107 protein-coding genes (2 of these 107 only partly in view) are annotated in these 113,761 nt (G+C 71.7%); 41 read left to right on the forward strand and 66 right to left on the reverse strand.

What is annotated here, in order from left to right; all coding sequences use genetic code 11:
- Positions 1-378, reverse strand: partial view of a protoporphyrinogen oxidase gene (gene hemG, locus IW245_RS20540; RefSeq protein ID WP_197004797.1) — the 5' end (the start) only. 1,008 nt of this gene lie to the left of the window's left edge; the window shows 378 of its 1,386 coding nt (coding positions 1-378); it begins with the start codon at positions 376-378; its stop codon lies beyond the left edge, outside the window.
- A gap of 64 nt (positions 379-442) precedes the next feature.
- Here hemG and IW245_RS20545 point away from each other — a divergent pair, with 64 nt between their 5' ends.
- Positions 443-1,243: a HEAT repeat domain-containing protein gene (locus tag IW245_RS20545; protein ID WP_197004798.1), complete on the forward strand. Its 801-nt coding sequence runs from the start codon at positions 443-445 to the stop codon at positions 1,241-1,243.
- A 293-nt stretch (positions 1,244-1,536) separates the two neighbouring features.
- Here IW245_RS20545 and hemE read toward each other — a convergent pair whose 3' ends face one another.
- The gene (hemE, locus tag IW245_RS20550; RefSeq protein WP_197004799.1) at positions 1,537-2,547 is read right to left on the reverse strand and encodes a uroporphyrinogen decarboxylase; all 1,011 of its coding nucleotides are present in this window, start codon (positions 2,545-2,547) and stop codon (positions 1,537-1,539) included.
- Positions 2,548-2,642: 95 nt separating this feature from the next.
- On the opposite strand from hemE, the gene IW245_RS20555 reads away from it, so the two are divergent.
- Positions 2,643-3,203 carry a DUF3000 domain-containing protein gene (locus IW245_RS20555; protein ID WP_197004800.1) on the forward strand — a complete coding sequence of 187 codons (561 nt, stop codon included), beginning with the start codon at positions 2,643-2,645 and terminating at the stop codon, positions 3,201-3,203.
- Positions 3,204-3,306: 103 nt separating this feature from the next.
- Here IW245_RS20555 and IW245_RS20560 read toward each other — a convergent pair whose 3' ends face one another.
- The 3 genes from IW245_RS20560 to IW245_RS20570 form a co-directional block, all read right to left on the reverse strand.
- Positions 3,307-4,071 (reverse strand): hypothetical protein, encoded by a 765-nt coding sequence (locus IW245_RS20560; protein ID WP_197004801.1) that lies wholly within the window; start codon positions 4,069-4,071, stop codon positions 3,307-3,309.
- A 28-nt stretch (positions 4,072-4,099) separates the two neighbouring features.
- On the reverse strand, positions 4,100-4,882 hold the full coding sequence (locus tag IW245_RS20565) for a S1C family serine protease (RefSeq protein WP_233473034.1): 783 nt from the start codon (positions 4,880-4,882) through the stop codon (positions 4,100-4,102).
- Between the two features lie 86 nt (positions 4,883-4,968).
- A complete protein-coding gene (locus IW245_RS20570; protein ID WP_197004802.1) occupies positions 4,969-5,709 on the reverse strand; it encodes a hypothetical protein in 741 nt (246 codons plus the stop codon).
- Between the two features lie 119 nt (positions 5,710-5,828).
- Between IW245_RS20570 and IW245_RS20575 the strand changes: the two genes are divergently transcribed.
- From IW245_RS20575 to IW245_RS20585, 3 genes are all read left to right on the forward strand, one after another.
- A complete protein-coding gene (locus IW245_RS20575; RefSeq protein ID WP_197004803.1) occupies positions 5,829-7,115 on the forward strand; it encodes an HRDC domain-containing protein in 1,287 nt (428 codons plus the stop codon).
- 100 nt (positions 7,116-7,215) lie between these two features.
- On the forward strand, positions 7,216-8,409 hold the full coding sequence (locus IW245_RS20580) for a thiolase family protein (RefSeq protein ID WP_197004804.1): 1,194 nt from the start codon (positions 7,216-7,218) through the stop codon (positions 8,407-8,409).
- Positions 8,406-10,412, forward strand: coding sequence for a 3-hydroxyacyl-CoA dehydrogenase NAD-binding domain-containing protein (locus IW245_RS20585; protein WP_197004805.1), 2,007 nt, complete (start codon positions 8,406-8,408; stop codon positions 10,410-10,412). The genes IW245_RS20580 and IW245_RS20585 overlap by 4 nt, the downstream gene beginning before the upstream one ends.
- A 93-nt stretch (positions 10,413-10,505) precedes the next feature.
- Here the strand turns inward: IW245_RS20585 and IW245_RS20590 are convergent, their stop codons facing one another.
- From IW245_RS20590 to dxs, 10 genes are all read right to left on the reverse strand, one after another.
- The gene (locus IW245_RS20590; protein WP_197004806.1) at positions 10,506-10,814 is read right to left on the reverse strand and encodes a hypothetical protein; all 309 of its coding nucleotides are present in this window, start codon (positions 10,812-10,814) and stop codon (positions 10,506-10,508) included.
- Between the two features lie 65 nt (positions 10,815-10,879).
- The gene (locus IW245_RS20595) at positions 10,880-11,254 is read right to left on the reverse strand and encodes a VOC family protein (protein ID WP_197004807.1); all 375 of its coding nucleotides are present in this window, start codon (positions 11,252-11,254) and stop codon (positions 10,880-10,882) included.
- 123 nt (positions 11,255-11,377) lie between these two features.
- Entirely contained in the window at positions 11,378-12,463 is a 1,086-nt protein-coding gene (locus tag IW245_RS20600; protein ID WP_197004808.1) for a sensor histidine kinase, read from the reverse strand.
- A complete protein-coding gene (locus IW245_RS20605) occupies positions 12,460-13,122 on the reverse strand; it encodes a response regulator transcription factor (RefSeq protein WP_197004809.1) in 663 nt (220 codons plus the stop codon). The genes IW245_RS20600 and IW245_RS20605 overlap by 4 nt, the downstream gene beginning before the upstream one ends.
- A gap of 34 nt (positions 13,123-13,156) precedes the next feature.
- The gene (locus tag IW245_RS20610) at positions 13,157-14,956 is read right to left on the reverse strand and encodes a DUF6311 domain-containing protein (protein WP_197004810.1); all 1,800 of its coding nucleotides are present in this window, start codon (positions 14,954-14,956) and stop codon (positions 13,157-13,159) included.
- Positions 14,929-16,713, reverse strand: a complete 1,785-nt coding sequence (locus IW245_RS20615; protein WP_197004811.1) for a hypothetical protein — start codon at positions 16,711-16,713, stop codon at positions 14,929-14,931. Before IW245_RS20615 ends, IW245_RS20610 begins: the two co-directional genes overlap by 28 nt.
- Before the next feature lies 1 nt (position 16,714).
- On the reverse strand, positions 16,715-18,487 hold the full coding sequence (locus tag IW245_RS20620; RefSeq protein ID WP_197004812.1) for a hypothetical protein: 1,773 nt from the start codon (positions 18,485-18,487) through the stop codon (positions 16,715-16,717).
- 4 nt (positions 18,488-18,491) lie between these two features.
- The gene (locus IW245_RS20625; protein WP_197004813.1) at positions 18,492-20,297 is read right to left on the reverse strand and encodes a putative glycosyltransferase family protein; all 1,806 of its coding nucleotides are present in this window, start codon (positions 20,295-20,297) and stop codon (positions 18,492-18,494) included.
- 8 nt (positions 20,298-20,305) lie between these two features.
- Positions 20,306-22,105 (reverse strand): DUF6311 domain-containing protein, encoded by a 1,800-nt coding sequence (locus IW245_RS20630; protein WP_197004814.1) that lies wholly within the window; start codon positions 22,103-22,105, stop codon positions 20,306-20,308.
- Positions 22,106-22,340: 235 nt separating this feature from the next.
- Positions 22,341-24,272 (reverse strand): 1-deoxy-D-xylulose-5-phosphate synthase, encoded by a 1,932-nt coding sequence (gene dxs, locus IW245_RS20635; protein WP_197004815.1) that lies wholly within the window; start codon positions 24,270-24,272, stop codon positions 22,341-22,343.
- 80 nt (positions 24,273-24,352) lie between these two features.
- Between dxs and IW245_RS20640 the strand changes: the two genes are divergently transcribed.
- Positions 24,353-25,009 (forward strand): class I SAM-dependent methyltransferase, encoded by a 657-nt coding sequence (locus IW245_RS20640; RefSeq protein WP_197004816.1) that lies wholly within the window; start codon positions 24,353-24,355, stop codon positions 25,007-25,009.
- 174 nt (positions 25,010-25,183) lie between these two features.
- On the opposite strand, the gene IW245_RS20645 is transcribed toward IW245_RS20640, so the two are convergent.
- Positions 25,184-26,359 (reverse strand): class I SAM-dependent RNA methyltransferase, encoded by a 1,176-nt coding sequence (locus IW245_RS20645; protein WP_197004817.1) that lies wholly within the window; start codon positions 26,357-26,359, stop codon positions 25,184-25,186.
- Complete coding sequence (locus tag IW245_RS20650) at positions 26,356-28,362, reverse strand: APC family permease (RefSeq protein WP_197004818.1); 2,007 nt, start codon at positions 28,360-28,362, stop codon at positions 26,356-26,358. Before IW245_RS20650 ends, IW245_RS20645 begins: the two co-directional genes overlap by 4 nt.
- Before the next feature lie 109 nt (positions 28,363-28,471).
- On the opposite strand from IW245_RS20650, the gene IW245_RS20655 reads away from it, so the two are divergent.
- Together IW245_RS20655 and IW245_RS20660 are read left to right on the forward strand one after the other, a co-directional pair.
- The gene (locus IW245_RS20655; protein ID WP_197004819.1) at positions 28,472-29,137 is read left to right on the forward strand and encodes a potassium channel family protein; all 666 of its coding nucleotides are present in this window, start codon (positions 28,472-28,474) and stop codon (positions 29,135-29,137) included.
- Entirely contained in the window at positions 29,137-29,799 is a 663-nt protein-coding gene (locus IW245_RS20660) for a potassium channel family protein (protein ID WP_197004820.1), read from the forward strand. The genes IW245_RS20655 and IW245_RS20660 overlap by 1 nt, the downstream gene beginning before the upstream one ends.
- A gap of 257 nt (positions 29,800-30,056) precedes the next feature.
- Here the strand turns inward: IW245_RS20660 and IW245_RS20665 are convergent, their stop codons facing one another.
- From IW245_RS20665 to dut, 4 genes are read right to left on the reverse strand one after another with little or no spacing between them, the layout of a single operon-like run.
- Positions 30,057-30,749 (reverse strand): DUF3159 domain-containing protein, encoded by a 693-nt coding sequence (locus IW245_RS20665; protein ID WP_197004821.1) that lies wholly within the window; start codon positions 30,747-30,749, stop codon positions 30,057-30,059.
- A complete protein-coding gene (locus IW245_RS20670) occupies positions 30,749-31,123 on the reverse strand; it encodes an OB-fold nucleic acid binding domain-containing protein (RefSeq protein WP_197004822.1) in 375 nt (124 codons plus the stop codon). The genes IW245_RS20665 and IW245_RS20670 overlap by 1 nt, the downstream gene beginning before the upstream one ends.
- 41 nt (positions 31,124-31,164) lie before the next feature.
- Positions 31,165-31,839, reverse strand: coding sequence for a DUF3710 domain-containing protein (locus tag IW245_RS20675; RefSeq protein ID WP_197004823.1), 675 nt, complete (start codon positions 31,837-31,839; stop codon positions 31,165-31,167).
- A 35-nt stretch (positions 31,840-31,874) separates the two neighbouring features.
- Positions 31,875-32,321, reverse strand: a complete 447-nt coding sequence (gene dut, locus IW245_RS20680) for a dUTP diphosphatase (protein WP_197008607.1) — start codon at positions 32,319-32,321, stop codon at positions 31,875-31,877.
- Positions 32,322-32,364: 43 nt separating this feature from the next.
- On the opposite strand from dut, the gene IW245_RS20685 reads away from it, so the two are divergent.
- Complete coding sequence (locus tag IW245_RS20685; RefSeq protein WP_372445201.1) at positions 32,365-32,811, forward strand: DUF3093 domain-containing protein; 447 nt, start codon at positions 32,365-32,367, stop codon at positions 32,809-32,811.
- A 56-nt stretch (positions 32,812-32,867) separates the two neighbouring features.
- Here IW245_RS20685 and IW245_RS20690 read toward each other — a convergent pair whose 3' ends face one another.
- A complete protein-coding gene (locus IW245_RS20690; RefSeq protein ID WP_197004825.1) occupies positions 32,868-33,656 on the reverse strand; it encodes a hypothetical protein in 789 nt (262 codons plus the stop codon).
- Between the two features lies 1 nt (position 33,657).
- Complete coding sequence (locus IW245_RS20695) at positions 33,658-33,960, reverse strand: DUF4193 domain-containing protein (protein WP_197004826.1); 303 nt, start codon at positions 33,958-33,960, stop codon at positions 33,658-33,660.
- Between the two features lie 291 nt (positions 33,961-34,251).
- On the opposite strand from IW245_RS20695, the gene IW245_RS20700 reads away from it, so the two are divergent.
- On the forward strand, positions 34,252-34,788 hold the full coding sequence (locus IW245_RS20700; protein ID WP_197004827.1) for a LytR C-terminal domain-containing protein: 537 nt from the start codon (positions 34,252-34,254) through the stop codon (positions 34,786-34,788).
- A 124-nt stretch (positions 34,789-34,912) separates the two neighbouring features.
- On the opposite strand, the gene IW245_RS20705 is transcribed toward IW245_RS20700, so the two are convergent.
- Positions 34,913-35,716 carry an inositol monophosphatase family protein gene (locus tag IW245_RS20705; protein WP_197008608.1) on the reverse strand — a complete coding sequence of 268 codons (804 nt, stop codon included), beginning with the start codon at positions 35,714-35,716 and terminating at the stop codon, positions 34,913-34,915.
- A gap of 196 nt (positions 35,717-35,912) precedes the next feature.
- On the opposite strand from IW245_RS20705, the gene IW245_RS20710 reads away from it, so the two are divergent.
- Positions 35,913-37,445 (forward strand): RNA polymerase sigma factor, encoded by a 1,533-nt coding sequence (locus IW245_RS20710; protein ID WP_233473035.1) that lies wholly within the window; start codon positions 35,913-35,915, stop codon positions 37,443-37,445.
- Positions 37,446-37,639: 194 nt separating this feature from the next.
- Entirely contained in the window at positions 37,640-37,870 is a 231-nt protein-coding gene (locus IW245_RS20715) for a DUF7455 domain-containing protein (protein WP_197004828.1), read from the forward strand.
- Between the two features lie 217 nt (positions 37,871-38,087).
- Here IW245_RS20715 and IW245_RS20720 read toward each other — a convergent pair whose 3' ends face one another.
- The 9 genes from IW245_RS20720 to IW245_RS20760 form a co-directional block, all read right to left on the reverse strand.
- Complete coding sequence (locus IW245_RS20720; RefSeq protein ID WP_197004829.1) at positions 38,088-39,806, reverse strand: DEAD/DEAH box helicase; 1,719 nt, start codon at positions 39,804-39,806, stop codon at positions 38,088-38,090.
- 60 nt (positions 39,807-39,866) lie between these two features.
- Positions 39,867-40,538, reverse strand: a complete 672-nt coding sequence (locus IW245_RS20725; protein WP_197004830.1) for a trimeric intracellular cation channel family protein — start codon at positions 40,536-40,538, stop codon at positions 39,867-39,869.
- Between the two features lie 168 nt (positions 40,539-40,706).
- Positions 40,707-40,925, reverse strand: a complete 219-nt coding sequence (locus IW245_RS20730) for a DUF3039 domain-containing protein (protein WP_233473036.1) — start codon at positions 40,923-40,925, stop codon at positions 40,707-40,709.
- Complete coding sequence (locus IW245_RS20735; RefSeq protein ID WP_197004831.1) at positions 40,922-41,386, reverse strand: hypothetical protein; 465 nt, start codon at positions 41,384-41,386, stop codon at positions 40,922-40,924. The genes IW245_RS20730 and IW245_RS20735 overlap by 4 nt, the downstream gene beginning before the upstream one ends.
- Before the next feature lie 87 nt (positions 41,387-41,473).
- Positions 41,474-41,899, reverse strand: coding sequence for a hypothetical protein (locus IW245_RS20740; protein ID WP_197004832.1), 426 nt, complete (start codon positions 41,897-41,899; stop codon positions 41,474-41,476).
- On the reverse strand, positions 41,887-42,495 hold the full coding sequence (locus tag IW245_RS20745) for a hypothetical protein (RefSeq protein ID WP_197004833.1): 609 nt from the start codon (positions 42,493-42,495) through the stop codon (positions 41,887-41,889). The genes IW245_RS20740 and IW245_RS20745 overlap by 13 nt, the downstream gene beginning before the upstream one ends.
- A gap of 139 nt (positions 42,496-42,634) precedes the next feature.
- Positions 42,635-43,087, reverse strand: a complete 453-nt coding sequence (locus IW245_RS20750) for an SRPBCC family protein (protein ID WP_197004834.1) — start codon at positions 43,085-43,087, stop codon at positions 42,635-42,637.
- Positions 43,084-43,431 carry an ArsR/SmtB family transcription factor gene (locus IW245_RS20755; protein ID WP_197004835.1) on the reverse strand — a complete coding sequence of 116 codons (348 nt, stop codon included), beginning with the start codon at positions 43,429-43,431 and terminating at the stop codon, positions 43,084-43,086. The genes IW245_RS20750 and IW245_RS20755 overlap by 4 nt, the downstream gene beginning before the upstream one ends.
- Before the next feature lie 78 nt (positions 43,432-43,509).
- The gene (locus tag IW245_RS20760; RefSeq protein ID WP_197004836.1) at positions 43,510-43,809 is read right to left on the reverse strand and encodes a hypothetical protein; all 300 of its coding nucleotides are present in this window, start codon (positions 43,807-43,809) and stop codon (positions 43,510-43,512) included.
- A gap of 149 nt (positions 43,810-43,958) precedes the next feature.
- Between IW245_RS20760 and IW245_RS20765 the strand changes: the two genes are divergently transcribed.
- Together IW245_RS20765 and IW245_RS20770 are read left to right on the forward strand one after the other, a co-directional pair.
- The gene (locus tag IW245_RS20765) at positions 43,959-44,873 is read left to right on the forward strand and encodes a pseudouridine-5'-phosphate glycosidase (protein ID WP_197004837.1); all 915 of its coding nucleotides are present in this window, start codon (positions 43,959-43,961) and stop codon (positions 44,871-44,873) included.
- Positions 44,870-45,784, forward strand: a complete 915-nt coding sequence (locus IW245_RS20770; protein WP_197004838.1) for a carbohydrate kinase family protein — start codon at positions 44,870-44,872, stop codon at positions 45,782-45,784. The genes IW245_RS20765 and IW245_RS20770 overlap by 4 nt, the downstream gene beginning before the upstream one ends.
- A 44-nt stretch (positions 45,785-45,828) precedes the next feature.
- On the opposite strand, the gene IW245_RS20775 is transcribed toward IW245_RS20770, so the two are convergent.
- The 3 genes from IW245_RS20775 to IW245_RS40855 form a co-directional block, all read right to left on the reverse strand.
- Positions 45,829-46,158 (reverse strand): hypothetical protein, encoded by a 330-nt coding sequence (locus IW245_RS20775; protein WP_197004839.1) that lies wholly within the window; start codon positions 46,156-46,158, stop codon positions 45,829-45,831.
- Positions 46,159-46,301: 143 nt separating this feature from the next.
- Positions 46,302-46,697, reverse strand: coding sequence for a RidA family protein (locus IW245_RS20780; protein ID WP_197004840.1), 396 nt, complete (start codon positions 46,695-46,697; stop codon positions 46,302-46,304).
- 39 nt (positions 46,698-46,736) lie between these two features.
- Positions 46,737-47,099: a DUF3099 domain-containing protein gene (locus tag IW245_RS40855; RefSeq protein WP_233473037.1), complete on the reverse strand. Its 363-nt coding sequence runs from the start codon at positions 47,097-47,099 to the stop codon at positions 46,737-46,739.
- A 112-nt stretch (positions 47,100-47,211) separates the two neighbouring features.
- Between IW245_RS40855 and IW245_RS20790 the strand changes: the two genes are divergently transcribed.
- Complete coding sequence (locus tag IW245_RS20790; protein ID WP_233473038.1) at positions 47,212-48,681, forward strand: DUF7782 domain-containing protein; 1,470 nt, start codon at positions 47,212-47,214, stop codon at positions 48,679-48,681.
- A gap of 9 nt (positions 48,682-48,690) precedes the next feature.
- On the opposite strand, the gene IW245_RS20795 is transcribed toward IW245_RS20790, so the two are convergent.
- From IW245_RS20795 to IW245_RS20805, 3 genes are all read right to left on the reverse strand, one after another.
- Positions 48,691-49,572 carry a GNAT family N-acetyltransferase gene (locus IW245_RS20795; RefSeq protein WP_197004843.1) on the reverse strand — a complete coding sequence of 294 codons (882 nt, stop codon included), beginning with the start codon at positions 49,570-49,572 and terminating at the stop codon, positions 48,691-48,693.
- A gap of 129 nt (positions 49,573-49,701) precedes the next feature.
- Positions 49,702-50,592: a M56 family metallopeptidase gene (locus tag IW245_RS20800; protein WP_197004844.1), complete on the reverse strand. Its 891-nt coding sequence runs from the start codon at positions 50,590-50,592 to the stop codon at positions 49,702-49,704.
- A gap of 175 nt (positions 50,593-50,767) precedes the next feature.
- Complete coding sequence (locus IW245_RS20805; RefSeq protein WP_197004845.1) at positions 50,768-51,139, reverse strand: BlaI/MecI/CopY family transcriptional regulator; 372 nt, start codon at positions 51,137-51,139, stop codon at positions 50,768-50,770.
- A 155-nt stretch (positions 51,140-51,294) separates the two neighbouring features.
- Between IW245_RS20805 and IW245_RS20810 the strand changes: the two genes are divergently transcribed.
- Entirely contained in the window at positions 51,295-52,212 is a 918-nt protein-coding gene (locus IW245_RS20810; protein ID WP_372445202.1) for a sigma-70 family RNA polymerase sigma factor, read from the forward strand.
- 128 nt (positions 52,213-52,340) lie between these two features.
- Here the strand turns inward: IW245_RS20810 and IW245_RS20815 are convergent, their stop codons facing one another.
- From IW245_RS20815 to IW245_RS20825, 3 genes are read right to left on the reverse strand one after another with little or no spacing between them, the layout of a single operon-like run.
- On the reverse strand, positions 52,341-55,049 hold the full coding sequence (locus IW245_RS20815) for a bifunctional acetate--CoA ligase family protein/GNAT family N-acetyltransferase (protein ID WP_197004846.1): 2,709 nt from the start codon (positions 55,047-55,049) through the stop codon (positions 52,341-52,343).
- A complete protein-coding gene (locus IW245_RS20820; RefSeq protein WP_233473039.1) occupies positions 55,036-56,202 on the reverse strand; it encodes an acetoin utilization protein AcuC in 1,167 nt (388 codons plus the stop codon). The genes IW245_RS20815 and IW245_RS20820 overlap by 14 nt, the downstream gene beginning before the upstream one ends.
- Before the next feature lie 4 nt (positions 56,203-56,206).
- The gene (locus IW245_RS20825) at positions 56,207-56,914 is read right to left on the reverse strand and encodes a sulfurtransferase (RefSeq protein WP_197008612.1); all 708 of its coding nucleotides are present in this window, start codon (positions 56,912-56,914) and stop codon (positions 56,207-56,209) included.
- A gap of 100 nt (positions 56,915-57,014) precedes the next feature.
- Between IW245_RS20825 and IW245_RS20830 the strand changes: the two genes are divergently transcribed.
- Positions 57,015-57,680, forward strand: a complete 666-nt coding sequence (locus tag IW245_RS20830) for an iron-dependent transcriptional repressor DtxR (RefSeq protein WP_197004848.1) — start codon at positions 57,015-57,017, stop codon at positions 57,678-57,680.
- A gap of 81 nt (positions 57,681-57,761) precedes the next feature.
- On the opposite strand, the gene IW245_RS20835 is transcribed toward IW245_RS20830, so the two are convergent.
- Together IW245_RS20835 and lhgD are read right to left on the reverse strand one after the other, a co-directional pair.
- Positions 57,762-58,361, reverse strand: coding sequence for a hypothetical protein (locus tag IW245_RS20835; protein WP_197004849.1), 600 nt, complete (start codon positions 58,359-58,361; stop codon positions 57,762-57,764).
- A 201-nt stretch (positions 58,362-58,562) separates the two neighbouring features.
- Complete coding sequence (gene lhgD / locus IW245_RS20840) at positions 58,563-59,753, reverse strand: L-2-hydroxyglutarate dehydrogenase (protein ID WP_197004850.1); 1,191 nt, start codon at positions 59,751-59,753, stop codon at positions 58,563-58,565.
- Between the two features lie 257 nt (positions 59,754-60,010).
- On the opposite strand from lhgD, the gene IW245_RS20845 reads away from it, so the two are divergent.
- From IW245_RS20845 to IW245_RS42285, 4 genes are read left to right on the forward strand one after another with little or no spacing between them, the layout of a single operon-like run.
- Positions 60,011-61,153, forward strand: a complete 1,143-nt coding sequence (locus IW245_RS20845; protein WP_197004851.1) for a DegT/DnrJ/EryC1/StrS family aminotransferase — start codon at positions 60,011-60,013, stop codon at positions 61,151-61,153.
- 1 nt (position 61,154) lies between these two features.
- The gene (locus tag IW245_RS20850; RefSeq protein ID WP_197004852.1) at positions 61,155-62,090 is read left to right on the forward strand and encodes an NAD-dependent epimerase/dehydratase family protein; all 936 of its coding nucleotides are present in this window, start codon (positions 61,155-61,157) and stop codon (positions 62,088-62,090) included.
- The gene (locus IW245_RS42700) at positions 62,087-62,512 is read left to right on the forward strand and encodes an acyltransferase (protein WP_197004853.1); all 426 of its coding nucleotides are present in this window, start codon (positions 62,087-62,089) and stop codon (positions 62,510-62,512) included. The genes IW245_RS20850 and IW245_RS42700 overlap by 4 nt, the downstream gene beginning before the upstream one ends.
- Positions 62,512-63,684 (forward strand): glycosyltransferase family 4 protein, encoded by a 1,173-nt coding sequence (locus tag IW245_RS42285; RefSeq protein WP_197004854.1) that lies wholly within the window; start codon positions 62,512-62,514, stop codon positions 63,682-63,684. The genes IW245_RS42700 and IW245_RS42285 overlap by 1 nt, the downstream gene beginning before the upstream one ends.
- Positions 63,685-63,750: 66 nt before the next feature.
- Here the strand turns inward: IW245_RS42285 and IW245_RS20865 are convergent, their stop codons facing one another.
- Together IW245_RS20865 and IW245_RS20870 are read right to left on the reverse strand one after the other, a co-directional pair.
- On the reverse strand, positions 63,751-64,695 hold the full coding sequence (locus IW245_RS20865) for a Gfo/Idh/MocA family protein (protein ID WP_197004855.1): 945 nt from the start codon (positions 64,693-64,695) through the stop codon (positions 63,751-63,753).
- Positions 64,692-65,786, reverse strand: coding sequence for a DegT/DnrJ/EryC1/StrS family aminotransferase (locus tag IW245_RS20870; protein ID WP_197004856.1), 1,095 nt, complete (start codon positions 65,784-65,786; stop codon positions 64,692-64,694). Before IW245_RS20870 ends, IW245_RS20865 begins: the two co-directional genes overlap by 4 nt.
- A gap of 69 nt (positions 65,787-65,855) precedes the next feature.
- On the opposite strand from IW245_RS20870, the gene IW245_RS20875 reads away from it, so the two are divergent.
- Positions 65,856-66,857, forward strand: a complete 1,002-nt coding sequence (locus IW245_RS20875; protein ID WP_233473040.1) for a lysylphosphatidylglycerol synthase domain-containing protein — start codon at positions 65,856-65,858, stop codon at positions 66,855-66,857.
- A 110-nt stretch (positions 66,858-66,967) separates the two neighbouring features.
- On the opposite strand, the gene IW245_RS20880 is transcribed toward IW245_RS20875, so the two are convergent.
- The 4 genes from IW245_RS20880 to IW245_RS20895 all read right to left on the reverse strand — a co-directional run bounded on the left by IW245_RS20880 (position 66,968) and on the right by IW245_RS20895 (position 70,114).
- Positions 66,968-67,708, reverse strand: a complete 741-nt coding sequence (locus IW245_RS20880; RefSeq protein ID WP_197004857.1) for an SDR family NAD(P)-dependent oxidoreductase — start codon at positions 67,706-67,708, stop codon at positions 66,968-66,970.
- On the reverse strand, positions 67,701-68,390 hold the full coding sequence (locus tag IW245_RS20885) for an acyl-ACP--UDP-N-acetylglucosamine O-acyltransferase family protein (RefSeq protein WP_197004858.1): 690 nt from the start codon (positions 68,388-68,390) through the stop codon (positions 67,701-67,703). The genes IW245_RS20880 and IW245_RS20885 overlap by 8 nt, the downstream gene beginning before the upstream one ends.
- 251 nt (positions 68,391-68,641) lie before the next feature.
- Positions 68,642-68,842, reverse strand: a complete 201-nt coding sequence (locus IW245_RS20890) for a hypothetical protein (protein ID WP_197004859.1) — start codon at positions 68,840-68,842, stop codon at positions 68,642-68,644.
- Between the two features lie 249 nt (positions 68,843-69,091).
- Positions 69,092-70,114, reverse strand: a complete 1,023-nt coding sequence (locus tag IW245_RS20895; RefSeq protein ID WP_197004860.1) for an aspartate-semialdehyde dehydrogenase — start codon at positions 70,112-70,114, stop codon at positions 69,092-69,094.
- A gap of 253 nt (positions 70,115-70,367) precedes the next feature.
- Here IW245_RS20895 and IW245_RS20900 point away from each other — a divergent pair, with 253 nt between their 5' ends.
- Complete coding sequence (locus IW245_RS20900) at positions 70,368-70,946, forward strand: pyridoxamine 5'-phosphate oxidase family protein (protein ID WP_197004861.1); 579 nt, start codon at positions 70,368-70,370, stop codon at positions 70,944-70,946.
- Positions 70,947-71,035: 89 nt separating this feature from the next.
- Here the strand turns inward: IW245_RS20900 and IW245_RS20905 are convergent, their stop codons facing one another.
- From IW245_RS20905 to IW245_RS20915, 3 genes are all read right to left on the reverse strand, one after another.
- The gene (locus IW245_RS20905; RefSeq protein ID WP_197004862.1) at positions 71,036-73,879 is read right to left on the reverse strand and encodes a vitamin B12-dependent ribonucleotide reductase; all 2,844 of its coding nucleotides are present in this window, start codon (positions 73,877-73,879) and stop codon (positions 71,036-71,038) included.
- A complete protein-coding gene (gene nrdR, locus IW245_RS20910) occupies positions 73,876-74,433 on the reverse strand; it encodes a transcriptional regulator NrdR (protein ID WP_233473041.1) in 558 nt (185 codons plus the stop codon). The genes IW245_RS20905 and nrdR overlap by 4 nt, the downstream gene beginning before the upstream one ends.
- A gap of 294 nt (positions 74,434-74,727) precedes the next feature.
- Positions 74,728-74,982: a LysM peptidoglycan-binding domain-containing protein gene (locus tag IW245_RS20915; RefSeq protein WP_197004863.1), complete on the reverse strand. Its 255-nt coding sequence runs from the start codon at positions 74,980-74,982 to the stop codon at positions 74,728-74,730.
- Positions 74,983-75,165: 183 nt separating this feature from the next.
- Between IW245_RS20915 and lexA the strand changes: the two genes are divergently transcribed.
- Positions 75,166-75,909, forward strand: coding sequence for a transcriptional repressor LexA (gene lexA / locus IW245_RS20920; protein ID WP_197004864.1), 744 nt, complete (start codon positions 75,166-75,168; stop codon positions 75,907-75,909).
- Between the two features lie 221 nt (positions 75,910-76,130).
- Here lexA and IW245_RS20925 read toward each other — a convergent pair whose 3' ends face one another.
- The gene (locus IW245_RS20925; RefSeq protein ID WP_197004865.1) at positions 76,131-78,698 is read right to left on the reverse strand and encodes a nucleoporin; all 2,568 of its coding nucleotides are present in this window, start codon (positions 78,696-78,698) and stop codon (positions 76,131-76,133) included.
- A 69-nt stretch (positions 78,699-78,767) separates the two neighbouring features.
- A complete protein-coding gene (hflX, locus tag IW245_RS20930; RefSeq protein WP_231399973.1) occupies positions 78,768-80,138 on the reverse strand; it encodes a GTPase HflX in 1,371 nt (456 codons plus the stop codon).
- A gap of 192 nt (positions 80,139-80,330) precedes the next feature.
- Between hflX and IW245_RS20935 the strand changes: the two genes are divergently transcribed.
- Together IW245_RS20935 and dapF are read left to right on the forward strand one after the other, a co-directional pair.
- On the forward strand, positions 80,331-81,758 hold the full coding sequence (locus tag IW245_RS20935) for an NAD-dependent malic enzyme (protein WP_233473042.1): 1,428 nt from the start codon (positions 80,331-80,333) through the stop codon (positions 81,756-81,758).
- A gap of 232 nt (positions 81,759-81,990) precedes the next feature.
- Entirely contained in the window at positions 81,991-82,773 is a 783-nt protein-coding gene (dapF, locus tag IW245_RS20940; RefSeq protein WP_197004867.1) for a diaminopimelate epimerase, read from the forward strand.
- A gap of 192 nt (positions 82,774-82,965) precedes the next feature.
- Here the strand turns inward: dapF and miaA are convergent, their stop codons facing one another.
- Positions 82,966-83,877, reverse strand: a complete 912-nt coding sequence (miaA, locus tag IW245_RS20945; protein ID WP_372445203.1) for a tRNA (adenosine(37)-N6)-dimethylallyltransferase MiaA — start codon at positions 83,875-83,877, stop codon at positions 82,966-82,968.
- A gap of 156 nt (positions 83,878-84,033) precedes the next feature.
- Here miaA and IW245_RS20950 point away from each other — a divergent pair, with 156 nt between their 5' ends.
- Positions 84,034-85,245 carry a DUF349 domain-containing protein gene (locus IW245_RS20950; protein ID WP_197004868.1) on the forward strand — a complete coding sequence of 404 codons (1,212 nt, stop codon included), beginning with the start codon at positions 84,034-84,036 and terminating at the stop codon, positions 85,243-85,245.
- Positions 85,246-85,293: 48 nt separating this feature from the next.
- Here the strand turns inward: IW245_RS20950 and miaB are convergent, their stop codons facing one another.
- Complete coding sequence (gene miaB / locus IW245_RS20955; RefSeq protein ID WP_197004869.1) at positions 85,294-86,760, reverse strand: tRNA (N6-isopentenyl adenosine(37)-C2)-methylthiotransferase MiaB; 1,467 nt, start codon at positions 86,758-86,760, stop codon at positions 85,294-85,296.
- Positions 86,761-86,842: 82 nt separating this feature from the next.
- Here miaB and IW245_RS20960 point away from each other — a divergent pair, with 82 nt between their 5' ends.
- Genes IW245_RS20960 through IW245_RS20975 form a run of 4 tightly spaced genes read left to right on the forward strand, consistent with a single transcriptional unit; the run spans position 86,843 to position 90,071 of the window.
- Complete coding sequence (locus tag IW245_RS20960; protein ID WP_197004870.1) at positions 86,843-87,583, forward strand: amino acid ABC transporter ATP-binding protein; 741 nt, start codon at positions 86,843-86,845, stop codon at positions 87,581-87,583.
- Between the two features lie 34 nt (positions 87,584-87,617).
- The gene (locus IW245_RS20965) at positions 87,618-88,544 is read left to right on the forward strand and encodes a glutamate ABC transporter substrate-binding protein (RefSeq protein WP_197004871.1); all 927 of its coding nucleotides are present in this window, start codon (positions 87,618-87,620) and stop codon (positions 88,542-88,544) included.
- Positions 88,545-88,599: 55 nt separating this feature from the next.
- On the forward strand, positions 88,600-89,256 hold the full coding sequence (locus IW245_RS20970) for an amino acid ABC transporter permease (protein WP_197004872.1): 657 nt from the start codon (positions 88,600-88,602) through the stop codon (positions 89,254-89,256).
- Positions 89,253-90,071 (forward strand): amino acid ABC transporter permease, encoded by an 819-nt coding sequence (locus IW245_RS20975; protein WP_233473044.1) that lies wholly within the window; start codon positions 89,253-89,255, stop codon positions 90,069-90,071. The genes IW245_RS20970 and IW245_RS20975 overlap by 4 nt, the downstream gene beginning before the upstream one ends.
- 49 nt (positions 90,072-90,120) lie before the next feature.
- On the opposite strand, the gene IW245_RS20980 is transcribed toward IW245_RS20975, so the two are convergent.
- On the reverse strand, positions 90,121-91,116 hold the full coding sequence (locus IW245_RS20980; protein ID WP_197004874.1) for a TAXI family TRAP transporter solute-binding subunit: 996 nt from the start codon (positions 91,114-91,116) through the stop codon (positions 90,121-90,123).
- Entirely contained in the window at positions 91,113-93,125 is a 2,013-nt protein-coding gene (locus IW245_RS20985) for a TRAP transporter permease (RefSeq protein WP_231398880.1), read from the reverse strand. The genes IW245_RS20980 and IW245_RS20985 overlap by 4 nt, the downstream gene beginning before the upstream one ends.
- A gap of 85 nt (positions 93,126-93,210) precedes the next feature.
- Here IW245_RS20985 and IW245_RS20990 point away from each other — a divergent pair, with 85 nt between their 5' ends.
- From IW245_RS20990 to IW245_RS21000, 3 genes are read left to right on the forward strand one after another with little or no spacing between them, the layout of a single operon-like run.
- Complete coding sequence (locus IW245_RS20990; protein WP_197004876.1) at positions 93,211-95,313, forward strand: sensor histidine kinase; 2,103 nt, start codon at positions 93,211-93,213, stop codon at positions 95,311-95,313.
- The gene (locus IW245_RS20995) at positions 95,306-95,692 is read left to right on the forward strand and encodes a roadblock/LC7 domain-containing protein (protein ID WP_197004877.1); all 387 of its coding nucleotides are present in this window, start codon (positions 95,306-95,308) and stop codon (positions 95,690-95,692) included. Before IW245_RS20990 ends, IW245_RS20995 begins: the two co-directional genes overlap by 8 nt.
- Before the next feature lie 51 nt (positions 95,693-95,743).
- On the forward strand, positions 95,744-96,694 hold the full coding sequence (locus IW245_RS21000) for a TAXI family TRAP transporter solute-binding subunit (protein WP_197004878.1): 951 nt from the start codon (positions 95,744-95,746) through the stop codon (positions 96,692-96,694).
- A 90-nt stretch (positions 96,695-96,784) separates the two neighbouring features.
- Here the strand turns inward: IW245_RS21000 and rny are convergent, their stop codons facing one another.
- The 6 genes from rny to IW245_RS21030 all read right to left on the reverse strand — a co-directional run bounded on the left by rny (position 96,785) and on the right by IW245_RS21030 (position 105,114).
- The gene (gene rny, locus IW245_RS21005) at positions 96,785-98,656 is read right to left on the reverse strand and encodes a ribonuclease Y (RefSeq protein WP_197004879.1); all 1,872 of its coding nucleotides are present in this window, start codon (positions 98,654-98,656) and stop codon (positions 96,785-96,787) included.
- A 344-nt stretch (positions 98,657-99,000) separates the two neighbouring features.
- Positions 99,001-99,684 (reverse strand): regulatory protein RecX, encoded by a 684-nt coding sequence (locus tag IW245_RS42290; RefSeq protein ID WP_372445309.1) that lies wholly within the window; start codon positions 99,682-99,684, stop codon positions 99,001-99,003.
- A gap of 1,178 nt (positions 99,685-100,862) precedes the next feature.
- Complete coding sequence (recA, locus tag IW245_RS21015) at positions 100,863-101,903, reverse strand: recombinase RecA (protein WP_197008616.1); 1,041 nt, start codon at positions 101,901-101,903, stop codon at positions 100,863-100,865.
- A gap of 208 nt (positions 101,904-102,111) precedes the next feature.
- Positions 102,112-102,312, reverse strand: a complete 201-nt coding sequence (locus IW245_RS21020) for a DUF3046 domain-containing protein (protein ID WP_197004881.1) — start codon at positions 102,310-102,312, stop codon at positions 102,112-102,114.
- Positions 102,309-103,721, reverse strand: a complete 1,413-nt coding sequence (locus IW245_RS21025) for an MFS transporter (protein ID WP_197008617.1) — start codon at positions 103,719-103,721, stop codon at positions 102,309-102,311. Before IW245_RS21025 ends, IW245_RS21020 begins: the two co-directional genes overlap by 4 nt.
- 67 nt (positions 103,722-103,788) lie before the next feature.
- Positions 103,789-105,114 carry an aminotransferase class I/II-fold pyridoxal phosphate-dependent enzyme gene (locus tag IW245_RS21030; RefSeq protein ID WP_197004882.1) on the reverse strand — a complete coding sequence of 442 codons (1,326 nt, stop codon included), beginning with the start codon at positions 105,112-105,114 and terminating at the stop codon, positions 103,789-103,791.
- A 34-nt stretch (positions 105,115-105,148) separates the two neighbouring features.
- Between IW245_RS21030 and IW245_RS21035 the strand changes: the two genes are divergently transcribed.
- The 4 genes from IW245_RS21035 (at position 105,149) to IW245_RS21050 (ending at position 110,840) form a co-directional block, all read left to right on the forward strand.
- Entirely contained in the window at positions 105,149-106,330 is a 1,182-nt protein-coding gene (locus IW245_RS21035) for a bifunctional pyridoxamine 5'-phosphate oxidase family protein/GNAT family N-acetyltransferase (RefSeq protein ID WP_197004883.1), read from the forward strand.
- A 1-nt stretch (position 106,331) separates the two neighbouring features.
- Positions 106,332-106,973, forward strand: coding sequence for a leucine efflux protein LeuE (leuE, locus tag IW245_RS21040; RefSeq protein WP_197004884.1), 642 nt, complete (start codon positions 106,332-106,334; stop codon positions 106,971-106,973).
- 40 nt (positions 106,974-107,013) lie between these two features.
- A complete protein-coding gene (locus IW245_RS42295; protein WP_197004885.1) occupies positions 107,014-110,340 on the forward strand; it encodes an Lhr family ATP-dependent helicase in 3,327 nt (1,108 codons plus the stop codon).
- Positions 110,341-110,489: 149 nt separating this feature from the next.
- The gene (locus tag IW245_RS21050) at positions 110,490-110,840 is read left to right on the forward strand and encodes a VOC family protein (protein ID WP_197004886.1); all 351 of its coding nucleotides are present in this window, start codon (positions 110,490-110,492) and stop codon (positions 110,838-110,840) included.
- A 3-nt stretch (positions 110,841-110,843) separates the two neighbouring features.
- Here the strand turns inward: IW245_RS21050 and IW245_RS21055 are convergent, their stop codons facing one another.
- The gene (locus IW245_RS21055) at positions 110,844-111,968 is read right to left on the reverse strand and encodes an acyltransferase family protein (RefSeq protein WP_197004887.1); all 1,125 of its coding nucleotides are present in this window, start codon (positions 111,966-111,968) and stop codon (positions 110,844-110,846) included.
- A 46-nt stretch (positions 111,969-112,014) separates the two neighbouring features.
- Between IW245_RS21055 and IW245_RS21060 the strand changes: the two genes are divergently transcribed.
- From IW245_RS21060 to IW245_RS21070, 3 genes are all read left to right on the forward strand, one after another.
- On the forward strand, positions 112,015-112,755 hold the full coding sequence (locus IW245_RS21060) for a CPBP family intramembrane glutamic endopeptidase (RefSeq protein WP_197004888.1): 741 nt from the start codon (positions 112,015-112,017) through the stop codon (positions 112,753-112,755).
- A 61-nt stretch (positions 112,756-112,816) separates the two neighbouring features.
- Positions 112,817-113,449, forward strand: coding sequence for a DUF4178 domain-containing protein (locus IW245_RS21065; protein ID WP_233473045.1), 633 nt, complete (start codon positions 112,817-112,819; stop codon positions 113,447-113,449).
- On the forward strand, positions 113,446-113,761 hold the 5' portion of the coding sequence (locus IW245_RS21070) for a DUF2617 family protein (RefSeq protein WP_197004890.1). The gene runs 167 nt beyond the window's last position; the window shows 316 of its 483 coding nt (coding positions 1-316); the start codon lies at positions 113,446-113,448; the stop codon falls past the right edge of the window. Before IW245_RS21065 ends, IW245_RS21070 begins: the two co-directional genes overlap by 4 nt.

Raw genomic sequence — 113,761 nt, forward strand, 5'->3', positions numbered from 1 at the left:
CGGGCCATGGGTGACCGGTTCCGGGGTGGCCTTCGCGAGCCCGGCGAGCGCCGCCAGGTCCCCCGGCACGCCGACCAGGGTGCCCGCCGGGATCGGATGCAGCCGCCCCTTCAGCGCGATCGCCGCCGGGGCCCCGGACGGGTGCACGACCTGAAGTCCCAGGTCAGCGGCCAGCTGGGGCACCGCAGGGTCCCGGGACAGGAACGCCTCGGCCCCGGCCTCCACCGGCAGGTCCGCGAGCGTCGCCGACCGCAGTTTGCCGCCGAGCTCCGGCGCCTGGTCCACGACAGTGAGCCGGATCTCCGGCTGGCGCTGCCGGAGCCGGTACGCCGCGGTCAACCCGGCCACGCCTCCGCCGACGATCACGATATGTGCCACGCCCACATCCTCTCGTAACGAAAAGCCACTAGCAGAGTGCGCCCCGACAAGTCAGACTCGAAACGTGAACATCGCAGCTCTTGCCCATGATCCATTGACGCCGGCCGCAGAACTGGCCGCCGCCGTCTACTCGTGCGAGGACCCACTCGAGCTGCCCGTGATCCTCGCACTCGCCGACCACGACGACCCTCAGGTCCGCCAGGCGGTGGCCGCACAACTGCCACTGCTGGCCGACCCGAAACCGGAGGCGGTGATCGCCGCGCTGCTGCGCCTCACCTGCGACCCGTTCCCGGACGTGCGCGACTGGGCGTGTTTCGCCCTCGGCACCCAGTGCCCCGACATCGACACCCCGGAGCTGCGGGACGCCCTCGCCGCCCGGCTCGCCGACCCGGACAACGAGACCCGGTGCGAGGCCCTGTTCGGCCTGGCCCAACGGCGCGACCCCCGGGCCCTGCCCGCCGTCGCCCGCGCCCTGGCCCACGAGAACGTCTGGCTGATGGAGATCGAGGCCGCCGGAGCGCTCGGCGACCCCAGTCTGCACACCCTGGTCAGGGGCCACCTCGACGGCTGGCAGGCCGCCGACGTGCCCCGGGTGTGCGCCGCGCTGCGGCTCACGGATCCCGACGGGGTCGGCGAGGACCTGGTGGACGGCCTGGCCGACTGGTTCCGGCACGGCGGCCCGAGCGCCAAGGACCCGAAGCCCTACTGGTGGGGCGTCGCCCTCACGATGCTCAACCTGGCGGCGCACAGATCCGTCGACCTGGCCTCAGCGGTCCGCGACCGGCTGATCGGCGACGAGTCGGCCCTGGCGGCGCTGTACGGCTCGGGCCTCGCCCAGGACGCCAAGGAACACGGCTGGACCTGAGCACCACCCCCGCGCGGAGCGTTCCGTGCCGGGACAGGGAGGGACGTGCCCCACGCTCGTGGGCCGATCCCGATGACGTACTGCCCGTGGACGGTGTGGTCCACGGAAGACCTCCCGGCCGTGGACGACCTCCACGCGGCACAGACCATGCCGGGACAGCGGACCCGACGCCGTGACGACAACCGGCGCCGACGCCCCGCACAACCAACAGCCTTGACGGGTACGCCGACGCCCACGCGCCCGGCGACGCCTGACCCCACGTGTCCGGGCCGGGCGGCGGAGCCTCCGCAGGCCTAGTTCTCGTGGACCAGGTCGACGATGCGCTTGAGGGCGTCCGGGTCGGTGTCCGGCATCACGCCGTGCCCCAGGTTGAACACGTGCCCCGGGGCCTTCGCGCCCTCCGCGAGCACCCGGCGGACCTCCCGCTCGATCACCTCGACCGGGGCGAACGGCACGATCGAGTCCAGGTTGCCCTGCACCGCGTAGCCTGCGCCCAGCCGGGCCGAGGCCACGTCCAGCGGGGTGCGCCAGTCGACGCCCACCACGTCGGCGCCCGCCTCGGCGATGGCCTCCAGCATGTGGCCGGTGCCGACCCCGAAGTGGATCCGGGGCACGGTCAGGCCGTCGAGCACCGCCGCGGAGTGCGGCATCGCGTACCGGCGGTAGTCGGCCTCCGACAGCGCGCCCGCCCAGGAGTCGAACAGCTGCACGGTGCGCGCGCCCGCCGCGATCTGCACCTCGAGGAACACCCGGGCGATGCCGGCCAGCTTCGCGCACAGGGCGTGCCAGATGTCCGGCGCGCCGTACATCAGAGCCTTGGTGTTGGTGTAGCTGCGCGACGGGCCGCCCTCGACCAGATAGCTGGCCAGGGTGAACGGCGCGCCGGCGAAACCGATCAGCGGGGTGTCGCCAAGCTCCCCGACGAGCTGGCGGACGGCCTCCGTGATGTACGGGACGTCCTCGGGGGTCAGATCGCGGATCGCGGCCACGTCGGCTGCCGTGCGGACCGGCTCGTCGAGCACCGGGCCGACGCCGGCCTTGATGTCGATCGGCACCCCGACGGCGGCCACCGGCACCACGATGTCGCTGAAGAAGATGGCGGCGTCCACCCCGTACCGCCGGACCGGCTGGAGAGTGATCTCTGTCACCAGATCGGGCGTCCGGCACGATTCCAGCATGCCGGTCCCGGCGCGGATCTTCCGGTACTCCGGGAGCGAACGCCCAGCCTGGCGCATGAACCAGACCGGAGTGTGGGGGACGGGTTCACGGCGCACGGCGGCGAGGAAAGCACTCATCCCGACCATCGTCGCACGCGCCGCCGGGCGGAGGCCGAGGGCACCGGGTTCCGCACGGCGCGGCGCGGCCACCCGCGGCCACGCCCGGTCCTATGCTGCGACTCATGGGGCCAACGAGTGTGCCCCCCGATCCGTTCCGCAGAGCGGTCGAGGGGCTGAGATCGGTCCACCCTCGTGCCGAGATCCTGCTCGAGGAGATCACGGCGCCCAAGCGCCTCGCGCCGTACGCGTTCGCGCTCGGGGCGACCGTGCTGCGCCACGACGACGAGGTGGCCACGGGGCGGCTGGTGCTGCTGCACGACCCGGCCGGGCACGAGGCCTGGGAGGGCACCCTGCGCCTCGTGACGTACGTGACGGCCGACGTGGAGCCGGAGATCGCCGCCGACCAGATGCTGCCCGAGGTGAGCTGGAGCTGGCTGATCGACGCGCTCAGCGCCGCCGGGGCCGGGCACCGCGCCGCCGGGGGCACCGTCACCCAGACCCTGTCCACCCGGTTCGGCGGGCTGGCCGGCGAGCCGGCGGCCGCCGACGTGGAACTGCGGGCCTCGTGGACCCCGCTGGATCCGGACGAGCTGGGCGCGCACCTGGAGGCGTGGTGCGTGCTGCTGGCCTCCACCGCCGGCCTGCCCCCGCCCGGAGTGGCGTTGCTGCCGACCTCCGCCTGAGTCGCGCCGTCGCGCGCCGGGGGAGAAACGCGGCGTACCCGAACAATGGTTTTCGACAAGAGATGAGGCCCGGCGGTCGGCCGGGCCTTTCCTCGTGCGGGGCCTAGTAGTAGTTGTCGGCCTCCTTGCACGGCTCCTTCATGTCCTTGATGATCTGCTTGGCCTCATCGGTTTTGTTGTTGGCGAGGGCCGCGATGAAGTCGTCCATGAACTTCAGGCACGTCGCGAGGGCCGTCTTGGCCTTCTCGCTTTCCTTCGTCTTGTTCTGCGATCCGGTGAGCTGCTGCTTCAGGCTCTCCACCTCGGCCTTGGCCTTGGTCAGGTCCGCGTTGGTGTCGGTGATCGTCTTGGACTTGGTCGCGACCTCAGCCTGGGACTTGGTGTAGTCGCCGCTCTTGGAGACGAACAGCACCGCGAGCACGGCCGAGACGATGACGAACATCGCGAGCAGGCCGGCGAGCACGGGCACGGCCTTGCTCTTCTTCGGCCCGGACAGCAGCACGTCCGGGGCACCGTAGGCGCCGGGGGTCGGATAGCCGGCGGGCGCGCCCGTCGTCGGGTACGCGGCCGGGGCGCCCGTGGTCGGGTACGCGGCGGTGGCCGGATAGGGCCCGCCGGTGACCGGGACGCCCGAGGTGGGCGCGGCGTACTGCTCCGGGGCCTGGTAGACCGGCGTGGCCGGCTGCTGCTGGTAGCCGGGCTGGGGCTGCGGGGCGACGTAGCCGGGCTGCGGCTGCTGCTGCTGGGCGTAGTCGGGCTGCGCCGGCTGGGAGTAGCCGGGTTGGACCTCGTAGTTGTACGGCCCCTCCGCGGCCCCGTCGGCCGGGCGCTGGGCGTCGTAAGGGTGCGGGCTATCGGGGTGGGACATGGTGTGTCGCTCCAACCTGTCAGGGGTTCTAGCAGAGGGAGAAGGCCGCGCAGGCCTCCGCGATCGCGATGGCGAACCCGATGCCCTCGGCGTTGGTCACCTTGGCCGTGGCGACCCCGATCACCCGCGCGTCCTTGTCGAGCACCGGGCCGCCGGAGTTGCCCGGGTTGATCGGCGCGTCGAACTGGATGCTCTTGCGGGACTCCCCGGGGAACTCCCGGATCGCGCTGATCACGCCGGAGGTGACGCTGTCCGTCAGGCCCTTGGGCGCGCCGACCACCACCACCGGGGACCCCGGGGTGACGTCCACGCCGAGGATCTCCAGTTTCGGGAAGACCTCCGTGGTGAGGAGGACCACGAGGTCGCGGTCCTTGTCCTTCTCGACGATCTTCGCCGGGTAGAGCTCGTTCTCCCGCTCGAGGTTGACGTCGGAGACTCCCTTGTCGACGACGTCGGCCACCACGTGGTAGTTCGTCAGCAGATAGGTGCCGCCGGAGGGCGCGGGTTTGCCGAACGCGAAGGCCGTGCCCTGCGAGCGGCCGGCGACGACGGTGAACACGCTGGGGCGGGCCTTCTTGGCGACCGCCGCTGTGTCGATGGCGTTGCCGGCCCGCCGCTCCAGGTCCTTGACGCGCTGCTCCAGCGCGGATTCCCGGTCGGCGGCGCGCCGGGACAGCGTGGCGATCTGGAAGGCCTGGAAACCCACCGCGGCGGTGAGTGCCACGACGAGGACGAGGGCCAGGATCCCGGGCCAGCTACGTCGGGGCCTGGATTGTGGAGCGTGGAGGCGCACGGAGTCGTGGTGCGTCACCGACATATTTTTTTCTCCCCCGGAATGCAACTGCGAGTGCTCACCATACAGATCCGCACGGGTGTCGCCCTAGCTGTTATCCGTCACTATTTGATATACGGCTCGGCCTGATTGCACGGTGTTCTCATCTGTCCCAGGATTTCCTGGGCCTTCGCCTTACTGGCCTCGTCGCCGGCCGACAAGGTGTTGAGGAAGTCGAAAGTCAGCCGCAGGCAGGTGGCGACCACCTTCTTCTGTTCCTCGAGGTCCTTTCCCTCGTTCTGCGAGCCGGCGAGTTGCTGTTTGGTCTTCTCCAACTCGGCGTTCTTCGAGGCGACCGTCGCGGTGAGCTCGGAGATCCGCTGATCCTTGCCGGCGACCGAGTCGGCTTTCTTCCGGACGGCCTCGGATTCCCCGGTGCCGGTGATGTACAGGCCCGTCATCACGGCGGCGGCGAGGAACAGCAGCACCGACAGGGCCGCGAGCATCGGGACGGCCTTCGAGCGGCCGGCCGGCCGGGGCGTCAGGCCGTAGCCGGTGACCGGGGTGCCGGAGATGGGCGGGCCCGAGTAGACCGGGAGCGGCTCGTGCCGGGGCGGCACCGGGAACACGCCCGGAGGGTCCGGCGGGAACAGCACGGGCCTGGCCGCCGGCTGCGCCCCCGGCAGGGTCTGCTGGGTGGCCTGCTCCTGCTGGAGGAACGGCGGCTGGAACAGGGCCGGCTGGACGTTCAGCGTGGCCTGGTCGGAGTCGTCGGGCCGGTAGACCGGCGGCGGCTCCTGGCCGTACTCTCCTGGGCCCTGAGGGTTCGACATCATGCTCTCCAGACACACTGTGCGGACCCTCACCGTAGCGAGGCTCCGCAAGTCGCATAAACCATGAGCAAAGCGTCAGCCGGCGAGGAGGCGGGCAACACGCCCGCCGGGGGGCTCGACGGGCAGTGGGTCGCGCCCCGTACCGTGGTCGGATGGCCGATGATCGCCCGTCCCCCACGTACCCGCACGACGCCGAGCCCCCGCAGCACACCGCCCTGCTCACAGAGCCACGGGACGGCACGCCGGCGCCGATCGTGGACACCGACGGCCTGCGCGAGTATTCCCAGCTCCTGTCCTCGGGCACCGGGCCGATCGCCGTGGACGCCGAGCGCGCGTCGGGGTACCGGTACGGGCAGCGGGCGTACCTGATCCAGCTGCGTCGGGTGGGGGCCGGGACGGCGCTGGTGGATCCGGTACCCGTCGAGGATTTCTCGCCCCTCGCCGAGGCGCTCACGGGCCCCGAATGGGTGCTGCACGCCGCGAGCCAGGACCTGCCCTGCCTGGCGGAGCTGGAGCTGCGGCCGACGAAGCTGTTCGACACCGAGCTCGGCGCGCGGCTCGCCGGCTTCGAGCGGGTGGGGCTGGCGGCGCTGACCGAGAGCCTGCTCGGCTTCACCCTGGAGAAGCACCACTCGGCCGCCGACTGGAGCAGCCGGCCGCTGCCGGAGAACTGGCTGACCTACGCCGCCCTCGACGTCGAGCTGCTGATCGAGCTGCGGTACGCGATCGCCACCGAGCTGGAGCGCCAGGGCAAGCTCGGCTGGGCAGAGGAGGAGTTCGCCGCGCTGGTCAACGCCGCGCCGCCGGCCCCCAGGGTCGACCCGTGGCGGCGCACCTCAGGCATGCACAAGGTGCGCGGCGCGCGGGCCCTGGCCCGGGTGCGCGCACTGTGGAACGTGCGCGACGGGCTGGCCGCGAAGCGCGACACCGCCCCGGGCCGGATCCTGCCGGACACCGCGATCGTCGCGGCGGCCCAGGGCGACCCGAAGGACGAGGCGGAGCTGTTCCTGCTGCCGATGTTCGGCGGCCGGTCCACCCGGCGGCTGTCGAAGCTGTGGCTGGACGCGCTCGCCGAGGTCCGCGAGCTGACGGACAAGGACCTGCCCACGTCCTCCGCGCCGAGCGACGCTCCCCCGCCGCCGCACCGGTGGGCGGAGAAGGAGCCGGAGGCCGCGGGGCGGCTGGCCCGGGCCAGGGAGGCGGTCACGACCCTGGCGGCGGAGTACGGGCTGCCGCAGGAGAACCTGCTGACCCCGGACACCGTGCGCCGGCTGTGCTGGGCTCCGCCGGAGGACGCGGACGTGGCGGGGTTCCTGCGCCGGCACGGGGCGCGCGAGTGGCAGATCTCGATCACGGCCGGGGCGCTGGAGAACGCGCTGTCCGAACCCGCGCCGGCGACCCCGTCGGAGGACGACCCGGCGGCTCCCGCCGGGAGCTGACGTGTGGCGAGCGGCTGCCGGGGAGTGACAAAGACCCCTGCGACAAGTCAGGTTACTGGCGGGTAGCATAGGGCGCGTAGGCCGATCCAAGGAGGCTCGCGTGCCCCGTTCTGTCCGGGATGTCGTCTTCGTCGACGGTGTCCGTACCCCCTTCGGCAAAGCCGGTGGGATGTACGCGGAGACCCGCGCCGATGACCTGGTCATCCGCTGCATCCGCGAACTGTTGCACCGCAATCCCGCCCTGCCCCCGGAGCGGGTCGAGGAGGTCGCCATCGCGGCGACCACCCAGATCGGCGACCAGGGCCTGACCCTCGGCCGGACGGCCGCACTGCTGTCCGGGTTGCCCAAGACCGTGCCCGGTTTCTCGATCGACCGGATGTGCGCCGGCGCGATGACCGCGGTGACCTCGGTCGCCGGTGGCATCGCGATGGGCTCGTACGACATCGCCATCGCCGGCGGCGTCGAGCACATGGGCCGGCACCCCATGGGTGAGGGCGTCGACCCGAACCCGCGGATCCTCGCCGAGAAGCTGGTCGACCCGTCGGCCCTGGTGATGGGCGCGACCGCCGAGAACCTGCACGACCGGGTGCCGAACGTGACCAAGGAGCGCTGCGACGCGTTCGCGCTGGCCAGCCAGGAGAAGGTCGCCAAGGCGTACGCCGACGGCAAGATCCAGCCGGATCTGGTCAGCATGGCCACCCGCGACGACGAGGGCGGCTGGGGCCTGGCGACCGTGGACGAGGCTCCCCGGAGCACCTCCATGGAGAAGCTGGCCACCCTGCGGACCCCGTTCCGGCCGCACGGCAAGGTGTCCGCCGGCAACGCCGCGGGCATCAACGACGGCGCGACGGCCGCGATCCTCGCCGACGCCGACACGGCCCGCGAGCTGGGCCTGCCGGTCGCGATGACGCTGGTCCAGTACGCCTACGTCGGCGTCGAGCCGGAGATCATGGGCTACGGCCCGGTGCCGGCCGCCGAGAAGGCGCTGAAGAAGGCCGGCCTGACGATCGACGACATCGGCCTGTTCGAGCTGAACGAGGCGTTCGCCGTGCAGGTCCTGGCGTTCCTCGACCACTTCGACATCGCCGACGACGACCCCCGGGTCAACCCGTGGGGCGGCGCGATCGCGATCGGCCACCCCCTGGCGAGCTCCGGCATCCGGCTGATGACCCAGCTCGCCCGGCAGTTCGCCGAGCGTCCCGACGTGCGCTACGGCATGAACGCCATGTGCATCGGGATCGGCATGGGCGCGGCTGTGATCTGGGAGAACCCGCACTGGGAGGGTCAGAAGTGACTGAGGTTGTGACCAAGGCGCTGCTGCGCTTCGTCTCCGTTCCGGGCCAGGCCGGCAAGGCCGCCCTGATCACGCTCGACAACGGGCTGGACTACAAGAAGCCGAACACGTTCGGCCCCGAGGGCCTGGCGTCGCTGGACGCCGCGTTCGACGAGGCCATCGCGGCCGGTCCGGCGTTCATCGCCGTCACCGGCAAGCCGTACATCTTCTCCGTCGGCGCGGACATCACCGGCATCCCGCAGGTGACGGACCGCGAGCAGGCGCTGGAGATCGGCCGGCTCGGCCACGCCGTCTTCGCGAAGTTCAAGAATTCCGCGGTACCGACGTTCGCGTTCGTCAACGGCGCGGCGATGGGCGGCGGCCTCGAACTCTCCCTGCACTGCCACTACCGGGCCATCTCGACCGGGGCTGCGGCCCTGGCCCTGCCGGAGTGCTTCCTGGGCCTGGTCCCGGGCTGGGGCGGCACCCAGCTGCTCCCGAACCTGATCGGCCCGGCCAACGCGGCCAAGGTCATCATCGAGAACCCGCTCAGCCAGAACCGGATGCTCAAGCCGGCCGACGCCCTCAAGCTGGGCATCGCCGACACCCTGTTCGAGCCGGCGGACTTCCTGGAGCGCTCGCTGGCGTGGGCGGCGTCCGTCGTCGCCGGCACCGTGACCGTCGAGCGCGCCGAGATCGACCGGGGACCCGCGTGGTCGGCCGTGATCGGGTACGCGAAGAAGCTGCTCGACGAGAAGCTGCACGGCGCGGCTCCGGCCCCGTACCGGGCCCTGGAGCTGATGGAGCTGGCCCGCACGGCCACCTTCGAGGACGGCACGGCGGCCGAGGACGAGGCCCTGGCCGACATGATCTTCTCGCCGGAGCTGCGGGCCGGCCTGTACTCGTTCGACCTGGTCCAGCGCCGGGCCAAGCGCCCGGCCGGCGCGCCCGACCCGGACGACGGCCGCGACGTGAACAAGGTCGGCGTCGTGGGCGCGGGTCTGATGGCCAGCCAGCTCGCGCTGCTGTTCGCCAGCCGCCTCGAGGTGCCGGTCGTGCTGACCGACCTCGACCAGGAGCGGGTCGACAAGGGCGTGGCGTACGTCAACGCCGAGATCGACAAGCTGGTCGCGAAGAACAAGATGATGCCGGGCAAGGCCGCCAAGCTGCGCGGTCTGGTCAGCGGCTCGGTGACCAAGGAGGCGTTCGCGGACGCCGACCTGGTGATCGAGGCCGTCTTCGAGAACCTGGCCGTGAAGAAGCAGGTGTTCGCCGAGGTCGAGGCCGTGGTCAGCGAGTCGTGCGTGCTCGCGACGAACACGTCCTCGCTGTCGATCACCGAGATGGCCGCGGACCTCAAGCACCCGGAGCGGGTCGTCGGCCTGCACTTCTTCAACCCGGTGGCCGCTATGCCGCTGCTGGAGATCGTGCGCGCCGAGAAGACCGACGAGGAAAGCCTGGCCACGGCGTTCGCGGTGGGCAAGGCGCTGCGCAAGTCCAGCGTCCTGGTCGCCGACCGGCCGGCGTTCGTCGTCAACCGGCTGCTGACCCGTTTCCTCGGCGAGATCCTCGGCGCGGTCGAGGAGGGCACCGACTTCACGGTCGCCGACCAGGCGGTGGACTCGCTCGGCATGCCGATGCGCCCGCTGACCCTGGTGGGGCTCGTCGGCCCGGCCGTGGCGCTACACGTCGCCGAGACGCTGCACGAGGCGTTCCCGGACCGGTTCGCGGTGTCGCAGAAGCTCGGGAAGCTCGTGGAGGCCGGTCTGACCAGCTTCCACACCGCCGACGGGGCGCTGGACCCCCGGGTCGTGGAGATCTACGGCCCCCGCGAGGGCGGCCCGACCGGCGAGGAGCTGAAGGAGCGCGCTCTGACGGCCGTCGCCGAGGAGATCCGGCTGATGCTGGAGGAGGGGGTCGTGGCCGACGCCAAGGACATCGACCTGTGCATGATCCTGGGCGCGGGGTGGCCGTTCCACCTGGGCGGGATCACGCCCTATCTCCGCAAGGTCGGCAAGCTGTAGGGACCGGGAGGTCGCGGCCCCGGCAGGCCGTGGCCTCCTGGCTCGTGCGAAAAGGGGCGGCTCCCGTGGGAGCCGCCCCTTTTCCGTGCCTTCTTACTCGTCGTCCTCGTCGTCGAACGGCTCGTACTCGTCGTCCTCCTCGGCGGACCAGGTCGCCTCGACGATCTCCAGCCCGGAGACGCCCTCGAGCAGGCCCTCCAGGTTGACGACCAGGGCCACCGCGTCGGCGATGTCCTCGTCCTTGATCCGCTCGAGGGCCTCGGCCCGCTCATCGGCCGGCATGTCCTCGGCGGCGTCCACCGCAGCCCGGGCGGCAGCCCGGACGGCGGCCTCGTCGGTTACCTCGACCACGATCTCGGCCGGAATACGGACGTATCGGGTTTGCGTCGTTTCAGCAGTCATGGCGAAAGCCTACCCAGCGTTTCCCGCCCGCGCCCCGGCAGGCCGGCCCAGTGTGAAATACCTGGTCAGGCCTTCTCAGCCTGGCTGCGCTCGACGCAGAACTCGTTGCCCTCCGGGTCGGACATGACCACCCAGCCGGAGCCGTCCGGACGACGACGGTCGTCGATCTGGACCGCCCCGAGGCCCAGCAGCCGGGCGACCTCCTCGTCCCGGGTCCGGTCGGTGGGCTGGACGTCGAAATGGATCCGGTTCCTGGTCGCCTTCGCCTCCGGCACCGTGACGAACAGCAGCACCTGGTGCTCGTCGAGGTGGATCACCGCCTCGGGGTCACCGGGGAAGTCGTCGTCGTTCAGGGGCAGGCCGAGCACCGTGCTCCAGAAGGTGGCCAGTTCAAAGGGGTTGAGGCTGTTGATCGTGATGTTGCGCAACGCCGAAACCACAGGTGGAGCTCCGTTCGGAAGGTGATATGCCGCAGGTCAGTGTGTGCCCGCCACCCCAAGATCGAAACCCATTTTCCGGTTACGGTGGCTCCCGGCCCGCCGCGCGTCGGCCGGAACCCGGGGTCAGTGCCGCTGGGGCACGCTCGCCGCGCCCCGACTGACCGGTGTCGTGGCCGCCGCCGGCAGCAGCACGGTGACCTCCAGCCCCCCACCGGACCGGGCCACCGCCCGGACGCTCCCGCCGTGCGCGTCGCACACCGCGCGCACGATCGACAGCCCCAGCCCGGCCCCCCGCGACCCGGTCCGCTCCAGCCCGCCGCGCCGGAACGGCTCGAACAGGGCCGGCACCTCCGACGGGTCCAGCTCGCCGCCGGTGTTGGCCACCACGAGCCACGCCTGCTCGGCCGTCATGCCGGTGTGCACCCACAGGTGCCCGTTGGCCTCGTTGTACCGGACGGCGTTCTCCACCAGGTTGCCGGCGAGCCGGTCCAGCAGGCTCGGGTCGCCGATCACCGGCGCCGGGCGCAGGTCGGTGTTCACCAGGATGCCCATCCGGGCGATGTCGCGCTGCACGGTCGACAGGGCGGTGGTGCACGCCACGGCCAGGTCGACCGGGGCCTTGCGGGCGAGGCGGCGGCCGGCCTGGGCCTCGGTCCTGGCCAACAGGAGCAGCGCGTCCACGAGGCTGTTGGCCCGTACGGACGCGTCGCGCAGCACCCGCGCCATCCGCCGGTACTCCGCGAGGTCCGCCTCCGGGTCGGTCAACGTCACGTCGACCTCGGTGCGCATCACGGCCAGCGGGGTGCGCAACTCGTGCGACGCGTTGGCCACGAACCGCTTCTGGCTGTCGAACGCTGAGGCCAGCCGGTCGAGCATCGCGTCGAACGTGCCGGCCAGCTCGGCGATCTCGTCGTCGGGGCCGGAGTACCGCAGCCGCTGGTCGAGGGTCTCGGTGGACAGCCGGCGGGCGGTGGTGGTGACCTGTTGGAGCGGCCTGAGGGCGCGGGCGGTGATCCAGTACCCCCCGATCAGGCCGAGGGTGCTCAGCACCGCCAGGGCGGCCAGCCCCGCGAGCAGCACCTGGGCCTGGCCCGCCCCGGCCTCGACCATCAGCCAGGTCGTCACCAGCACCCCGGCGCCGGTGGCGACGAGGAGCAGACCGTTGAGCAGGGTGATCCGGCGGCGCAGGGTGGGGCGGGGCGGGTTCACGGTGCCGAGATCCGGTATCCCGCGCCGACCACCGTCTCGATCAGCACCGGCTCGCCGAGCTTCTTGCGCAGCGTCATCATCGTGACCCGCACGGTCGTGGTGAACGGGTCGGCGTTGGCGTCCCAGACCCGTTCCAGCAGCTCCTCGCTGGACACCACGGCCCCACCGGCCTTGATCAGCACGCTGAGCAGCCCGAACTCCTTGCGGGTCAGCTCCAGTGGCCGGCCGGCCCGGTCGGCGTGCAGCCTGGCGGGGTCGAGCGTCACGTCGCCGGCCCGCAGCACCGGCGGGGCCGCCGGGGTCGCCCGCCGCCCGAGGGCCCGGATCCGGGCGACCAGCTCGTCGAAGTCGAAGGGCTTGCCGAGGTAGTCGTCGGCCCCGAGTTCCAGCCCCTCGATCCGGTCGGCGACGCTGCCGCTGGCGGTGAGCATCAGCACCCGGGTGAGCGCGCCGGAGGCGATCAGGTCGGCGCACAGCGCGTCGCCGGACATGCCGGGCAGGTCCCGGTCCAGGACGCACACGTCGTACCGGGTGGTCATGGCCTGGAAGTGGCCGTCCTTGCCGTCGTAGGCCACGTCGACGGCCATGCCCTGCCGGCGCAGCCCCCGGGCGATGGCGTCGGCGAGGTGCCGCTCGTCCTCGACCACGAGTACCCGCATCGACACGCCCCTTCGCCGCTCCAGCCCACCGAGACTAGTGCAGGCCGCGCACGTCCCACAGCCAGACTCCGCCGGCGGCGTCCCAGGTGGGCGGTCCGAGCAGGTCGGTCACGGTGCGCAGCAGCGGTTGGGCGTTGTACTCGGTCGCGGCGAGCACGACGACGGCGCCCTGCCAGTACCGCAGGTCCGCCACGGCCGCCGCCCGGTCGCCGTCGGTGACGACCGGCACCCGGCCGGAGGCGGCCACCTCGGCGAGCATCGTGGACGTGGGCCGCAGCTCCGGGATCCAGGTGGCCGTCGGGTCGGTCGCGCTGCTGGGGCCGATGAAGTAGCCGCGCGGCACCTTGAAGCCGAGGTTGGTCACCCCGGACCAGCGCATGCCGGTCATCCGGTCCATCCGCGGCACCGGCACGGAGACCAGGGTGTGCTCGTCGTCCACGTAGGCCTTCCAGGCCCCGCTGGTCACGAACGCCGGGATCGGCCGGTCGCGCACCACGAGCGGGGTGGGGGCGATCGGCACCAGGGCCGCGAGGACGGCGAGGGACGCCACCGCCCACTTCCACCGTTCCGCGCCCGCCCACCGGGCCAGCGCGTCCATGCCCAGGGTCAGCAGGATCCCGACGACCGGAACCACCATCAGCGTGTACCGGGTCGCCGTGGCCAGGTCGAACGGCGGCACGTGTTCCAGCAGCCGGATCGGGCCGGGGATGCCGGTGGAGTGGCCGTTGAACACGACCGTCTTGCCGAGCGACAGCCCGGCGAAGAACAGCCCCACCACGAGCAGGGACCGCACCATCGGCCGCCGCCACAGCAGGCCGAGCGCGCAGAGCACGAACAGCACGAGCGGCCAGCCGAAGAACGCGTTCTCCTCGTTGGCGCTCAGGGTCAGCTTGTCCGCGTCGGCGGCGTTGCCGGCGAGCGAGCGGCGGGCGAACCCGGTGAACGAGGCGAGGTCGGTGGTGAACTTGTCCAGACCCTGCGGCAGGCCCCGGTAGTGCGCCGGCCCGAAGAACTGCACCCACAGCGGGTACGCGAGCAGCACCCCGGCCACCCCGGCCGCGACGGCGAGCCCGGCGAGGAACGGCTTGACCTGCGCGCGGACCTCCTGGCGGCGCTGGAGCGCGTAGGCGCCGACGAACAGCGCGCAGCCCATCGCCACCATGAACAGGACCTCCTCGTTGAGGAAGACCTGGTAGGTGATGAGCAGGCCGAGGATCAGCCCGTCGCGCAGGGACCTGCCCTCACGCAGCTTCACGACCCGCCACGCGAGGACCGGCACCAGGAACTGGGCGGTCAGGTTCGGGTGGCCGGCCGCCTGGGCGACCATGCCGGGCGCGAAGCCGAGGAAACCCGCGCCGACGTACGCGGCGAGGCGGGAGGCGACCAGGTGCCGGCTGAACAGCCAGTACCAGGCGGAGGCGGTCAGGGCCAGCGTCAGGGTCAGCGCGACGACGAACGTCGTCTGCACCCCGAAGATCAGGCTGACCGGGGCCAACGGCACGCCCAGGCCGAGCACGCTGGTGTTCGCCATCATGTTGGCGCCGTCGGGCACGTTGAGCCGGTAGGACACGAACGGGTCCTCCAGGTGGCTGACCACCCGGGCCGCGTGCCCGAGGAACCAGAGGAACTGCTCGTGGTCGGTCGGGTTCACCGAGGACAGCCGCACGTCGCGGTGCACCCACAGCCGGGCCGTCACGTAGAGGGCGAGCACGAGGTAGCTCAGGTGCGGCAGCGCGCCCAGCACGAACCGCCGGGTCCGCCCACCGGCGGGGGCGACCGGTGCCTCGACGGGGTCCGCCGGCCGGGTCAACGGGTCAGTTCCCTGACGTCCCACAGCCAGACCCCGCCCTTCATCTGCGGCTCGACCCCCAGCAGGTCCACCATCATCTCCTTGTACTGCGCCGCCCGCTTCTCCTGCGGGCTGAGCACCACGACCGCCGCCCGCCAGTACCGCAGGTCCACCCGGGCGTTGACCCGGTCCTGCTCCGTGATCACCGTGGTCCGCCCGTCGGTGGCCAGCCGGTAGAACATCTTCGAGGTGGGGCGCAACGGCGGGCCGAACATGCCCTGGCCGTCGGGGGTGTCGGGGTTGGGCACCAGGAAGTAGCCGCCCGTGATGGCGAACTCCGCCTTCGCCGCCGCGGCCCACTGCACGGCGGCGATCCCGACCGAGGCGTACGGCACCGGCAGCATGACGAGCGAGTGGTCGGCGTCCACGTAGGACCGCCACTCCCCCGAGCTGACGAACGGCGGCACCGGCGGGCGGACGGTCGCGGCCAGCGGGGTCGGGATCAGCGGGATCAACGCCACGGCCACCCCGGCCAGCCCGAACATCCGCATCCGGGCCCCGGGCTCCTCGCGGAGCAGTCGGGCCAGGACCAGGGCGATCAGCATCCCGAACCACGGGATGATCGCGAGGGTGAGCCGGCTGGCGATCACCGAGTCGAGGAGCGGGAGGTGCGACACCAGGTACCACGGGGCCGGGATCTTGGTCAGCACCCCGCCGATGTGCAGGTGGCTGCCGAGCGAGCCGACCGTGAACACGGCCGCGGTGATCGTGGCGGCCTTCACCTCGGTGCGCCGCCACAACATCGCCGCCCACACCAGGGCCATCACGACCAGCGGCCAGCCGAAGAACGTGGTCTCCTCGACCACGTTGTTGGCCAGCAGCACGCTGTCCGGGCTGCCGCCCAGCGAGTGGGTGGGGAACGCCGTGAACGAGTAGACGTCCGCGCCGAACAGGTGCACGAAGTCGCCGAAGCCGTGGTAGTGCTGCGGCCCGAAGAACTGGAACCACATCGGGTACGCCAGCAGCGCGAACGCGAACACGCCCGCGACCACCAGCCCGCCGACGAAGCGCTTGATCACCCGCTGGGCCTCGGCCCTGTTGTACAGCGCCCAGATCCCGGTGAAGCCCAGGCAGCCCAGGGCCGTGAGCAGCAGGATCTCCTCGTTGATGAAGAACTGGTACACGACGAGCGCGCCGAGGAGCAGGCCGGTCGTCCACACCCGCGCGCCGTCGCGGAGCCGGAGCAGCTGCCACACGATGAACGGCACCACGAAGTGCATGGCGAGGTTCGGGTGCACGTTGTCCTGGGCGACGATGCCCGGGGCGAAGCCGCAGAACGCGCCGCCGACCGCCGCGGCGAACCGCGAGGAAACCAGCTTGCGGGAGAACAGCAGGTACCAGCCGAACGCCGTCAGGAACGGCGCCAGGGTCACCATCGCGGCGAACCCCACGTGCGGCCCGAACGCCAGCGTCACCGGCACCAGCGGCAGCGTGATCGCGAACGTGGCCGTGTTGGCCATGACGTTCACGCCGTCCGGGGCGTTGAGGATGTGCGTGAACAGCGGGTTCTCGAGGTGGGTGAGCACCCGGGCGGAGTGCGACAGGAAGAACTCGAACAGGTACTGGTCCGGCGGGAAGCTGGCCAGCACCCGGTTGTCCAGGTCGGCCCACAGCCGCATGGTCAGCCCGAGCGCGCCGAGCAGGTAGACGGCGAGCACGCCCAGGTCGTACCGGATCCGGCGGGGTTTCGCCGGCGACGGCGCTGGGCTGGTCTCGGCGGTCGGCACGTCCTGAACCCTCACCCTAAGCCACCGTCCGTAGGTCCCACACCCACACACCGCTCACCCAGACGGGTTCGATGCCGACCAGCGCCGTGGTCATCTTCCACAGCGTCTCCTCGTTCTTCCCCGGCTTCATGACCCGGTCGGTGTGCATGACCAGGACCGAGGCCCTGCCGTCGGCGAGGCTCTTGAGGGCCGCGGCCTTGTCGGCGGCGGCGACCGGCAGGCCGCGCAGGGTCGTGGTGCGCGCCCGGTCGATGGTCGGCGCGAGGTGCGCGTCGACGATCCTGAGCTCCAGGTCCGTGCTCATCGCCCAGCGCAGGTCCGTCGGGTCGGACGAGCCGGTGACCGGCACGACGGCCAGCGTCCGGCCGGCCGGCACGTAGGAGCGCCAGACGCCCGCCGAGACGAACGCCGGCACGTGGATGTCGGCCACCATGACCGGGGCGGGCGCGGCCGGCAGCAGCGCCGCGGCGATCAGCCCGTACCAGAGGAAGCCCAGCCGGGTGCCCGGCCGCTCCCGGCGCAGGTCCGCCACCTCCTCGGCGGCCCGCTGGGCGGCGAGCGCGACGAGCAGCACGAACAGCGGGGTGACGGCGAGCGCGATGTGGGTGGGCGCGACCCCGCGCAGCACCGGCAGGTCGGCGAGCAGCCGCCACGGCCCCGGGATCCCGATCGACTCGCCCTTGACCGTCAGCGTCGCGCCGCAGGCCAGCAGACACAGCACTCCGCTGGCCAGGGCGAGCGCCCGCGACAGCGGGGTCCACAGCCACCACGCGGCCACCGCGAGGAACGTCAGCAGCGGCCAGCCCCAGTACGTGTTCTGCTCGGTGCCCAGCTGGGCGTAGTGCACCTGGCCGACCGGGTGGGTGGCCAGCGACGGGGCGGAGAACCGGACGAAGGACACCAGATCGGAGCCGAGGAAGCGCAGCGTGTGCGCCGGGTGGTCCCGGTACGGCCCGAAGTACTGCGTCCACAGCGGGTACGCCAGCAGGGCCAGCGTGACGACGCCGGCGACGGCCAGCCCGCGCAGCACGGCCGGGGCGTGCGCGCGCACCTCGGAGAACCGCTGGGTCGCGTACGCCGCGAAGAAGACCGCGAACCCGATCGCGAGCACGGTCAGCATCTCGGGCGCGATGAGGCCCTGCCAGGCGCACAGCAGCCCGAGCACGACCCCGTTGCGCAGCGCGTGGCCCTCACGGAGAGTGAGCACCCGCCAGACGATGAACGGCACGAGGAACCCGGCCGCGAGCCCCAGGTCGCCCTGGGCGTGCGAGACGACGCCGGGCGCGAACCCGCCCACCGCCCCGCCGAGGACCGCGGCCAGCCGGCTGGTGACGATGTGCCGGGACAGCACCCAGTACCACGCGAACGCGGTGGCGGCGAGGATCAGGGCCGCGCCGACCGCGAACGCCCGGGGCGGCCCCAGCAGCAGGGTCAGCGGCGCCAGCGGGACCGAGAGCCCGAGCATCCCGCCGCCGCCGAACGTGTTGACGCCCGCCGGGAAGTCGAGCTGGGACTCCACCCACGGGGAGGCGCCGTCGGTGAAGATCCGGGCGCCGTGCAGCAGCATCCACTCCGCGCGGGCCTGGACCCGCTGCCCGTTCACCGAGATCCGGTACGAATGGGTCAACAGGTGCGACATCAGCCACCCGGCCCCCAACAGGTACACCGTCGCGGCGACGATCGAGGTGGGCAGGCCGGCGAGCCGGTCCACGAGCCGCTGGGCCGCGCTCTCGCGCACCACGTCGGAGGGCCCCGTCGACGTCCCGGCGTCGACACTGTCCACAGTCATGCCCTCAGCTCACCATGGAACGGACGTCCCAGACCCAGGCTCCGCCGATCAGCTGGCCGGGACCGAGGAGGGCGTCGAGCGTGCCACGCAGTTCCGCCTGGTACCGCTGCTCGCCGAGGACGACCACGGAGGCCTTCCAGTACCGCAGGTCCGCGACGGCCTCGCGCCGGTCGTTGTCGGTCACGACGGCGGCATGGCCGGTGCTGGCGATCCCGCGCAGCAGGTCGGAGGTGTGCCGGGGTGGCGCGTCGAACACGCCGGAGCGCTTGTCGGTGCCGTCCGGGACGATCGAGAAGCCCCGGGGCACGGCGAAGCCGACGTCCGCGGCGGCGGCCCAGCGCATGCCGTCCATCGCGTCGTTGCGCGGCAGCGGCACGGGCACCAGGGTGCGGCCCTCCGGCACGTAGGCCTTCCACTGGCCGGAGGTGATGAACTCCGGGACCGGCCGGGGGTCGAACCCGTGCAGCGGGATGGGCACGATCGGGATCAGCGCCATCGCCATGACCGTGGCGAACAGCCCCTTCACCGGCAGCCCGCCGTCGCTCGCCCGGGAGATCCGGTCGCCGGCCACGGCCAGCAGCGCCGCGATCAGCGGGACGACGATCAGGGAGAACCGGGTCGGCAGGGCCATGTCGAGGACCGGCAGCTTCTCCAGCACCCAGAACGGCAGCGGGATCCGCGTGTTGTGCGAGCCGATGATCATCTGCTTGCCGAGCGAGAGGATCGCGAAGCCGAGCGCGGTGAACGCGATCAACCGGACCATCGGTGTCTTCCACAGCCAGATCACGATCGCGAGGCTGAGCAGCATCAGCGGCCAGCCGAAGAACGCGTTCTCCTCGCCGTAGTTCGACGCGAGGTGCACGGCGTGCAGCTGGTCGCCGGCGATCGACTGGCCCGGGTAGGTGACGTAGGCCAGGGTGTTGGTGATGTAGTTGCCGGCGTGGAAGGGCAGGCCCCGGGAGTACTGCCGGCCGAAGAACTGCAGCCAGATCGGGTACGCCAGCAGCACGCCCGCCACGAGCGCCGCCACCGACAGCCCGCGCAGCAGGGGCAGGAACGCCGCGCGCGCCTCCCGACGTTGCAGGACCGCGTACACCAGGGCGAGCCCGCCGCAGCCGATCGCGGTCAGCAGCAGCATCTCCTCGCTGATGAACGCCTGGTAGGTGATCAGCAGGCCCAGGATCACCCCGTCGCGCACCGTCCGGCCAGGTTTCGCCAGTTTCAGCACGTACAGCACGATGAACGGCAGCACGAACTGGGCGATGATGTGCAGGTGCCCCGGGGAGTGCGAGATCTGGCCGGGCGCGAACCCGCACAGCGCGCCGGCGACGGCCGCGGCCGGCTTGGACGTCACGAGGTGCCGGGAGAACACGTAGTACCAGGCGGCGGCGGTGCCTGCGAGGGACAGCACGCCGAGCACGGCGAAGCTGACCGTCGCCCCGAACAGCACGGTCACCGGGGTCATCGGGATGCCCAGGCCCAGCACGCTCGTGTTCGCCATCATGCTCACCCCGTCGGGGGCGTTGAGCCGGGTGCTGAAGAGCGGGTTCTCCAGGTGGGTGACGGCGCGGGCCGCGTGGCCCAGCATCCAGATGAACAGCTGGTGGTCCTGGCCGTCACCGACGAGCCGGACCTGGGGGTTCACCCAGAGCCGGGCGTAGACCCAGAACCCGCCCAGGGTGTAGACGAGGCCGGCGAACAGCCCGAACCTGTGTCGGGCCGCCCATGGTCGAAGCGCCCGCAGGCCCCGGGGGCGCGCCCCGGGCGCCACGGTGCCGTCCTCCGCCGTGGCGACTGCCTTCACTGCCATGACCGCCCTCAGCCCTTGACCATTGACCGTACGTCCCACATCCACACACCGCCGACGAACTGGGGCGGTCCGAGCAGCTCCCGCATGGTGGGCAGGAGGATGTCCTTGTTCTTCACGTCGCCGAGGATGACGACCCCGGCGTGCCAGTGCTTGAGGTCGGCGACGATGTTGCGCCGGTCCACGTCGGTGATCACCGGGGACTTGCCGGTCCACGCCTCGGTGTTCAGCAGGTCCGACGTCGGCCGGGACGGCTGGCCGTAGAGCGCGCGGGCCCGGGGATCGTCGCTGAGCGCCGGGCCGAGGAAGTAGCCGCCGGCGATCGGCATGTCGAGGTTCACCTGCGCCGACCAGCGCTGGGCCGCCAGGTTGCCGATGTTGGCCAGCGGCACGGTCACCACGCTGTCGCCCGGCCCGACGTACTGCTTCCACATGCCCTCGGTCACGAACGCCGGGGCCGGCGGCACGTCGCGGGCCGGCAGCGGGGTCGGCATGATCGGCAGCAGCGCGGCGGCGAAGCCGGCGTACCAGAGCACGCGCGGCGCGCCGGAGACCGTGGGGGACGTGATCACCTTGTCCAGGGCGATGGCCACGAGCACGGCCAGCGCCGGGATCACCATGATCGCGAGGCGGACCGGCACGATCGACTCGAGGACCGGGATCTCGTTGATCAGGCTGAACGGGCTGTGCAGGCCCGTGTTGTGCCCGTAGATCTTGATCATGGGCCCGAGGGACAGCGATCCGAAGACCAGCGCGACGGCCGCGGCGATCCGGACCAGCACGTTGCGCCAGAGCAGCACCGTCGTGGCCAGGCACAGGATGAGCAGCGGCCAGCCGAAGTAGGCGTTCTCCTCGGCCGGGTGCGCGTGCAGCCCCCGGTCCCGGAACGGCCCGCCGGCGATCGACTCGGACGCGTAGCTGAAGTAGGAACCCAGGTCGCTGTAGTACGTCACGGACAGGGCCGGCACCGCGCCGTAGTGCTGCGGGCCGAAGAACTGGAACCACAGCGGGTACGCGAGCAGCGCGAGCGCCACCCCGGCCGCCACGGCCAGCCCGGTGATCCCCGGCTTGACGATCCTGCGGAACTCCTCGCGCCGGGACACCCAGAACACCAGCACCATGATCAGGCTGGTGATGGCAATGAAGAGGAGCACCTCTTCATTGATGAACGCCTGGTACGTGATGAGCAGCCCCAGCACGATCCCGGTCCGCCACGGCCGCTCGGAGGTCCGCAGCTTCGCCACCCAGTACAGGATGATCGGCACCATGAACTGGCCGGCGACGTTCGGGTGCCCGTTGGCCTGGGACACGAAGCCCGGCGCGAACCCGCAGAACAGGGCCGCGACGAAGGCCGCGGCGCGCGAGGTCACGAGGTGCCGGGAGAACAGCCAGTACCAGGCCGTCGCGGTCGCCGACAGCGCGATCATGACGAGCAGCGCGTAGGAGACGTTCACCCCGAACAGCAACGTCACCGGGGCCAACGGGATCGCCAGCCCCAGGATGGACGTGTTCGCCATCATGTTCACGCCGTCGGGCACGTTGATCTGCGAGCTGAACAGCGGGTTGTCCAGGTGCACGAGCGAACGCGCGGCGTTCGTCAGCACGAACTGGAAGAAGCCGTGGTCCTGCTCGTTGCTCGCCTGGATCCGGTGGTGCAGGTCGAACCACAGCCGCGACGTCACGTAGAACGCGCCGAGCACGTAGACCAGGACGGCCCCGACGTCGAACAGGCGCCGGCGTCGCGCGCCGCTGTCGACCTGCCCGTCGGTTGACTCCGCCCGGGTATCAACATTCGACGCAAGCGTCGCCATCTGGCGCTTCCCCTCCCGATCGCTGACCGGCTGTCGCGCGCACATCAGCGCTGCCGCGCCCGTCGCAGAGTCCTGCGGACCCGCAGGGCGTTCCCACCTCGGCGGAAAGCCAGGCGCTGGACGGTCAACATGATACGACACCTCGTGCCACGGCCCCGGAGCCACCCTTTACGCAGCGGACATCCAGCTCTTATATCTATCTATCCGACAGAAGGGGCCGAAGCCCCCACCGTCGTCAGGCCGTGAAGTTGCTCAGCTCCCCGGGGATCGCCCGCTCGTCGAGCTCCGACAGCCAGCCCGTCACGTCCCGGGCGACGTCCTGGGCGGTGAGGCCCAGGTCGGCGAGGATCTCGGCCCGGGTGCCGTGCGGGTGCCAGTCGGCCGGCACGCCCAGCACCCGCACCGGGGTGCTGACGCCGGCGTCGCGCAGGCTCGCGGCGATGGCCTCGCCGACGCCGCCGACCCGGACCCCGTCCTCGACCGTCACGACGAGCCGGTGACCGGCCGCCAGCTCGGCGAGGGCCCCGGGCACCGGGCGCACCCAGCGCGGGTCGACCACGGTCACGCCGTAGCCGTGCTCGCTGATCCGGGCGGCGGCGTCCATGCCCAGGTGGGCGAAGGAACCGACGCCGACCAGCAGGACGTCCTTGCGGGTCGCCTCGGCGAGCACGTCCACGCCGCCGACCGACCGCAGCGCGGGCAGGGCCGGCGGGACGGTGCCGGTCGGGAACCGCACGATCGTCGGGCCGTCGGTGACCGCCACGGCCTCGCGCAGCTCCTCGCGCAGGGTCTGGGCGTCGCGCGGGGCTGCCAGGCGCAGGCCCGGCACCACCCCGAAGACCGACATGTCCCAGATGCCGTAGTGGCTCGGGCCGTCGGGGCCGGTGATGCCCGCCCGGTCCAGGACGAAGGTGACGCCCAGCTTGTGCATCGCCACGTCCAGGAGGACCTGGTCGAAGGCGCGGTTGAGGAACGTGGCGTACACGGCGACGACCGGGTGGGCTCCGCCCATGGCCAGGCCCGCGGCGGAGGTGACGGCGTGCTGCTCGGCGATGCCGACGTCATAGGCCCGATCCGGGTACGCCCGCATCAGCTTCGCGATCCCCGTCGGCTCGGCCATCGCCGCCGTGATGCCCACGATGTCCGGGCGCTCGCCGGCCAGCTCGACCAGCTCGTCGCCGAAGACGGAGGTCCACTTCAGGCTCGGCGCGGCGGTCAGCTTGCCGGTCACCGGGTCGAACGCGCCCGGGCCGTGCATCATGTCGGCCTCGTCGTCCTCGGCCGGCCGGTAGCCGTAGCCCTTGCGGGTGACCGCGTGCACGATGACCGGACCGCCGAACCGCTTGGCCCGCTCCAGCGCCTTCTCCATCGCGGCGAGGTCGTGCCCGTCGACCGGCCCGAAGTACTTGAGCCCGAGGTCCTCGAACATCGCCTGCGGGGCGATCGCGTCCTTCAGCCCGCGCTTGACGGCGTGCAGGGCCTCGAACAGCGGGGCGCCGACCAGCGGCGTGCGGCCGAGGGCGTCCTTGACCAGGTCGAGGACCTTCTCGTAGGACGGGTTGAGCCGCAGCGTGGCCAGGTGGTCGGCGAGCCCGCCGATCGTCGGCGCATAGGACCGGCCGTTGTCGTTGACCACGATCACCACGGACCGGTCCGTACCGGCGGCGATGTTGTTCAGCGCCTCCCAGCACATGCCGCCGGTCAGCGCGCCGTCCCCGACGACGGCCACCACGTGCCGGTCGCCCTCGCCGCGCAGCTGGAAGGCCTTGGCCAGCCCGTCGGCGTAGGACAGCGCCGTGGAGGCGTGCGAGTTCTCGATCAGGTCGTGCTCACTCTCCGCCTGCGACGGGTAGCCGGTGAGGCCGCCGCGCTGGCGGAGCCCGTCGAAGCCGGCCTGCCGCCCGGTGAGGATCTTGTGCACGTACGCCTGGTGCCCGGTGTCGAACAGGATCCGGTCGCGGGGCGAGTCGAAGACCCGGTGCATGGCGATGGTCATCTCGACCACGCCCAGGTTCGGACCGAGGTGGCCACCCGTCTTCGACACCTTGTCGACGAGGAAGTCGCGAATCTCGGTGGCCAGCACGGTCAGCTGCTCCGAGGTCAGGCCGCGCAGATCGTGCGGGCCGGTGACGGACGCGAGAATGCCCGTGCCTTCACTGCTGCTCATAGCGAGCCAGTCTATCGACCGGGCGACCTCCGACTCTGGGGAGCCGCGATCCTTCACAGGATCCGCTACATTCCCGGTGCATGACCGCCATATATGACCCACACGCAGCGTGGTACGACGAGTACGTCACAGACAGCCCGTACATGGCCATGGTCGACGCCGTGCTCGCCGAGCTCCTCGGGCGCGGCCACGGCCCGGTGCTGGAGATCGGCTGCGGCACCGGGGCGCACGCCGCCGCGCTGCGGTCCACCGGCCGCACCCCGGTCGGGGTGGACATCTCCGCAGGTCAGCTCTCCTTCGCCGCCGGGAAGCTCCCGGTGGCCCGCGCTGACGCCGGCCGGCTGCCGGTCGCGTCGGGGTCGCTGGACGCCGTCGCGTCGGTGCTGATCCACACCGACGTGCCCGACTACCGGGCGGTGGTGCGCGAGGCGGCGCGGGTGCTGCGGCCCGGGGGTGTTCTCGCCCACGTCGGCGTGCACCCGTGCTTCACCGGGGCGTTCTCGGACCGGTCCGACCCGGACCGGGTGATCATCACGAGCGAGCTGTACGGGCACACCGGGGTGAGCTTCCACGCCTGGACGTCCGAGGGGGTGCGCGCCCGGGTCGGCGCCCGGCACCTGCCGGTGTCGGACCTGGTCAACGCGTTCCTCGACGCCGGCCTGACCGTGGACCGGCTCACCGAACGCGGCCTGGGGCCCCTCCCGGACGTGCTCGGCATCTCAGCCCGCAAGGCGTGACCGACGCGCGGGGGGGTCGGTGACGCGGCGTAACAAAAAAGGCTCTTGATCCAGATCTTGATCTAACCCTGGTGGCCCGCTGAGGGCGGGGAGGCGAAGGCGGACGGGTTCCGGCATACCGGTGTTGTATGCCGGGTTCCTGACAACGCACGCATCGTCGCCCTCAGCGGGTCCTCACGGTCTAAATAAGGCGACGCATTCGACGTGGTGGGTCATCGGGAACGCGTCGAACGCCCGCAGCCCCGCCAGCTCCCACCGGAAGCTCCGGAACGTCTTCACGTCCCGGGCCAGCGCCGCCGGATCGCACGCGACATAGGCCACCGCCCGCGCCCCGGTCGCCACGATCTCCTCGATCACGGCGGCCCCGGCCCCCGACCGGGGCGGGTCGAGGACCACGATGTCGGCCTCGCCGAGTTCCGTCAGCGCCCGCTCGACCCGGTTCGTCACGACGCTGACCTGCGGCAGGTCCGCCAGGGCCTTCGCGGCGCCAGCCGTACCCGACGGGTCGGCCTCGACCAGGACGACCGAGCCTGTGATGCCGACGGCCTCCGCGAGCGGCGCGGCGAACAGGCCGGCACCGCCGTAGAGGTCGAAGGCCCGCTCGCCGTGCTGCGGTTGGAGCATGTCCAGCACCGCGGCGACCAGGGTGTCGGCCGCGGCCGGGTGCACCTGCCAGAACGCCTCGGCCGGCAGCTTCCAGGTCCGGCCGGCGGCCTGCTCGCGGACCGTGGCGGGACCGGCGACCACCCGGGGACGGCCCCGGCCGCGCCGGGTGAGGATCGACACGTCGCCGATGGAGGGGGCGACGACCTCGACGGCGTCGACGCCGGCCCAACGGCGCTCGGTGACCCCGGACTCCCGGACGCCCGGGGCGGCGATCAGGCACTCGGCGATCGGCAGCACCCTCGAGGACCTCGTCGGGTGGAAGCCGAGCCGGCCGTCGGGGGCCACCGCGTACTGCACCCTGGTCCGCCAGCCCAGCGGCCCGCCCGGCAGCTCCTCGACCTCGACCGGGTAGTCGGGCAGCCCGCCGAGCCGGGCGAGCTGCTCGGTGACCACGTCGGCCTTGAGCAGGCGCTGCGCGGCCGGGGTGGCGTGCTGGAAGTCGCAGCCGCCGCACGCTCCCGGGCCGGCGTAGAAGCAGGGCGGCTCGACCCGGTCGGGCGAGGCCTGGAGGATCTCGACCGCGTCGGCGCGCAGGTAGCCCTTGCGCTCCTCCGTGATCCTGGCCCGGACCCGCTCGCCGGGCAGCGTGTGCCGGACGAACACCACGAGTTCGTCGAGCCGGGCCACGCAGTGCCCGCCGTGCGCGACCGCTCCGACGTCCAGGACTACCAGGTCACCGATCACTCTTCGCCCTCGCCACGCGGCCCGCGGACCACTCCGGCCCCGAGCCGCTGGTCCAGCTTGCTCAGGTCCTTCGTCTCACTCGACGCCAACTGCCACGGCACGCTCGTGACCATCACGCCCGGCTCGAACAACAGCCGGCCCTTGAGCCGCAACGCGCTCTGGTTGTGCAGCAGGTGCTCCCACCAGCGTCCCACCACGTACTCCGGGATGAACACCGTGACGATGTCGCGCGGGGCGTCCTTCCGCAGCGACTTCACGTAGTCGACGATCGGCTTGGTGATCTCCCGGTACGGCGAGTCGACCACGGTCAGCGGCACCGTGATGTTGTGCGCCTCCCAGTCGGCCTGCAACGCCCGGGTATCCTTCTCGTCCACGTTGACCGTGACGGCGGTGATCGAGTCGGGCCGCATCGCCCGCGCGTAGGCGATCGCCCGCAGCGCCGGCAGGTGCACCTTGCTGACCAGGACGACCACGTGGTTGCGGGCCGGCAGGGTGTAGTGCTCCTCGGTCGGGACCAGCTCGGCGGCCACTCGGTCGTAGTGCCGGCGGATGCCCGTCATGATCAGGAACAGGGCGGCCATCGCGGCCAGGGCGATCCACGCTCCAGCCAGGAATTTCGTGATCAGCACGATGACCAGCACCACGCCGGTGAGCACGAGGCCGACCATGTTGATGGTGCGCGACCGGAACATCCGCCGCCGGCCGACCGGGTCGCGCTCGGTGCGCAGCAGGCGGTTCCAGTGCCGGACCATGCCGGTCTGCGACAGGGTGAAGGACACGAACACGCCGACGATGTACAGCTGGATCAGCCGGGTCGGTTCCGCCTCGAACGCCACGATCAGCACGATCGCGAACACCGACAGGAACACGATCCCGTTGGAGAACGCCAGCCGGTCGCCCCGGGTGTGCAGCTGGCGGGGCAGCCAGCGGTCCTGGGCGAGGATCGAGCCGAGCACCGGGAACCCGTTGAACGCCGTGTTGGCGGCGAGGAACAGGATCAGGGCCGTCATGGCCGCCACCACGTACAGCCCGACGGAGTCGGTGCCGAACACCGCGTCGGCGATCTGGGTGGTGACCGTCTTCTGTTCGTAGCCGGCCGGGGTGACCAGCTGGGTGGCCGGGTCCTCCACGTACTGCAGGCCGATCCGGCGGGCCAGCACCACGATGCCCAGCAGCATCGTGATCGAGATCCCGCCGAGCAGCGCCAGGGTGGTGGCGGCGTTGCGGCTCTTCGGCGGCTTGAACGCCGGCACGCCGTTGGAGATGGCCTCGACGCCGGTCAGCGCCGTGCACCCGGAGGAGAAGGTCCGCAGCAGCAGGAACGCGAACGCCGCCTGCGTCATCGTGTCGTGCTCGGCGAGGACCTTGATCCCGTGCACCTCGGCGCTCTCGGCCGTCACGTTCTCGCCCAGCACGAAGATCTTGAAGAAGCCCCAGCCGATCATGCCGATGATCACGATCATGAAGCCGTAGGTCGGGATGGCGAACGCGCTGCCCGACTCGCGGATGCCGCGCAGGTTCATCGCCGTCAGGATGACGACGGCGGCCACGGCGATCAGCACCTTGTGGTCGGCTACCCACGGCACGGCGGAGCCGAAGTTCTTCACCCCGGAGGACACCGACACCGCGACCGTGAGCACGTAGTCCACCAGCAGGGCGCTGGCCACGCCCAGGCCGGCCTTCGGCCCGAGGTTCACCGTGGCGACCTCGTAGTCGCCGCCGCCCGACGGGTATGCGTGCACGTTCTGCCGGTAGCTGGCCACCACCACGACCATCACCAGCGCCACCGCCAGGGCGACCCACGGCGAGTAGACGAACGCCGCGGCCCCCGCGATCGACAGGGTCAGCAGGATCTCGTCGGGGGCGTAGGCGACCGACGACAGCGCGTCCGAGGCGAACACCGGGAGCGCGATCCGCTTCGGCAGCAGACTGTGCGCGAGGTGATCAGACTTGACGGGACGACCGACAAGCAGGCGTTTCAGGAAGGAAGTCGGGCTGGCCACGGGCAACAGCGTACGTGGACACCGCCAACCGTGCGGACCGACCGGCCGATCATCATCGCGACCATCGTGTACCGTCCCGGACAGTAGGCATGTTCGTGGGAGGACCCGAGTGCACATCGTGATCATGGGTTGCGGGCGGGTCGGATCGACTCTCGCGCAGAGCCTGGAGACGCGCGGCCACGAGGTGGCCGTGATCGACCAGAATCCCGAGGCTTTCCGCAGGCTGGGCCCCGAGTTCAGTGGGCTGACCGTCACCGGGGTCGGCTTCGACCAGGAGGTGCTCCGCCAGGCGGGCATCGACCGGGCCGACGCGTTCGCCGCCGTCTCCAGCGGCGACAACTCCAACATCATCTCGGCCAGGGTCGCGCGGGAGACGTTCGGCGTCCAGCGCGTCGTGGCCCGGATCTACGACTCCAAGCGCGCCGAGGTGTACGAGCGGCTGGGCATCCCGACCGTCGCGACCGTCCGGTGGACGGCGGACCGGATGCTGCGGCACCTGGTCCCCGAGTCGAGCCCGGAGCTGTGGCGCGACCCGACGAGCACCCTGGCCATGGTCGAGGTGCCGCTGCACGCCGGCTGGGTCGGCAAGCCGCTGAAGACGCTGGAGGAGGGCACCGGCTCCCGGGTCGCGTACGTGATGCGGTTCGGAATCGGCACCCTGCCGACGGCCTCGATGACCCTGCAGGACGGCGACCAGGTGTTCATGCTGCTCACCGACGCCATGTTCCCGACCGTGTCCCAGATCAGCGGCACCGCACCCGAGGGAGCGCACTGATGCGGATCGCCATCGCCGGCGCGGGCAACGTGGGCCGGTCCATCGCCACGGAGCTGATCGACAACGGGCACCAGGTGCTCCTGATCGACAAGCAGCCCAACATGCTGCGCCCCGAGCGGGTGCCCGACGCCGAGTGGGTGCTGGCCGACGCCTGCGAGCTGTCCAGCCTGCAGAACGCCGAGCTGGCCAGCTGCGACGTCGTGGTCGCCGCCACCGGGGACGACAAGACCAACCTGGTGGTGTCGCTGCTGGCCAAGACCGAGTTCGCGGTGCCGCGGGTGGTCGCCCGGGTCAACCGGGCCGAGAACGAGTGGCTGTTCACGGAGCAGTGGGGCGTCGACGTGTCGGTGTCCAAGCCGCGGATGATGGCGGCCCTCGTCGAGGAGGCGGTCACGGTCGGCGAGCTGGTCCGGCTGATGACGTTCCGGCAGGGCCAGGCCAACCTGGTCGAGATCACCCTGCCACCGGACGCGCCGTACGTCGGCCGGCCGGTCCGGGACGTGCCCCTGCCGCACGACAGCGCCCTGGTGGCGATCGTGCGCGGCAGCCGGGTGATCGCCCCGAGCCCCGACGACCCCCTCGAGGCCGGCGACGAGCTGGTCTTCGTGTGCACCGCCGACGTCGAGGACGCCGTCCGGCACGTGATCCTGGGCCTCGACTAACCAAACCCCTTCAAACCTGTATTTTTACGCCGCGTTCCCGACCCGCCGTCCAGCAGTGACGGCGGGTCTTCCGCGCGCCCTGCACTCTTGTCGGCCTGCCCCGGCCGCACATCCACGACGCGAAGCGCGGACCACCGGTAGGCGGTCCGCGCTTCGTCTCGTCATCCGGCCCGTGCTCCGAGCCGTCCGCCGCGGTCAGGCCCCGACGGGTGGTGGCCACCGATGCCGGGCCGCGTCCGGCACCGGGCCGGGCGGCATCAGGCCGCGTCCGGCACCGGGTCGGGGTCCGGGGTCGTGCGCCGGGTGGTGCGGCGGACCGCCCAGCCGGTGACCGCGAGGCCCAGCAGCCACGGCGGGTACCCCAGCGCGAGCCGGGCCACGCCCAGGAACGTGGCGTTCCCGTCGAGGTAGATGCCGTACTGCACGGCGCCCTTGAACAGGAAGATGCCGGCCCAGAACAGGGTCAGCCAACGGAACGTGCGGGTCAGCTCCGGGCGACCCACCCAGTCCTGCTTGCCGCCGTTGGCGACGATCGACCACAGGTACCCGATGATGGGCTTGTTCACCAGGACCGAGACGACCAGGGCCGCGGCGTAGACCCCGTTGGTGATGATGCCGGGGAGGTAGAAGTTCTTCGCGTCCCCGGTGCGGTAGGCCAGGAACGCGCCGATCCCGATCCCGACGAGGCCGTTGACCGCGTGCCGGACGGTCTCCTTGCGGTACAGCCGGTACCCGGCGATCAGGAGCGCGCTGGCTACCGCCGACCCGATCGCCCAGTTGAGCGCGTGCGGGGTCTTGAAGTAGCCGAACAGCACGTTGCCGAGGACGAACACGACCACGGGCACGCCGGACTCGATCAGGCCCCGGACGCCGCCGAGTTGGCCGGCCAGCTGTTCGGAGAACGGCGGCAGCTCCTTCTCGGACACATCTTGCTCAGACGTATCGGTCATTACATCTCAATCTCATAGAAAGGGTTGTAAATAACTTTACGTCCGTCCCGGACCGCGATCCGCCCCCGGGCCTCCAGCTGCCGGCCCGGCTCGATGCCGACGATGTGCCGGCGGCCGAGCCAGACCAGGGTGACCACGTCGGTGCCGTCGTAGAGGTCGGCCTCCAGCGTCGGCAGGTTCGTCCGCGGGGTGTATACCACGGTCTTGAGCCGGCCGGTGACCGTGACGAGCTGGCCCCGCCGGCAGTCGCCGACGTGGTGCGCGCCCGACTCGACCGACTCGCGCTGCAACTCCTCGGCGTCGAGCTCGGCCTCGCTCGCCGTCAGACGGCGGAGGAAACGCCGGAACCCCGACTCCTGAGATTGGGTCGCCATGACCTTCGTGACACCTCCCGGAGCACCAAGAGTACCCGGAGTCACGTAGTACGCGGGTTCGGTGACGGCCTGCGCTCCGTGCCCCCGGTCTGCTGGGCCTCCTGGGCGGCCTGCTGCTGGGCGGCCTGCTCGGCGAACTCCTTCGGCAGCCGCAGCGGCAGCGGCTCGCGGACCGGCCGGGCCTCGCGGTCGCGGACCACCACCAGGTGCCGCAGCGCCTCGACGAGGGGCTCGGCGGCCGACTCGTCGGTCACAGCCTTGCCCTGGAACAGGCCCCGCAGGAACCACTTGGGCCCGTCCACGCCGATGAACCGCAGCTCCGCCAGCCCCTCGGGGGTGGGGACCCTGGCCAACAGCTCCGTGCCGAACTCGCCCTCGGACTCCTCGGTCTTGCCGCCGTCGCCGACCACCGACTCGGCGATGTCCGCGCGGACCTCGTCCCAGATCGACTCGGTCCTCGGGGCCGCGAACACGCCGAGCTGCAACGCGCTGTCCGGGCTCGCGATGATCACCGCCGCGATGGTGCCGTCATCGTTGGCCTGCATCCGCAGCTCGAGGTCCGGCAGCGCCGGCAACAGGAGACTCCCCAGGTCCAGACGCTGGATGCCGTCCTCGGCCGGGGCGTTCGCCGCGTCGTACGGGCCGGTGCCGGGCGTCACGGCCTCCGCCGCCGCCGTCGACTCCTCCACCGCGTCCTTGTCGCGCCGTCCGAACATGCTCGATGCTCCTGTCCTGTGGTCGTTACCGGCCTCTACTCTGCCAGAGCCGCGTGGCCGCCGGTGGACCCGTGCCCTCCGGCGCCCCGGGCCGTGCCGTCGAGGTCCGCCACGACCACGAAGGTCGCCCGCTCGACCCGCTGGACGAGCAGCTGGGCGATCCGGTCGCCCCGCTCGATCTTCGCCGGCTCCTGGCCGTGGTTGATCAGGCAGACCTTGATCTCGCCCCGGTACCCCGAGTCGACGGTGCCCGGCGCGTTGACCACCGTGACCCCCAGCCGGGCCGCGAGACCCGACCTCGGGTGCACCAGGCCGACGTACCCGTCCGGCAGGGCGATCGCGATCCCGGTGCGGATCAGCGCCCGGCCGCCCGGGAGCAACTCGACGGACTCGGCGGCCAGCAGGTCGGCCCCGGCGTCGCCCGGGTGGGCGTAGCTCGGCACGGGGAGCTCGGGGTCGAGCCGCATCAACCGGACTTCCATGGTCACGAAAAATCCTCATCTCGCTAGGCAGTACTCTCGCGTGGTGGCGCCTCAGTACCAAGAACGACTGTTCCTACCCTGGTGGTTGTGGCTCGCCGCCCTCGGGTTGTCCGGGCTCCTCGCCGGGGAGCTGCACATGGGCGCCCCGGGCCTGCGCGAGTGGCTGCCGTACGCCATCATCTTCCCCCTCACGATCGGGGGCGCGGCCTGGCTGGGTCGGCTGAAGGTCTCCGTCGCCGACGGGGAACTGCGGGTCGACGACGCCCGGCTGCCGGTGAAGTTCATCGGGGACGTCACCCCGCTCGACCCGGCGGCCCGGCGCGACGTCCTCGGCGTGCACGCGCACCCGCTCGCGTTCGTGGTCCAGCGGCCGTGGGTCCCCGGCGCGGTGATGGTGACCCTGACCGACCCGGCCGACCCCACGCCGTACTGGGTGGTGAGCACCCGGCGGCCCGAGGCGCTGGCCGCGGCGATCACAGCGGCCCGCTGACCCCGGCGGAACCGGGCCTCGCGTCTTCGCGGACCCGGCGGCGGCACCGGGCCGGGTCAGCCCTCGATCGCCCGGCGGCCCAGGTCCTTGCGGATCGCGTCGCCCAGCTGGCGGGTCGCGCGGCGGTTGAGGTAGCCGGCGACGGCCGCCCCCGACAGCAGCGGGCCCAGCGTGGTCAGGTTCCGGCCGAACCGCTTGGCGATCCGGTCGCGCAGCTCCTTGCGGGCCGTCGTGCCCAGCACCGCGGCCATCCCCCGGACCCCGGACAGCGGGTTCACCCCGCGCCGGCCGGCCCAGGCGGCGAGCATCGCTGTCGCGCGCTGGGTGCCGGTGCCCGGAATGGGCTGGTTGTAGACCTCGTGCAGCTCGCCGATGAGCTTCAGCTCGACGGCGACCACCGCCAGGGTCTCGGCCGTGAGCAGCACCGGGGCCGTGAGCAGGGTCGGCGGGGCCGCCCACTCGACCGTGGCGATCCCGCCGCCGGCCATGCCGATCCCGGCCGTGGTGCGCGCGGCGTTGCGGATCAACCGCTCGGCCAGCGCGTCCCCGGTCAGGTCGGGGTGGTGGCGGCGCAACGTCGCCAGGTCCCGCACGGTGATGTACGGCGCGATGTCGGTCGCCGTGCTGGTCAGCCAGCTGACGGCTTCCTTGGGTCGCCAGACGGTCTTCCACGTCTTGGCGGTCTGGCCGGCGAGCCGGCGCAGCAGACGGCGGCGCTCCTCAGGGGCGAGATCGTCCCCGGTGAGCTCCGCCACGGTGTCCGCGACCGTCCCGGACCGGTCCAGCTCCTGCTGGACCGGATCTGGGGTGTCGCCCGAGGAAACCCCGGGCTCCTCGGTCGTCATGTCAGGCCGCGCACTCCCGGCAGACGAGCTCGCCGTTCTTCTCGTAGGCCAACTGGCTGCGGTGATGCACCAGGAAGCACTTCGAGCAACGGAACTCGTCGGCCTGCATGGGCAGGACCTTCACCGTGAGCTCCTCGTCGGCGAGGTCTGCCCCCGGCAACTCGAAGCTCTCGGCGACCTCGGCTTCGTCAACATCAACGGCACCCGACTGTGCGTCGGTCCGCCGTGACTTGAGCTCCTCGAGGCTGTCGGCCCCGTCGGCGTCGACCTCGTCCCGACGCGGGGCGTCGTAGTCGGTGGCCATCGGTGTCACACTCCCGTATCTGTTCCGAGCCCGGAGTAGCAACCGGGCGTCGCCGTGTTCAATTCGCGTACTGCCATCCGCGGCAGAAATGTACCCGGACGAGCGCGGTACCTTACCTCTCCTCGCCCGTAGTTGTACGTCCAATACCCGTCAGATGTTCCCGATGTGATCGAGGCGACATCAAAGTAGGGGTCAAGATGGCCGTTACGGTGTCGGCGCGCCGAGGCGGTCACTTCTTTGAAGCGCGGCACGCGCTAACCTACCCGGCATGTCGAGCACGGGGAGCCGAGCATGAGTCTGTCCCGAGTACGCGCACTAGCCGTCCTTGGTGGGCTGCTCTTGGTCGCCGTCATCGTAGTCACCTGGGCCCTGGTCCACGACAGGCAGGCCCGGGGCGGGCTGCACAACACCGCCTGCCCGAAGGGCTACGTCGTCGTGGACACGAGCCTGCCCGCGCCGGCCGACATCAAGATCAACGTCTTCAACGGCACTGACCAGGTCGGCCTGGCCCAGGGCGTCTCCGACAGCCTGAAGCAGGCCAAGTTCCAGGTGCTCAGCCTGAACAACGACCCGAAGCGCAAGACGGTCAAGGGCGTCGTGGAGCTGCGCTACGGCCCCAAGACGGTCGGCGCGGCCCAGGTGCTGCGGGCCCAGTTCCTCATCGACCAGGACGCGCCGGACGAGTTCGACCCGAACCGCACCGACGACGTGGTCGACGTCGTGCTCGGCCAGAGCTACAAGCAGCTGGCGAGCCCCACAGAGTACAAGCAGAAGATCGGGGCGCTCGGCAACCCGAAGCTGCCGGACAACACCTGCGCCGCGAACTAGGGGCGGACGTGGCGGTCCGTTTGGCGTGCGCGCCAGCGTGGCGGTCCCCGTCCCGGGTCGGCCCGGCGTGCGGGCAGGTGGGGCAGTCAGGGGTCCCGGGTCGACCTGGCGCGGCCCGCGGCCGTCAGGGGCCGGCGTCGGCGTCGAGTTCCACGAGCAGCGCGTGCAGGGCGTCGTAGACCCCTCTGGGGGCCGCCAGGACCATCTCCGGGCCGGGGGCGGCACCCCGCAGGCCGGAGACGACCAGGCCGGCCTCAGCGCAGATCAGGCCGCCGGCAGCGTGGTCCCAGAGCGAGAGGCCCTTCTCGTAGTACGCGTCGAGCCGGCCGTCCGCCGCCCAGCACAGGTCGAGCGACGCGGCTCCGTTGCGGCGCAGGTCACGGACCCGGGGCAGGACCTCGGCGAGCACCCGGGCCTGGTGCGCGCGCCGGTCGGCCGCGTACCCGAACCCGGTCGCGATCAGCGTCTGCCCCAGGTCGGTGACCTGCGAGCACCGGATCGGCTCCCAGTTGCGGAACGCGCCGGCGCCCCGCACGGCGGTCCACTCCTCGCCCGTCACCGGGTTGTGCACGACACCGGCGACAACGATGCCGTCGACCTCGACGGCCAGGGAGACGGCGTAGTGGGGCAACCCGTACAAATAATTGACGGTGCCGTCGATCGGGTCGAGGATCCAGCGGACGCCCGACCCGCCGGGGCTCTCGCCGCCCTCCTCGCCCAGGACGGTGTCGGACGGTCGGATGGCGGACAGTGCCTCGACCACCAGCCGCTCGGCGGCCTTGTCCGCGGCGGTGACCACGTCCGTCGCCGTACTCTTGGTCGTCACCCGGCCGATCGCCTCGACGCGAGTGTTCCTCGCGAGTTCACCCGCCTGACGGGCCAGCGTAACGGCGAGTTCCAACAGCTCAGAGGGCTCGGTGGGGGTCATCTTCAGGTTCACGAAATGAACCTATCTTGCGTCATGGGCCGAGGTGACGAGCTGTCCGTTCGATCCGGCGTTACAATTCACGCTGCCCGTGCCGACGTCACCACCGCAGGGGCCGACAAGACAACCGCTCCAACCGCCGCAGTCAGCCGCGAGGCTGTGCCTGCCGTGCCCGATCACCGCCACGGGAAGGTCATTCGTGACAGACGCCCGCCACACCGGCGCCGACGTTCAGACACTCACCGACTCGCTGATCGCCCAGGCCAACAACGCCGGCGGTCAACTGGGTGCCACCGAGCTCGCCCGTGAGGTCGAAGCAGCCGGACTGACGCCGGCCCAGGCCAAGAAGATCCTCCGGACCCTGGCCGAGGCCGGGGTCACGTTCGCCGTCGACGGCTCCGGGTCCACCCGGCGCAAGGTCGCCGCCGCCCGCAGCGGCAGCCCGGCGTCGAAGGCGACCACCGCCAAGGCGCCGGCGGTCAAGAAGGCCGCCCCGGTCAAGAAGGCCACCGAGCCCGTCATCAAGAAGGTGGCCGCCCCCAAGAAGGCCACCGACGACCTCGAGCCAATCGGGGACGAGGCGGCAGCCGTCGTCGCCTCGACCGCCCCCGCCGCCAAGAAGGTCGCCGCGAAGAAGGCCGCCGCGCCGGCCCGCAAGACCGCCGCCACGAAGGCCACCGCCGCCAAGGCCGGCGCCAAGGAGGGCGAGGCCGCCAAGGACGGTGACGAGGCCACGCCCGGCGACGACTTCGAGTGGGACGACGAGGAGTCCGAGGCGCTGAAGCAGGCCCGCAAGGACGCCGAGATGACCGCTTCGGCGGACTCCGTCCGGGCCTACCTGAAGCAGATCGGCAAGGTCCCCCTGCTGAACGCCGAGCAGGAGGTCGAGCTCGCCAAGCGCATCGAGGCCGGGCTGTACGCGGCGGAGCGCCTCCGCGCCGTCGAGGAGGACGGCGAGAAGATGGTGCCGCAGCTCCTGCGCGACCTCAAGTGGGTCAACCGGGACGGCGAGAAGGCCAAGAACCACCTGCTCGAGGCCAACCTGCGGCTCGTGGTGTCGCTCGCCAAGCGGTACACGGGGCGGGGCATGGCGTTCCTGGACCTGATCCAGGAGGGCAACCTCGGTCTGATCCGCGCGGTCGAGAAGTTCGACTACACCAAGGGCTACAAGTTCTCCACGTACGCGACGTGGTGGATCCGGCAGGCGATCACCCGGGCCATGGCCGACCAGGCGCGGACCATCCGCATCCCGGTCCACATGGTCGAGGTGATCAACAAGCTCGGCCGGATCCAGCGCGAGCTGCTCCAGGACCTCGGGCGCGAGCCCACCCCGGAGGAGCTGGCCAAGGAGATGGACATCTCCCCCGAGAAGGTGCTGGAGATCCAGCAGTACGCGCGGGAGCCGATCTCGCTCGACCAGACCATCGGTGACGAGGGCGACAGCCAGCTCGGTGACTTCATCGAGGACTCCGAGGCGGTCGTCGCGGTCGACGCGGTCAGCTTCTCGCTGCTGCAGGACCAGCTCCAGTCGGTGCTGCAGACCCTGTCCGAGCGGGAGGCCGGCGTGGTCCGGCTCCGGTTCGGTCTCACGGACGGCCAGCCGCGCACCCTGGACGAGATCGGCCAGGTGTACGGGGTGACCCGGGAACGTATCCGACAGATCGAGTCCAAGACGATGTCCAAGTTGCGGCATCCATCCCGTTCGCAGGTCCTTCGGGACTATCTCGACTAGGTAACGATCGGCCCCTGCCGCAATCCGGCAGGGGCCGTTGTTTCTAAACGTCTTTGTGACAAAGATCGCCACTGGCCGGCTCGGGAAGGCATTCGGGTAGCCGGGTGTTGGACGATGAGTGCGCAACAAAGACTTGCCTCCGCAGCCGCGGGGGTGTTCCCTGGACGCACCGGTGAAGCAGAGGAGGATGAGGCATGACCCCGACCCTCACGCCGCCAACTGAGTTGGCGACAGAGACCGCCGCCAACGAGCGCTGCGATCGCTGCAGTGCCGCGGCGAAGCTCAAGGTCGTGCTTGCGGGTGGCGGTGACCTGATGTTCTGCGGTCACCACGCCAACAAGTACGCCGAGGATCTGGTGAAGATCGCCGTCGACTTCGCGGCAGAGCCCGACTTCACCTGGCGAGGCAGCGTTCTGATGAAGTAAGGCCGATCGTCCGAGAGGCCCCCGCACACGTGGTGTGCGGGGGCCTCTTCGCGTGTCCGATGTCCGACTCACTGTCAGGGGCCGGTCGCGGGCGGTGAGCCTGGACGACGGGTACTCAAGACCCCCGCGAGCCGGCGCGGCGGAGGGCTCGGGTGTCCGCAGGCCGGCGAGCCGGCGGGCCGGGTCACGCCCCACCCGTCATCGGATGAATGGGGTTTTACCAGGACTGCAGGGTCGCGATGCGCTCCTCGAGCTGCTCGATCGTCGCCTGCGCGCTCGGCGGGCCGCCGCACAGCCGGCGCAACTCCGCGTGGATCTTGCCGTGGGGCTGGTTGGTGCGGTGGTGGTGGGCGCCCACGAGGTCGTTGAGCTGCCGGCGGAGCAGGATGCGCCTCTCTGCCGGGGTACGGGGCGCTGAAGGCCCACGGGGCACCACAGGGGCCTCCACGGGTGCGCTGCGCTTGGCGGCCTTGACCTGGTCGGACTGGCGCTTGGCGAGGAGCAGGGACACCTGGTCGGCGGTGAGCAGGCCCGGCAGGCCCAGGTACTCCTCCTCCTCCTGGGAACCGGACTGGGTCGGGGTCCCCCAGGACGCGCCGTCGAAGATCACCTGGTCGAGCTCAGCGGTGGCCGACAGCGCGGTGAACGTGCTCTCCAGCTCGCCACTGGCCTTGTCGGCGCGCTGGGCGCGTTCGAGCTCGAGGTCCTCCTCCTGCTTCTTCTGCACGTCGCCGAGCACGTGGTCGCGCTGGACCTCCATGTCGCTGGCGAGTTCGAGCAGATTGGGCACGCTGGGCAGGAACACGCTGGCCGTCTCGCCGGGCTTGCGGGCGCGGACGAACCGGCCGATGGCCTGGGCGAAGTACAGCGGGGTGGAGGCGCTCGTGGCGTAGACCCCGACGGCCAGGCGCGGAATGTCCACGCCCTCGGACACCATCCGGACCGCGACCATCCAGCGGGACGTCGACTCGGAGAACTCGCCGATCTTCTTCGACGCGCCGACCTCGTCGGACAGGACGACCGTGGCCTTCTCGCCGGTGATCTGGTGCAGCAGTTTCGCGTACGAGCGGGCGGCGTTCTGGTCACTCGCGATCACCAGGCCGCCCGCGTCCGGCATGCCCCCGCCGCGCACGATCTGCAACCGGGCGTCGGCGGCGCGCAGCACCTGGGGCATCCAGTCGCCCTGCGGGTCCAGCGCCGTACGCCACGCCTGGGCGATCAGGTCCTGGGTGAGGGGCTCGCCGAGGCGGGCCGACAACTCCTCGCCGGCAGAGGTGCGCCAGCGGGTCTCCCCCGAGTACGCCAGGAAGATGACGGGGCGCACGACGTTGTCGGACAGCGCGTCGGCGTACCCGTACGTGGTGTCCGACCGGGACTTGGAGACGCCGCCGCCGAGCTGCTCGTACTGGACGAACGGGATCGGGTTCTCGTCCGAGCGGAACGGCGTGCCCGTGAGCATCAGCCGCCGGGTGGCCGGCTCGAACGCCAGGCGCACCCCGTCGCCCCACGTCCGCGAGTCGCCGGCGTGGTGGATCTCGTCGAGGATGACCAGCGTCGTCTTCGTCATGGTCCGGCGGCGGTGCACGTCGGGGGCCATGCCCACCTGCGCGTACGTCAGCACGACGCCGTGGAAGTCGCTCGTCGAATGGATGTCGGAGTTGCGGAAGCTCGCGTCCAGGGCGATGCCGGCCCGGGCGGCGGCCCGCTCCCACTGCACCTTCAGATGCTCGGTGGGCGTGACGACCGTGACCGCCTGCACCGTGCCGTCGAGGAGCAGCTCCGCGGCGATCCGGAGCGCGAACGTGGTCTTGCCGGCGCCGGGCGTGGCGACCGTGAGGAAGTTCTCGCTGCGCCGCCGCAGGTACGTGACGAGCGCCCGGCGCTGCCAGTCCCGCAGCGGGGACAGCGCTTCGATATCGGGGCGCGGCGCGGCCACGTGGTGCCTCCTCACACGACAAGACCTCCGCGGCAGACCCGCGAAGGCTCGGAGCAGAGTTTAGTCGGTGCGACCCCCGGGGGCCGAATTTCCGCGACGTTTACGCAACGGCCGGTACTCCCGCTCCTGGGCCACCGGCACCTGCCACGAGGACTTCACGAACACCAGCCGCAGGCCGAACACCAGCACCGCGGCCCCGATGGTGATGGCCGGCGAGCCCCACTCCAGCCGGGACGCCACGGTGATGACGATCGCACCGGCGAGGGAGGCCAGCGCGTACACCTCCCTGCGGAGCACGACCGGGATCTCGCCGGTGAACACGTCCCGGAGCATGCCGCCCCCGATCCCGGTGATCATGCCGATCAGGCACGCCCCCGCCGGCGGGACCCCCGCGCTCAACGCCTTGAGCGTGCCGGTCACGGTGAACAGACCCAGACCAGCGGCGTCCAGGACGAGGACCGTGCGGCGCAGCCGGTTGAGCTGCGGGTGCAGCCAGAAGACGGCCACGGAGGCCACGACGGCGACGACCAGGTACCGCCAGTCGGCGAACGCCAACGGGGGTGCCGCGTTGATCACCAGATCGCGGAAGATGCCGCCGCCCAGCGAGGAGACCAGGCCGAGGAAGCCGACCCCGAACAGGTCGAGCCGCTTGGCGACCCCGGCGGAGCCGCCCGAGGCCGCGAAGACGGCGACCCCGACCAGGTCCAGGACGACGAGCAGCAGCGACTCCACCGCCGCAGGATAACGGGACGCGGGGTCCGGAAACCGGTGATCCGCGCCGCAGGGCGGGGCCGGGCACGGCGCGGCTGCTACCGGCCCGGCCGGGCTCGGAGCATCCGGGCTCGGAGCGCACCGGGGGCTGGTGGCCCGGCACGGGCGAACCGGTGGCGGGCGTCGGGGCTACTCGGAGAACGAGTCGTAGATCTCCTTGCAGGCCGGGCACACCGGCGAGCCGGGCTTCGGCACCTTGGTGACGGGGAACACCTCGCCACACAGGGCCTGGACGAGGGTGCCGAGGATGGCGCTCTCGGTCATCTTCGTTTTGTCGACGTAGTGGAACATCTCGGGACCAGTGTCGGCGTCCTTGAGTTCCGGCTTCTCGAGTACTTCGGTGCTCACGGTCCCAGTGTGCCATCCCGGCCGGGGAGCGGCACGGCCCCGTGCGCCGGACCCGACGCCGCGCTGACGGGACCCGCCGGGGCAGCGTCATTCGCAGGGTCGTCATCGGTGGTGCTGATCAGCCGGGTCCCCAACAGGCACAGAAGCACGACCGCCACCAGGGCGCAGTGCCGGATCACGGGAGCCGCCGGATGGTCGGGAATTCCGTAGGGCACTGCGGTGCGGATCAGCAGCGGGCCGGCCGGCAGGGCGAAGGCGACCAGGACCCGGAGACCCGGGTGCTGGTCGACGAAACCGTCGGGCAGCAGTCCGGACGCGCCAGCGAGCAGAGCCGCCACGGAGAGGATCAGCACGAGGACGCCGGCGACGAGCAGGACGACGGCGTACACCTTCCGGCGACGGTCCTCCCGCTCCAGCCGAAGCTCGCCGGGGTGGACGGGGACGGGCTCGGAGAAATCCATGTGGTGATCGGGCACCTTGGGATCATCGGGTGCCGTGACCGGCGACACAAGGCACTTCCGGCAGACGGCGGCATCGGTCGCCGTGGACTACATGTCCAGGTGCAGGAGAGCCGCGACGCTACCGACCCCCGTCACGACCATGGCCAGGAAAGCGGCGCCGATCCAGGCCACGTGCATGAGCACCCGGGCGGCGGCCAGACGCCCGATCCGCAGCCAGGCCGCCGCGCAGAGCAGCAGCGGACTGCCCGGCACCGCGACCGCGACAAAGGTCATCCGCTCCGGGACGTCCCACACGTGCCCCTGGTAGAGCAGCCCGACCGGGTTGACCAGCACGGCCAGGGCCAGGAGGAAGGTGGTGACACCCGCGACGAGCAGGACGACCGCGTACACCCTGCGGCGCGCGTCCGCCCGCTCCGCCGGCTGGTCCGGCGGGGCAGGAACGGGCTCGGTGAAGTCCAGGACCGGATCGGGCGTCCGATGACCAGCGGGGTCGGGGCCCGTCAGCGGGAGCACCAGTCCGCCGGGGCCGTCGGCTCCAGCGTGTCCGGGTCGAAGGTCGCCGGGTGGTCCATGGCGGTACCCGTCACGGTGTGACCGTCGACGAAGTGCACCTCCGAGCCGCGCGGCACACAGCTCAGCGGTGCCGTCGCCTCCCGGCTGAGCAGACCCTCACGGCTGCGGATCACCAGGTCGCCGTTGCGGCCGTCGGAGTCGAGCCAGAGCACGGCCTCGAACCGGCCGTCCGGGGACACGGCCACCGTGGCCGGGCCGGGCGCCCGCAGCAGGCAGACGAGGACCAGCAGCACGCCGCCCGACAGGCCCAGGACCACCCGGAAGGCCGCGATGCCCTCCTGATCGCCGTCGCGGCGGAGGAAGTAGACGAACCCGAGGGCCGGGATCAGGAAGAACACCAGCTCGCATGGGCGGCTGAGGTAGGTGTGCACGGCGACCAGTTGTCCAGGGTTCCATATCCCGAACGCCACCAGCAGGATCGCGAAGCCGCAGACGCCGAGCACGATCCTGGACAGGCGCAGGCGGCGGCCGGCGGTGGGCGACTCGTGCGGGTCCTCCGGGACCGGCTGGCTGAAGTCGAGGGGGCTCTCAGGCATCCGCACAGCATGGGGTCGGCCGACCTCGGCCACAAGGCCCGTGACGCAAAGCCGCCCCCGGCCCGTCGCGACGGTGCGGGGGCGGGGGCGGCGCGGGGCGGGAGGCGGGCGGGCGGGGCGGCGCGCCGTGGCGTGGCGATCAGCCAGCGAGCAGCGCGTCGAGCTTCGTGAACGAGCTGCCCCAGCCCTCACGTGCCATGCCCTCGACCTCCGCCGTATACGGCCCCTGCCGCAGCACGAGCCGGGTCTTGCCGTCCTCGTCGTGGAACTCCAGCCGCAGCGAGAACCGGGTGCCCGCCGGCAGCCCGGGGATGTTGTCGGCGATCTCCTCGCCGACCAGCAGCTCGTTCTCCACCACTTCGGTGAAGGTGGCGGTGACCGGCGAGTTCTGCGTCGCGTCCTCGTCGTTGACCATCGTGAACCGCTGCTTGCCGCCGACGCGCAGGTCGACCTCGACGGAGTCGCGGGGCACGGACCAACCGACCGGGCCGAACCACGCCGCGATCTGGTCGGGGTCAGTGAAGGCCCGGTAGACGAGTGCGCGGGGGGCGTCGAAGATCCGGGTGATGACGAGCTCGTGGGTGTCGTTCATGGCGCTTGCTCCTCGTTCTGTGCTTGTTGGATACGTCGTAGGTGCGCGTCGAGGCGGTCGAAGCTGGTGTCCCAGAACTGCCGGTAGTGCTCCATCCAGGCCGTGACCTCCCGGAGCGGCTCGGCCCGCAGGCTGCTGGAGACCCACTGGGCCGAGCGGCTCCGGGTGATCAGGCCGGCGTGCTCGAGCACCTTCAGGTGCCGCGAGATCGCCGGCAGGCTGATGGAGAACGGCTCGGCCAGCTCCAGGACGGTGGCGTCGCCCTCGGCCAGCCGGGCGAGGATCGCCCGGCGGGTCGGGTCCGCCAACGCCGAGAAGATGGTGCTGAGCCGATCGGTCGCCATCGCATTTAACCTCGCCGTTAATTAACTGATGCGTTAAACATAGAGCCCGTTGAACCACTCGTCAAGGGCTACCGACGATCAGTCGCAGCCTGACGGCGGGACGTCGAGCCCGACGAAGCTCACCCTGCTGGCGGGTTCAGAGTCCGGAAGAGACTGGACCTCGACCGTGTGGTCGTCGATGAAGCGGACGAAATCCCCACCGGAGCTGGAGAAACAGAACAACGGGTGCGCGGCCTGCCGACTCAACACGCCGTCGCGGGTGCGCAGGACGAAGGCGCGGCGCCCTCCCGCGTCGACGACGACCACCTCGTGGTCCCCCGACGGCGACACCGCCACGGTCTCCTCGTCCGGCGCGAACGTCACTAGCCCGATCGCCATCAGAGCCAGCGGGATCAGCGAGACCAGGGCGATCCGGCGCGCGATCCACGCGGCGGTGTCCCCGTGGGACCGCAGGCCATGCCGTGATCATGGACACCGACCTGAGGGAGTCCGGACGCGGGGCCGGTGGGCGGGATTAGGCTCACGGCGTGAACGGCTTCGAGATTCGGTACGGACCTGAGGTGGACGCCGCGCGGCGTTCCGGCGCGCCCATCGTGGCCCTGGAGAGCACCATCATCTCCCACGGCCTCCCCCGTCCCGACAACCTGCGGATCGCCCGCGAGATCGAGGACACGGTGCGCGCCCAGGGCGCGGTGCCGGCCACGATCGGCATGGTCGACGGCGAGCTGATCGTGGGCCTGGACGACGCGCAGCTGACCCGCCTGGCGACCAGCGACGACGTGGTGAAGCTGTCGGTGCGCGACCTGGCGATCGCCGCCGCGACCGGGGCAAACGGGGCGACGACCGTGGCGAGTACGAGCGCTGTGGCGGCCGCCGCCGGGATCGAGGTGTTCGCGACCGGCGGGCTCGGCGGGGTGCACCGGCTGGCCAGTGAGAGTTTCGACGAGTCGGCGGACCTGGTGACGCTCGCGCGTACCCCCATCTGTGTGGTGTCGGCCGGGGTGAAGTCGATCCTGGACGTCGGCGCGACGCTGGAGCGGCTGGAGACCCTCGGGGTCGGGGTCGTCGGCTACCGGACCCGCAAGTTCCCCGGGTTCTACCTGTCCGACTCGGGCTTCCCGTTGGACTGGTCGGTGGACAGTCCCGAGCAGGTGGCGCGCGCGATCCACGCCCGCAGGGGGCACCGGGCCAGTCAGAGCGCGCTCGTGGTGGCCAATCCGCTGCCGCTGTCCGAGCAGCTCGACCCCGCGCTGCACGACCAGGTGCTCACCGAGGCGCTGCACGAGATGAAGCTGCACGGGGTGTCCGGCAAGGGCGTGACCCCGTTCCTGCTGGCCTACTTCCACGAGCACACCCTCGGCGCGAGCCTGGACGTGAACATCCGGATCATCCTGCGCAACTCCGAACTCGCCGCGCAGATCGCCGTCGCGGCCGGAAAATGACCGTCGTGGTCGTCGGTGACCTGGTCACCGACGTGCTGGCCTCCCTCGGCGGTCCACTGACCACCGGCTCGGACACCGCCGCGGCCATCCGGGAGACCGGGGGCGGATCGGCGGCCAACACGGCCTGCTGGCTGTCCCGGCTCACGGACACCACCCTGGTCGCGGTCGTCGGGGACGACGCGGCCGGCCGGGCCCGGGTCGGCGAGCTGACCTGCCGCACCGCGGTCCGGTTCGCGACCGGGGCCCCGACCGGGACCGTAATCGTGCTGTCCACCCCGGACGAGCGGAGCATGGTCACCGACCGGGGGGCCAACGCGCTGCTCACCGCCGCCGACATCGACGCGGCGCTGCCGGGCGCGCGGCACCTGCACCTGTCGGGCTACGTCCTCTTCGACCCGAGGACCGCCGCCGCCGGCCGGCACGCGCTGACCAGGGCCCGCGAGATCGGCGCGACGACCAGCGTGGACGCCGGGTCGGCGGGGCCGTTGCGGCTTCTGGGACCCGACAGATTCCTCGACTGGGTACGCGGGACCGACGTGCTCCTGGCCAACCTCGACGAGGCGTACGCGCTGGTGGGGACCACGCCGGGGGTGTCGTCCGAGGTGGAGCCGCGCGAGTTGGCCGAGCTGGCCGCCCGGCCCGGCCCGGAGGAGCTGGCCCGCCGGCTCGCCGGGTACGCGACGCACGCCGTGGTCAAGCTCGGCGCCGACGGGGCGGTGTGGGCCGGGCCGGGCGTGGTCCGGGCGCCCGGTGAGCCGGTGGTGGCCGTCGACCCGACGGGGGCCGGGGACGCGTTCGCGGCCGGGTTGCTGGCGGCGTGGCTGTCCGGGGGGACGCCGGCGGAGTCGCTGGCGGCCGGGGCCGCGCTGGGCGCGCGGGCCGTGACCACGGTCGGGGCCCGGCCCCGGTAGCGCGTGCCCGATGGTTGGGGCACCGGGCACGCGCCGTCAGCGGGTCAGCGCGGCGGCAGGTTGGTGCAGGTGATGGAGTGGGTGTCGGTGGTGGTCCCGCCCGGGTACACCCTGGTGGCGGCGAACGCCATGCGATCCCCCGGCCGGCACGACGACCGGACCGAGGTCAGATTGTTCCAGGACGGCACAGCGTTGCCGTTCAGCTTCCACGTGATGGTGGTCCGGGGGCCGGTGTCCTCGCACCAGACGGTGCTGGACCACGACTCGCAGGTCAGGTAGTAGGGACCGGCCGCCTGGGCCGGCGCGGCGGCGACGAACGATCCGGCGATGACGGCCATGGCTACACCCGCGAGGGCGACAGAGGACTTGCGCACAGTTTCCTCCATGGTGGAGAGAGATCCAGGGCCGGTCGATCCGACCCGCGCCCAGTATGCGGCGGCGAGGGGCCGGATTCAGTCCACAGAAGACAGATGCTTCTCACAGCGAAATCCCAGAGAAATCCCAGGTTGAGGTGCCGCTATCCCGGCAGGACCGCCAGCGCCTCGACCTCGATCAGCAGATCCGGCCGGGCCAGCGCCACCACCTGGACCAGCGAGCTGGCCGGTCGCGGGCCGGCGCCGAGGAACTCGTCCCGGACCACCCGCACCGCCGGGAGGAACCCGACATCGGTCAGGAAGTAGGTGAGTTTCGCGACGTCGGCGAACCCCGCCCCGGCCGCGGCCAGGCAACGCTGGAGGTTCTCGAACACCTGGCGGGCCTGCGCCGCCGGATCGGCGCCGCCGACCAGGGCGCCGTGCTCGTCCAGCGCGATCTGGCCGGATATCACCACCAGGCGGCCGGTGGCGGTGACGACGTGGCTGTAGCCGTTGCCGGGGGCGATGCCGGGCGGGGAGACGTGGCTGAGTCGGGTCATGGTGACCATGATCGCCCACCCGGGTCCACCCGACGGGGCCTACTCGTCCTGGTCGACGATCCGGCCGCCCTCGGGGATCGCCGTCACCTCGGTGGTCGAGGTCGGGGCCAGCGCCTCGTGCGCGGCGTGCCGCTGGGCCAGCTTGCCCCGCAGGGTGTGTTCCTTCTTCGGCGGGCGGTCGTTGGCGATCAGGACCGCCATCCACGGCAGCAGCACCATGCCGGCGAGGCACAGCGGCAGCCAGAGCCAGAGCAGCGGGGCCTCGTTCATCACGAGGACGGTCGCCAGCACGAGGCAGACGATCCGCAGGCCCATCATCGACGCGTAGCGGATCTGCCGGCTGCGCAACTGGTCGGCCTGGCTCCGCTCGGCATCGGTGATGAGGACCGCTCGGCTTTTCACCCCTCCAGCGTAGTCCTGCCGACCGGCTCTCTCGGGGGCACCGGCACTACTACGTTTATAGTAAAGGGCGCATCGCGGGGCCGGGCGCCGGGCGATGCGGGAGGATGACCACGTGCAGATCACTCCGCTTCTGGAACCCGCCGGCATCGCCCGACTCCGCGAGGCCCTCACCGCCGCCGACTACACCCGCGCGGGCGTCGAGGCCCGGCTCGGCCCGGAGGCCGAGGACGCGCTCGCCCGCAACGACTTCCGGCCGGCCCTGCGGCTGCTCGGCGACTCGCCCCTGGACACCCTGATCCGGTTGTACGTCTGCGGCCAGACCGTCCCGCACGCCACGGTCGCCGCCGCGCTGCCCGTCGAGGACTGCGTCGACGGCGGGCTGCTCGAGCCCGTGCCCGGCGGGCTGCGCGCCGGGGTAGACCTGCACCCGTACGAGGGCTGGTGGCTCGTCGCCGACGCCCCCGAACTGCTCCGGCCCGGGGCCCCGCTGCGCGCCGACCACGTGCTGGGCGTCGGCGGGGCGTCCAACACCCTCGCGCTCGCGACCCTGCGCGCGCCGGTGGAGACGGCGCTGGATCTCGGTACCGGCTGCGGGGTGCAGGCCCTGCACCTGTCCCGGCACGCGCGCCAGGTGACCGGCACCGACCTGTCCGAGCGGGCCCTGCGGTTCGCCGCCACCACGGCCGCCCTCAACGGACTGGACTGGGAACTCCTGCACGGCGACATGACCAAGCCGGTGTCCGGCCGGCGGTTCGACCTCGTGGTCAGCAACCCGCCGTTCGTGATCGGCCCCGGGCAGGGCTCGCACATCTACCGTGACTCCGGCCGGGCCGCCGACGGGATCTGCGCCGAGCTGGCCGGCCGCGCGGAGGAACTGCTCACCGAGGGCGGCCACCTGCAGTTCCTCGCCAACTGGGCGCACGTCGAGGGCGAGCCCTGGCAGGACCGGGTCGGTTCCTGGCTCGCCGGGACCAACGTGGACGGCTGGGTCATCCAGCGCGAGATCCAGGACCCGGTGTCCTACGTCCAGCTGTGGCTGCGCGACTCCGGGGACCAGTTCGACGCGCAGCGGGCCGCCGCGTGGCTCGACTGGTTCGACGAGCAGCGGATCGAGGCCGTCGGCTTCGGCCTGATCACCCTGCGCCGGCGCTCCGCCGGCGGTTTTCCCCGGGTACGCATGGAGGACGTCCACCAGCAGATCGAGCAGCCGATGGGCGCCCGGATCGCGGACTGGTTCACCCGGCAGGACTATCTGCGCACGTCCGCGTCGTCCGACCTGCTCGCCGGCCGGTTCGTCGCCGCCGGGGGCCTGCGGCTGCACACCGGGTCCGAGCTGGGGGACGACGGGTGGGAGAGCGTGTCGCGTCGGTTGGAGCAGACCCGGGGCATGCACTGGACCGAGGACATCGACGAGGCCACCGCAGCACTGGTGGCGTCGTCGTCCGGGGGCGTCACGCTGGGGGACCAGTTGGGGCTGCTCGCGGTCGCTTACGGGCTGGACGAGGAGGCGTTGACCGAGATCGCGCTGCCGGTGGTCGCGCACCTCGTGGAACGCGGGTTCCTGGATCCGGTGCGCGACTAGGGCCGGATGTCAGGCCGTGCGGCCGTAGGAGATCGTGCGGGACCTCTCGGTGAAGCCGTTGCGGAGGTAGACCGCGACGGCTCCCGTGCCGTTCTCGCTGTCCACGTCCAGGTTGACCTCGTCGACGCCGGCGACCGCGCCCGCCCGGGCGGCGTTCTCCAGGAGGGCCCCGGCCACGCCACGGCCACGCCACGGACCCCGGGTGCCGAGGACGCCGATGTGCACGGCCTTCGGGCCGAACGCGACCGCGTAACCGACGACCGTGTCCCCGTCGAAGGCCAGGAACGACCATTCGGGCCGGAAGTCGGGGTGACCGGTCCGGGCCGGCAGCCACTCGGCTTCCGGGGTCGGGGTGAAGCCGTAGTGTTCCGCGAACGCGTCGTGGTGCGCAGCCCACAGCCCGTGCCCGAACTCCGGCCGGAACGTCTCGATCCGCAGGCCCTCCACCGTGGTGGGAGCCACCGACAGCGACGTGGGACGCGACAGTTCCAGGTACTCGCGCAGCGGGGCCAACCCGAGCCGGGACAACAGCCGGATCGTCCGCTGGTCGCGCGAGTCCACCCGGGTGTCCGCCATGTCACCCGCTGGGACCTGGCCCAGCTGCCAGGCGAGCAGGTGCCGGCCGAGGCCCTCGCCCCACCGGTCGGGGTGCACGCCGCCGCCGAGGAAGTGGCGTCCGTGCCGGGCCCAGGCGTACCCCCAGGCCAGGAGCGTGTCGCCCTCCACGGCCAGCAGGGTCTCCCCCACCGGGACCATCGTGTTCCACTCGTGCCGGACGCCGTCGACGTCGACCGGCCAGCCGGCCCCCGTCCGGTGGTGGATCGTGGTCCGGAGCGCCGCCACGGCCTCGGCGTCGTCGAGGGTCGCCGGGCGCCAGCTGAGGTCAGTCATCCGCCGATCGTCACCCGGGACGGAAGGCACGTCCACCGAATTCGGGGGCCGCGCCGCAGGAGGGGCCGGGAGCGGCGGGGCCAGGCCGTGGGACGGGCCGGGAGGAGCGGGTGGCCGCGTGCGGCGGGGTCAGCCCGACCAGCCCGCCAGGAGGGCAGCGGTCGGGATCGTCAGGAGAGCCGCGGCGGCCGTGTAGCAGGCCAGCCGGATCACCCGGGACGGGGACGGCGGGGCCAGGAGGCGGTGGACACGCTGCACGGTCGCCCCGCCCGTCGCCGCCAGGGCGCCGTCCGGGGCGGACGCCGTGCCGACCCTGGCCAGGGCCGTCGCCAGCGCCGCGCGGTCGCACACCGCGCACGCCCGGTCGTCGGCGAGCATCTCCACGAGGGTGGCGACGGCCGGCCGGGCGTGGCGCACCCCTGGCAGGCCCGGCAGCGCCGTGCGCCAGGCGGCGAACGGCAGGACGACGAGGTCGTGGCGCTCGGCGAGGTGGGCCCGCTCGTGGGCCACGACGGCCGCGAGTTCCTCGGCGTCGAGCAGGTCGAGCGCCCCGGAGCTGAGGACGACCCGGGAGTCCGCGCCGGGGAGGCAGTACGCGACGGCGTTCGGGTGGGCGAGGACCCGGCCGCCGGCCTGGCCCGGCCACGGGTCGGCGACGAGGTCGAGGAGTTCGCGGTGTCGGCGGCGGACCCACAGGGTGACGAGAAACCGGTGCACGAGGACGCCGGCCAGCCAGGTCAGCAGGCCCAGCGCGACCAAGAACAGCGCGGTGTGCGCCGCCGGCAGCCGGCCGGTGCCCCGGACCAGGGCCGCGAGCCCGTCGAGCAGGCCGCCGCCCAGCGGGGCGAGCGCGACGGCGACCGCCGCGCCGATCAGGGCCAGGCCGGCGGCCAGCCCGACGGCCTGCCAGAGGACGAGGGCCGCGCGGGGTTCGCGAAAGGTCCAGCGGGCTCGGGACAGCAGGAGCGGGGCCGGCCAGAGGAGCACCACGGCCAGGACGGCCAGCGCCAGGGCCGTCACCGGAGTCGGCCCGTCCGAGCGGGAGCGCCACCCGGCCGGAAGCGGTGGGCCACAGGCGGGTCGGCCCGGCTTCCGGGGCCGCCGAGCACGGGACGGCCGGGCCACGTTCCGATGGGGCTCCGCACAGGGCCGGCCGCCCGGCTTCCCGGGGCGGTCGGGGCCGACACGGTGGGCGTCATGCCAGGGCCTGGCGGCGGCGCACCGCCTCGCGGAGCGCGTCGGCCAGCGCCTCGACGTCGGCGTCGTCCACCTGGTCGGCGAACCGGGCCAGGGCCGCGCCCCGGTCGGCGGCCCCGTCGAGCGCCTCGCGCATCAGGGCCGCGATGTGGTCCTCACGCCCGGCGACCGGCCGGTACCGGTGCGCCCGGCCGTCCCGGTCCCGCCCGACGAGCTGCTTGCGCTCGAGCCGGGACAGCACCGTGAGCACGGTCGTGGCGGCGAGCCCCCGGTCGGGGAGGGCGTCGAGGATGTCCCTGGCCGTACAGGGCGCGCCGGCCGACCACAGCACCTCCATGACGGCGTGCTCCAGTTCACCGAGCCGGGCCATGGGCTGGCACTCCTTCCGAAGACGTCGCGGCGATTCTACAACCGGTAGAAAAGATCCCCACTTCGTGCCACCTCCCCACCGCCTTACCTCCGTTTAACGCTCGGCAGTCCACTCTTAGCCGCATACGTTGAAACGGACACGGGGAGACGAGCAAGGTGTTGGAGACGCAGGAGTCCGGTATCACCAGCGATCTGGTCCGGGCTTACCTGAACGGCATCGGCAAGATCCCACTGCTCACCGCCGAGGACGAGGTCACGCTCGCCAAGAGCATCGAGGCCGGCCTGTTCGCCGACGAGAAGCTCAGCCAGGGTTCCGACGACTTCGACCTCGTCGTGATCCGCAACGAGGGCCAGCGCGCGAAGAACCGGATGCTCGAGGCCAACCTGCGGCTGGTGGTGAGCATCGCGAAGCGGTACACCGGAAAGGGTCTGGCTCTGTTGGACCTGATCCAGGAGGGCAACATCGGCCTGATCCGGGCCGTGGAGAAGTTCGACTACGCCAAGGGCTACAAGTTCTCCACCTACGCCACCTGGTGGATCCGCCAGGCGCTCAGCCGCGCGCTGTCCGACCAGGGCCGCACGATCCGGATCCCAATGCACATGGTCGAGCAGCTGGCCAAGCTGACCCGGGCGCAGCGCGCGCTGACCGTCGAGCTGGGCCGCGAGCCGAGCGTCATGGAGATCGCCGCTCTGCTGGAGGTCGAGACGCACAACGTGCTCGAGCTGCTGTCCTACAACCGGGAGCCGATCAGCCTGGACACCCCGGTCGGGGAGGACGGCGACAGCTGCCTGGGCGACCTGTTGCAGGTCGCGGTGCCGACCACCGAGGTCGGCGAGGCCGCCGCCGCGTCGGAGCTGCGCAGCGAGATGGGCATGGTGCTGTCCACGCTGTCCCAGCGCGAGCAGGCCGTGATCCGGCTGCGCTACGGCCTCGACGACGGCCGGCAGCGCACCCTGGAGGAGGTCGGCAAGGAGTTCGGGCTGTCCCGGGAGCGGATCCGGCAGATCGAGCAGGAGACGCTGAAGAAGCTCCGCCAGCCGGAACGCTCAGAAAGACTTCTGAGCTACGCGTAGGGAGGACCCGCTGAGGACGACGCTGGCCGCACAGCGCACGAATCCGCAGGGCGCTGCCCTAGCGGCTCCGCACGCTGCTTGCCAGCCCCGCCCTCAGCGGGCCACTTCGCCTCAGATCAAGGGCAAGATCACATTCGGCGCGGGCCGGTGTCCGAGCGGGGTTCCGGGGTGCCGAGTTCCACGATGGCGTGCAGCGCCACCACGCCCGAGCCGCCGACGATCACCGGGTTGAGTTCGAGCCGGTGCAGGGCCGGGGTCGCGTCCGCCAGCTGGCCGACCCGGACCAGGAGGTCCGTGAGGGCCTCGATGTCCACGACCGGGCCGCCGCCGTGGCCGAAGAGCAGCGGGGCCGCCAGGGGCGCGCGGAGGAGTTCGGCGGCGTCGACCCTGGTCAGGGGTGCCGCGCGCCAGGCCCGGTCGCCGAGGAGTTCGGTGTGCAGGCCGGCGAGGCCGAAGCCGACGATCGGGCCGAAGGACGGGTCCTCGACCACCTCCACGACGCACGCGATGCCGGGCGCCGCCATCGGCTGCACCAGGAGCGGCTCGGCGGGGCCGAAGCGTTCGGCCAGTTCGGCGACGGCGCGGGACACCTCGGCCGGGGTGGCCAGGTTGAGCCGGACGGCGCCCAGGTCCAGGCGGTGCCGCAGTTCGGCGGACGCGATCTTCACCGCGACCGGATAGCCCAGCTCGGAGGCCGCGGCCAGGGTGCCGGCGCCGCCCCGGGCCGTTCTGGCCGGCAGGACCCTGATGGCGTACGCGGACAGCAGCTCCCCCGACTCGACGGCCACCACGGGCCCGGCCGGCTGTTCGGGCAGCTCGGCGGGGGTGCGGCGCCACGCGGCGTACCGGGAGACCCGGCCGAGGGCCGCCACGGCCGCCTCCACCGAGTGGTAGTGCGGGACGGTGCCCTCGGCGTGCTTCTCCAGGACGCCCTCAGCCACGAACGCCGCCACGATCGGCTTGTCGCCGGCCCCTTCGACGAGCACGTCGGCGTACCCGGCGGCGGAGCCCACCAGGGGTGGCACGAACACGGCGACCACGGCGTCGACGGCCGGGTCGGCGTTCGCGGCGCGCAGGGCCGCGGCCAGCTGGGGGCCGGGGGCCCCGACGTCGACCTCCAGCGGGTAGCCGGCCACGACCCGCAGGTCGGCGGACTCCGCGGCCTGGGCGGCGACCAGGCCCAGGGCGGCGGTGTTGCCGACGATCGCGATCCGGTCGCCGGCCGGCAGCGGCTGGCGGGCCAGCAGCAGCCCGGTGTCGAACAGCTCGGCGACGGTGTCGACCCGCAGCACCCCCGACTGGGCGAACAGCGCCTCGACGCCGCGCTCGTTCGGGCCGGAGACCTCGTGCCGCCACCGCTCTGCCGCAAGCTGCGGTCTGGCGACCGCGATGATCGGCTTGTCCCGGCCGATGCCTCGGGCCAGCCGGGCGAACTTGCGCGGGTTGCCGAAGGTCTCCAGGTAGAGCAGGACGACGTCGGTGTGCCCGTCCGCGTGCCAGTACTGCAGGAGGTCGTTGCCGGACACGTCCGCGCGGTTGCCGGCGGACACGAAACTCGACAGGCCGAGCCCCCGCCGGCCGGCCTCGGCCAGCAGGGCCACCCCGAGCGCCCCGGACTGGCAGAAGAAGCCGACCCTGCCCGGCTCGGGCAGCCGGGGCGCGAGGGTGGCGTTGAGCCGGACGTCCGGGTCGGTGTTGGCGATGCCCAGGCAGTTCGGGCCGATGATCCGCATGCCGCGCAGCCGGGCCTCGCGGACGATCTCCAGCTGGGCCTCGACCCCCTCGGGGGCGCCGGTCTCCGCGAAGCCGCTGGAGACGATGACCAGGCCGTGCACGCCGACCGCCGCGCAGTCCTCGACGATCCCTGGCACCCCCGAGGCCGGCACGGCGACGATCGCCAGGTCGACCGGGCCGGGCACGTCGCGGACCGACCGGAACGCCGGCAGGCCCTGGACCGTGCGCGCCCGGGGGTGCACGGGATAGATCGCGCCGGTGTACCCGCCGGTGCGCAGGCTCTTCAGCAGCGTGTGCCCGATGCCCGGCACCCGGGTGGACGCCCCGAACACGGCCACCCCGCGCGGGGTGAGCAGTCGGGAGATCGACGCGGCCTCGGTGCGCGCCTCGCGGGCCCGGGCGATCCGGATCGACTTCTCGGTGGGCGCGTTGTCGAACACGAGGTGCACCACGCCGTCGGCGTAGGAGCGGTCGACGGAGTACCCGGCGTCGGAGAAGACCCGGAGCATGCCGCCGTTCTCGGGCAGCACCTCGGCGACGAACTCCTCGATGCCCTCCTCGCGGGCGGCGGCGGCCAGGTGTTCGAGCAGGATGGAGCCGATGCCGCGGCTCTGGTGGGCGTCCTCGACGACGAAGGCGACCTCGGCCCGGGCCTTGACCTCACCGTCCACCGAGCCATCGGCCGGGCCGGCGGCGTCGGACGCGCCGGCCGGGGGGAGCCGGTCGTAGCGGCCGACGGCGATCAGGTCCTCGCCCAGCTCGGCGACCAGCGCCTCCCTGGCGTGGTGGTCCACAGTGGTGAAGCGGGCCAGGTCGCGGTCCGGGATCCTCGGATATGCCGAGAAGTAGCGGTAGTAGCGGGTGCGCTGCGAGAGTCGGGAGTGGAAATTCCGCAGCTCAGGGCCGTCGGATGGTCGGATCGGGCGCAGGTGCACCGTGCCGCCGTCGGCGAGGAGCACGTCGGCGGCCCGGTGCGCCGGATAGTGCCGCCCGGCCGGGTCCGCGTCCCCCGGCTCGGCCGGATCCGTCGCCCCGTCGGGTCGGCCCGGGTCGGCGGCGTCGACCCATGGCGGGGCCGGGGCCGACCGCTCAGTCCCGGACATCCAGCGGATCCAAACCGTGCAGCGGGTACACGGCCCGGCGGGTGGCCATGATCGCCCGGTCCAGGGAGTCGGGTTCGAGCCCCGGCTGCCACGGGGTGTAGCGGCCCGTCCCGTCGTCGGTCATCCGCAGCGGCAGGTCGTCGTGCGGCCGGCGCTGGTGGGCGAGCTTCTTCCACCGGGCCGGGATCGGCGTCAGGGGATCGAGTTCCTGCCCCGAGGCGACCGCGAGCAGGTGGGTCCACGCGCGGGGCACGGCCGAGGACAGCGAGTAGCCCCCGCCGCCGGTCGCCACCCAGCGCCCGTCGCACAGCTCGTCGGCCAGCCCACGCAGCGCGACGTACGCCGCGCGCTGGCCGTCGACCGTGAGCCGCAGGTCGGCGAGGGGGTCGAGCAGGTGGGTGTCGGCCCCGCACTGGGTGATCAGGATCTGCGGCTTGAACGCCCGGAGCACCCCGGGCACCACGGCGTGGAAGGCGCGCAGCCAGGCCGCGTCGTCGGTACCCGGCGGCAGCGCCACGTTGACCGCCGAGCCCTCCGCGCCCGGCCCGCCGGTCTCGGCGGCGAACCCGGTGCCGGGGAACAGCGCGTACCCCGTCTCGTGCAGGCTCACCGTGAGCACCCGGGGATCGTCGTAGAAGATGGACTGCACGCCGTCGCCGTGGTGCACGTCGATGTCCACGTACGCCACCCGCTCCGCGCCCAGGTCGAGCAGCCGGGCGATGGCGACGGCCGGGTCGTTGAACACGCAGAACCCGGCAGCCGAGGCCGCGAACGCGTGGTGTAGCCCGCCGGCGATGCTCACCGCGCGCTTCGTCTCCGCCGACCACACCGCCTCGGCCGCCTGGGTGGTGGCGCCGGCGACCAGGGCGCTGGCCGCGTACATGTCGTCGAAGCACGGGGTGTCGGCCGTGCCCAGGCCGTAGCCGTGGAACACCAGCTCGTCGGGGGCCCGGCGCACCGCCGCGAGGTATTCGGGGCTGTGCACCCGGCGCAGGGTCGCCTCGTCGGCCGGGCGGGGCGCGCGCACGGTCAGCCCGCGCAACACGCCCAACTCGTCGGCGAGGGCCATGGTCAGCTCCAGCCGGACCGGGTCCAGGGGGTGCTCGCCGAGGTCGTAGCCCCGCAGCCCGTCGCTCCAGATCAATACGGTCACAGGGTCATTCTCCCAAAGCCACCGGCCGGTCGGGGTCACTGATCCATTCACTCCAGGAACCCACATAGACACTGGGGGTGTACCCCGCGAGCGTCGCAGCCAAAGCCGCCTGCGCCGCGGTGACGCCGCTCCCGCAGTACAACGCGAGGGGTTCGTCCTTCGACCCGTAGTCGGGGCCGTCGGGAATCGGACGGTTGCGGGCGCCCGGGATGTGGCCGGCCACGCGGTCGATCGGCTCGACCTCGCCCCGGAACCGCTCGGCGGCCCGGACGTCGAACAGCCGGCCCCGGCCGGCGAACTCCAGCGCGCCCGCCGCGTCCACGGTCGGCATCGAGCCGGGCGTGACCACGACGTCACCGCGCTCGGGGGTGGGGGTGTCCGTGCTCACAGTGCCGTCCCAGGCGGCGAACCCGCCGTCGAGCACGTACACCTCGGTCAGGCCGGCCCAGCGCAGGGTCCACCAGGCGCGGCCGGCGGCCAGACCGTCTCCGCCGTCGTACACCAGAACGGGACGATCCTGGCGAACCCCGGCGGCCCGGAGCGCCTCCTGCAGGTGTGACGGATCCGGCAACGGATGCCGGCCGGCGGTTCCCGGGCGGCCACTAAGATCGGCGTCGAGGTCGACGAAGACCGCACCCGGCAGGTGGCCGGCGAGGTAATCGGACCGCCCAGGCTGGCCGACGAGGCGCCAGCGGACATCAAGTATGGTCATCGGGGAATATTCGGCCAGCTCGGCGGCCTTCAGCAGTGGGCTCACACCTCAAGTCTGTCGTAGCCGACAGGTAGCATTACTCCACGGGAGGGCGCACGCCGTGAATGAGCTGGTTGACACCACAGAGATGTACCTTCGCACCATCCTCGAGCTCGAAGAGGAGGGCGTCCCCGCGCTGCGGGCCCGGATCGCCGAGCGACTGCACCAGAGCGGTCCCACCGTGAGCCAGACCGTGGCCCGGATGGAGCGCGACGGCCTGGTCACCGTGCAGGACGACCGGCACCTCGAGCTGACCGCGACCGGGCGCGAGCACGCCGTCGCCGTCATGCGCAAGCACCGCCTCGCCGAGCTGCTGCTCGTCGACGTGATCGGCCTGCCGTACGAGGAGGCGCACGAAGAGGCGTGCCGCTGGGAGCACGTGATGAGCGACGCGGTCGAGAAGCGGGTCTACGACCTGCTCAAGCGCCCGACCCGCTCGCCGTACGGCAACCCGATCCCGGGCCTGGAGATCTTCGGCGGCGACGTCGAGGTGTCGTCCACCGAGCGCAACCTGGCCTCCACGGGCCTCGTCGGGCCGGTCACCGTCGTGCGGATCTGCGAGAGCGTGCAGGTCGACGGCGAGGCGTTGCGGGAGCTGCACAGCGCCGGGATCAACCCCGGGGCCTCGGTCACGGTGAGCGGGGACCGGTCGGGGGTGACCGTGGTGTCCAGCGACGCGACGGTGAAGCTGACCCGGGACATCGCGAGCCGGGTCTTCGTCTCCTAGTCCAGTTCGTGAAAGGCCCCCGCGCTCAGCGTCGGGGGCCTTTCCCATCGCCCGGGGTGACCACCCCCGGCCCGGCCGTGGTCACTTCTTGGCGTCGACCTTCTTCGCCAGCTCCGCCAACTTCGGCGCCAACGCCCCCGCCGCGGCGGCGTCCCCACCCGCCGGCAGCGTGTACCGCACGGTGAGCATCCGGTTGTTCGCCGACAGCCAGCCCACCTCCACCGTGCTCCCGCCGGCGCCGTCCGGCGGCAGGGTGCGGCTGTACGCCGCCTTGCCGAGGCCTGCGACCGCCGAGGCGCCCTTCGGGGTGACGGTGCTGGTGAACACCTTCGCGTCGGCCTTCGTCGGGGCGACGGCGAGGGTCAGGTCGGGGAAGCGGCTGTCGACCTGCTTGAGCACGCACGTCGTCGCCGGGGCCATGCCTCCGGAGACCGCGACCTGGAACCGCTCGCCGAGGGCCTGGGCGACGACCTCGTAGTCGAGGAGCTCGCACGCGCCGCCGGCCGCCGCCGCCGGCTGGGCCGCCGAGGCCGGAACCTGGCTGGGGGCGGCCACGGGCGGCTGCGCGGCGGACTCGACCTTGCTCGGGTCCGCGGACACCGGGGTCTGCTTCGGGGCGTCGGAACACCCGGCCAGGGTCAGCAGGCCGAGCACCGCGATCGTGGGAACCTTGAGACTCACCTTGAGTCACCTCCAGCCGACCAGGTTACCCGGAGCGGGCCGCCGGACACCGGTCACTACGACCCCGTAACCCCCCAACGAAATTGATCTTCGCCTTTGATCGAACGTCTTGGCCCGCTGAGAGCGGGGAGGCGAAGGCGGAGGTGCGCCTGCATACCGGCGTTGTATGCAGGCGTGCCGGCAACGCACGCACCGCCGCTCTCAGCGGGCCCCGGGCAGAGTGGAAACGATGTGGCGGGCGATCTCCAGGGACGCCGTGGCGGCCGGGGACGGGGCGTTGAGGACGTGCACCTGGGGGCCCTTCGCCACGATCAGGAAGTCGTCGACGAGCTCGCCGGTGGGCTTGACGGCCTGGGCACGCACCCCGGCCGACGACTTCACCAGGTCGGCCTCGGTGATCGCCGGCACGAGTCGGGCCAGGCTCTCGGCGAACCGGGCCTTCGACAGGGACCGGCGGACCTCGGTCATGCCGTAGCGCAGGTGTCGGCGGGCGATCTGCCACAGGCCCGGATAGGCGAGGGTGCCGGCGAGGTCGCGGACGTTGACCTTGCCCCAGGAGTAGCCTTCGCGGGCCAGCGCGAGGACGGCGTTGGGGCCGGCGTGCACGCCGCCGTCGATCATCTTGGTCAGGTGCACGCCCAGGAACGGGAACTGCGGGTCGGGCACCGGGTAGATCAGGCCCTTGACCAGGTCGCGCTTCTCGGGCGTCAACTCATAGTATTCACCCCGGAACGGGATGATCCGGGCCGGCGGGTCGATGCCGCCCAGCCGGGCGATCCGGTCGGCGTGCAGGCCGGCGCAGTTGACCAGGACGTCCGCCGGGAACTCCCCCGCCGTGGTCTCCACGATCACGCCGCCCCTGTCGGGCCGCAGGCCGGTGACCTTGGTGCCGGTGCGCAGGGACGCGCCGGCCTTGTCCAGCAGTTCGGCGAGCTTCAGGCACACCTGGCCGTAGTCGACGATGCCGGTGGAGGCGATGTGCAGGGCGCCGACGGTGGCGACGTTCGGCTCGTACTCGCGCGCCTCCGCCGCGTCGATCCGGCGGACCGGCAGCTCGTTGGCCAGTGAACGCTCGTGCAGCGCCTCCAGGCGGGGCAGCTCGTCGGCGGACGTGGCCACGATCAGCTTGCCGCACACGTCGTGCGCGATGCCGTTCTCCTCGCAGAACCGGACCATCGAGACACTTCCGGCACGGGCGAACCGGGCCTTGAGGCTGCCGGGCTTGTAGTACACGCCGGCGTGGATGACGCCGCTGTTGTGGCCGGTCTGGTGCGCGCCCCAGCCGGACTCCTTCTCGATGACCGTGACCTGGGCGTCCGGGCGGTCCTGGGTGATCCGGTGCGCCGTGGCCAGACCGACGATCCCGCCGCCGATCACTACATACCTGGTCATATCCATTCCTCCGCCCGCCGGGATCGGCTGTGGCCGATCGTATTCTCCCGACCGCACGGTGTCGTTACCGCCATGTGTCCAACCCGCGAAACCCCCTTTCACGGTTACGGTGGTCCCTCCCCCGGCACGCGTCGGCGACCTCCGGCACCAGTCACCCTCAGTGCCCGAATAGCGACGCTTCCACCGACCCCGCCTGGGCGAAGGGAGCCCGACGGGGGGCCATAGACTCACCAGGACCCCGAGAGCTCAGGAGTGCCATGTCGTCCGAAGTCGTCGCGCTCGGCCAGCCCACGGTCGGGGAGGCCGAACTCAAGGCCATCGCCGAGGTGTTCGCCTCCGGCTGGCTCGCCGGGGCCGGCCCGACCTGCCAGCGGTTCGAGGAACGGTTCGCCGCCGTCGCCGGTACCGCGCACGCCCTGGCCACCAACAACTGCGGCTCGGCTCTGCACCTTGCCATGCTGACCCTGGGCGTCGAGCCGGGCGACGAGCTGATCGTCGGGGACTACACGTTCCCGGCCACCGGCCACGCCGTGATGTACCCGGGCGCCAGGCCCGTCTTCGCCGACATCAGGCCGGACATCTGGACCATCGACCCCGCTCACGTGGAGTCCCTCATCACCCCTCGCACCCGGGGCATCGTGGCCGTCGACGTCGCCGGCCAGCCCGCCGACTACGCCGAGCTGCGCGCGATCGCCGACAAGCACGGGCTCTTCATCATCGAAGACGCCGCCTGCGCCGCCGGGGCCTCCTACCAGGGCCGGCCGGCCGGCTCGCTGGGCGACGTGGCCACGTTCAGCTTCCACGGCCGGAAGAACATCACGGCCGGCGAGGGCGGGGCGTTCACCACCGACCGGGCCGACCTGGTCGCGCACGCCCGCAAGCTGCACACGTACGGCATCGCGCCGGCCGTGGACCGGGCCGCCTCCAGCGCGCTGCCGATCCCGGAGTTCGACGAGCTGGGCTACAACTACCGGCTCTCGGACGTGGCCGCAGCGATCATGCTGGTCCAGCTGGACCGGCTGCCCCTGCTGCTCCGAGCCCGCCAGCACATCGCCGCGCGCTATGAGCACCTGCTCGGGGACTTCGAGCTGATCGGAACGCCTCAGGTCGCGGCGGACCGGACGCACCCGTGGCAGGCGTACATCATCACTCTGAACTCCGGCATCGACCGGGGCGAGGTGGCCCAGCGGCTGCGGGCGCGCGGGGTGCAGTGCAACTTCGGCACCTACGCCTCGCACGTCCAGCCCCTCTACGGCAAGACGCACGAGTGCCCGGTGTCCGCCGACCTGTTCGGCCGGCACCTGGCCATCCCGATGCACGCGAACCTGACCGAAGCAGAGATCGAGACCGTCGCCGCCGCCGTCCGCACGGTGGTCACCGACGTCGCCCAGGGAGTCTGAAGTGTCGAAGAAAACCGTCTTCATCACCGGCGGGGCCGGGTTCATCGGGCTGCACGTCATCCCGCTGCTGTTGGAGAAGGACTACCAGATCCGGATCTTCGACAACATGGCGCGCGGCGACCGGGCCCGGGTCAACGAGCTGATCGCCACCGGCGACGTCGAGCTGGTCGAGCAGGACGTCCGCTACGGCGGTGGCGTGCACAACGCCATGAAGGGCGCCACGCACGTCATCCACTTCGCCACGGTGTCGATCAACAAGTCCATCGCGGACCCGTACGAGTCGATCGACATCAACATGGTCGGCAACAACAACGTGTTCGCGGCGGCGGCCGACCACGGGGTCGAGCGGCTCGTGTTCGCCTCCTCCGCGAGCGTGTACGGCGACCCGAAGCGGCTGCCGATGCACGAGGACGACGAGCTGAACCCGCTCACGCCCTACTGCATCTCCAAGCGGGCCGGCGAGGACCTGCTGGGCTTCTACCAGCGCACCAAGGGCCTGAGTTGGAACGCGCTGCGCTTCTTCAACGTGTACGGCCCCGGCCAGAAGATCGAGGCCTACTACACCAGCGTCATCAACACGTTCATCCAGCGAATCCGGGCCGGCCAGGCGCCCACGATCGACGGCAAGGGTGAGCAGTCGATGGACTTCATCCACGTCACCGACCTGGCCCGCAGCGTCGTGTGCGCGCTGGAGTCCGAGGGCGACAACCTGCCGATCAACATCGGCACCGGCATCGACACCTCGATCGCCACCCTCGCCCGGATCCTGATCGACGCCCTCGGCTCCGACGTCGAGCCGATCTTCGTGCCGCGCGACGTGCTGGTCAGCCGGCGGGCCGCCGACATCACCCGGGCACGCGAGGTGCTCGGCTGGGAACCGACGATCACGGTGGAAGAGGGCATGACCGCGCTGGTGAAGGCGGCACTGGAGCAGTGAGCCTCCCGGCCAATCCGTACAACGAGCACGCGTGGATCAGCGGTGACCCGGTGATCGGGGCCGGCACCTGGATCGGGGCGTTCACGGTGCTCGACGGGTCCGGCGGGCTGACCATCGGCACCGGCTGCGACATCAGCTGCGGCGCGCAGATCTACACCCATTCGACGGCCCGCCGGTGCGTGTCCGGCCGGGCCTATCCCGACGTCGACCGGGCCCCTGTGACCATCGGAGACCGGGTGTTCGTCGGGGCCAACGCCGTCATCCAGATGGGCGTCACCATCGGGGACGGTGCCGTCGTGGCCGCCGGAGCCGTGGTGAGCAGGGACGTGCCGGCCGGCACCGTGGTCGCCGGAGTGCCGGCACGGGTGGTGTCGACCGTGGTGTTCGACGGGGAAAATGTCCGCTTCGAGGGAGTCAGCTAGTGCGGATCGCCGTCGTCAACAACTTCTACCCGCCCCGCGTCGGCGGCTCGGCGCACCTGTCGGAGTCCCTGGCCCACGGGTACGCCGCCGCCGGGCACGAGGTGCTGGTGCTCACCGCGACCTACAAGGACGCGCCGCTCGACGAGATGCGCGGCGGTTGCCGGGTGCTCCGGCTGCCGTCCTGGCAGCTGCCCAGCTCGGTGGCCGGCTTCGACATCGGGTTCACGGTCCGGCCGTCCCTGCTGCGCACCGTCACCGGGATCCTCGACGAGTTCCAGCCCGACGTGATCCACCAGCACGGCCAGTTCTTCGACCTCACCTGGGCCAGCGGGCTCTACGCCCGCAAGCGCGACGTGCCGACGCTGCTCAGCGTGCACACCCGGCTGGAGAGCCCGCGCGCGGCGTACCAGGCGGTGTTCACGGTCGGGGACTCGATGCTGGTCGCGCCGATCCTGCGGCGGTACAAGCCGAGGTTCGTCGTGATGGACGTGCAGATGGAGGAGTACATCCAGAAGCGGTACCGCTCGGCGGTCAGCGGACTGGAGTACATCCCGGTCGGGGTGGATCCCCAGTGGCTGCTGAACGGCGACGGCGCCGGCATCCGGGAGCGGCACGGGCTGGGCGACCGGCCGATCGCGCTGTCCCTCGGGCACGTCATCCCGCTCCGCGACCGGGTCCAGCTCGTCCGGGCCCTGCCCCGGGTGCTGGAGAAGGTGCCGGACCTCGCGGTGCTCGTCGTCGGGACGGTCTACTACGACAAGTTCCTCAAGCTGGCCGAGGAGCTGGGCGTGCGGGACGCGATCGTGGCCCCCGGCGCGGTGCCGAAGTCGGAGATCCCGGCGTACGTGGCCGCCGCCGACCTGGAGACCCACGACCTGGACGGCTTCGGGCTGGGCACGGCAGCGCTGGAGGCGATGGGCGCGGGCTGCCCCGTGGTGGCCGCCGTGCGCCCGGACAACTTCCCCGGCATCGAGCTGCGCGACCGCGAGCACCTGTACCTGACACCGGTCGGCGACACCGGGGCCCTGGCCGACACGCTGATCGAGGTGCTGACGGACCGCGACCGGGCCCGCGAGGTGGGGCTGGGCGGCCAGCGCCTGATCCACGAGCGGTTCACTCTGGACTCGGTGCTCAAGTCGCACCTGGCGACCCTGGAGTCGATGGTCGGCTGAGCAAGCCCCCACCGCACGAATAATGCGCATGCATAATATGCATGCGCATTATTCGTCGTGTCACGCTCAGGCGGTCGCGAGGACCCCGCCCACCGCGCGGTGCGCCGGCAGGATGCTGGCGCGCTCCTCGGCCGAGTCGGCCTTGCCGTCCAGGATGTCCAGGAACCGGTCCAGCTGCGCGGCCAGGGGCTCGCGGACCGTGATCAGCTCCGGGATCTCGATGATGCTCTGCTGCCGGTAACCGCGCCCGTCGGGCGTCGCCGCGTCCAGGGACACGTGCCGGTAGATCGTCACGTCCTTGCGGAGCAGGTCGACCTCGATGCACCGGTCGACCTCGTTGACGGTCAGCGACCGGACCTTGCGCTGGCCGATCCGGCTCGCCGACACCGTCGCCACCCCGCCGTCGGGGAAGGTGAGCAGCGCCTCGGCGACGTCCTCGGCCCCGGCGACCGACTCCGGGTGGAAGTGGCCGAGCATGCCGCGCACGCCGGCCGGCTCCGCGCCGCCGAACATCCCGATCGCCAGATCGACGTCGTGCACGAGCAGGTCCCAGGCGACGCCGGTCCGGATCCGGGGCGCGTACGGCGAGTGCCGGGTGGCCGTCACGTGCACCGGCCGGTCGACGAGCTGGCGCGCGGTGAGGATGGCCGGGTTGAAGCGCTCGAGGAACCCGCACATCAGGGGCACGTCCCGGGCCGCCGACAGGGCCACGATCTCCTCGGTCTCCGCGAGGCTCGCGCAGACCGGCTTCTCGACGAGGAGGGGCAGGCCCTCGGTCAGTACCCGGTAGGCGACGTCCCGGTGCGACTCGGTGGCCGAGGCGACGATCACGGCGTCGATCCCGGCGAAGTCGAGTTCGGGCACCCACTCGGCGCCGTACCGCTCGGCGACCTCACGGCCGACGTCCTCGCGGGGCTCGACGACCCGGACCAGCTCGGCCCGGTCGGACTGGGACACGACCCGGGCGTGCAGCGCACCCATCACCCCGGTGCCGACCAGCGCGAACCTCATGCGCCCATCACCTCGCGCACGGCGGCGACGACGGTGTCGAGGTCGGCCTCGGACAGGTAGGGGTGCACCGGCAGCGACAGGCAGCTCGTCGCGACCCGCTCGGCGACCGGCGTGGGGTCGACGATCACGCGCGGGTGGTCGCGGTAGCAGTCGTAGTCGTGCACGAGCCGGGGGTAGTAGACCCCGGAGCCGACGCCGCGCTCCAGCAGCTTCGCGGCCAGCTCGTCGCGGGAGACGTCCCCGTCGACCAGCACCGTGTACTGGTGCCACACGTGCGACCGCCCCGCCAGCTCGGCCGGCGTGGTCAGGCCGGGCAGGCCCGCCAGGCCCTCGCTGAGCCGGGCCGCGTTGTCCTTGCGCCGCTTGACCTGCTCGGGATAGCCGGCGAGCTGCGGGAGCCCGATCGCGGCCTGCACGTCGGTGAGCCGGTAGTTGTGCCCGGCCATCTCGTACTGGTAGCGCTGGACCATGCCCTGGTTGCGCAGCACGCGCAGCTTGGCGGCGAGCGCGGCGTCGTTCGTGGTGATCATGCCGCCCTCCCCGGTGGTGAGGTTCTTCGTGCCGTAGAACGAGAAGGTGCCCAGCCCGAACGTGCCGGCCGCGCGGCCGTCGACCGTCGCGCCGTGCGCCTGGGCGGTGTCCTCGACGAGCCCGAGGCCGTGGGTCGCCGCGAGCGGGGCGAGGCTGGTCATGTCGGCGGCCTGGCCGTACAGGTGCACCGGCATCAGGACCTTGGTCCGGGGCCCGATGGCGTCCGCCACGGCCGACGGATCCAGGCAGAAGTCGTCGGTGCGGATGTCGGCGAACCGGGCCGTCGCGCCCGCCTCCAGGATCGCGTTCAGCGTCGCCACGAAGGTGAACGGGCTGGTCAGCACCTCGTCGCCCGGCTGCAGGTCGAGGACCTCGAGCGCGGCGACCAGGGCGGTGGTGCCGTTGTTGACGGCCACGGCGTGCTCGACGTCGATCATCGCGGCGAACTCGCGCTCGAACCGCTCGACCATCGGACCGCTGGCCAGCATCCCCGACTCGATGACCTCGACGACCAGTCGCGCGGCGTCGGCGGGCAGTTGCACCCTCGAAATCGGGATCAAGATCGCTCTCCTGTCAGGTGCGGAACGGCCCTGCGACAGTACCAACCTGACTCTCCGTAGACTCTGCCGGTGACCTTCACCGCTCGCATCCCCCGCCCGGTCCTGCTCGTCGGGCGGATAGCGATCATTGTCGCTATTGCCGGGTTCGTGGCATGGAATGTGGTCACCAACTGGGGCCAGGTCAGCAAGACGTGGCAGAGCCTCGCCTGGCAGTCCGTGGCGCTGTCCCTGGTCGCCGCCGTCGCCGCCATGGGCGCGAACGTGCTCGCCTGGCGGGCCGCGCTCGCCGACGTCGAGTGCGAGGTGGACGTGCCCACCGCCGCGCAGATCTGCCTGGTGGGCGGCCTGGCGAAGTACCTGCCCGGCAGTGTGTGGTCCTACGTCCTGCAGATGGAACTCGGCCGCCGCGCCGGACTCCCCCGCCCCCGGGCGTTCCTCGCCTCACTGATCGCGACCGGGCTCGGCCTGGTCACCGCCCTGCTCGTCGGGCTCGCCGGCCTGCCGACCCTGCTGCGCGAGGCGTCCACCGGCTCGGCCGACCAGGCGGGCGCCGTACGGACCACCCTGTGGGTGATGCTGATCCTGCTGCCGATCGCGCTGCTGTGCGCGGTACCGGCCGTGCTGACCCGGCTCGTGCAGGTGTTCCTGCGGCTCGTGCGCCGCCCCGGACTGGAGAACCCGCTGACGTGGGCCGGCGTCCTGCGGGTGGTGGGGTTCAGCGCTCTGGGGTGGGCGTTGTTCGGGGTGCACCTGTGGCTGCTGGCCAACGAACGGGCCGCGCCGGGGATCGGCGGACTGCTGGTCTGCGTCGGGGCGTTCGCCATCGCGATGAGCGTCGGGATGTTCGTGGTGATCTCGCCGTCGGGGCTCGGGGTGCGCGAGAGCGTGCTGGTGGCGGCCATGGTGCCGTTCCTGGCCGGGAGCGACCCGAAGGGGACGGCGATCGGGATCGCGTTGGCGTCCCGGTTGATCCTGACGGTGGCGGATCTGATCGCCGCGGGGTTGGCGGCGTTGACGGGGATGCGGGCGCTGCGGGGGTCCGGGGTGGCGGAGGACTCGGCCGCGTCCTGAGCCGGGACCACTTCCGAGCCGGGCCACCTCCGAACCGGGGCCTGGGCGGGCGGCACGGGACGGCCGCCGCGCAACGCGTCAGGAACGCGGCGTAACCATCAAAAAAGGTCTTACAGCACCAGGCCGCCGTCGACGCCCAGTACCTGGCCCGTCACGAACGCCGCCTCGTCGCTGACCAGGAACCGGATCACGCGGGCGACGTCGGCCGGCGTGCCCAGCCGGCGCAGCGCCGTGTCGGCCACCCGCTTCCCGACAAGGTCGGCCGGCAGGTGCGCGATCATCGCGGTGTCGATCAGGCCGGGGGCGACGGCGTTCACCCGGATGCCGCGCGGGCCGAGTTCCTTGGCCGTCGAGCGGGCGATGGCGGCCACGGCGGCCTTCGATGCGGCGTAGACCGTCTGGCCGGCGCTGCCCTCCTCGCCCACGATGGAGGCGAGCAGCACGATCGCCCCGCCGCGCGGCCCGCCGTCCGGGCCCTTGCGCATCATCGTCCGCGCCGCGGCCTGCACCGTGGCGATGGTGCCCGCCACGTTGACGCCGAGGATCCGTTCGACCAGCTCGGGGCGGATCATGCCGACCAGCGCGTCCTCGAGGATGCCGGCGTTGGCGACGAGGATGTCGATCCGGCCGTACTCGGCGGCGATGGCCTTGAATCCGGCGGCCACCGCGTCGAAGTCCGCGACGTCGAAGGTCGCCGCGGACGCGCCGATCTCGGCGGCGACCTCCTCGACCCCGGAGCGGCCGGTGACGATCACGGTCGCGCCGGCCTCGACGAGGGCCTCCGCGGTGGCGCGGCCTATGCCCCGGGTGCCCCCGGTGACGACGGCGATCCTGCCGGCCAGGCTACGCACCCCGCCCCTCCCATGCGGCGAACCGGGCCGCGAGCTCCTCGGGCAGGCCGGCGGGCAGGTCGCCCCGCTTCTTCAGGTACTCCTCCACCGCGTCCGCCTGGCCCTCGTCGCATCCGCGCCGGGTGAGCCCGACCCGGTTGACGGCGACCTCGCGGGCCGGGTTGCCGACGGCCGTCATGAAGGGGCCGATGTCCTTGCGGATCGCCGAACCCATCCCGATCATGGCCCCGGGCCCGATCTGCCCGTACTGGTGCACCACGGTGCCCATCCCGATGTTCGACCAGGACCACACGTGGGTGTGCCCGCCGAGCTGCACGTTGTCGGACAGGGTCACCCCGTCGTCGACCACGCAGTCGTGCCCGACGTGGCTGCGCGCGAGCAGGTAGCAGCCGTCGGCGACCGTGGTGGTGACGTGCACGCCCTGGTTGACGGTGACGAAGTCGCGGATGATGTTGCCGTCGCCGATCGCGACCCCCGCGCCGTCCAGCTCGCCTTCCCAGCCGACGGGGTGGTTCCCGGCCCGGTACTCCGCCGGGGTGCCGATCGAGACCATCGGTCCGATCCAGTTGCCGTCGCCGATCCGGGTCGGACCCACGATCACGGTGTACGGGCCGATGACGTTGCCGTCGCCCAACTCGACTCCGTCGCCGATGATCGCGGAGGAATGAATACGATTTGCCACGCCGGGAGTCTAACCAGGGGCTACACGTTAAAGAGCCTGAGTGGGTCGTGGTCCCACTCAGGCTCTTTCCCCCCACCTATGATCAGCGGCCTGATCACCATCAGTGAACACCCGATCACGGCGATCCGCCAGGGTGTGCCTACGAGTTTGACGGGCCTCAGACAGTGCGCTTCCGGGCGGATGCCGGCTATTTCCGATTCCCGGGCACAACGAAGGGGCAGGCCGTCTGACCTGCCCCTTCGCGGGAACGACTAGCCGCTGCGGCGGTTGGAATACTGCCGCCGGGGCGCGAGCGTCGCGCCCTTCCCCTGGGTCGGGGCCTGGCCGTGCACGTGCTGCGGATGCTTGCCGAGCGCGCGCCGCTCCTTGCGGGTCAACTCGACCTCGGGGACGGCCTCGGCGTCGGTCACGGACTCGACGGCGGGCTGCTCTGGCTCTTGGCTGGTGGTCATAAGAGTCTCCTCTGGGCTATTGAGGGTGGAAAAGGGGCCGCGTCAGATGGCGGCGCAGCGCGACAAGGCGCAGGGAAGCCCGAAATATCACATGCTCCGCACCATAGCAGCACGGGAAAACCGCCGCACCCCATTATCGGGTACGGCGGCTGCCGCGCACTTCCACGGCCCTTGCCGTGAACCTTCACGGCCCTCGCCGCGCACTTCCGCGGCCCTCGCCGCGCACTTCCGCGGCGGCTCCCGTGCACTTTAGAGCGTCGACGCGACGAGCTCCGCGATCTGCACGGCGTTGAGGGCGGCGCCCTTGCGGAGGTTGTCGCTGGACGCGAACAGCGCCAGGCCGTGCTCGACCGTCTCGTCCACCCGGATCCGGCCGACGAACGTCGGGTCGGCCCCGGCGGCCTGCAGCGGGGTGGGGATGTCGCTCAGCTCGACGCCGGGCGCGCCGGCGAGCAGCTCCCGGGCCCGCGCCGGGCTGATCGCCGAGGCGAAGTGCGCGTTGACCTGCAGCGAGTGCCCGGTGAAGACCGGCACCCTGACGCACGTGCCGGACACCCGCAGCCCCGGGATCTCCAGGATCTTGCGGCTCTCGTTGCGCAGCTTCTGCTCCTCGTCGGTCTCGTCGGACCCGTCGTCGACGATCGAGCCGGCCAGGGGCAGGACGTTGAAGGCGATCGGTCGCGCGTACACCTTCGGGGTGGGGAAGTCGAGCGCCGAGCCGTCGTGCACCAGCTCCGTGGCCCGGTCGATCACCTTGCGGGCCTGCTCGTCGAGCTCGACCACGCCGGCCAGCCCGCTGCCGGACACCGCCTGGTAGGTGGTGGCGACCATGCCGACCAGGCCGGCCTCGGCGTGCAGGGGGCGCAGGACGGGCATGACCGCCATCGTCGTGCAGTTCGGGTTCGCGATGATGCCCTTCGGGCGGACCGCCGCGGCGTGCGGGTTGACCTCGGCGACGACCAGCGGCACGTCGGGGTCCATCCGCCAGCCGGAGGAGTTGTCGATCACGACGGCCCCGGCGGCGGCGACGGTCGGCGCGAGCGCGAGCGCCGTGGTCTTGCCGGCCGAGAACAGCACTATGTCCAGGCCCGAGTAGTCGGCGGTCGCGGCGTCCTCGACGAGGATCTCGCCGTCGCCCCAGGCCAGGCCCCGGCCGGCGGACCGGGCGGAGGCGAACAGCCGGAGCTGCTCGACGGGGAACTTCCGCTCCGCCAACATCCGGCGCATCACGCCACCGACCTGGCCGGTGGCTCCCACAATCCCGATTCTCATAGCTCTGAGGCTACCGGGCCGCAAGATTTCCGGCGCCCCGTGTCGAGGTGAGCGCTGTGCCGTTAGGTGCGGTACCCCCGATTCGGGAGAACTTCCGGATCGGGGGTTTTCCTCCGGTACGGGACCGTCGGCCTTCAACTCCGCCCCGGTGCCCGCCCGCACCAACGGACAAGGTGTGCGACTCCCGGACCAAGGCCTTGTCTTGATCTCTCTGTATGCACATGCTTACAAGTTGTGCCCATGGGAGGTCACAGTGGACAGCGGCGAACGCACCCTGCAACACCGGTACGACACCGTCGAGCGCGCGGACCGCTTCTACGACCAGCAGGTGATCGACCGGCTCAACCCGAGGATGTGCGAGTTCCTCGCCCGCCAGGAGATGATGTTCGTCGCCACGGCCAACCGGGCCGGCGACTGCGACTCCACGTTCCGCGCCGGTCCGCCCGGTTTCGTGCACGTGCTCGACGAACACACGGTCGCCTGGCCGGAGTACCGGGGCAACGGCGTCCACGCCAGCCTGGGAAACATCACCGAGAACCCGCACGTCGGCCTGCTGTTCATCGACTTCGTCCGCGACGTGATCGGGCTGCATGTCAACGGGGAGGCCGAGATCGTCCCGGCGGAAGCCCTGCGCGACCTCGACGGGGAGACGGTGCCGGGGCGGCGGCCCGAGCGGTGGGTGCGGGTCCGGGTGGACGAGGCGTACATCCACTGCGGGAAGCACATTCCCCGGCTGGCGCCCCGGGAGCGGGACCGGGCCTGGGGGACGGACGACGTGCGGCGCAAGGGTGGGGACTACTTCGGGGTCCAGACGGACCGCTGCGAGGCGTGACGCCCGGCCGGCGCCGCCCGGGGCGCCCCACCGTAGATAGGGAAAAGGGGAGCCGCCGTCGCCGGCGACTCCCCCTACCCGTCAGGTGATCAGCTGCAGCCCGACGTCGAGCCGCAGCCCTCGCACACGTAGCAGCTGCCGGCCGGCCGCATCTTCGTCCCGCAGGTGAAGCACAGCGGCGCGTCGGCGGCCTTGCCCTGGACCAGCTCCAGCAGCTCCGTGGAGGAGCCGAACGCCCGCTGCTCGACCGGCACCTCGGTCGGCACGGCCGCCGGGGCCGGGCGGGCGGCCTCGACCTCGGCCGAGCTGGCCAGGCCGACCAGGTCGACGTCCAGGGACTCGCCGTTGACCTGGGCCGTGCGCTCCGCGTTGGTGAAGATGCCCAGCTCGGCGCGCTTCTCGAACGGCAGGAAGTCCAGCGCGAGGCGGCGGAAGATGTAGTCCACCATCGAGTTGGCCATCCGGATGTCCGGGTCGTCGGTCATGCCGGCCGGCTCGAAGCGCATGTTCATGAACTTCTCGACGTAGGTCTCCAGCGGCACGCCGTACTGGATCGCCACCGACACCGCCACCGAGAACGCGTCCATCACGCCGGCCAGGGTCGAGCCCTGCTTGCCCAGCTTGAGGAAGACCTCGCCGAGGCCGTCGTCCGGGTAGGACGAGGCGGTCAGGTAACCCTCCGCGCCGCCGACCGAGAAGGACACCGTCTGCGAGGCGCGCTTCTTCGGCAGCCGCTTGCGGACCGGCCGGAACTCCACGACCGGGGCCGGGGTGGCTGCCGCCTTCTCGGCTGCGGCCTTCTCCTCGGCCTTGACCTTGCCCGACTTGCCGACCGACAGAGGCTGGCCGACCTTGCAGTTGTCCCGGTAGATCGCCAGCGCCTTGAGGCCGAGCTTCCAGCCCTGGTAGTAGATCTCCTCGACGTCGGCGACGGTCGCGGACTCCGACATGTTGACCGTCTTGGAGATCGCACCCGAGATGAACGGCTGGATCGCCGCCATCATCCGGACGTGCCCCATCGGCGCGATGGTGCGCTCGCCCATGGCGCAGTCGAAGACCGGGTAGTGCTCCTTCTTCAGGCCCGGGGCGTCCACGACGTGGCCGTGGTGGGAGATGTGGTCGACAATCGCCTCGACCTGCTCGTCCTGGTAGCCCAGGTTGCGCAGCGCGCGCGGCACGGTCTGGTTGACGATCTGCATCGAGCCGCCGCCGACGAGCTTCTTGAACTTGACCAGGGCCAGGTCCGGCTCGACGCCCGTGGTGTCGCAGTCCATCATCAGGCCGATGGTGCCGGTGGGGGCGAGCACGGAGGCCTGCGAGTTGCGCCAGCCGTTCTTCGCGCCGAGCTTGTTGCCCTCGGCCCACTCCTTGGTCGCCTGCTTGATCAGGGCGGCGTCGTTGATGCCGAAGCTCTTCAGAGCGTCGTTGGCGGACGCGTGCTTGCGCATCACCCGCTGGTGCGGCTCGGCGTTGCGGGCGTAGCCGTCGTACGCGCCGACGACGCCGGCGAGCTCGGCCGAGCGGCGGTACGCCACACCGGTCATCACCGAGGTGATCGCGGCGGCGTAGGCGTGGCCGGCGTCCGAGTCGTACGGCAGGCCCGAGGCCATCAGCAGCGCGCCGAGGTTCGCGTACCCGATGCCGAGCTGGCGGTAGGCGCGCGTCGTCTCGCCGATCTTCTCCGTCGGGAAGTCCGCGAAGCAGATCGAGATGTCCATGGCCGTGATGACGAGCTCGACGGACTTGACGAACCGGGCCACGTTGAACGTGCCCTGGTCGTTGACGAACTTCATCAGGTTCAGCGACGCGAGGTTGCAGGACGAGTTGTCCAGGTGCATGTACTCGCTACACGGGTTCGACGCCGTGATCCGGCCGGTCTCCGGGCAGGTGTGCCAGTCGTTGATCTGCCCGTCGTACTGGATGCCCGGGTCCGCGCACTCCCACGCAGCCTGCGCCAGCTTGTGGAACAGCTTCTTGGCGTCGACGTGCTCGATGATCTCGCCGTCGAGCCGGCCGCGCAGCCCGAAGTCGGTGCCGGCGTCCACGGCGCGCATGAACTCGTCGTTGACCCGCACCGAGTTGTTCGCGTTCTGGTACTGCACGGACACGATGTCCTTGCCGCCCAGGTCCATGTCGAACCCGGCGTCCCGCAGCGCGCGGATCTTGTCCTCCTCGCGCGCCTTGGTGTCGATGAACTCCTCGATGTCCGGGTGGTCGACGTCGAGGATGACCATCTTGGCCGCGCGCCGGGTGGCGCCGCCCGACTTGATCGTGCCGGCGGAGGCGTCCGCGCCGCGCATGAAGCTGACCGGGCCGGACGCGGTGCCGCCGGAGGACAGCAGCTCCTTGGACGAGCGGATCCGCGACAGGTTGACGCCGGAACCGGAGCCGCCCTTGAAGATCAGCCCCTCTTCCTTGTACCAGTCGAGGATCGAGTCCATCGAGTCGTCGGTGGCCAGGATGAAACAGGCGCTGACCTGCTGCGGGGACTTCGTGCCCACGTTGAACCACACCGGCGAGTTGAAGCTGAACACCTGGTGCAGCAGCATCCAGGTCAGCTCGTGCTCGAACAGCTCGGCGTCGGCGGGGCTCGCGAAGTAGCCGTGCTGCTCGCCGGCCGCACGATACGTGTGCACGACCCGGTCGATGAGCTGCTTCAGCCCGGTCTCCCGCTCCGCGGAGCCGACGGCCCCCCGGAAGTACTTGGTCGTGACGATGTTCGCCGCGTTCACCGACCAGAAGTCGGGGAACTCGACCCCGCGCTGCTCGAAGTTGATCGAGCCGTCGCGCCAGTTCGTCATGACGACGTCGCGACGCTCCCAGGTCACCTCGTCGTACGGATGCGTGCCCTCGGTCGTCCAGACCCGCTCGACCTTGAGGCCCTTGCGCGCCCCACGGCCTGCGGCCCCCCGCTGACCCACCGCCTCAGTCATACTGCTCCCCCTCGGTTGGCGGCGTCGGCCGCGTGGTTGGCGGCGTTCGCCGCGCTGAAAATGCGCAGTGCATCGGCTGTCGCGCCGTCGTGCTCCGGCTCGAGCTCGCCCCGTGCCCCCCGGAGCGTGGCGATCTCGGCCTCGAAGTCCTCCAGGGACTCGAAAGATCTGTAGACGCTGGCGAAGCGCATGTACGCGACCTCGTCCAGCTCGCGCAGGGGCCCGAGGATCGCCAGGCCCACCTCGTGGCTCGGCATCTCGGCGAACCCCTTGGCCCGGACGGCCTCCTCGACCCGCTGGGCCAGCTGGGCGATCGCGTCGTCGGTGACCGGCCGGCCCTGGCAGGCCTTGCGCACCCCGCCGATGATCTTCGTCCGGCTGAACGGCTCGGTGACCCCGCTGCGCTTCACGACCGCGAGGATGGCCTCCTCCACCGTCGTGAACCTCTTACCGCATTCCGGGCAGGAGCGCCGACGGCGGATCAACTGACCGTCCTCGGCCTCGCGGGAGTCCACGACTCGCGAATCCGGGTGCCGACAATACGGACACCTCACGCAAATCGCCTCCTGTCCTGTCCCCGGGCAGCACACAGGAGGCCCCCGGGCGGGGACCCTACAAGTATGCGCCTATCTCAGTGCCACTGTGAGTAGTCAAACCCCAACTTGTGGGTGGACTCGCTCGGCTGGGCCACTAGATGTAGGGGTTACAGTAGGCCGATCGCGGCCGACGTGCAAACGGAACGCCAGAACACGCAGGGACAAATTTTCGAAGCTTTCCGCAGGCCGCACGGAGCGGTCCCCCATGACCTGCGGATACGTTGTGATGTGCCCAACATGGCACCGGTGGGGTCAGCCGCGCACCGGAAGCACTAGATGTTGTCCCGGCTGCACCACGCCGTCGTCGAGATCGTTGATCTCGCGGAGCTGGCGGACCGCCCGGTAGGTGTCCATCCCGGGCAGCTCGCGGACCGCCACCGACCAGAGGCTGTCGCCGGGCCGTACGACGGCGACCCTCGACTCGGAGGGCACCCCCGAGGCCACGCTCGTCGGGGCGGCCAGGGCCAACCCGCCGAGGAACACCGCCGTCATCAACGTGGTCAACACCAACCGCCCCCGCCGGGTCAACCGCACCGGTCGCGCGTCAGCCGCCATCACACACCCCCATCGAACACGGGTTCGATCGAACGCCCGTACGATGTTCTAGCAGACCCCGAACCCGAAAGCGAGGCACTCCCGGCGTGTCGCTAGAACAGACGTTTGAATCAGCGCGCAAAAGCGGCTAACGTCATGGCAGGACACCGGGCGGGATCATCCCGTCGCACCACACCCGACCGACCTGGGAGGATCGACGTGGCTCCCCACGACGGCACTGACTCGCGGCCCTCGGCCTCGAAGAAGAACAACCGTCCGCTGACGATGCGCCAACAGCGCATCCTCGAGGTCATCTCGGAGTCCGTGGAGCGGCTGGGCTACCCGCCGAGCGTCCGGGAGATCGGCGAGGCCGTCGGGCTCGCCTCCGCGTCCTCCGTGGCCTACCAGCTCGGGGTCCTGGAGCAGAAGGGTTTCCTGCGCCGCGACGCCAACCGGCCGCGCGCGGTCGACATCCGCCAGACCGGTGGCGGCTCCAACGTCACGCAGCTCCCCGACCGCCCCACGCCGGTCATGGTCCCCATGCTGGGCGCCATCGCGGCCGGTGGCCCGATCCTCGCGGAGCAGACCCTGGACGAGACCTTCCCGCTGCCCCGCGAGCTCGTCGGCGAGGGCACGCTGTTCATGCTCAAGGTCCAGGGCGACTCGATGATCGAGGCCGCGATCTGCGACGGCGACTGGGTCGTGGTCCGCCAGCAGCCCACCGCCGAGACCGGCGACATCGTCGCGGCCATGCTCGACGGCGAGGCGACCGTGAAGACCTACCGCCGCCGCGACGACGGCCACCTGTGGCTCATGCCGCGCAACCCGTCCTACGACCCGATCCCGGGCGACGAGGCCACCATCCTGGGCAAGGTCGTGTCGGTCCTCCGCCGCCTCTAAACCCTTTTTCGACCGTTACGAGCCGCGACCGACCCGGCATCCGGCGGCGGTCCACCTCGGACGATCCTCCCGGAATGGCCGGCCCCTCCGGGCCCGGCCATTCCGGCGCACCCGGGCCACTCCCGTGCATGACCCCGCAGGGCGTGGGCCCGTCACCGGCATCCCGCGCGGTGGACCCTGCATGAGCGCGATCGCGGACAGTCCCCACGGCGCCCAGGAGGTCAGCGGGCCTTCGGGCTGCGCAGGCCGATGTCCGGCTCGTCGTCGCCGCCCTTGAGGTCGGCGAACCCGAAGCTCAGGTCGTCGTCGTCCACCTTGGGCTTGCGGGCCTTGATCCCCCGGGTGGTCCGGGGCGGCGGCGTGTTGTCGGCCCGGCCGGCGGCGGAATCCGGCCGGACCGGGACCCCGCCGACCCGTTCGGGGGCCGCGGGCGGTTCGGCCCGGCCGGCGGATCCGGCGCGGGCGCGACCGGCGGGCGGTTCGGCTCGGGTGCGGGCGGCCGGGGACTCGCGGCCGGCGTCGGGAGCGGCACGGCCGGCGACCGGCGCCGGCGGGGAGGCGAGGTCCGGTTCCGGGACGGCGGCGCGACCGGCACGCTCGGCCCGGCCCGCCGGCTCCGGCGGGACGGCACGGGCGTCAGCGCGGGCGGCGCGCCCGGTGACCGGCGCCGCGGGTGGCACCGGTGCCCCGGGCTGGGCCGGTGGGGGGACGCTGGCACCGCGGCCCGCGCGGCCGGTGGTTGGCTCCGGGCGGATCGGCACCCCGCCCCGGGTCTCGGGTTCGCGGCGGGCGGGCAGGTCGGGGTCCTGACGGGACCGGCCCGAAGCTGGCGCGGTGCGGGCGACGCCGGGGCCCGTGGGGCGGCCGGCCCGGCTGCGGAGCCCGCGTTCCGTGCGCGGCGGGGCGTCGAGGAACGCGAGCGGGTCCGGCTCGGCGACGGGCTCGGGCCGGGCGGCACCGTACGCGGCGGGCGTCGGCTCCGTGCCGGCGCGGGCCATCCCGTAGGAGCCGGAGTTCGACTCGGGGCGGGCCGTGCCGTACGAGCCGGAGGTCGACTCCGGAGCGGGACGGGCGGCACCGTAGGAGCCGGAGTTCGACTCCGGGCGGGCCGGGCCGAAGGAGCCGGACGTCGGCTCGGGGGCCGGGCGGGCCGCGCCGTAGACGCCGGGGGGCGGCTCGGCGGCGGCGCGGGCGGTGCCGTACTCGCCGGGAGCCTCCGGGGCCGAGCGCTTGCCGGAGCCGTAGCCTCCCTGGGCGGGCTCGGCGGCGGCGCGGGGCGCACCGTAGACGCCAGGCGGGGGTTCGGGGGCGGACGCGGCCGCGCCGTAGACGCCGGGCGGGGGCTCGGCGGCCGACTTCGCCGCGCCGTACACGCCCGGTTCGGACTTCGGGGCGCCGTACACGCCCGGCGGGGGTTCGGCTGCGGACTGGGCCTGCTGGCCGGCGCCGTAGACGGCGGGCACCGGGGGTTCCGGGCGGGCGGTGCCGCCGTAGACGGAACCGGACCGGCCGGGCGGGGCGTCGTCGGCGGTGAAGAGGTCGTCGTCGACGGCGGGTTGGCGGTTGCCGCCGTACACGCCGGAGCGGCCGCGGGAGCCCGGGCCGCGCTTCGGGTCGGAGGGCACCGCCGCCGCGCCGACCGGGCGCGCGCCGCCGGGGCCTGGACCGGCCTTCTTGGCCTCCGCCGCGTGCCGGAGCCGGGCCTTCCTGATCCCGATGACGCCGGCGATGACCATGATCAGGCCGATCAGGCCGACGCCGCCGATCATCAGGGCGATGTCGTTGACGCCGAGCGAGCTGGGGGCGGCGGCGTCGTTCTTCGCGGTCGCGGCGGTCTTCTTGACGGCGGGACCGGCCGGCGGGACCGGCACGTACTTCTGGATGACCGGTTTGACGTCGTCGGGCTGTTCCTTGGTCTCCGACACGGTGAGGAACGAGGCCCCGTCGCGCGAGTAGGTGATCGACTCGCCCCAGGGCTCGTCCGGCAGCGGGGTGATCCGGGGCTTGGTGGTGGTGAGCGCGGCGACGACGTCCCCGTTGGGCACGTCCCACTCGTACGCGTCGGTGTAGGTGCGCAGCGCCACCTTCTTGCGGTCCGGCGAGTTGGCGCCGCCGGTGACCCAGCTCTGGCTGATGATCGGCACCGGTCCCCCGGGGGTGCCGGTGCGGGTCGCGGTGAAGTCGCCGACCTTCTTCAGGACGGTGCCCTCGTTGCCCGGGGCGAGCGGGCCGGTGGGCACGTAGATCCCGGAGACGAGGTCCTTGGTGACGATGATCGGGTTGTCGTTCGCGTCGAGCAGCAGGGCCTCGGCGTCGTGCGCGCCGTCGGGGTACTTGAGCCGGAACAGCTGCGCCTTGCCCTGGTGGGACGCCGGCACCTTCCACAGCGCGATCGTGGACCGGCGCTTGTCCGCCTCGGCGGCGTAGTTGTCGCCGATGTCGGCGATCCACAGCGTGCCGTCCTTGCCGACAGCGAGGTCCTCGGGGTCGCGGGCCTGCTGGGTGTTGTCGGTCCAGGTGGTCGTGCGCTTGCAGGTGTTGTCCAGGAAGAAGATCTTCGGCGGGTTGGGCTCGCCGGCGTCGGGTGCGTCGTTCATCACGGCGAACCCGGAGTCGAGCGCGACCATGCCGCTGAGCTCAGAGAGGGTCGCATCGGTGATCTTGCAGACCGCCGTGCCCTTGGCCGGCGGCGCCGAGCTCGGGGTGGGTGTGGGGTCCGCGACGGCCGCAGAGGGGAGTAACCACACCCCTGCGACCGTCACCGCGAGTAGGGAAGCAAGCCGACGCATCGGCCTAGTGTGCCAGCAGTTCATTGATCATGGCGACAACCCGGTGGTTCCGACCGGATTGTCCCATCATCACTGTACGTAAGGCTGAAGCTCCGCCGCGAGGCCGCGCGGGACCCGGACGTGCACCAGGGTGCCGCCCTCGCCGTGCTCGGTGCTCAGCACCTCGCCGAGCCGGTGCACCCGGTCGACCAGGTCGCCCCGGTCGTAGGGCACCACGGCCCGCAGCTCGATCGCGGGGCGGGGCAGCCGCTCCTCGATCGCCGCGCGCAGCTCCTCGATGCCCTCGCCGGTGTGCGCGGACACGAACATCACGCCCGGCCAGTCCCGCTTGATCATCAGCAGGGTCTCGGGGTCGGCCATGTCGATCTTGTTCACGACGAGCAGCTCGGGCACCCGGTCGGCGTCGACGTCGGCGAGGACCTCGCGGACCGCCCTGACCTGCTCGGCCGGGTTCGGGTGCGCCCCGTCGACCACGTGCAGGACCAGGTCCGCGCCGGCGACCTCCTCCAGGGTCGAGCGGAACGCCTCGACGATCTGGTGCGGCAGGTGCCGGACGAAGCCGACGGTGTCGGACAGGGTGTACTCCCGGCCGTCCGCCGCCCGGGCCCGCCGGGTGGTGGGGTCCAGCGTGGCGAACAGCGCGTTCTCCACCAGGACGCCCGCGCCGGTGAGCCGGTTGAGCAGGCTGGACTTGCCGGCGTTGGTGTACCCCGCTATCGCGACGCCGGGCACCTCGTTGCGGGCCCGGGACGCGCGCTTGGTGTCCCGGATGATCCGCATGGCCTTGATCTCGCGGCGCAGCTTCGCGATCCGGGTGTTGATCCGCCGCCGGTCGATCTCGAGCTTGGTCTCACCGGGACCGCGCAGGCCCACGCCGCCGCCGGCGCCGCTGCCGGAGCCGCCGGCCTGCCGGGACAGGGTCATACCCCAACCACGGAGCCTCGGCACCAGGTACTGCAGCTGGGCCAGCTCGACCTGCGCCTTACCCTCTTTGCTCTTCGCGTGCTGGGCGAAGATGTCCAGGATCAGCGCCGTGCGGTCGACGACCTTGACGTTGAGCCGCTCCTCCAGGTTGCGCAGCTGGCTCGGGGACAGCTCGCCGTCGCAGATGACGGTGTCGGCCCCCGTGTTGACCACGGCGTCCTTGAGCTCGTCGACCTTGCCCCGTCCGATGAACGTGGCCGGGTCGATCGCGCGCCGGCGCTGGACGAGCCCCTCGAGGACCTCGGAGCCGGCGGTCTCGGCGAGCGCCGCCAGCTCGATCATCGAGTTGTCGGCATCGGCGACGGTGCCGTCCGTCCAGACCCCGACGAGGACCACGCGTTCGAGCCGCAGCTGCCGGTACTCGACCTCTGTGACGTCCGTGAGCTCCGTGGACAGGCCGGCCACCCGCCGGAGCGAGTGACGTTCCTCGAGCTCGAAGTCACCCGTGGTAACCATGTCATCCGTGACGAACTGTTTGATGTCAGACAAGTGCACTCCCATCGCCTTGCATCCAGGGTTGCACGCCAGGGCCTCGAATGCATCTCCATAACCCGGTACCTACCTGCCGGTAACCATGGCCCCGACAGCGGTGATCAACGATCGGACACAATAAAAGACCTCCAGTGCCGCCTGAGAAGAGGAAATTTCGTGTCCAGCCGCCTGCCGAGCGCCGGATTCTCGATCACCATCCGGGTCGCCCTCCCCGCAGACTCCAACGCCATCGGGCGACTGACCACCGCCGTCGGGTCCGCCGAGGCGGTCGTGACGGCCCTCGACGTCGTCGACTCCGACCACGTCCGGGTGCTCGTCGACCTGACCTGCGACACCTCCGACGCCACCCACGCCGACCAGGTGGTCGACAGCCTGCGGGCCCTCGACGGGGTCGACGTCCGCAAGGTGTCCGACCGCACGTTCCTCCTGCACCTCGGCGGCAAGATCGAGGTGCAGTCGAAGGTGTCGCTGCGCACCCGTGACGAGCTGTCCCGGGCGTACACGCCGGGGGTGGCCCGGGTGTGCCTCGCGATCGCCGAGAACCCGGAGGACGCCCGCCGGCTGACCATCAAGCGGAACACGGTGGCCGTGGTCACCGACGGTTCGGCGGTGCTGGGCCTGGGCAACATCGGCCCGTACGCGGCGATGCCGGTGATGGAGGGCAAGGCGGCGCTGTTCAAGAAGTTCGGCGGCGTCGACGCCTGGCCGGTGGCGCTGGACACCCAGGACACCGAGGAGATCATCCGCACGGTGCAGATCCTGGCCCCCGCGTACGGCGGGATCAACCTGGAGGACATCTCCGCGCCCCGGTGCTTCGAGATCGAGGCCCGGCTGCGCGAGATGCTGGACATCCCGGTGTTCCACGACGACCAGCACGGCACGGCGATCTGCGTGCTCGCGGCGCTCACCAACGCGCTGCGGGTCGTCGGCAAGAAGATCGAGGACGTGCGGATCGTGGTGTCGGGGGCGGGCGCCGCCGGTACCGCGATCATGAAGTTGCTCCTGAAGCAGGGCGCCGGCGACATCATCGCGTGCGACCGGCTGGGCGCGCTGCACCGCGGCATGCCCGACCTCACCCCCAACTGGGAGTGGCTCGCGGCGAACACGAACAAGGGCGACTTCTCCGGGAGCACCAAGGAGGCCCTGCGTGGCGCGGATGTCTTCATCGGGGTGAGCGCGCCGAACATCCTCACCGGCGACGACATCGCGACCATGGCGGACGGTTCGATCGTGTTCGCGCTGGCCAACCCCGACCCGGAGGTCGACCCGCGCGAGGCCCGCCAGCACGCGGCGATCGTGGCCACCGGGCGGTCCGACCAGCCCAACCAGATCAACAACGTGCTCGCGTTCCCGGGCGTGTTCCGGGGGATGCTCGACGCGCAGGCGCGGGAGTACACCGAGGAGATGGGTCTCGCGGCCGCCCGGGCCATCGCCGACGTGGTCGGCGAGGACAAGATCAACGCGAACGTGATCGTGCCCAGCGTGTTCGACGCCCGGGTCGCGCCGGCGGTCGCGGCGGCCGTGCGGGCCGTGGTCAAGGGCGAGAAGTCCGAGCCGGAGATCGTCGTCACCATTCCGCAGTAGGTGTCCCGCGGTCGGGTCGCCGTCGCGCGGCCCGGCCGGGAGGGTTGACCGGCGCCCGGTGCGGCCTGACGGCCGAAGAGCCAGGTCACACACATCAGACGGTTACGCCGCGTCCCTGATCCGGCATCCGTCGGCTCGCGCCCAGCGTGCCGGTGACTCCCCCGCGACGCGGGAGATTCTGCGGAGGGTGATGTCAGCCGGCGCAGGATTGACGGAGAGTTACGCTGGGGCCATGCGTTTCGCCAAGGGACACGGCACCGGCAACGACTTCGTGATCGTGCCGGACGTCGACGGAGCCCTCGACCTGAGCCCCGAGCGGGTGGCCCGACTCTGCGACCGGCGGCAGGGGATCGGCGGTGACGGCCTGCTGCGCGTCGTGCGCACCGCCAAGCACCCCGACGCCGCGGACCAGGTCGGCGAGACCGAGTGGTTCATGGACTACTTCAACGCCGACGGGTCCTACGCCGAGATGTGCGGCAACGGGGTCCGGGTCTTCGTGCGGTACCTGCTGGATGCCGGGCTCGCCGACGGCCCCGAGATCCCCGTCGCGACCCGGGCCGGGATCCGCCGCGCGCGGGTCGAGGGCGAGAACGTGACCGTCGACATGGGCGCGCCCCGGCTGCTCGGGCCGTCGGTGGCGACGCTGGGCGGGGTGGCGTACCCGGGGATCGGCGTCGACATGGGCAACCCGCACCTGGTGTGCGCGACGGACGCCCTCGACGCGCTCGACCTGACCGAGGCCCCCGGCTACGACCGGACCCTCTACCCGACCGGGGTGAACGTCGAGTTCACGGAGGGCGCCCGGATGCGGGTGTACGAGCGCGGGGTCGGCGAGACGGACTCCTGTGGCACCGGGGCGTGCGCGGTGGCCGTGGTGGCGCTGAGGGGGGCCGCGGGGAGTACTCCGGTGCGGGTGCCCGGGGGGCTGCTGACGGTGACGCTCGACGGGGAGACGTGCTGGCTGTCGGGGCCCGCGGTGATCGTGGCGAGCGGGGAGCTGGCCGAGGGGTTCTGAGGGGATCCCGGCGCGGGGCCCGGCACGCTGGGCGCGAGCCGTCGGGTGGTCGGGCGGTCGCGGTTCGGCACGCTGGGCGGGGCTGCGCGCGTGGTCTGGCGGGTGTCGCGGGCTTGGCCACGCTGGGCTTGAGCCGGTGCGCGGCGGGTGAGGGACGTGACGTAACCGTCTGATGGGTTTCGGTTGTGGTCTTCAGGCAGCGCCGGACAGGACTTCCAGTGCCTCGGCGAGCAGGTTCTCACTGGTCAGCCAGTGCACCCGGGGGTCGCGGCGGAACCACGAGCGCTGCCGGCGGACGAATTTGCGGGTCGCGCTGACCGTGTCGGCGCGGGCCGTCGCCTCGTCGCACTCCCCGTCGATCAGGCGCAGCGCCTGGGCGTAGCCGAGCGCGCGGCCGGCGGTGCGGCCCTCGCGCAGGCCCAGAGCGTCGAGCCGGCGGACCTCGTCGACCAGGCCGTTGTCGAACATCCGGTCCACCCTGGCCACGATCCGGGCGTCGAGGACCTCGGGCGGCAGGTCGACCCCGAGCTGCACCGCCGGGTAGTGCGGCACCGGCTCGGTGGGCAGTTCCGCCGTGAAGGCGCCGGTCAGCTCGATCACCTCCAGGGCCCGGACGATCCGGCGGCCGTTGCTGGCCAGGATCTTCGCGCCGACCTCCGCCGGCAGCCGGGCGTGCAGGGCGGCGGAGCCTTCGGCGGCCAGCTCCGCCTCGAGGCGTTCGCGGATCGTCGGGTCGGTGCCGGGGAAGGCGAAATCGTCCAGCACGGCGCGGACGTAGAGCCCGGATCCGCCGACCAGGATCGCCGGACGGCCCGCCTTCAATAACGAATCAATTGCAAACCTGGCGAGCGACTGGTACTCGGCCACGCTCGCCGGCTCCGTTACATCCCAAATGTCGAGTACGTGATGGGGAACGTCGCCCGCTTCGTCCGCCGTGACCTTGGCCGTACCGATGTCCATGCCCCGGTACAGCTGCATCGAGTCGGCGTTGACCACCTCCGCGCCGAGTTGCCTGGCCAGGGCTATGCTGAGGGCCGTCTTTCCGGCGGCGGTCGGCCCCACCACCGCGATCACATTCGTCACCGAATTACCGTAACGAATCACTCAGGTCTCCATCTGGTCACGGTTGAGTCGTGGGTGCTCGACGCGCACCAGGGCCGACCTGTGAGAATGCCAGAAGATAATTCGACACTGCGCACTGGCGGCGCCGAAGCCCCCGAAAAGGTGGCGCGTGGCACCGGTGAGAACGAGGATGGGCTGATGAGCAGCGACTGGGCGACCTTCGGGCGGGTAGACGCGGACGGCACTGTCTACGTCAAGACGGCGGCCGGCGAGCGGGCCGTCGGCTCGTGGCAGGCCGGCACCCCCGAAGAGGGGCTGGCGCACTTCGTGCGGCGGTTCGAAGACCTACAGACCGAAGTTGTACTGCTGGAGAAGCGGCTCGCCAGTGGCGCAGCCGACCCCCAGCAGTCCCTGGCCAGCATCAAGCGGCTCAAGGAGTCCGTCGACGGCGCCCACGCCGTGGGCGACCTCGACAGCCTCGCCGCGCGCCTGGAGAAGCTGACCGGGGCCGCCGAGGAGCGGGCCGGGGCGGCCCGCCAGGCCAAGGAGGCCGCCAAGGCCGAGGCGCTGACCCGCAAGCAGACGCTCGTCGGCGAAGCCGAGCTGATCGCGACCGAGTCGACCCAGTGGAAGGTCGCCGGGGACCGCCTCAAGGAGATCCTCGACGAGTGGAAGACGATCAAGGGCGTCGACCGCAAAGCAGACACCGAGCTGTGGAAGCGGTACGCGGCGGCCCGTGACGGGTTCACCCGCCGCCGGGGCGCGCACTTCGCGACCCTCGACCAGCAGCGCAAGTCCGTCCAGTCCCAGAAGGAGGAGCTGGTCGTCGAGGCCGAGTCGCTGTCCTCCTCCGAGGACTGGAACGCGACCGCCAACCGGCTCAAGGAGCTGATGGCGGCGTGGAAGGAGACCGGCCGGGCGTCGAAGGACACCGAGCAGAAGCTGTGGGACCGGTTCCGGGCCGCGCAGGACGCGTTCTTCTCCCGGCGCAGCGAGGTGTTCTCGGCCCGCGACGCGGAGTTCAAGGACAACCTCACCGCCAAGCAGGCCCTGCTCGCCGAGGCCGAGGCCATCGACGTGGAGGCCGACCCGAAGTCCGCGCAGGGCATCCTCAACGACCTGCAGGGCCGCTGGCACGACGTCGGCCGGGTGCCGCGGGAGAACATGGCGAGCCTGGACCGGCGCTGGCGCGGGGTCGAGGAGAAGATCAAGCTCGCGATGGACACCGCGTGGCGGCGGACGGCTCCGGAGGACAACCCGCTGCTCGCCCAGATGCGGGTGCAGGTGGCCGAGGCCGAGGAGCGGCTGGCCAAGGCGCAGGCCGCAGGCGACGCCAAGCGGATCAAGCAGGCGGAGCAGGCCCTGGCCGGCAAGCAGCAGTTCTTGAAGCTGGCCGAGGGCGCGAAGTAGTCATACGAGAAGAGGGGCCCCTCGGGGCCCCTCTTTCGCGTTGGTGGCTCAGGCGCAGCCGTTGACCACCGGCAGCGGGGCCGGGACGCCCACCGTCGGCAGGCCCAGCATCGTGCCCGCCGTCTTCACCGCGCGCCCCGCCTCCCAGGCGTCCCCGGCCCTCGTCCGCCGGTGCGACAGCAGCTCGCCGTCGGCGTTGAGGTGGTGCGGGGCCGCGTAGGTCACGACCGTGTCGACGATGTCGCCCGGCCGCACGCCCTCGGCGGAGCGGAAGTGCACCAGCCGCCCGTCGCGCGCCCGACCGGACATCCGGCCGGTCTCGCTGTCCTTGCGGCCCTCGCCGACGGCCACGAGCACCTCGACGGTCCGGCCGACCTGGAGCTTGTTCTCGTCCCACATGATCTGGTCCAGCTCGGCGATCAGCCGGTTGTACCGGTCCTGCACCACGGCCTTGGGCACCTGGTCGGCCATGGTGGCCGCCGGGGTGCCGGGCCGGATCGAGTACTGGAACGTGAAGGCCGCCGAGAACCGGGCCTCGCGGACCACCCGGAGCGTCTCCTGGAAGTCCTCCTCGGTCTCCCCGGGGAAGCCGACGATGATGTCGGTCGTGATGGCCGCGTGCGGCATCGCCGCCCGGACCTTCTCGATGATCCCCAGGTACTTCTCGGACCGGTAGGACCGCTTCATGGCCTTGAGCAGCGAGTCGGAGCCGGACTGCAGGGGCATGTGCAGCTGGGGGCAGACGTTCGGGGTCTCGGCCATCGCCTCGATCACGTCGTCGGTGAAGTCCTTCGGGTGCGGGCTGGTGAACCGCACCCGCTCCAGGCCCTCGATGTTCCCGCAGGCCCGCAGCAGCTTGCCGAACGCCAGCTTGTCGCCGAACTCGACGCCGTAGGAGTTGACGTTCTGGCCGAGCAGGGTGACCTCCAGGACGCCCTCGGCGACCAGTGCCTCGACCTCGGCGAGCACCTCGCCGGGCCGGCGGTCCTTCTCCTTGCCGCGCAGCGCCGGCACGATGCAGAAGGTGCAGGTGTTGTTGCAGCCGACCGAGATCGACACCCAGCCGGCGTAGGTGGAGTCGCGCTTGGTGGGCAGGGTCGACGGGAAGACCTCGAGGGACTCGAGCAGCTCGACCTCGGCGCTCTGGTTGTGCCGGGACCGCTCCAGCAGCGCCGGCAGCGAGCCGATGTTGTGGGTGCCGAACACGACGTCGACCCAGGGGGCCTTCTTGACGATCTCGTGCTGGTCCTTCTGGGCCAGGCAGCCGCCCACGGCGATCTGCATCCCGGGCCGGGCGGTTTTCACCGGTCGGAGGTGGCCCAGGTTGCCATAGAGCTTGTTGTCCGCATTTTCCCGGACCGCACAGGTATTGAACACCACGACATCCGGGGACCCCTCAGAGGAAACCGGAATATAACCGGCACCCTCCAGGAGACCGGCGATCCGCTCGGAGTCGTGGACGTTCATCTGACAGCCATAGGTACGGACCTCGTAGGTCCTCAATTCAGCGTTCATCTCGCCAGCTAGGTTACGCCAACCTGTTTGCGCCGCCCGCTACAGTGACCAGCACCGGGCAGGCGATGATGGAGTGGACAACATGACGGAAATCCCTCTGGTGCAGATCGAGGGCGTGAACAAGTGGTACGGCCCTCTGCATGTTCTCCAGGACATCAACCTGGACATCACCCGCGGTGAGGTCGTCGTGGTCATCGGGCCGTCGGGGTCCGGCAAGTCCACGCTCTGCCGGGTGATCAACCGCCTGGAGCCGATCAACGACGGCGTGATCCGGTTCGACGGCCGCGTGCTGCCCGCCGAGGGCAAGGCCCTGGCCAAGCTGCGCAGCGAGGTGGGGATGGTGTTCCAGTCCTTCAACCTGTTCGCGCACAAGACCATCCTGGAGAACGTGACGCTCGGCCCGATCAAGGTGCTGAACGACTCCCCCGCCGACGCCCGCCAGCGCGGCATGGCGCTGCTCGAGCGGGTCGGCATCGCCAACCAGGCCGCGAAGCTGCCGGCGCAGCTGTCCGGCGGCCAGCAGCAGCGCGCGGCGATCGCCCGCGCGTTGGCGATGCGGCCCAAGGCCCTGCTGTTCGACGAGCCCACCAGCGCCCTGGACCCGGAGATGGTCAACGAGGTCCTGGAGGTGATGATCTCGCTCGCCGCCGAGGGCATGACGATGGTCGTCGTCACGCACGAGATGGGCTTCGCCCGCCGCGCCGCCAACCGGGTGATCTTCATGGCCGACGGCCGGATCGTCGAGGAGGCTCCCCCGGAGGAGTTCTTCGACCACCCGAGGTCCGAGCGCGCCCAGGACTTCCTGTCCAAGATTTTGCACTGAAGCCGAGATTTTGCACGACAACGGAGGAGAAACCATGCGTTTCCAGCGCCTCGCGGCCGTGGCCGCGATCGCAACGCTCGCCCTTTCCGTCGCGGCCTGCGGTAAGGACGGCACCTCGCCGTCCGGTGGAACCGACAACGCGGGTACCGGGGACAAGTGCGTGAGCTCGGGAGTGAAGTTCACTCCGGCCACGGACGTGAAGCTCACCGGCAGCCCGACCTACGACAAGATCAAGGCGGCCGGCAAGGTCGTCGTCGGCGTCAAGGCCGACCAGCCGAACCTCGGTTACAAGGACGCCGCCGGCAACCGGTGCGGCTTCGACATCGAGATCGCCCAGCTCCTCGCCTCGAAGCTGGGCGTGGACCCGGCGAAGATCGAGTACAAGGAGATCGCGTCCGCGAACCGGGAGACCGCGATCAAGGGTGGCGAGATCGACTACTACGTCGGGACGTACTCGATCACCGACAAGCGCAAGAACGACGTGAGCTTCGCCGGCCCGTACTTCGTGGCCGGCCAGGACCTGCTCGTCCGCAAGGACGACAGCTCCATCACGGGCAAGGACTCGCTCAAGGGCAAGAAGGTCTGCTCGGCGACCGGCTCGACCCCGCTGCAGCGGGTCCGGGACCAGAAGCTCACCGAGGACACCAACATCAGCGAGTTCAAGACCTACTCCGAGTGCGTCTCGCAGCTGCTCGACAAGAAGGTCGACGCTGTCACCACCGACGACGCGATCCTCAAGGGCTTCGCCGCCCAGGCTCCGGGCAAGCTCAAGGTCGTCGGCCAGCCGTTCAGCACGGAGAAGTACGGCATCGGCCTGCCCAAGGACGACAAGGCGCTGCGTGACTTCGTGAACGACGCCCTGGAGACCGCGCGCACCGACGGCACCTGGCAGAAGATCTACACCGGCACGTTGGGCATCTCCGGATCCACGGCGACCCAGCCCGCCCTCGAGCGGTACTAGTCCCAGCGGGGCCCGTGGCGCGTCCACGGGCCCCTCACCTCCTCACGAGGGTGCGATGAACGCCTTTCTGCACACGCTGACCGACAACTGGGACATCTTCTCCCGCGGCTTTGTCAACACGATCAAACTGTTCCTGGTGAGCGGGGTCTGCGCCCTGATCCTCGGGACACTGCTCGGCGCCGCGCGGGTCTCCCCGGTCCCGGCCCTGCGGGGCATCGGCACCGGGTACGTCAGCGTCGTGCGCAACACCCCGCTGACCCTGGTGTTCGCGTTCCTGGTGTTCGCGGCCCCCAAGGTGGGGCTGGAGACGGACTTCCAGACCGCGGCGTACATCGCGCTCACCGTCTACACGGCGGCCTTCGTGTGCGAGACCCTGCGGTCGGGCATCAACACCGTGCCGGTCGGGCAGGCGGAGGCGGCCCGCGCGATCGGGATGACGTTCGCCCAGGTGCTCACGCTGATCGTGCTCCCGCAGGCCTTCCGGACCGTCGTGCCGCCGATGATCAGCGTGCTGAACGCGATGCTGAAGAACACCACGGTCGCCGCCGGCTTCTCGGTGGTGGAGGCCGGGGCGATCCAGCAGTACCTGTCGGAGCGCAGCGAGAACCAGATGTTCGGGCTGATCTGGGTCACGATCGGTTTCCTTCTCCTCGTCGGCCCCCTGATCGGCGTCCAGCGCTGGCTCGAACGGAAATGGAAGGTCGCCCGGTGAGCTCCGTCCTCTACGACGTCCCCGGCCCGCGCGCCCGGCGACGCAACCGCATCCTCAGCGTCGCCGCGGTCATCGTCGTCCTGGCCGCCCTCGCGTGGGTGGTGTACCGGTTCTGGCAGACCGGACAGTTCGAGTCGCTGAAGTGGGAGCAGTTCACCTACAAGGCCATCCAGCAGCAGCTCGTCGACGGTCTACTCGCCACGCTCAAGGCCGCGGCGACCGGCGCGGTCCTCGCCCTGTTCTTCGGCGGCCTGCTCGCCGGGCTCCGGATGACCGGCATCCGCGCGATCGAGGTGCCGGCCACGTTCGTCGTGGAGCTGTTCCGGGCCATCCCGCTGCTGATCCTGATCTTCTTCTTCTACTACGGCCCCCTGGTGTACGGGCTGCACATCCCGAACTTCTGGGCCCTCGTCCTCGGTCTGACCCTCTACAACGGAGCGGTCGTCTCCGAGATCCTGCGGACCGGGATCGCGTCGCTCCCGCGCGGCCAGTCCGAGGCGGGGCTCGCGATCGGGCTCGACCGGGGCCAGCTGTTCTGGCTGATCCTGCTCCCCCAGGCCGTCCGCGCGATGCTGCCGTCGATCATCAGTCAGATCGTGGTGCTGCTCAAGGACACCGCGCTCGGGTTCATCATCACCTACCCGGAGCTGCTGTACGTGGGCAAGCAGATGGGCAGCCGGCTGGCGTTCGACCTGCCGTACGTGCCGTCGTACCTGGTGGTCGCGGCCGTGTACATCGGGATGTGCTCGCTGTTGTCGTGGTTCGCGAACTGGCTGAGCCGGCGGGGCCAGCGCCGCCGGGCCGGCAGGTCGTAGCGTTCCCCGGGCCCGGCTCCCCCACCGGGGGGCCGGGCCCTTCGCGTGCCTACCTCGGGGCGTTGAGGGTGTTCAGGGCCGCCTCGGAGCCGCGGTGCAGCGGCACCGGGGACGTCCGGCGGGCCTTGTCCAGGGTGATGTCCTTCGCCGAGGCGTTCACGGCCGCGAGCTTGTCCTTCGTGTCGAACAGCGTCTTCGTCAGCACGCAGGCCAGTTCGGCGTCCACGTCGTTCTTCACCAGCAGCAGGTTGGGCACGACGACGGCCGGGGTGTCGCCCTCGGTGCCGTAGGCGGCGGCCGGGATCGGCGCGACGTCGTAGACCGGGTTGACCGCCTTGAGCTTCGGGAGCAGCGGCGTGACGTCCAGCAGCTTGTACCTGCCCTTGCCGCTGGCGAACAGGTCCTTGAGCCCGGCTGCCCCGAGCCCGCTGGAGAAGATCAGCCCGTCGACGCTGCCGTCCTTCATGCCCTCGACGCTCTTGCCGAGCTCCAGGCGCTGGGCCTTCACGTCACCGGCCGCGAGCCCGGCCGCCGTGAACAGCCGGTTCGCGATCACCTCGGTCCCGGAGTTCGGCGAGCCCGTCGAGATGGACCGGCCCTTCATGTCCGCGATCGAGGAGATGCCGGCGTCGGCGCGCACCACGACCTGGGTGAAGTTCGGGTAGATCCGGGCCACGGCGGCGATCGGCTGCTTCTCCTTGAAGGAACCGGTGCCGTTGACCGCGTCGGCGGCAGTGTCGGCGAGGGCGAACGCGAGCTGGTACTTGCCCTCCACCAGCTGGGTGATGTTCTGCACCGACGCGCCGGTCTCGGCGGCGCTGGCCTTCACCCTGCCGCCGGTGGCCTCGGTGATCTGGGTGGCGTAGGCGTTGCCGAGCGCGTAGTACACCCCGGTGGTGTTGCCTGTGGCGATCCCGATCCGGGTCTCGCCGGCCACCTTGCAGGCCACGGCCGCCCCGGTGTCCTTCTTGTCCGTGTGCCGCTGCCCCCCGCATCCGCTCACGGCGACGGTGAGCGCGATCAGGAGGGTGAGTGGGCGTTTCATGCGTGGGCCTTCCGTCGTCGGATCACGTGGACGAGCACTGCGGCGGTCACGCAGGCCAGGCCCGCGCCGATGCTCGCCGGTTCGAGGTACAGGAGCAACAGGGCCGCGGCACCCGCCAGCAGCCGTTCGACCGGGTGCGCGGGGCCCAGCAGCCAGCCGCCGGTGGCCATCGCGAGGGCCGCCACCGCCAGGCAGGCGACCAGGGTGGCCCACAGGATGCCGAGGACCGGGCCCCGGGCCAGCAGGTATGCGCCGTGGTCGGTGAGCACGAACGCGAGCGGGGCGAGGAACGCCGGCAGGGCGTACTTGCCGGCCTGCCACATCGTCGGGATCACTCGCCCGCCGGTGATCGCCGAGGCGGCCACGGCCGCGAGCGCCGTCGGCGGGGTGACCTCGGACAGCACCGAGTAGTAGAAGACGAACATGGCGGCCTCGGGCGGGCTGACGTGCAGGGCGAGCAGCGCCGGCCCGATGATCACCCAGCCGATGATGAAGCTGGCGGTCACCGGCACCGCCAGGCCCAGCATCATCAGCGCGACCGCCGAGAACACCGCGGTCAGGGCCAGCACGCCCGTCGGGTCGTCCGTCACCGCCGCGGCGCCCTTGACCAGGAGCTCCGCGAGTTGCGGGCCGAGCCCGGTCTTCGTGGTCATCGCCGTGATCACCCCGGCGGCGGCGCACACGGCGGCGACCGGGAGCACGCCACGGGTACCGGTCGCCAGGGTCTCCGCGAGTCTCCGGTGGCCGATCCGGCGGGTCGGGTCGAGGAAGCTGAGCGCGAAGGCGAGCAGGGTGGCGTACACGACCGCCCGGGGAGCCGACAGGTCCATGGCCAGGAAACCGACGATCGCGAACAGGGAGGCGAAGTGGTAGCCGAACCGGGCGAGCAGCCGGCCGGCTGACTGGCCGTCGAACGCCACCGGACGCACGCCGAACTTGCGCGCGTCGATCTCGACGGCGAGCAGGATGCCCAGGTAGTACAGCAGGGTGGGGATCGTGGCCCAGAGCAGGACCTGCAGGTAGGACACCCGCAGGTACTCGGCGATGATGAACGCCGCCGCGCCCAGCGTCGGAGGGGACAGGATCGCGCCCACCCCGGCCGCCGCGAGCATGCCGCCGGCGTTCTCCGCCGGGTAGCCGGCCCGGCGCAGGATCGGCCAGGTGACCGCCCCGACGCTGACCGCCGTCGCCGCGCCGGAGCCGGAGACCGTGCCGAGCAGGAAGCCGCTGGCCACGGCCGTGCGGCCCGGCGCGGTACGCGACCGGCGGAACGCCGCCACCGACAGGTCCACGAAGAACCTCCCCGCACCGGAGGAGTTGAGCACCGCGCCGTAGAGGGTGAACAGCACGATGTAGCTGGCGCACACGTCCAGCGGGGTGCCGTAGAAGCCGCTGGACGTGTTGTACAGCGCGTCGACGATCTGGTCGAAGTCCATGCCTGCGTGGGCGATCGCCCAGCTCTGGGGCAGGTAGCCGCCGTAGTAGGCGTAGCCCAGGAACGCCAGGCAGACGACGGGCAGCACCCAACCGGTGGTCCGCCGGCAGCCCTCCAGGATCAGGACCAGCAGCAGGCCGCCCATGACCGTGTCGAGCGTGGACAGTGAGCCCTGCCGGTCCAGGAACGCGTCGAACCCGGTCGCGACCGGGTAGAGGCACACCACGAACGCGGCGGCGGCCAGGACGCCGTCGAGGGACCTCGGACCGAACCCCCGGTAGCAGACGAAGACGAGCGGCAGCACGCCGGCCAGGAAGAGCATCAGGAAGTACTGGTTGCCCTGCGGCACCGGTAGGAACACCTGGGCCAGCACGAACACCGACACGATTCCGGCTACTGTGGACACGGCGATCCGTGGCCAGCCGGTCAGTTCCTCGGCCGGTCTCTCGTCCTCGAACCGGGCCGCGAGCGCATCGACGGCATCGCCGGTGATCGCAGTCTTCCCTTGATCGTCTAGGGTCGATACGCTGTCCCCCGCGTCACCGGGCGGACTCGGACTGTTATCGACGGACATAGCCGGCAACAGTACTACAAACAATCCATGGAGTGGCATCCATCGTTTACTGTGCTCGGTGGCGGATATGAGGGGAGCTTCTTCGGTGCGCAGAGCGGCAGGGTCCCCCAGACTGCGCTCGATCCGGCTCCAGCTCCTGCTGCCGATCCTCATCTCCACCCTCGGCCTCGGCGCGCTCGGCACCCAGCAGACCAGCACGGCGCTGGCCGCCGAGGACGACGCCGTCCGCGCGCGGGTGCTCGCCGGCACCGCCACGGCCACCGTCGGCCTGATCCACGAGCTCGAGCGCGAGGTCGCCGAGACCGGCGCGCTGCGGCTGCGCAACGGGCACATGGCCGATCAGATCGTCACCACCCAGCGGCGGCGCACCGACGCGGCCCTCGCGCGGTACCGGGCGGCGACCCGGCTCGACGTGCCCGAGCTGTTCAGCCCCGTCACCACGGCGGACAACGCCCTCGCCGGGCTGCCCACCACCCGCGGGCAGGCCCTGGGCGGGGCGGGCGAGCAACGGGTCGCCGACCAGTCCTACCGTTCGGTGCTCACCCTCCTGCTCGCCGTCGCCGAGGCGCTGCCGGCCCTGATCGACGATGCCACGCTGGCCACCAAGACCCGGGCCATCGCCGCGCTCGCCGCCGCCGGGCACCTCGCGGCCGAGGAGCGCGACCTGCTGCGCGGCGTGTTCACCCGGGGGGCGTTCGCGCCCGGGGAGCTGTCCACCCTCGCGGCGCTGGTCGGGTCGGCCGAGGCTCGGCAGGCCGAGTTCTACCGGGTGGCCGACGACGGCGGGCGGGCGACGTACGACCACACGGTCAAGGGGCCCGACGTGGACGTCGCCCGGGCGCTGCGCGACGACGCGCTCACCGGCGACCAGACCCCCGACCGGCTCAGGGTCGACCCCGACGCGTGGTACGTGGCGCAGACCCAGCTGTTGCGCCGCCTCTACACCGTGCAGATCTCCCTGGCCACCGACCTCGACGACGCGGCGTACGCGCGGCAGGAGGGCGCCCGGCGGAGCACCGTCCTCACGCTCGCCCTCACCGGGGCCGTCGCCGTGCTCTCCGTCCTCGCCGCGCTGATGCTGTCCGCCAAGACCGCGCGCCGGCTGCGCCGGCTGCGCCGTGCCGCGCTCAACGTCGCCACCGAGTCGCTGCCCGCCGCGATCGCCGCGGTGTCCGTGGCCACCGAACCGGGCGTCGTCCGCGACACCCACCTCGCCGTCGCCTCGGCCACCGACTCGTCGCTGACCGCCGGGTTCGACGACGAGATCGGGCAGGTCGGCGGCGCGTTCGGCACCCTGCACCGCCAGGCCCTGCGGCTGGCGGCCGACCAGGCGCTGCTGCGCATCGACGTCGCCGCCACCCTCGTCGCACTGTCCCGGCGCGGCCAGGCCCTGATCAACCGGCAGCTCCAGCTCCTCGACGACCTCGAACGCACCGAGTCGGACCCCGACACCCTCGCCCAGCTCTTCGCCCTCGACCACCTGGCCGCCAGGATGCGCCGCAACGAGGAGAACCTGCTGCTGCTCGCCGGCGGGGAGCCCGGGCGGCGGTTCTCCCAGGTCGAGCTGCTGGAGGACGTGGTGCGGGCCGCCGCGGCGGAGATCGAGGAGTACCCGAGGGTGGACACGTCCGACCTGGCCGGGCTGGCCATCGTCGGCGCCGCCGTCGCCGACCTCGTGCACCTCCTCGCCGAGCTGCTGGAGAACGCCGCGACCTTCTCCCCGCCCGACAGCCGGGTGTCGGTCACGGCCCGGCAGTCCATCGACGGCGTGGACATCACCATCTACGACCAGGGCATCGGCATGGCCGACAACTCCCTGGTCGAGGTCAACGCCCGGCTCGCCCAACCGGCGGCCCTCACCGCGGCCCTCGCCGGCACCATGGGCCTGCTCGTGGTGGCCCGGCTCGCGGCCCGCCAGGGCATCGAGGTTACGCTGCGCAGCCACACCGGTAACGGAACCGCCGCACTGGTCCGGGTGCCCAACGGCCTGCTCGCGCCGGTCACGGGCCTGCGGCCCAGGACGGCCCCGTCCGGTCCCGTCGCCCGAGCCTTCCTCCGCCCACCCGAACCCGACCACGCCGCCATCGATCCCGAGGAGATCCGCTCCCGGCTGTCCAGCCTGGCCATCGGCATCAGCGCCGCGGCAGGCCACCTGTCCCCTCACCCAGGAAGAGCCGACCTTGACTGATCGCCAGAACCTCGACTGGCTGCTGACCATCTTCGCCGAACGGGTGCCGGACATCGCGCACGTGCTCGTGGTCTCCGTAGACGGGCTCGCGCTGGCCACCTCCGCCGGCCTGCCCACCGACCAGACCGACCAGTTGGCCGCCGTCACCAGCGGGCTGACCAGCCTCACCCTCGGCGCGGCCCGGTTCCTGTCCGCCGGCCGGGTCCGGCAGTTCGTCGTCGACATGGACGGCGGAGTGCTGCTGCTGATGGCCATCGGGGACAAGGCGCACATCGCCGTCCTCGCCGCGCCCGGCTGCGACCTCGGCCAGATCGGCTACGAGACCGCGATGCTCGTGCAGCGGGTGGCCACGGCGCTGGCCCCCGAGGTTCGCTCGTGACCGCCGCGCACCCGCGGGTCGGGGCGTGACCGCCGCGACCGGGGGCCGCCGGTGATCGGCCGCCGGGGAGTTCTCCTCGGTGCGTTGGCGTTGGCCGGGTGCGCCGGACCCGGCTCCGCGCCCACCCGACGCAGCCACCAGCTCTTCCTCGCCACCGGCAACACCACCGGGGTGTACTACCAGCTGGGCGGCGGCCTGGCCGACCTGATCAGCCAGTACGTGCCCGGGTACGAGGCGACGGCGGAGCCCACCGGCGCGTCCGTGGAGAACATCGGGCGCGTCGTGCGGGGCGACTCCGACCTGGCGTTCACGCTCGCCGACACGGCCGGCGACGCGGCCACCGGCAAGGGACCCTTCGAGGGCAAACCGCAGCCGATCCGGGCGCTGGCGAAGCTGTACCTCAACTACACCCAGGTCATCGCGCGGGTCGGCAGCGGCGTGCACAGCCTCGCGGACATGCGCGGCAAACGGATCTCGACCGGCAGTCCCCGGTCCGGCACCGAGGTGATCGCCCTGCGGCTGCTGGCCGCCGCCGGGATCGGCCCCGACGAGTTCACGGCGCAGGCGCTGTCCCTGCCGCAGACCGTCAAGGGCATGCTCGCCGGCACGACCGACGCGATGGTGTACTCGAGCGGGCTGCCGGCCAGCGGCATCACCGAGCTGTTGACGTCCGCGCCGGGGAAGGCGGAGTTCCTGTCCCCGAACGGGGTGCTCGCCAAGCTCACCGCGCAGTACGGGGACGCGTACACCGGGACGACCATCCCCCGGGGCGCCTACAACCTGCCGGCGGACGTGGCCACCATCGGGGTGCCGAACCTGCTCGTGGTCCGCGACACGATGCCGGAGGCCCTCGCCCACGACCTGACCAAGCTGCTGTTCGATCGGCAGAAGGACCTGACGAAGGTGCACCCGGAGGCCGGGAACATCGACCGGTCGACGGCCGGGTCGACGGCCCCGGTGCCGTTGCACCCGGGAGCGGCGCGGTTCCACGCCGGACGGTGAGGTCAGGCCACCGGCGCTGCCGGATCAGGCCCCGGCACGCTGCCGATGTGCCGAGGCTGCCGGGTCGGGGACCACTCGTAGCCGTCTGATTTATCGGGCTATCTCACTGACCCGGGACTCGCGGACGACGGTGACCCGGATCTGGCCCGGGTAGGTCAGCTCGTCCTCGATCTGCTTGGCCACGTCGCGGGCCAGCACCGCCGCGCCGATGTCGTCGACGTCGTCGGGGCGGACCATCACCCGGATCTCGCGGCCGGCCTGCATCGCGAACACCCGCTCCACGCCCAGCTGGCTGCTGGCGATCTCCTCGATCCGCTCGAGGCGCTTGACGTACACCTCGAGGCTCTCGCGGCGGGCGCCCGGCCGGCCACCCGAGCACGAGTCCGACGCCTGGGTCAGCACCGCCTCGATCGTCTGCGGCTGCACCTCGTTGTGGTGCGCCTCGATCGCGTGCACGACCTCCTCGGACTCCCCGAACCGCCGGGCCAGGTCCGCGCCGATCAGCGCGTGGCTGCCCTCGACCTCGTGGGTGAGCGCCTTGCCGATGTCGTGCAGGAACGCGCCCCGCTTGATCAACTCGGGGCGCAGGCCCAGCTCCGCAGCCATCAGACCGGCGATGTGCGCGGTCTCGACCAGGTGCTTGAGCACGTTCTGGCCGTAGGAGGTGCGGTAGCGCAGCCGGCCCAGCAGCTCCACCAGTTCCGGGTGGATATTGGTGATCCCGACCTCGACCAGGGCGTCCTCGGCGGCCCGCTGGCAGAGCTTCTCCACCTCGTACCGCGCCAGGTCGTGGACCTCCTCGATCCGGTGCGGGTGGATCCGGCCGTCCAGCACCAGCTTCTCCAGGGTGACCCGGCCGATCTCGCGGCGCACCGGGTCGAAGCACGACAGCAGCACCGCCTCCGGGGTGTCGTCGATGATCAGGTTGACCCCGGTCACCGACTCGAACGCCCGGATGTTGCGGCCCTCCCGGCCGATGATCCGGCCCTTCATCTCGTCACTGGGCAGGTGCAGCACGCTCACGACGCTCTCGGCCGTCTGCTCGCTGGCCACCCGCTGGATCGCCTCGACCACGATGTGCCGGGCCCGCTGCTCCGCCGTGTTGCGCGCGTCGGACTCGATGTCGCGGATCAGCACGGCCGCCTCACGCTTGGCCTGCACCTCGATCACCCCGACGAGCTCCGTCTTCGCCGCCTCCGCCGTCAGACCGGCGATCCGGGACAACTCCCGGCGACGCTCCTCGTCGGCCTCGGCCAGCGCGACCTCCTGAGCCCCGACCTCGGACTCCCTGGCCTCCAGGTCGGCCTCCGCTACGGCGATCCGCCGGTCCCTGGCCGCGAGCCGCTCCGCCTCCTCGCCGAGCCGGCGCTCACGCTCGTCCAGCCGGTTGAGCCGCTGCTCCACGTCCGCCAGCCGCTCGTTGAGCTGCGTCGTGCGCCCCTCGACGGCCTGCTCGGCCTCCCGCCGGGCCCGGGCGGCTACATCGCCGGCCGCCTGCTCTGCGAGCGCCTGGGCCTGGGCCACCATCCGCTCGGCCTCCAGGCGGGCCTTCTCCACCACGCTCTCGGACTCGCGGCGGGCCTTCTCCACCGCGGTCTCCGACTCCTGCCGGGCCCGCTCCGCCACCCGTTCGGCGTCGAGCCGGGCCCGCTCGGCCGCCCGCTCGGCGTCCGCGGCGACCCGCGCGGCTTCCTCCTCGGCCCGGGACCGCAGCCGGGTGGCGACCTCGTTAGCCTCCACCTTGGCCGCCTCGACCAGCCGCCGGGCCGCGGCACGGGCCTCCGTGGTCTCGGCCTCCAGCACGGCGCGGGCCTGCTCGGCCTCGACATCCGCGCCGGCGTGGGACCCGCGAGCGGCTCCGGGGGCCAGGTTGCGCACCATCCGGGCCACGAGCATCAGGCCGACCACGACGATCAGGGCCAGGGCGGCGACCGCCCCCACCACTACCCCGACGGTCGTCATGGCCTCATCCTCCCGTGCACACCGGATCCGGCGCAGTCGCTGGGTCGAGAAGGTCCGGGCACGCCATGTGACCCGCCGGACCGGACTGCGCGGGGCAGCACGAATGACGGGCGCCGCACGCTGATCGTGCCACGCCAAGGCTTGAGGTTCGCGGTGGGGCGACCCTGGACTTGTGGGTGTGTGGGGCGTTCTCTATGGCGCGGATAACCCGCAGTACTCGGACGTTCTTCTCGTTGTTACTGCCGAGGCTAGGTCGAAATGGCTACTCCGGTCAAGAAACCATGATCGGACCCGTTTTGAACGCCGGAGTGGGCCACATCCATGTTGTGTTCAGCCCCAAGAGGTCAGATGTCCCCGAGATGGCTGTCCTCCATCGCGTCCGGGTCAAAGTCCGCTTCCTGTCCAGCCTGCTCAAGGGCCTCCTTGACCACCCGGAACGCCAACCCCGGCGGATAGCCTTTCCGGGCCAGCGCGCCCACCACCTTGCGCAGCACCGCCTCCGACGACCCGGTGACCGACCGCAACCTGCGGGCCACGAACTCCCGCGCCGTCGCCTCCTCCGTCTCCGGGTCCAACTCCTCCAACGCCTCGCCGATGGTGTCCGAATCGACTCCCTTGCGGCGAAGCTCCTGCCCCAACGCCCGCCGGGCCAGGCCACGCCCGCGATGACGGGTACTCACCCACTCCCTCGCGAAGGCGGCGTCATCGATGAGGCCGACCTCGTCGTACCGGTCGAGCACCGCTGCCGCGGCGTCGTCGGGGACACCGCGCTTGGCGAGGGCCGCCGCCAGTTCCGAACGGGTCCGGGGGCGGTCGTTGAGCAGCCGCAGGCAGATGGCGCGGGCGGCCTGTTCCGGGTTCTTGGCGATCTCCAGGCGGGCGGCTTCGGCGCGGTCGAGGGCGGCTTGGGCGCGTTCCTCGGGGGTTTTGCGGGGGCGGGGGTCGCGGGGGCGGGACTCCCTGGGCTTGGGCTCTCTGGGTTTCCTGGGCTTGGGCTCCTCGGGTTCCCTCGTGCTGGATCCCCAGATCCTGGGCTCTCTGGTTCGGGGGTCGCCGGTTCGGGGGTCGCCGGCCCGGGCTTCACGGGCTCGCGGATCGCCGGGGTCGTGGGCTGGACGTCCGATGCGGGGCCGCGTTGAGGCGTCGGCCGAGTCGAACGACGGCGACTCCTGGTGGCCGTGGTAGGCGGGGTGCCAATCGGAGGCCGCCGATGCCGGGCCCGCTCCACTGTCCGCGTCCGGATGCCCAGGAACGTCGTCGGGATCGGACGCGTCAGCGCGGCTGCCGAATGTCTGCCACGGACCGGACGAGGTCACCCGGGGGCTGTCGACCGCTCCCCCGGTCTGTCCCTTCGCCCGCTTCTTGGCACCCAACCCACCGCCCCGGGACAGGCCGCCCCGTCGGTCGCCGAACGAGGACCGGGCACCGTCCCCGAACGGTCGCCCGATCCGGGCGGACGGATCGTCAGGATCGGCCGGGCCCTCGGCGGGGGCGACCTGTGCGGTGTCGCGCCCCGGCGGTGGGGCCGAGGCTCTGGCTGCGCGGGTCGAACGGCGTCGGGAGGCGCGGCCGTCGTCCTCCAGAGGCTGGTCGGACCAGGGCAGGACCCGACCGGTCCCCCGGCTGATGCCGTCGGGGCCGGGGGGCGCCTCGGTGGCGGGGGACGGCAGGTCCGCGGCGCGCATGAGTCGGAGGCCATCGAGCGGTGGGACCGGTCGTCCGGTGGAGAGACTTTCGGAACTCGCCTCACCGGCACCGCCAGGAACAAGCCTCGCGGAACCTTCCCCGCCAGCACCACCGTCAGAAACAGGGCTTACGAAACCCGCTCCACCAGCACCTTCAGGGACAGCCCCCGGAGCACCCTCGCCACCAGCACGGCCAGGAACGCGGGCAGGGGAACCCTCCCCACCGGCCCGGTCGGAACGACCCTCATCGCCAGCCAGCCAAGGAGACTCCGGTCGCGCGTGACCGGCCGGCACGGAAACCTGGAGGCCCGGCCACGGATCCGGACCGTCGTCGACCACATCGCGCTCCCACCAGCCCGCACCCACCGGAGGCGGTGCGGGGGTGCCGCGAGCAGCGGAGTCGGACGGCGCGGGCGCACCCTCATCGAGGACGCGCCCGTCACCGTCGGAGAACGACTCAGATCCCGGACGCCGCGCGGGCCGCGAGCTGGACGCGGGAGGATCGTCGGGCCGGGACACGGTCAGAAGTCGACCGGCGGGGCCGTGACGGCGTCGGCGTCGAGGACCGCCCCGACGCCCAGCTTCTCCTTGATCTTCTTCTCGATCTCGGCGGCCACGTCCGGGTTCTCGCGGAGGAAGTTCCGCGCGTTCTCCTTGCCCTGGCCGAGCTGGTCGCCGTCGTACGTGTACCACGCGCCGGACTTGCGGATGATGCTCTGCTCGACACCGACGTCGATGAGGGAGCCTTCGCGGCTGATCCCCTTGCCGTACATGATGTCGAACTCGGCCTGCTTGAAGGGTGAGGCCACCTTGTTCTTGACGACCTTGACCCTGGTCCGGTTGCCGACGACGTCGGTGCCGTCCTTGAGGCTCTCGATCCGGCGGATGTCGAGGCGGACGGAGGCGTAGAACTTCAGCGCCTTACCACCGGTCGTGGTCTCCGGCGAGCCGAACATGACGCCGATCTTCTCGCGGAGCTGGTTGATGAAGATGGCCGTGGTGCCGGAGTTGCTCAGGGCGCCGGTGATCTTCCGGAGGGCCTGGCTCATCAGGCGGGCCTGGAGGCCGACGTGGCTGTCGCCCATCTCGCCCTCGATCTCGGCGCGGGGCACGAGGGCCGCGACGGAGTCGATGACGATCAGATCGATCGCGCCGGAGCGGATCAGCATGTCGGTGATCTCGAGCGCCTGCTCACCGGTGTCGGGCTGCGAGACGAGCAGGGCGTCGGTGTCGACGCCGAGCGCCTTCGCGTACTCCGGGTCGAGGGCGTGCTCCGCGTCGATGAACGCCGCGATGCCGCCGTTGGCCTGCGCGTTGGCGATCAGGTGCAGGGTGAGGGTGGTCTTACCGGAGGACTCCGGACCGTAGATCTCCACCACGCGACCGCGCGGGATGCCGCCGATGCCCAGGGCGATGTCCAGGGCGATGGAACCGGTCGGGATCACCGCGATGGGCTGCGCCGTCCTGTCGCCCAGTCGCATCACCGAGCCCTTGCCGAACTGCTTGTCGATCTGCGCGAGGGCCAGATCGAGCGCCTTCTCACGGTCCGGACCTGCTGCCATCGCCGTCACCCCTGTAGTCGCCGTCTTCGCGGTCGCTCGCTTGTTCACGCTGACACCGTAGGCGGCGGGTCTGACATTTCTTCCCCCGACCCGCCTGCCACGAGTAAGCACATTAGCCGAACACGTGTTCTATTCAAGTCGCGACACGGAGATTGCTTCCGCCAACCCCTGCAAAAGCTAACAAAAGCCCCAGAAAAGTGGCACAAGATCAGCGAAGTTTCGCCGGTACCCGGTCCGGATACGCCGCGCACACGGCCCGCCAGACGGTGACCGTGGCCACGCCCCTGGCCAGCGCCTCGCGGATGGTCAGCCCGTCGAGCTGGGTGATGTTCTGGTCGGCGGCGACGCTCTCGGCGTACGTCGCGCCGAACACCTGCTCCAGCCGCTGCCAGAAGTCGGTCTGTCTCACGCACCGACCCTAACAGCGGGGCGGACCCGCAACGCCAGGGCGAGTACCGGCACGGCGCACGCGGCGGCCAGCACCGCCAGTACCGGGTAGCCGGCGATCTGGACCACCACGCCGCCGAGCGCACCGGCACCGGCGCCGGACAGGCCCATCACGAGGTCCGACAGGCCCTGGGCCGCAGGGCGGCGGGCGACGGGGACGGACTCCACGAGCAGCGTCGAGCCGCCGATCATCGTGCACGACCAGCCCAGGCCCAGGGTGAACAGGCCGGCGGCGAGCTGGGGGGTGCCGTGGTCGGCCGTGCCGGCGATCGCGCACGCTGCCAGGAGCAGGCCGAGGCCGGTGAGGATGACGGGGCGGCGGCCGAACCGGTCGGTGGCGAGGCCGACGAGGGGACTCAGGGCGTACATCCCGGCGATGTGCAGGCTGAGCACGATGCCGACGATGCTCAGGACGTCGCCGTGGTCGATGCCGGGGGTCTGGCCGATGTAGATGGGGGTCATGGACATCACGCCGACCATGACGAGGTGGCCGACGGCGGTGGCCGCGAGGCCGAGGCGGGCGGCGGGGATGGCTGTGACCAGACGGAACGCCGCCCGCATTCCGAACCGGCGCTCGACGGCGGGTGCCCGGTCGGCCACCGGGGCGAAGTCGTCGGCCAGGGCGGTTCCGGAGGAGGCCGCGCCGAGGCCCGGAGCCTCCTCGCCATCAGCCGGGGCGGAACCGCCGGAGGCCGGGGCGGCGCGCGGCCCGGGCGGCGCACCACCGAAGACAGCCGGAGCCACGCCGGACCCGCCCGAGCCCGGCGCAGAGCCCACCCCGGCCAGCGCCGGCGCCGCCAACTCCCGCGCCACCAGCAGCGGATCCGGCCGCAGCAATGCCCAGATCAACACCCCGGCCAGCAGGAACGCCATCGCGCTGAACACGAACGGCCCCGCCAGTTCCGGCAGGTCCACCCAGTACCTGCGGAGCAGCGCGTCCGCCGGGCGGGACAGGTTCGGCCCCGCCACCGACCCGATCGTCGTGGCCCAGACCACGATGGACAGCTGCCAGCCCCGCCGGGCCGGGTCGGCGAGGTCGACGGCGGCGTACCGGGCCTGCAGGTTGGCCGCCGTGCTCCCGCCGAAGCAGAACATGCCGAGGAACGCCAGCGGTCCGGACTCCAGTACTGCCGCGGCGACGACGAGGAGGGCTCCGAGGGTGCCGACGGAGTAGCCCAGCAGAAGCCCCGGGCGGCGGCCGGCGCGGTTCATCAGCCGGGTCATCGGGATGGCCAGCAGCGCGCCGCCGACGACGGCCCCGCTCTGGGCGAGGCCGGACAGGCCGGGGCCGCCGGTGAGCCGCGCGGTGAGCAGGGCGCCCACGGCGATGCCGATGGCGACCCCCACGCCCCCGATCACGTTCGTGATCATGAGTAGGCGGAGGGTGCGGCGCTGGACCCGAGCGGTGTTCACGTCTGCGATCCTCGCACGGCCAGGATCAGACACTGCGCCTCCCTGACGTGGGCGTGACGGCCGTCAAGATGGCGTCAGCCAGTGGGGCGACCTGCGCGTCGGCGAGGCCACTGATCGTGATCCGGACCGCCGGCGGGCTCAGCTGCCGGTACGCGGCCCCGGCCGCCACCGCCCAGCCGGCGTCCCGCAGGCGCGCGACCGCTGTCGTCTCGTCGGGGACGGGCAGCCAGACGTTGATGCCGCTGCGGCCGTACCCGTCGAGGCCGCGGTGGGACAGGGCGGTCAGGAGCTGGGCGCGGCGCGCGCGGTAGACGGCGCTGGCCTCGCGCACCGCCACGGCGGCCGGACCGGAGCCCCACAGCTCCAGGACCGCGTGCTGCAGGACCGTGGACACCCAGCCCGCGCCGAGCCGGAGCCGGCCGGACACCCGGCCGAGGGTCGCGGCGTCCCCGGCGACGACGGCGAGCCGCAGGTCGGGGCCGTAGGCCTTGGACACGGAGCGGATGTACGCCCAGGCCGGGGTGACCCCGGCGAGGGCGTGCAGCGGCACGTCGTCCAGGTCGCCACAGTGGTCGTCCTCGATGACCAGCACGTCGGCGTGCGCGGCGAGCAGCACCCGCAGCGCCGCCGAGCGTTCCGGGGTCAGGGCCGCGCCGGTTGGGTTGTGCGCGCGGGAGGTGACCACAAGCGCGCGCACTCCGGCGGCGAGCGCCGCGGCCAGCCCGTCGAGGGTCGGCCCGGCCTCGTCGACCGGCACCGGCACGATCCGCAGGCCCATCGCGGCGGCGAGGTCGAGCAGGTTGGCCCAACCCGGGTCCTCCACGCCGACGGCGTCGCCAGGGCTGAGGTGGGCGACGAGCAGGCGTTCGATCGCGTCGAGCGCGCCGCTGGTCACCACGATCTCCTCGGCGGCGATCCCGTCGAGGGCCAGCCGGTCGCTGGCGGCGGCCGCCAGCTCGGGCAGCACGCCGGCGTCGCGGTAGCTGACCGGGGCCGGCGCGATTCTGGCCAGGACCGGGCCGAGCCGGGGCAGCAGGTCCAGGTTCGGGGCCCCGGAGGAAAGATCGACCACATTCTCGGGTACCGGGAGCACCTGCCCGGCCCGCCCGCCCACCGCCGGCCGGTCCCGGACCCTGGTCCCGTTCCGCCCGGCGGTCTCCACGACCCCGCGCTGCCGGAGCGCCGCGTACGCCGAGGAAACCGTCGCCGGGCTCACCCCGAGCTCGGCCGCGAGCCCCCGGATCGGTGGCAGTGGCGCGCCCACCGGCAGGGCACCCGTGCGGATGCCGGCCTCGACGCTGGCCGCGATGGAGACGGCACTGTCCCCGCTGAACTGATAATGTACTGGCACAGTTAAAGGATTGTACTAGAACAAAGGTCGTGCCATGAGTCGGACCCTCCCCCTGCGCAAGTCGATCAGGTTCACCGACGACCGCGCCGTCCTGCACCGCACCCTCGACGAGGCGGACGTCGCCCACCTCGCCCTCGTCGTCGACGGCGAGCCCCGAGTGCTGCCCATGTTCCACGTCCGGGTCGGCGAGCGGGTCTACGTGCACGGCTCGACCGGCGGCCGGTTCGGGCTGGAGGCCCGGGACCGGGAGCTGCGGCTGTGCCTGTCGGTGACCATCGTCGACGGGCTCGTGCTGGCCAAGAACCAGTTCAACCACTCAGCCAACTACCGGTCCGTCGTCGTGCACGGCGTCGCGGAGGTCGTCACCGACCCGGTCGAGCGGGACGTCGCGTTCGCCGCGTTCATGGAGAAGGTCGCCCCCGGCCGGGCCGCCGACTCCCGGCCGCCGAACCCGAAGGAGCTGGCCCAGACCACCCTGATCGCCCTCGACCTGGCCGAGGCAACGGTCAAGGTCCGCGCCGGCGGCCCGGTGAACGAGCCCGAGGACGCCGACCTGCCGTACTGGTCCGGCGTCGTCCCCATCGTCACCACCCGGCTCGCCCCGGTGTCGGAGACCGGCGAGGAACCGCCCGCGTACCTCGCGGCCACGCCCTGGCACCACGCCGCCACGATGACCGGTGAGCGACTTCGCCTGGAAGCCCTGCACGTCGGGCACGCGCAGGACCTCTTCGAGGCCGGGGCCGACCCCGAGGTGTGGCCGTGGCTGTACGCCACCCAGCCGCGCACCGTCGAGGAGATGGCCGACCTCATCGCCGGGGCCGTCGCCGACCAGGAACGAGTCGCGTGGGCCCAGATCGACACCGCCACCGGCCGCGCCATCGGCACCACGTCCTACTACCAGGTCGACCCGCGCAACCGGAGCGTCGCGATCGGGTACACCTGGCTGGGCAAGCCCTGGTGGCGGCGCGGCTTCAACACCGAATCCAAGCTGCTGATGCTGCGGCGCGCCTTCGACGACCTCGGCGCGCTCAAGGTCACCTGGCACACGGACAACCGGAACAACCGGTCCCAACAGGCCATCGAACGCCTCGGCGCGAAGCTCGAAGGTGTCATCCGTCACCATCGGGTCCGGCCGGACGGCACGCTGCGCGACACATACTGGTACGGCATGACGGCCGACGAGTGGCCCGAGGCGCGGACCCGCTTGGAGGGCTGACATGTTCGGTGTGACCGACCTGTGGACGTACGTCCTCGGCGCTTTCCTGATCGTGCTGCTCCCCGGCCCCAACTCGCTCTACGTCCTGGCCACGGCGGCCCGGCACGGCGTGCGCGCCGGGTACCGGGGCGCGGCCGGCGTCTTCGTCGGCGACACCGTGCTCATGGTGCTGTCGGCGGCCGGGGTGGCGTCGCTGCTGCGGGCATACCCGCCGGCGTTCCTGGCGGTGAAGTACGCCGGAGCGGCCTACCTCGCCTTCATGGGGCTGAAGATGGCGTGGGGCGCGGTGCGGTCCTGGCGCGCGCCGGCCTCCGAACCCGTCGCGGAGGTCGTTGAGGAGACGCCCCGACCGTTCCGCCGGGCGCTCACCGTCAGCCTGCTGAACCCGAAGGCGATCCTGTTCTTCGTGTCCTTCTTCATCCAGTTCGTCGACCCGGGCTACGCGCACCCGGCGCTGTCCTTCGCGGTGCTCGGCGCGATCGTGCAGGTGTTCAGCCTGGCGTACCTGAGCACGCTGATCTTCGGGGGCGTGCTGCTGGCGGCGCAGTTCCGGCGTCGGCGGCGGTTGTCGGCGGTGCTCGCCACCGGGGCTGGGGTGTTGTTCCTGGGCTTCAGCGCGAAACTCGCCACGGCTTCGCTGTAGCCGCGGGGGTTCCGGCCGGCGCGCCCCGCAGAATAGACGCGTGACGGGCAGCGGTCTCCTCGAGGTGCTCGCCCGGCCCGGGCAGGGCTGTCAGGTGCTGTACGTCAGCACCCTGCCCGACCTGGCCGCGGCGATCGCGCCGCTGGGCGCGGCCGGGTACACCGTCGGGGTCCGCGACGGCGACACCCCGACCGCCGAGCGGCGCGTGTTCGCCCGCAGGCCGCCCGACGTCCTGGCCACGACGCCCGAGTCGCTGTACCTGCTGCTCACGTCGCGGGCGCGGGTCGGGCTGACGACGGTGCGGACCGTGGTCCTGGCAGGGCCGGGGACCGCGCCCGGTCCGGTGTCCGGGGCCGCGCCCGGGGCGGTGTCCGCGACGAAACGCGGTGCGCATCTGGCCCTGTCCCTGGAACGCCTCGACGTCCTGCTCCCGGCCCCGGTCCGCCGGATCGGCCTTCCGGCGTCACCGCCGGGGCACCGGCCCGAGGTGACGGTCGAGGCACCGGTCATCGACATCGCCGGCCGGATCCGCGACCTCACCCGACCCGGGCCGCCGGCGACGTGCGCGGCACCCCACCACAGGGCCGGGGCCGCCCACCCGAACACCGTCGAGGCCTCGATGGCCACCGTCGTGTTCGTCGCGACCCGCGAGGAGGCCGAACGCCTGGCAGCCCGCCTCAACGAGGACGCCAGGCTCGAGAACGCCATGCTCAACGACCCCAGGCTCGTGGGCGCCCTGCCCACCGGGGACCCCGCCCGGGCCCACCACGGCGCGATGGCCCGCGGGCCGCGCGCCCGGGCCGTCGCGGACCTCCGCGCCGGCCGGCTCGCGATCCTCGTCGCCACCGGCACCCCGGAACTCGGCCTCGCCCCCGGCTCGGTCGACCTCGTCGTGCAGGTGGGGACCCCACCGACGGTCGAGGGGGCCGCACACCGGCTCGGCCTGGGTTCCCGGGCCGTCCTCCTCCCCCGCGACCCGGCCGACCTCCTGGCGGCCACGGCCCTCGTGGACCTTCTCGGATCCGGCACGACGACCGGCGAGCCAGCACCGGGCCACCTCGACGTCCTCGCCCAGCAGGTCACCGCCATGGTGGCCATGGACGACTGGACCGTCCCGGACCTCGGGGCCCTGATCCGCCGCGCCGCCCCGTTCGCCGGCCTCCCGGCAGGAACACTGCACGCGGTCCTGGACCTCCTCGCCGGCCAGCACCCGGCCGTGCCGGCCCGCCTCACCTGGGACAGGGACGCCGACACCCTCACCGCCCGGCACGGCGCACACCGACTCGCGGTGCGGGCGGGCCGCGACCGGACGACGGTCCCCGTCCTGCACGGCGACACCCGGATCGGCGAACTCGACGAGAACCCGACCGCCACCCCCGGCGACGTCCTCCTGCTGGGCTCGGCCCCCTGGAGAATCGAGGAAACCACCCCGAGACGGGTACTCGTCACCCCCGCACCCGGCCACCCCGCCCACCCTCCGACGTGGTCGGAGCCCGCCCAGGCCCGTTGCACGGCACTCGGCAGAGCGGTCGGCGCCTACACCAGAACCTTCACCAACGCCCGGTCCGTGTCCGGGCTGACCTCGCAGGCAACCGAGGTTCTCGCCGCGCACATGGCCGAACGTCGCGCGGCGGGCCCCGTCCCCGACGACCGGACCGTCGTCCTCGAACGGCACCGCGACGACGACGGCTGGCACCTGACTCTCCACAGTGTCCTGGGCGGTCGGGTCAACGCGGCCTGGGCGCTGGCCCTGACCGCGCGTCTCCGGGCCCGCCACGCCCTGGACACCCCGGTGACGGCCACGGACACCACCGTCGTACTCGACCTGCCCGACATGGTCGACGCCCGGCCCACCGGGGACCTGTTCCTGTTCCGCCCCGACGAGATCGCCTCCGTCGTGTCGGACGCGATCGGCACGTCGGCGCTGTTCGCCGACCGGTTCCGCGAGTGCGCGGCCCGCGCTCTGCTCCTGCCGGACCCCGACCCCGGGCGGCCCCGGCCCGCTGGGCACCTCCGGCACCGCGCGGCGGAACTGTGGGCCGCCGTCCGCGACGACCCGGGCTTCCCGATCACCCAGGAGGCCACCGACGAGTGCCTCGCCCTCCTCGACGTGCCAGCCCTCACCACCCTGATGGCCGACCTGACCGCCGGCCGGGCCCGCCTCCTGGACACGACGACACTCCCCGGCGTCCCCTGCCTCACTTCCCGTTCGGGTCCCGACACCCAACCCGGGTCCGGCCGCGACCGACGAGTGGTGGGGCCGCGCGATCCGGCGGGCCGGGCCGTTTCCGGGCGGGCACTCGCGGCGTTCCTGCCCGGCTGGCAGGGCGTCGGGTCCGGCGCGGTCGGCACCGACGGCCTACTCGAGGCGGTACGCCGACTCCAGGGATGCGTGCTGCCCGTCGCCGACCTGGAGAGCCGGGTGCTCCCCGCCCGCGTCGACGGCTACACCCCGGCCCTGCTCGACGAGCTGTGCCTCGCCGGGGAGCTGGTGTGGGCCGGCCACGGCGACGGCCGCGTGGCCCTGTACCTGCCGGAGGACGCCCCGCTTCTCCTGCCCCCGGCCGGCCCGGTGCCGCCCGGTGCCGTGCACGGGGCGATCCTGGCCGCCCTGGCCGACCGGGCACTGTTCCTGCCGGCCCTCGTGACGGCGGTCGCGGCACGGGTCACGACGCCCGAACCCGACGACCTCCCCGCGACACCCCGACCCGACAGCCTCGCCTCGGCCGTCCAGCGCGCGCTCCTGGACCTGACCTGGGCCGGGCACGTCAGCAACGACACCCTCGCCCCGGTTCGCCGCGGGGGCCGGACGGTCGCACCGGGGCGGTGGTACCGGCCGGTCCGCGAGACCGACCCCGGCCGGCTGGCCGCGGCACAGGCCGACCTGCTGCTGCACCGTTACGGGGTCCTGGCTCCCGCGTCGATCTCAGAACAGGCTCTGCTGGACGCGCACCCGACCGCGCGGCCCGGCCACCACGTCACCTGCCTCGGGGTGAGCCCGGGCGTCGCGGCCAGGCCCCACACCTCCGCCGGTCCGGAGGTCACGGCCGGTCCAGAGGCCCCGGCCGGTCCCGGCCCGGTGCAGTACGCACTGCCGGGGGCGCTCGTCCCGCTGCGGTCCGCGCCGGCCGGGTCGGCGGTCGTGCTCGCGGCGTGCGACCCGGCGAATCCGTTCGGCGTGCTGCTGCCCTGGCCGGACCATCCGCATCCGACGGGACCGGAGCGGCGGGCGGGGGCGGTCGTCGTGCTCGTCGGCGGGCGGCTCGTCCTGCACGTGGACCGTGAGGTCCTGCGCTTCACGGCGGACGCGTCGATGCTGGCGACCGCGAACCGTCTCCTGGGATCTGGGCCCGTGACGGGTGGCTGACGCCGGGGCCGAGTGCGCCGACTGCTGCTGATGCCGGGTTAGTCAGTGTTCGTAATCAAATGAGGTTTTTGGTGTCAGGGTTTCACGCTGACGCCTCGCCGACTATGGTGTAACCGGTAATCGCTCAACACTGGTGTCGGAGGAATACGATGATCAAGCTCGGTTCGGTCGTGCTGGACTGTCCCGACCCCGCGGCCCTCGCCGGGTTCTACGCGGAACTGCTGGACTGGAAGGTCACCGCCACCAGGGACGACTGGGTCACGGTCAGCGACGGCGGCGTCGAACTCTGCTTCCAGCAGGTCGCCGACTTCCGGGCCCCGAGCTGGCCGGACCCGTCCTCGCCCCAGCAGTCGCACCTCGACCTCACGGTCGCGGACCTCGACGCCGGCGAGGCGAAGGCGCTCGGGCTGGGCGCGCGCCCGCTGGACGCGCCGAAGGACCGGGGCTGGCGGGTCTACGCGGACCCGGCCGGCCACCCGTTCTGCCTGTGCGCCGAGTAGGTCCTAGAGGGTCTCCGCCGGGGCCGGCTCCGTCGTCGGGGCCGGCCGCCGCACCCACCGGCGGCCGAACACCAGGATCACCGGCAGCGTGCACACCAGCGGGCCGAGGATCGCCAGCGGCCGGGCCGCCCACCACAGCGCGTCGGGCGGCACCCGGTCGTCGAGTTCCTGGCCGAAGATCCAGCCGATGAACCGCGAGATCGCCATGCCGGTGGTGTGGAACAGGAACAGCGGCAGGGCGAAGCGGCTCATCACCTCGGTGAACCAGGTCCAGCGTCGCCGTTCGAGCAGGACCTCCATCGTCGGGCGGGCGACCTCGACCACCCCGACCTGGAAGAGCAGCAACGCGACGATGACGAAGGTCGGCGGGGCCATGTTCGACCACTTGTCGCCGGGAACCCCGACCATCGAGCCGGGGTAGAGGCCGGAGAACACCATGCCGACCAGGCCGAACAGCCCGATCCACAGCAGCGACCAGTCGATCCTGCGCGGGGCGTCGACCACCTGGCGGTAGAAGAATCCCGCCTGGTGGGCCAGGCCCCACACGATGACCAGGTTGGCCCAGCCGGCCCACTCGAAGTGGTACCGGAAGCGCAGGATGTCCATGCACATCGCCAGGCCGCCGAGCCAGACCAGGACCAGCACCCCGAACCGGCGGTGCAGCCACAGCGCGACGGGCAGCAGCACGATCAGCATCAGGTAGACGGCGAGGAACCACAGCGGGCTGACCACCAGCTTGACGGCCTGCATGATCCATTTGAGGCCGTACGCGCCCTCCAGGGCCCAGCCGAGGGCCACCCAGGTGACCAGCAGCGCCAGGGCCGGGATCGCCAGCTGTTTCACGCGCTTCCAGACAAAGCCCCCCAGACCCTCGCCCCTGGTCCGGGCGCGGAGCCAGGACTTCAGGTGGACGTACCCCCCGATGTAAAAGAAAAGGGGCATCACCTGGAGCAGCCAGGTGAAGATCCACAGGCCGGTGGTGAAGCGCAGCGGGCTCGTCGCGTGCGGCCCGTCCACCCGCCACCGGATGATCGTGAACGCCCAATGCCAGACAACGACGACGATCAGGCTGAAGCCCCGGAGGAAATCGACGTAACGGTTGCGTTCCACGGGGGTGTCAGTCGCCACTGATACCTCACTTTCGCCTGGCCGGCGGGGTAGTGTGCCCCTCAGTATGGACCTTCTTGTACGTGTAGAGGCGCCCCTCACATCCCCGTCCCGCCCCCGGCTGCAGGCCGCGCTCGCGGGAAGTGTCGCGCTGCTCGCCGGCACCGCCGTCATGGTCAGCATGACCCTGCCCTCGTGGGCGTACCCGCTGTGGAACACTGCCATGGCCCTGGTCCTGCTCGGCGGCGCGCTCGCTGTAGGCCTGACTCCGGCCCGGCTCGGCATCACCGTCAAAAGGCGCACCGTGATCGTCGCGACCATCGGCGTCCTCGCCGTCGTCGCGGTCTACGCGATCGGCCTCGCCCTCCCCGCCACCCGCGCGGCCTTCCACGACAACCGGGCCGCCGGCCTGGGCGTCGGCGGTCTGGCCTGGGCGATGCTGGTCCGGGTCCCGTTCGGCACGGTGCTGATCGAGGAGCTGGCCTTCCGAGGGGTCCTGCCGGCCCTGATGGGCGCCGACGGCCAGACCTGGCGCTGGCAACCGGTGCTCGGCGCGAGCGCGCTGTTCGGGCTGTGGCACTTCTTCCCCGCCCTGCACCTGGCCCAGCACAACCAGGCCGTGCACGCCCTGCTCGGCTCGTCCGGCACCGTGATCGCCCCGCTGGTGGCGATGCTCGCCGCGATGGGCGCCGGCGTGTTCCTGTCCGCTTGGCGACACGCGGGCCGGGGTTTACTCGCCCCGTTCCTGTTCCATACCGCGACGAATGCCGGCGGATACATGCTCGCGTGGATTCTGCTGCCCTCGTAGCGGTCGCCCCCTCCTGGTAGGTTGTCGTGCCACACCACTCACACATTCAGCAGGAGACCCGGTGAACTCCCTGGTCATCGCAGTACTGCTCGCCGTCGTCGCCGCGCTACTGATCGTCGTGGTCGTGGTGGTGCTGGCCGCCCGTCGGGCCGCGCGTGCGCACCAGGCAGCCGACGCCGCGACCCTGGCCCGGGCGGCGGCCGTCGACCCCCTCGCCGACCTCGGAGCGGACGCCGCACTGGGCGACCCGCGCCGGCTCGGCCCGGGCGACACGGTGGAGATCCGCGGCCACGCGTACGTGGTGCGCGGCTCCCTGCACATCACCGAGGGCTCCTGGTCGTGGAAGGAACACCTGCTCGGCGACGCCGAGACCAGTGACCTGTGGCTGTCCGTCGAGGAGGACCCGGACCTGATCGTCGTCCTGTGGACCGACGTGCGGGGCGCGACCGTCACGCCCGGCCCGGCCACGGTGGACCTCGACGGCCGGCGCTACGCCTCGGACGAGTCCGGCACGGCCCGCTACACCGGCGTCGGCACCACCGGGCTCGACCCGGCCGGCACCCTCGCCTACCACGACTACAAGGCCGGGGACGCCCGGCTGTCCTTCGAGCGGTACGGCACGTCCGGCACGTGGGAGGTCGCCCGGGGCGAGAAGCTGCACCGGCACGAGCTGCGGGTGTTCCCCCGGTCATGATCACGACGATTCCGGTGCCCTACGTGGACACCAACGCCGCCGCCCTGTCCTTCACCCTCGGCGGCCCGCTGCTGCCGGCCCTGGACACGCTGTACCTCGAGGTGCCCGACGCCCGGCTCGAGCTGCGGCTGCTCGGCGCCTCGCACCAGGCGATCCTGGACACCCCGGCCGGCCGGCTGATCGAGACCGTGGCCTGCCTGCCCGACCGGACCGAGCCGCTGCCGGACGAGTGGGAGGACGCCGGGTACAGCTTCCGCTCCGAGATCCGGGTCCTCGACCCGTGGCGGCTGCGGCACCTGCGCACCAAGCTGG

This window comes from Longispora fulva, assembly GCF_015751905.1.
GTDB classification, from domain to species: domain Bacteria; phylum Actinomycetota; class Actinomycetes; order Mycobacteriales; family Micromonosporaceae; genus Longispora; species Longispora fulva.

Coding starts and splice junctions, on each gene's coding strand:
- hemE (WP_197004799.1), bottom strand. CDS start 2,547: ATGGTCGGGATGAGTGCTTTCCTCGCCGCCGTGCGCCGTGAACCCGTC.
- IW245_RS20555 (WP_197004800.1), top strand. CDS start 2,643: ATGGGGCCAACGAGTGTGCCCCCCGATCCGTTCCGCAGAGCGGTCGAG.
- IW245_RS20560 (WP_197004801.1), bottom strand. CDS start 4,071: ATGTCCCACCCCGATAGCCCGCACCCTTACGACGCCCAGCGCCCGGCC.
- IW245_RS20575 (WP_197004803.1), top strand. CDS start 5,829: ATGGCCGATGATCGCCCGTCCCCCACGTACCCGCACGACGCCGAGCCC.
- IW245_RS20590 (WP_197004806.1), bottom strand. CDS start 10,814: ATGACTGCTGAAACGACGCAAACCCGATACGTCCGTATTCCGGCCGAG.
- IW245_RS20605 (WP_197004809.1), bottom strand. CDS start 13,122: ATGCGGGTACTCGTGGTCGAGGACGAGCGGCACCTCGCCGACGCCATC.
- IW245_RS20620 (WP_197004812.1), bottom strand. CDS start 18,487: ATGACTGTGGACAGTGTCGACGCCGGGACGTCGACGGGGCCCTCCGAC.
- IW245_RS20625 (WP_197004813.1), bottom strand. CDS start 20,297: ATGGCAGTGAAGGCAGTCGCCACGGCGGAGGACGGCACCGTGGCGCCC.
- IW245_RS20630 (WP_197004814.1), bottom strand. CDS start 22,105: ATGGCGACGCTTGCGTCGAATGTTGATACCCGGGCGGAGTCAACCGAC.
- dxs (WP_197004815.1), bottom strand. CDS start 24,272: ATGAGCAGCAGTGAAGGCACGGGCATTCTCGCGTCCGTCACCGGCCCG.
- IW245_RS20640 (WP_197004816.1), top strand. CDS start 24,353: ATGACCGCCATATATGACCCACACGCAGCGTGGTACGACGAGTACGTC.
- IW245_RS20660 (WP_197004820.1), top strand. CDS start 29,137: ATGCGGATCGCCATCGCCGGCGCGGGCAACGTGGGCCGGTCCATCGCC.
- IW245_RS20665 (WP_197004821.1), bottom strand. CDS start 30,749: ATGACCGATACGTCTGAGCAAGATGTGTCCGAGAAGGAGCTGCCGCCG.
- IW245_RS20670 (WP_197004822.1), bottom strand. CDS start 31,123: ATGGCGACCCAATCTCAGGAGTCGGGGTTCCGGCGTTTCCTCCGCCGT.
- IW245_RS20675 (WP_197004823.1), bottom strand. CDS start 31,839: ATGTTCGGACGGCGCGACAAGGACGCGGTGGAGGAGTCGACGGCGGCG.
- dut (WP_197008607.1), bottom strand. CDS start 32,321: ATGGAAGTCCGGTTGATGCGGCTCGACCCCGAGCTCCCCGTGCCGAGC.
- IW245_RS20690 (WP_197004825.1), bottom strand. CDS start 33,656: ATGACGACCGAGGAGCCCGGGGTTTCCTCGGGCGACACCCCAGATCCG.
- IW245_RS20695 (WP_197004826.1), bottom strand. CDS start 33,960: ATGGCCACCGACTACGACGCCCCGCGTCGGGACGAGGTCGACGCCGAC.
- IW245_RS20700 (WP_197004827.1), top strand. CDS start 34,252: ATGAGTCTGTCCCGAGTACGCGCACTAGCCGTCCTTGGTGGGCTGCTC.
- IW245_RS20705 (WP_197008608.1), bottom strand. CDS start 35,716: ATGACCCCCACCGAGCCCTCTGAGCTGTTGGAACTCGCCGTTACGCTG.
- IW245_RS20715 (WP_197004828.1), top strand. CDS start 37,640: ATGACCCCGACCCTCACGCCGCCAACTGAGTTGGCGACAGAGACCGCC.
- IW245_RS20735 (WP_197004831.1), bottom strand. CDS start 41,386: ATGGATTTCTCCGAGCCCGTCCCCGTCCACCCCGGCGAGCTTCGGCTG.
- IW245_RS20745 (WP_197004833.1), bottom strand. CDS start 42,495: ATGCCTGAGAGCCCCCTCGACTTCAGCCAGCCGGTCCCGGAGGACCCG.
- IW245_RS20750 (WP_197004834.1), bottom strand. CDS start 43,087: ATGAACGACACCCACGAGCTCGTCATCACCCGGATCTTCGACGCCCCC.
- IW245_RS20755 (WP_197004835.1), bottom strand. CDS start 43,431: ATGGCGACCGATCGGCTCAGCACCATCTTCTCGGCGTTGGCGGACCCG.
- IW245_RS20760 (WP_197004836.1), bottom strand. CDS start 43,809: ATGGCGATCGGGCTAGTGACGTTCGCGCCGGACGAGGAGACCGTGGCG.
- IW245_RS20770 (WP_197004838.1), top strand. CDS start 44,870: ATGACCGTCGTGGTCGTCGGTGACCTGGTCACCGACGTGCTGGCCTCC.
- IW245_RS20780 (WP_197004840.1), bottom strand. CDS start 46,697: ATGACCCGACTCAGCCACGTCTCCCCGCCCGGCATCGCCCCCGGCAAC.
- IW245_RS20795 (WP_197004843.1), bottom strand. CDS start 49,572: ATGACTGACCTCAGCTGGCGCCCGGCGACCCTCGACGACGCCGAGGCC.
- IW245_RS20805 (WP_197004845.1), bottom strand. CDS start 51,139: ATGGCCCGGCTCGGTGAACTGGAGCACGCCGTCATGGAGGTGCTGTGG.
- IW245_RS20815 (WP_197004846.1), bottom strand. CDS start 55,049: ATGTCCGGGACTGAGCGGTCGGCCCCGGCCCCGCCATGGGTCGACGCC.
- IW245_RS20825 (WP_197008612.1), bottom strand. CDS start 56,914: ATGACCATACTTGATGTCCGCTGGCGCCTCGTCGGCCAGCCTGGGCGG.
- lhgD (WP_197004850.1), bottom strand. CDS start 59,753: ATGACCAGGTATGTAGTGATCGGCGGCGGGATCGTCGGTCTGGCCACG.
- IW245_RS20845 (WP_197004851.1), top strand. CDS start 60,011: ATGTCGTCCGAAGTCGTCGCGCTCGGCCAGCCCACGGTCGGGGAGGCC.
- IW245_RS20865 (WP_197004855.1), bottom strand. CDS start 64,695: ATGAGGTTCGCGCTGGTCGGCACCGGGGTGATGGGTGCGCTGCACGCC.
- IW245_RS20890 (WP_197004859.1), bottom strand. CDS start 68,842: ATGACCACCAGCCAAGAGCCAGAGCAGCCCGCCGTCGAGTCCGTGACC.
- IW245_RS20895 (WP_197004860.1), bottom strand. CDS start 70,114: ATGAGAATCGGGATTGTGGGAGCCACCGGCCAGGTCGGTGGCGTGATG.
- IW245_RS20905 (WP_197004862.1), bottom strand. CDS start 73,879: ATGACTGAGGCGGTGGGTCAGCGGGGGGCCGCAGGCCGTGGGGCGCGC.
- lexA (WP_197004864.1), top strand. CDS start 75,166: ATGGCAGGACACCGGGCGGGATCATCCCGTCGCACCACACCCGACCGA.
- IW245_RS20925 (WP_197004865.1), bottom strand. CDS start 78,698: ATGCGTCGGCTTGCTTCCCTACTCGCGGTGACGGTCGCAGGGGTGTGG.
- hflX (WP_231399973.1), bottom strand. CDS start 80,138: ATGGTTACCACGGGTGACTTCGAGCTCGAGGAACGTCACTCGCTCCGG.
- dapF (WP_197004867.1), top strand. CDS start 81,991: ATGCGTTTCGCCAAGGGACACGGCACCGGCAACGACTTCGTGATCGTG.
- IW245_RS20950 (WP_197004868.1), top strand. CDS start 84,034: ATGAGCAGCGACTGGGCGACCTTCGGGCGGGTAGACGCGGACGGCACT.
- miaB (WP_197004869.1), bottom strand. CDS start 86,760: ATGAACGCTGAATTGAGGACCTACGAGGTCCGTACCTATGGCTGTCAG.
- IW245_RS20960 (WP_197004870.1), top strand. CDS start 86,843: ATGACGGAAATCCCTCTGGTGCAGATCGAGGGCGTGAACAAGTGGTAC.
- IW245_RS20965 (WP_197004871.1), top strand. CDS start 87,618: ATGCGTTTCCAGCGCCTCGCGGCCGTGGCCGCGATCGCAACGCTCGCC.
- IW245_RS20970 (WP_197004872.1), top strand. CDS start 88,600: ATGAACGCCTTTCTGCACACGCTGACCGACAACTGGGACATCTTCTCC.
- IW245_RS20980 (WP_197004874.1), bottom strand. CDS start 91,116: ATGAAACGCCCACTCACCCTCCTGATCGCGCTCACCGTCGCCGTGAGC.
- IW245_RS20985 (WP_231398880.1), bottom strand. CDS start 93,125: ATGTCCGTCGATAACAGTCCGAGTCCGCCCGGTGACGCGGGGGACAGC.
- rny (WP_197004879.1), bottom strand. CDS start 98,656: ATGACGACCGTCGGGGTAGTGGTGGGGGCGGTCGCCGCCCTGGCCCTG.
- recA (WP_197008616.1), bottom strand. CDS start 101,903: ATGGCAGCAGGTCCGGACCGTGAGAAGGCGCTCGATCTGGCCCTCGCG.
- IW245_RS21025 (WP_197008617.1), bottom strand. CDS start 103,721: ATGATCACGAACGTGATCGGGGGCGTGGGGGTCGCCATCGGCATCGCC.
- IW245_RS21035 (WP_197004883.1), top strand. CDS start 105,149: ATGAGTCGGACCCTCCCCCTGCGCAAGTCGATCAGGTTCACCGACGAC.
- leuE (WP_197004884.1), top strand. CDS start 106,332: ATGTTCGGTGTGACCGACCTGTGGACGTACGTCCTCGGCGCTTTCCTG.
- IW245_RS21050 (WP_197004886.1), top strand. CDS start 110,490: ATGATCAAGCTCGGTTCGGTCGTGCTGGACTGTCCCGACCCCGCGGCC.
- IW245_RS21060 (WP_197004888.1), top strand. CDS start 112,015: ATGGACCTTCTTGTACGTGTAGAGGCGCCCCTCACATCCCCGTCCCGC.